114 protein-coding genes (2 of these 114 cut by a window edge) are annotated in these 109,898 nt (G+C 72.1%); 52 read left to right on the top strand and 62 right to left on the bottom strand.

Annotation, left to right across the window (positions count from 1 at the left end; translation table 11 throughout):
• Positions 1-365: the start of an SDR family oxidoreductase gene (locus tag OHS58_RS21055; protein ID WP_328649545.1), read on the bottom strand. It extends 517 nt beyond the left edge of the window; only the first 365 of its 882 coding nucleotides appear in the window; it begins with the start codon at positions 363-365; its stop codon lies off the left edge, out of view.
• 84 nt (positions 366-449) lie between these two features.
• Between OHS58_RS21055 and OHS58_RS21050 the strand changes: the two genes are divergently transcribed.
• Both OHS58_RS21050 and OHS58_RS21045 read left to right on the top strand, forming a co-directional pair.
• Positions 450-1,028, top strand: coding sequence for a TetR/AcrR family transcriptional regulator (locus OHS58_RS21050; protein WP_328649544.1), 579 nt, complete (start codon positions 450-452; stop codon positions 1,026-1,028).
• Between the two features lie 130 nt (positions 1,029-1,158).
• Positions 1,159-1,812: a VCBS repeat-containing protein gene (locus OHS58_RS21045; protein WP_326954534.1), complete on the top strand. Its 654-nt coding sequence runs from the start codon at positions 1,159-1,161 to the stop codon at positions 1,810-1,812.
• Between the two features lie 22 nt (positions 1,813-1,834).
• Here the strand turns inward: OHS58_RS21045 and OHS58_RS21040 are convergent, their stop codons facing one another.
• Together OHS58_RS21040 and OHS58_RS21035 are read right to left on the bottom strand one after the other, a co-directional pair.
• Positions 1,835-2,296: a hypothetical protein gene (locus OHS58_RS21040; protein WP_328649543.1), complete on the bottom strand. Its 462-nt coding sequence runs from the start codon at positions 2,294-2,296 to the stop codon at positions 1,835-1,837.
• Between the two features lie 106 nt (positions 2,297-2,402).
• Complete coding sequence (locus tag OHS58_RS21035; RefSeq protein WP_326948080.1) at positions 2,403-3,134, bottom strand: GAF and ANTAR domain-containing protein; 732 nt, start codon at positions 3,132-3,134, stop codon at positions 2,403-2,405.
• A gap of 320 nt (positions 3,135-3,454) precedes the next feature.
• Here OHS58_RS21035 and OHS58_RS21030 point away from each other — a divergent pair, with 320 nt between their 5' ends.
• The 4 genes from OHS58_RS21030 (at position 3,455) to OHS58_RS21015 (ending at position 7,968) form a co-directional block, all read left to right on the top strand.
• Positions 3,455-4,249, top strand: coding sequence for a SigB/SigF/SigG family RNA polymerase sigma factor (locus tag OHS58_RS21030; protein ID WP_328649839.1), 795 nt, complete (start codon positions 3,455-3,457; stop codon positions 4,247-4,249).
• A gap of 193 nt (positions 4,250-4,442) precedes the next feature.
• On the top strand, positions 4,443-4,676 hold the full coding sequence (locus OHS58_RS21025) for a hypothetical protein (protein ID WP_328649542.1): 234 nt from the start codon (positions 4,443-4,445) through the stop codon (positions 4,674-4,676).
• A gap of 331 nt (positions 4,677-5,007) precedes the next feature.
• Positions 5,008-6,939, top strand: a complete 1,932-nt coding sequence (locus OHS58_RS21020) for a hypothetical protein (RefSeq protein WP_328649541.1) — start codon at positions 5,008-5,010, stop codon at positions 6,937-6,939.
• 21 nt (positions 6,940-6,960) lie between these two features.
• Positions 6,961-7,968, top strand: a complete 1,008-nt coding sequence (locus OHS58_RS21015; RefSeq protein WP_328649540.1) for a right-handed parallel beta-helix repeat-containing protein — start codon at positions 6,961-6,963, stop codon at positions 7,966-7,968.
• A gap of 60 nt (positions 7,969-8,028) precedes the next feature.
• On the opposite strand, the gene OHS58_RS21010 is transcribed toward OHS58_RS21015, so the two are convergent.
• Together OHS58_RS21010 and OHS58_RS21005 are read right to left on the bottom strand one after the other, a co-directional pair.
• Positions 8,029-8,148, bottom strand: coding sequence for a LuxR C-terminal-related transcriptional regulator (locus tag OHS58_RS21010; protein ID WP_326951489.1), 120 nt, complete (start codon positions 8,146-8,148; stop codon positions 8,029-8,031).
• A gap of 220 nt (positions 8,149-8,368) precedes the next feature.
• Positions 8,369-8,530: a hypothetical protein gene (locus OHS58_RS21005; protein WP_328649539.1), complete on the bottom strand. Its 162-nt coding sequence runs from the start codon at positions 8,528-8,530 to the stop codon at positions 8,369-8,371.
• Positions 8,531-8,632: 102 nt separating this feature from the next.
• On the opposite strand from OHS58_RS21005, the gene OHS58_RS21000 reads away from it, so the two are divergent.
• Positions 8,633-9,343 carry a GNAT family N-acetyltransferase gene (locus OHS58_RS21000; protein ID WP_328649538.1) on the top strand — a complete coding sequence of 237 codons (711 nt, stop codon included), beginning with the start codon at positions 8,633-8,635 and terminating at the stop codon, positions 9,341-9,343.
• A gap of 4 nt (positions 9,344-9,347) precedes the next feature.
• Here OHS58_RS21000 and OHS58_RS20995 read toward each other — a convergent pair whose 3' ends face one another.
• Entirely contained in the window at positions 9,348-10,184 is an 837-nt protein-coding gene (locus tag OHS58_RS20995; RefSeq protein WP_328649537.1) for an SAM-dependent methyltransferase, read from the bottom strand.
• A gap of 138 nt (positions 10,185-10,322) precedes the next feature.
• On the opposite strand from OHS58_RS20995, the gene OHS58_RS20990 reads away from it, so the two are divergent.
• Positions 10,323-10,979 (top strand): DUF5134 domain-containing protein, encoded by a 657-nt coding sequence (locus OHS58_RS20990; RefSeq protein ID WP_328649536.1) that lies wholly within the window; start codon positions 10,323-10,325, stop codon positions 10,977-10,979.
• Here OHS58_RS20990 and OHS58_RS20985 read toward each other — a convergent pair.
• Genes OHS58_RS20985 through OHS58_RS20975 form a run of 3 tightly spaced genes read right to left on the bottom strand, consistent with a single transcriptional unit; the run spans position 10,905 to position 14,070 of the window.
• Positions 10,905-11,654, bottom strand: a complete 750-nt coding sequence (locus OHS58_RS20985; protein ID WP_328649535.1) for an alpha/beta hydrolase — start codon at positions 11,652-11,654, stop codon at positions 10,905-10,907. The two genes, OHS58_RS20990 and OHS58_RS20985, sit on opposite strands and share 75 nt — an antisense overlap.
• 9 nt (positions 11,655-11,663) lie before the next feature.
• Positions 11,664-12,221, bottom strand: coding sequence for a sigma-70 family RNA polymerase sigma factor (locus OHS58_RS20980; protein WP_328649534.1), 558 nt, complete (start codon positions 12,219-12,221; stop codon positions 11,664-11,666).
• A gap of 31 nt (positions 12,222-12,252) precedes the next feature.
• Positions 12,253-14,070 (bottom strand): flavin-containing monooxygenase, encoded by a 1,818-nt coding sequence (locus tag OHS58_RS20975; RefSeq protein WP_328649533.1) that lies wholly within the window; start codon positions 14,068-14,070, stop codon positions 12,253-12,255.
• 144 nt (positions 14,071-14,214) lie between these two features.
• Between OHS58_RS20975 and OHS58_RS20970 the strand changes: the two genes are divergently transcribed.
• Positions 14,215-15,381: a GAF domain-containing protein gene (locus tag OHS58_RS20970; RefSeq protein WP_326948090.1), complete on the top strand. Its 1,167-nt coding sequence runs from the start codon at positions 14,215-14,217 to the stop codon at positions 15,379-15,381.
• A gap of 8 nt (positions 15,382-15,389) precedes the next feature.
• Here the strand turns inward: OHS58_RS20970 and OHS58_RS20965 are convergent, their stop codons facing one another.
• From OHS58_RS20965 to OHS58_RS20950, 4 genes are read right to left on the bottom strand one after another with little or no spacing between them, the layout of a single operon-like run.
• Entirely contained in the window at positions 15,390-15,563 is a 174-nt protein-coding gene (locus OHS58_RS20965) for a hypothetical protein (protein WP_328649532.1), read from the bottom strand.
• Positions 15,564-15,619: 56 nt separating this feature from the next.
• The gene (locus OHS58_RS20960) at positions 15,620-15,787 is read right to left on the bottom strand and encodes a hypothetical protein (RefSeq protein WP_326948092.1); all 168 of its coding nucleotides are present in this window, start codon (positions 15,785-15,787) and stop codon (positions 15,620-15,622) included.
• Between the two features lie 43 nt (positions 15,788-15,830).
• On the bottom strand, positions 15,831-16,157 hold the full coding sequence (locus tag OHS58_RS20955; protein ID WP_326954519.1) for a hypothetical protein: 327 nt from the start codon (positions 16,155-16,157) through the stop codon (positions 15,831-15,833).
• A gap of 41 nt (positions 16,158-16,198) precedes the next feature.
• The gene (locus tag OHS58_RS20950) at positions 16,199-17,365 is read right to left on the bottom strand and encodes a hypothetical protein (protein ID WP_326954518.1); all 1,167 of its coding nucleotides are present in this window, start codon (positions 17,363-17,365) and stop codon (positions 16,199-16,201) included.
• Between the two features lie 160 nt (positions 17,366-17,525).
• On the opposite strand from OHS58_RS20950, the gene OHS58_RS20945 reads away from it, so the two are divergent.
• The gene (locus OHS58_RS20945; RefSeq protein WP_328649531.1) at positions 17,526-18,218 is read left to right on the top strand and encodes a siderophore-interacting protein; all 693 of its coding nucleotides are present in this window, start codon (positions 17,526-17,528) and stop codon (positions 18,216-18,218) included.
• A gap of 30 nt (positions 18,219-18,248) precedes the next feature.
• Here the strand turns inward: OHS58_RS20945 and OHS58_RS20940 are convergent, their stop codons facing one another.
• The 6 genes from OHS58_RS20940 to OHS58_RS20915 all read right to left on the bottom strand — a co-directional run bounded on the left by OHS58_RS20940 (position 18,249) and on the right by OHS58_RS20915 (position 23,036).
• Complete coding sequence (locus OHS58_RS20940; protein ID WP_328649530.1) at positions 18,249-19,121, bottom strand: CU044_5270 family protein; 873 nt, start codon at positions 19,119-19,121, stop codon at positions 18,249-18,251.
• The gene (locus tag OHS58_RS20935; RefSeq protein ID WP_326954515.1) at positions 19,114-19,701 is read right to left on the bottom strand and encodes an RNA polymerase sigma factor; all 588 of its coding nucleotides are present in this window, start codon (positions 19,699-19,701) and stop codon (positions 19,114-19,116) included. The genes OHS58_RS20940 and OHS58_RS20935 overlap by 8 nt, the downstream gene beginning before the upstream one ends.
• A gap of 102 nt (positions 19,702-19,803) precedes the next feature.
• Entirely contained in the window at positions 19,804-20,169 is a 366-nt protein-coding gene (locus tag OHS58_RS20930) for a nuclear transport factor 2 family protein (protein ID WP_326954514.1), read from the bottom strand.
• A complete protein-coding gene (locus OHS58_RS20925; RefSeq protein WP_326948099.1) occupies positions 20,166-20,621 on the bottom strand; it encodes a cupin domain-containing protein in 456 nt (151 codons plus the stop codon). Before OHS58_RS20925 ends, OHS58_RS20930 begins: the two co-directional genes overlap by 4 nt.
• An 11-nt stretch (positions 20,622-20,632) precedes the next feature.
• A complete protein-coding gene (locus OHS58_RS20920; protein ID WP_328649529.1) occupies positions 20,633-22,117 on the bottom strand; it encodes a flavin-containing monooxygenase in 1,485 nt (494 codons plus the stop codon).
• Positions 22,118-22,217: 100 nt separating this feature from the next.
• Positions 22,218-23,036 carry an IclR family transcriptional regulator gene (locus OHS58_RS20915; RefSeq protein ID WP_326948101.1) on the bottom strand — a complete coding sequence of 273 codons (819 nt, stop codon included), beginning with the start codon at positions 23,034-23,036 and terminating at the stop codon, positions 22,218-22,220.
• A gap of 41 nt (positions 23,037-23,077) precedes the next feature.
• Between OHS58_RS20915 and OHS58_RS20910 the strand changes: the two genes are divergently transcribed.
• The 4 genes from OHS58_RS20910 to OHS58_RS20895 are packed head-to-tail and all read left to right on the top strand — an operon-like array spanning position 23,078 to position 26,242.
• Complete coding sequence (locus OHS58_RS20910) at positions 23,078-23,863, top strand: SDR family oxidoreductase (protein ID WP_328649528.1); 786 nt, start codon at positions 23,078-23,080, stop codon at positions 23,861-23,863.
• A 26-nt stretch (positions 23,864-23,889) separates the two neighbouring features.
• The gene (locus OHS58_RS20905; protein ID WP_328649527.1) at positions 23,890-24,384 is read left to right on the top strand and encodes a cupin domain-containing protein; all 495 of its coding nucleotides are present in this window, start codon (positions 23,890-23,892) and stop codon (positions 24,382-24,384) included.
• Complete coding sequence (locus OHS58_RS20900; RefSeq protein WP_328649526.1) at positions 24,381-25,307, top strand: alpha/beta fold hydrolase; 927 nt, start codon at positions 24,381-24,383, stop codon at positions 25,305-25,307. The genes OHS58_RS20905 and OHS58_RS20900 overlap by 4 nt, the downstream gene beginning before the upstream one ends.
• Positions 25,307-26,242 (top strand): 2,3-dihydroxyphenylpropionate 1,2-dioxygenase, encoded by a 936-nt coding sequence (locus OHS58_RS20895; RefSeq protein ID WP_328649525.1) that lies wholly within the window; start codon positions 25,307-25,309, stop codon positions 26,240-26,242. The genes OHS58_RS20900 and OHS58_RS20895 overlap by 1 nt, the downstream gene beginning before the upstream one ends.
• Before the next feature lie 75 nt (positions 26,243-26,317).
• Here OHS58_RS20895 and OHS58_RS20890 read toward each other — a convergent pair whose 3' ends face one another.
• The gene (locus OHS58_RS20890; protein WP_328649524.1) at positions 26,318-28,555 is read right to left on the bottom strand and encodes a PQQ-dependent sugar dehydrogenase; all 2,238 of its coding nucleotides are present in this window, start codon (positions 28,553-28,555) and stop codon (positions 26,318-26,320) included.
• A 199-nt stretch (positions 28,556-28,754) separates the two neighbouring features.
• The gene (locus OHS58_RS20885) at positions 28,755-29,516 is read right to left on the bottom strand and encodes a S1 family peptidase (RefSeq protein WP_328649523.1); all 762 of its coding nucleotides are present in this window, start codon (positions 29,514-29,516) and stop codon (positions 28,755-28,757) included.
• Between the two features lie 173 nt (positions 29,517-29,689).
• Here OHS58_RS20885 and OHS58_RS20880 point away from each other — a divergent pair, with 173 nt between their 5' ends.
• Positions 29,690-30,628 carry a hypothetical protein gene (locus OHS58_RS20880; protein ID WP_326954506.1) on the top strand — a complete coding sequence of 313 codons (939 nt, stop codon included), beginning with the start codon at positions 29,690-29,692 and terminating at the stop codon, positions 30,626-30,628.
• Here OHS58_RS20880 and OHS58_RS20875 read toward each other — a convergent pair.
• Both OHS58_RS20875 and OHS58_RS20870 read right to left on the bottom strand, forming a co-directional pair.
• Positions 30,570-31,985, bottom strand: a complete 1,416-nt coding sequence (locus OHS58_RS20875) for a carboxylesterase/lipase family protein (protein ID WP_442875566.1) — start codon at positions 31,983-31,985, stop codon at positions 30,570-30,572. The genes OHS58_RS20880 and OHS58_RS20875 overlap by 59 nt on opposite strands.
• 5 nt (positions 31,986-31,990) lie before the next feature.
• A complete protein-coding gene (locus OHS58_RS20870) occupies positions 31,991-32,887 on the bottom strand; it encodes an MBL fold metallo-hydrolase (protein WP_328649521.1) in 897 nt (298 codons plus the stop codon).
• A 124-nt stretch (positions 32,888-33,011) separates the two neighbouring features.
• Here OHS58_RS20870 and OHS58_RS20865 point away from each other — a divergent pair, with 124 nt between their 5' ends.
• The gene (locus tag OHS58_RS20865; RefSeq protein WP_328649520.1) at positions 33,012-33,848 is read left to right on the top strand and encodes a helix-turn-helix transcriptional regulator; all 837 of its coding nucleotides are present in this window, start codon (positions 33,012-33,014) and stop codon (positions 33,846-33,848) included.
• Here the strand turns inward: OHS58_RS20865 and OHS58_RS20860 are convergent.
• Together OHS58_RS20860 and OHS58_RS20855 are read right to left on the bottom strand one after the other, a co-directional pair.
• Positions 33,837-35,243, bottom strand: coding sequence for an amidohydrolase family protein (locus tag OHS58_RS20860; RefSeq protein WP_328649519.1), 1,407 nt, complete (start codon positions 35,241-35,243; stop codon positions 33,837-33,839). The two genes, OHS58_RS20865 and OHS58_RS20860, sit on opposite strands and share 12 nt — an antisense overlap.
• Positions 35,240-35,947 carry a GntR family transcriptional regulator gene (locus OHS58_RS20855; protein ID WP_326948114.1) on the bottom strand — a complete coding sequence of 236 codons (708 nt, stop codon included), beginning with the start codon at positions 35,945-35,947 and terminating at the stop codon, positions 35,240-35,242. Before OHS58_RS20855 ends, OHS58_RS20860 begins: the two co-directional genes overlap by 4 nt.
• A 103-nt stretch (positions 35,948-36,050) precedes the next feature.
• On the opposite strand from OHS58_RS20855, the gene OHS58_RS20850 reads away from it, so the two are divergent.
• The 5 genes from OHS58_RS20850 to OHS58_RS20830 all read left to right on the top strand — a co-directional run bounded on the left by OHS58_RS20850 (position 36,051) and on the right by OHS58_RS20830 (position 40,505).
• Positions 36,051-36,887, top strand: a complete 837-nt coding sequence (locus OHS58_RS20850) for a fumarylacetoacetate hydrolase family protein (protein ID WP_326954500.1) — start codon at positions 36,051-36,053, stop codon at positions 36,885-36,887.
• Positions 36,884-37,417, top strand: a complete 534-nt coding sequence (locus tag OHS58_RS20845) for a flavin reductase family protein (protein ID WP_328649518.1) — start codon at positions 36,884-36,886, stop codon at positions 37,415-37,417. Before OHS58_RS20850 ends, OHS58_RS20845 begins: the two co-directional genes overlap by 4 nt.
• Positions 37,418-37,527: 110 nt before the next feature.
• The gene (locus tag OHS58_RS20840) at positions 37,528-38,724 is read left to right on the top strand and encodes an acyl-CoA dehydrogenase family protein (RefSeq protein WP_328649517.1); all 1,197 of its coding nucleotides are present in this window, start codon (positions 37,528-37,530) and stop codon (positions 38,722-38,724) included.
• A gap of 16 nt (positions 38,725-38,740) precedes the next feature.
• Positions 38,741-39,661 (top strand): VOC family protein, encoded by a 921-nt coding sequence (locus OHS58_RS20835; RefSeq protein ID WP_328649516.1) that lies wholly within the window; start codon positions 38,741-38,743, stop codon positions 39,659-39,661.
• Between the two features lie 19 nt (positions 39,662-39,680).
• Positions 39,681-40,505, top strand: coding sequence for an ABC transporter ATP-binding protein (locus OHS58_RS20830; protein ID WP_328649515.1), 825 nt, complete (start codon positions 39,681-39,683; stop codon positions 40,503-40,505).
• Here OHS58_RS20830 and OHS58_RS20825 read toward each other — a convergent pair.
• Positions 40,498-41,154 carry an HAD family hydrolase gene (locus OHS58_RS20825; RefSeq protein ID WP_328649514.1) on the bottom strand — a complete coding sequence of 219 codons (657 nt, stop codon included), beginning with the start codon at positions 41,152-41,154 and terminating at the stop codon, positions 40,498-40,500. The two genes, OHS58_RS20830 and OHS58_RS20825, sit on opposite strands and share 8 nt — an antisense overlap.
• A gap of 563 nt (positions 41,155-41,717) precedes the next feature.
• Here OHS58_RS20825 and OHS58_RS20820 point away from each other — a divergent pair.
• Positions 41,718-42,128 (top strand): STAS domain-containing protein, encoded by a 411-nt coding sequence (locus OHS58_RS20820; protein ID WP_326948122.1) that lies wholly within the window; start codon positions 41,718-41,720, stop codon positions 42,126-42,128.
• Positions 42,129-42,182: 54 nt separating this feature from the next.
• The gene (locus tag OHS58_RS20815; protein ID WP_326960318.1) at positions 42,183-43,190 is read left to right on the top strand and encodes a zinc-dependent alcohol dehydrogenase; all 1,008 of its coding nucleotides are present in this window, start codon (positions 42,183-42,185) and stop codon (positions 43,188-43,190) included.
• On the opposite strand, the gene OHS58_RS20810 is transcribed toward OHS58_RS20815, so the two are convergent.
• The 8 genes from OHS58_RS20810 to OHS58_RS48805 form a co-directional block, all read right to left on the bottom strand.
• A complete protein-coding gene (locus tag OHS58_RS20810; protein ID WP_328649513.1) occupies positions 43,187-43,660 on the bottom strand; it encodes a GNAT family N-acetyltransferase in 474 nt (157 codons plus the stop codon). The genes OHS58_RS20815 and OHS58_RS20810 overlap by 4 nt on opposite strands.
• Before the next feature lie 4 nt (positions 43,661-43,664).
• Positions 43,665-44,531 (bottom strand): 4-hydroxyphenyl-beta-ketoacyl-CoA hydrolase, encoded by an 867-nt coding sequence (couO, locus tag OHS58_RS20805; protein WP_326948125.1) that lies wholly within the window; start codon positions 44,529-44,531, stop codon positions 43,665-43,667.
• Between the two features lie 13 nt (positions 44,532-44,544).
• Complete coding sequence (locus tag OHS58_RS20800; RefSeq protein ID WP_328649512.1) at positions 44,545-45,438, bottom strand: 3-hydroxyacyl-CoA dehydrogenase NAD-binding domain-containing protein; 894 nt, start codon at positions 45,436-45,438, stop codon at positions 44,545-44,547.
• The gene (locus OHS58_RS20795) at positions 45,435-47,360 is read right to left on the bottom strand and encodes an acetoacetate--CoA ligase (RefSeq protein WP_328649511.1); all 1,926 of its coding nucleotides are present in this window, start codon (positions 47,358-47,360) and stop codon (positions 45,435-45,437) included. The genes OHS58_RS20800 and OHS58_RS20795 overlap by 4 nt, the downstream gene beginning before the upstream one ends.
• Positions 47,357-48,124, bottom strand: a complete 768-nt coding sequence (locus tag OHS58_RS20790) for a crotonase/enoyl-CoA hydratase family protein (RefSeq protein WP_247049648.1) — start codon at positions 48,122-48,124, stop codon at positions 47,357-47,359. Before OHS58_RS20790 ends, OHS58_RS20795 begins: the two co-directional genes overlap by 4 nt.
• The gene (locus OHS58_RS20785; RefSeq protein WP_328649510.1) at positions 48,121-49,605 is read right to left on the bottom strand and encodes an acyl-CoA synthetase; all 1,485 of its coding nucleotides are present in this window, start codon (positions 49,603-49,605) and stop codon (positions 48,121-48,123) included. Before OHS58_RS20785 ends, OHS58_RS20790 begins: the two co-directional genes overlap by 4 nt.
• A gap of 72 nt (positions 49,606-49,677) precedes the next feature.
• Complete coding sequence (locus OHS58_RS20780; RefSeq protein ID WP_328649509.1) at positions 49,678-50,718, bottom strand: cytochrome P450; 1,041 nt, start codon at positions 50,716-50,718, stop codon at positions 49,678-49,680.
• A gap of 75 nt (positions 50,719-50,793) precedes the next feature.
• On the bottom strand, positions 50,794-50,919 hold the full coding sequence (locus tag OHS58_RS48805; RefSeq protein ID WP_371827495.1) for a tryptorubin family RiPP precursor: 126 nt from the start codon (positions 50,917-50,919) through the stop codon (positions 50,794-50,796).
• A 267-nt stretch (positions 50,920-51,186) separates the two neighbouring features.
• Here OHS58_RS48805 and OHS58_RS20775 point away from each other — a divergent pair, with 267 nt between their 5' ends.
• Positions 51,187-51,960, top strand: coding sequence for a hypothetical protein (locus OHS58_RS20775; RefSeq protein ID WP_328649508.1), 774 nt, complete (start codon positions 51,187-51,189; stop codon positions 51,958-51,960).
• A gap of 401 nt (positions 51,961-52,361) precedes the next feature.
• Here OHS58_RS20775 and OHS58_RS20770 read toward each other — a convergent pair whose 3' ends face one another.
• Positions 52,362-52,970, bottom strand: a complete 609-nt coding sequence (locus tag OHS58_RS20770; RefSeq protein WP_328649507.1) for a TetR/AcrR family transcriptional regulator — start codon at positions 52,968-52,970, stop codon at positions 52,362-52,364.
• A gap of 88 nt (positions 52,971-53,058) precedes the next feature.
• On the opposite strand from OHS58_RS20770, the gene OHS58_RS20765 reads away from it, so the two are divergent.
• Together OHS58_RS20765 and OHS58_RS20760 are read left to right on the top strand one after the other, a co-directional pair.
• A complete protein-coding gene (locus tag OHS58_RS20765; RefSeq protein ID WP_328649506.1) occupies positions 53,059-54,546 on the top strand; it encodes an FAD-dependent oxidoreductase in 1,488 nt (495 codons plus the stop codon).
• Between the two features lie 428 nt (positions 54,547-54,974).
• Positions 54,975-55,925 carry an MEDS domain-containing protein gene (locus OHS58_RS20760; RefSeq protein ID WP_328649505.1) on the top strand — a complete coding sequence of 317 codons (951 nt, stop codon included), beginning with the start codon at positions 54,975-54,977 and terminating at the stop codon, positions 55,923-55,925.
• 30 nt (positions 55,926-55,955) lie between these two features.
• On the opposite strand, the gene OHS58_RS20755 is transcribed toward OHS58_RS20760, so the two are convergent.
• Positions 55,956-56,291: a helix-turn-helix domain-containing protein gene (locus OHS58_RS20755; protein WP_326948134.1), complete on the bottom strand. Its 336-nt coding sequence runs from the start codon at positions 56,289-56,291 to the stop codon at positions 55,956-55,958.
• Between the two features lie 396 nt (positions 56,292-56,687).
• On the opposite strand from OHS58_RS20755, the gene OHS58_RS20750 reads away from it, so the two are divergent.
• From OHS58_RS20750 to OHS58_RS20735, 4 genes are all read left to right on the top strand, one after another.
• Positions 56,688-57,746 carry a hydrogenase expression protein HypE gene (locus OHS58_RS20750; protein WP_328649504.1) on the top strand — a complete coding sequence of 353 codons (1,059 nt, stop codon included), beginning with the start codon at positions 56,688-56,690 and terminating at the stop codon, positions 57,744-57,746.
• A gap of 5 nt (positions 57,747-57,751) precedes the next feature.
• Positions 57,752-58,252 carry a NifU family protein gene (locus tag OHS58_RS20745; protein WP_326954484.1) on the top strand — a complete coding sequence of 167 codons (501 nt, stop codon included), beginning with the start codon at positions 57,752-57,754 and terminating at the stop codon, positions 58,250-58,252.
• On the top strand, positions 58,249-58,881 hold the full coding sequence (locus OHS58_RS20740; RefSeq protein WP_328649503.1) for a DUF5947 family protein: 633 nt from the start codon (positions 58,249-58,251) through the stop codon (positions 58,879-58,881). Before OHS58_RS20745 ends, OHS58_RS20740 begins: the two co-directional genes overlap by 4 nt.
• Before the next feature lie 120 nt (positions 58,882-59,001).
• Positions 59,002-60,483: a SulP family inorganic anion transporter gene (locus OHS58_RS20735; RefSeq protein ID WP_328649502.1), complete on the top strand. Its 1,482-nt coding sequence runs from the start codon at positions 59,002-59,004 to the stop codon at positions 60,481-60,483.
• On the opposite strand, the gene OHS58_RS20730 is transcribed toward OHS58_RS20735, so the two are convergent.
• From OHS58_RS20730 to OHS58_RS20715, 4 genes are all read right to left on the bottom strand, one after another.
• Entirely contained in the window at positions 60,480-61,640 is a 1,161-nt protein-coding gene (locus OHS58_RS20730; RefSeq protein WP_328649501.1) for an NAD(P)/FAD-dependent oxidoreductase, read from the bottom strand. The two genes, OHS58_RS20735 and OHS58_RS20730, sit on opposite strands and share 4 nt — an antisense overlap.
• A 100-nt stretch (positions 61,641-61,740) precedes the next feature.
• On the bottom strand, positions 61,741-62,445 hold the full coding sequence (locus OHS58_RS20725; RefSeq protein ID WP_326948140.1) for a glycosyltransferase: 705 nt from the start codon (positions 62,443-62,445) through the stop codon (positions 61,741-61,743).
• Positions 62,442-63,710, bottom strand: coding sequence for a bifunctional PIG-L family deacetylase/class I SAM-dependent methyltransferase (locus OHS58_RS20720; protein WP_328649500.1), 1,269 nt, complete (start codon positions 63,708-63,710; stop codon positions 62,442-62,444). Before OHS58_RS20720 ends, OHS58_RS20725 begins: the two co-directional genes overlap by 4 nt.
• The gene (locus OHS58_RS20715) at positions 63,707-64,708 is read right to left on the bottom strand and encodes an acyl-CoA dehydrogenase family protein (protein ID WP_326948143.1); all 1,002 of its coding nucleotides are present in this window, start codon (positions 64,706-64,708) and stop codon (positions 63,707-63,709) included. The genes OHS58_RS20720 and OHS58_RS20715 overlap by 4 nt, the downstream gene beginning before the upstream one ends.
• Before the next feature lie 76 nt (positions 64,709-64,784).
• Here OHS58_RS20715 and OHS58_RS20710 point away from each other — a divergent pair, with 76 nt between their 5' ends.
• Entirely contained in the window at positions 64,785-65,879 is a 1,095-nt protein-coding gene (locus tag OHS58_RS20710; RefSeq protein ID WP_326954479.1) for an FUSC family protein, read from the top strand.
• 1 nt (position 65,880) lies between these two features.
• On the opposite strand, the gene OHS58_RS20705 is transcribed toward OHS58_RS20710, so the two are convergent.
• Together OHS58_RS20705 and OHS58_RS20700 are read right to left on the bottom strand one after the other, a co-directional pair.
• Positions 65,881-66,285, bottom strand: a complete 405-nt coding sequence (locus OHS58_RS20705; RefSeq protein WP_328649499.1) for a hypothetical protein — start codon at positions 66,283-66,285, stop codon at positions 65,881-65,883.
• Between the two features lie 39 nt (positions 66,286-66,324).
• Complete coding sequence (locus OHS58_RS20700; protein ID WP_326951491.1) at positions 66,325-67,578, bottom strand: cation:proton antiporter domain-containing protein; 1,254 nt, start codon at positions 67,576-67,578, stop codon at positions 66,325-66,327.
• Positions 67,579-67,942: 364 nt separating this feature from the next.
• Between OHS58_RS20700 and OHS58_RS20695 the strand changes: the two genes are divergently transcribed.
• The 7 genes from OHS58_RS20695 (at position 67,943) to OHS58_RS20665 (ending at position 76,340) form a co-directional block, all read left to right on the top strand.
• Positions 67,943-68,554, top strand: a complete 612-nt coding sequence (locus OHS58_RS20695; protein WP_328649498.1) for a TetR/AcrR family transcriptional regulator — start codon at positions 67,943-67,945, stop codon at positions 68,552-68,554.
• Positions 68,555-68,609: 55 nt separating this feature from the next.
• Positions 68,610-69,707, top strand: a complete 1,098-nt coding sequence (locus tag OHS58_RS20690; protein WP_328649497.1) for a substrate-binding domain-containing protein — start codon at positions 68,610-68,612, stop codon at positions 69,705-69,707.
• A 61-nt stretch (positions 69,708-69,768) separates the two neighbouring features.
• Positions 69,769-71,055, top strand: coding sequence for an ABC transporter substrate-binding protein (locus OHS58_RS20685; RefSeq protein ID WP_328649496.1), 1,287 nt, complete (start codon positions 69,769-69,771; stop codon positions 71,053-71,055).
• Between the two features lie 848 nt (positions 71,056-71,903).
• On the top strand, positions 71,904-72,758 hold the full coding sequence (locus tag OHS58_RS20680; RefSeq protein ID WP_328649495.1) for a carbohydrate ABC transporter permease: 855 nt from the start codon (positions 71,904-71,906) through the stop codon (positions 72,756-72,758).
• A complete protein-coding gene (locus OHS58_RS20675; protein WP_326948150.1) occupies positions 72,755-73,588 on the top strand; it encodes a carbohydrate ABC transporter permease in 834 nt (277 codons plus the stop codon). The genes OHS58_RS20680 and OHS58_RS20675 overlap by 4 nt, the downstream gene beginning before the upstream one ends.
• Complete coding sequence (locus tag OHS58_RS20670) at positions 73,585-74,550, top strand: hydroxyacid dehydrogenase (RefSeq protein WP_328649494.1); 966 nt, start codon at positions 73,585-73,587, stop codon at positions 74,548-74,550. The genes OHS58_RS20675 and OHS58_RS20670 overlap by 4 nt, the downstream gene beginning before the upstream one ends.
• Positions 74,547-76,340 carry a DUF2264 domain-containing protein gene (locus tag OHS58_RS20665; RefSeq protein WP_328649493.1) on the top strand — a complete coding sequence of 598 codons (1,794 nt, stop codon included), beginning with the start codon at positions 74,547-74,549 and terminating at the stop codon, positions 76,338-76,340. Before OHS58_RS20670 ends, OHS58_RS20665 begins: the two co-directional genes overlap by 4 nt.
• Before the next feature lie 5 nt (positions 76,341-76,345).
• Here the strand turns inward: OHS58_RS20665 and OHS58_RS20660 are convergent, their stop codons facing one another.
• The 5 genes from OHS58_RS20660 to OHS58_RS20640 form a co-directional block, all read right to left on the bottom strand.
• Positions 76,346-77,347, bottom strand: a complete 1,002-nt coding sequence (locus OHS58_RS20660) for a LacI family DNA-binding transcriptional regulator (RefSeq protein ID WP_326954471.1) — start codon at positions 77,345-77,347, stop codon at positions 76,346-76,348.
• 55 nt (positions 77,348-77,402) lie between these two features.
• Positions 77,403-78,725: a GH1 family beta-glucosidase gene (locus tag OHS58_RS20655; RefSeq protein ID WP_328649492.1), complete on the bottom strand. Its 1,323-nt coding sequence runs from the start codon at positions 78,723-78,725 to the stop codon at positions 77,403-77,405.
• Complete coding sequence (locus tag OHS58_RS20650) at positions 78,722-79,543, bottom strand: carbohydrate ABC transporter permease (RefSeq protein WP_326948155.1); 822 nt, start codon at positions 79,541-79,543, stop codon at positions 78,722-78,724. The genes OHS58_RS20655 and OHS58_RS20650 overlap by 4 nt, the downstream gene beginning before the upstream one ends.
• On the bottom strand, positions 79,543-80,502 hold the full coding sequence (locus tag OHS58_RS20645; RefSeq protein WP_326954468.1) for a carbohydrate ABC transporter permease: 960 nt from the start codon (positions 80,500-80,502) through the stop codon (positions 79,543-79,545). The genes OHS58_RS20650 and OHS58_RS20645 overlap by 1 nt, the downstream gene beginning before the upstream one ends.
• A 63-nt stretch (positions 80,503-80,565) precedes the next feature.
• The gene (locus OHS58_RS20640; protein WP_328649491.1) at positions 80,566-81,855 is read right to left on the bottom strand and encodes an ABC transporter substrate-binding protein; all 1,290 of its coding nucleotides are present in this window, start codon (positions 81,853-81,855) and stop codon (positions 80,566-80,568) included.
• A 335-nt stretch (positions 81,856-82,190) separates the two neighbouring features.
• Here OHS58_RS20640 and OHS58_RS20635 point away from each other — a divergent pair, with 335 nt between their 5' ends.
• From OHS58_RS20635 to OHS58_RS20620, 4 genes are all read left to right on the top strand, one after another.
• A complete protein-coding gene (locus tag OHS58_RS20635) occupies positions 82,191-84,374 on the top strand; it encodes a glycoside hydrolase family 9 protein (RefSeq protein WP_328649490.1) in 2,184 nt (727 codons plus the stop codon).
• 194 nt (positions 84,375-84,568) lie between these two features.
• Positions 84,569-85,510 carry a glycoside hydrolase family 6 protein gene (locus OHS58_RS20630; protein ID WP_328649489.1) on the top strand — a complete coding sequence of 314 codons (942 nt, stop codon included), beginning with the start codon at positions 84,569-84,571 and terminating at the stop codon, positions 85,508-85,510.
• A gap of 60 nt (positions 85,511-85,570) precedes the next feature.
• Positions 85,571-86,344 (top strand): sugar phosphate isomerase/epimerase family protein, encoded by a 774-nt coding sequence (locus OHS58_RS20625; RefSeq protein ID WP_328649488.1) that lies wholly within the window; start codon positions 85,571-85,573, stop codon positions 86,342-86,344.
• Between the two features lie 10 nt (positions 86,345-86,354).
• Positions 86,355-87,506 carry a Gfo/Idh/MocA family protein gene (locus OHS58_RS20620; RefSeq protein WP_328649487.1) on the top strand — a complete coding sequence of 384 codons (1,152 nt, stop codon included), beginning with the start codon at positions 86,355-86,357 and terminating at the stop codon, positions 87,504-87,506.
• Positions 87,507-87,558: 52 nt separating this feature from the next.
• Here the strand turns inward: OHS58_RS20620 and OHS58_RS20615 are convergent, their stop codons facing one another.
• Entirely contained in the window at positions 87,559-88,302 is a 744-nt protein-coding gene (locus OHS58_RS20615; protein ID WP_326948162.1) for a hypothetical protein, read from the bottom strand.
• 233 nt (positions 88,303-88,535) lie between these two features.
• Here OHS58_RS20615 and OHS58_RS20610 point away from each other — a divergent pair, with 233 nt between their 5' ends.
• The gene (locus OHS58_RS20610) at positions 88,536-88,922 is read left to right on the top strand and encodes a DoxX family protein (RefSeq protein WP_328649486.1); all 387 of its coding nucleotides are present in this window, start codon (positions 88,536-88,538) and stop codon (positions 88,920-88,922) included.
• 6 nt (positions 88,923-88,928) lie between these two features.
• Here the strand turns inward: OHS58_RS20610 and OHS58_RS20605 are convergent, their stop codons facing one another.
• Positions 88,929-89,417 (bottom strand): beta-class carbonic anhydrase, encoded by a 489-nt coding sequence (locus OHS58_RS20605; protein ID WP_326948164.1) that lies wholly within the window; start codon positions 89,415-89,417, stop codon positions 88,929-88,931.
• A gap of 360 nt (positions 89,418-89,777) precedes the next feature.
• On the opposite strand from OHS58_RS20605, the gene OHS58_RS20600 reads away from it, so the two are divergent.
• On the top strand, positions 89,778-90,698 hold the full coding sequence (locus tag OHS58_RS20600) for a carbohydrate-binding protein (RefSeq protein WP_328649485.1): 921 nt from the start codon (positions 89,778-89,780) through the stop codon (positions 90,696-90,698).
• 58 nt (positions 90,699-90,756) lie between these two features.
• On the opposite strand, the gene OHS58_RS20595 is transcribed toward OHS58_RS20600, so the two are convergent.
• The 4 genes from OHS58_RS20595 to OHS58_RS20580 all read right to left on the bottom strand — a co-directional run bounded on the left by OHS58_RS20595 (position 90,757) and on the right by OHS58_RS20580 (position 94,555).
• Positions 90,757-91,722: a LysR family transcriptional regulator gene (locus tag OHS58_RS20595; protein ID WP_326948166.1), complete on the bottom strand. Its 966-nt coding sequence runs from the start codon at positions 91,720-91,722 to the stop codon at positions 90,757-90,759.
• A 96-nt stretch (positions 91,723-91,818) separates the two neighbouring features.
• Entirely contained in the window at positions 91,819-92,280 is a 462-nt protein-coding gene (locus OHS58_RS20590) for an SRPBCC family protein (RefSeq protein WP_326948167.1), read from the bottom strand.
• A 45-nt stretch (positions 92,281-92,325) separates the two neighbouring features.
• Positions 92,326-94,047 carry an MOSC and FAD-binding oxidoreductase domain-containing protein gene (locus OHS58_RS20585; RefSeq protein ID WP_328649484.1) on the bottom strand — a complete coding sequence of 574 codons (1,722 nt, stop codon included), beginning with the start codon at positions 94,045-94,047 and terminating at the stop codon, positions 92,326-92,328.
• A gap of 4 nt (positions 94,048-94,051) precedes the next feature.
• Positions 94,052-94,555, bottom strand: coding sequence for a CGNR zinc finger domain-containing protein (locus OHS58_RS20580; protein ID WP_247049718.1), 504 nt, complete (start codon positions 94,553-94,555; stop codon positions 94,052-94,054).
• A 102-nt stretch (positions 94,556-94,657) separates the two neighbouring features.
• Here OHS58_RS20580 and OHS58_RS20575 point away from each other — a divergent pair, with 102 nt between their 5' ends.
• Genes OHS58_RS20575 through OHS58_RS20565 form a run of 3 tightly spaced genes read left to right on the top strand, consistent with a single transcriptional unit; the run spans position 94,658 to position 96,755 of the window.
• Positions 94,658-95,545, top strand: a complete 888-nt coding sequence (locus OHS58_RS20575) for a DUF427 domain-containing protein (protein WP_328649483.1) — start codon at positions 94,658-94,660, stop codon at positions 95,543-95,545.
• A gap of 2 nt (positions 95,546-95,547) precedes the next feature.
• Positions 95,548-96,264 carry an SDR family oxidoreductase gene (locus OHS58_RS20570; protein ID WP_328649482.1) on the top strand — a complete coding sequence of 239 codons (717 nt, stop codon included), beginning with the start codon at positions 95,548-95,550 and terminating at the stop codon, positions 96,262-96,264.
• Positions 96,265-96,275: 11 nt separating this feature from the next.
• Positions 96,276-96,755: a VOC family protein gene (locus OHS58_RS20565; RefSeq protein WP_328649481.1), complete on the top strand. Its 480-nt coding sequence runs from the start codon at positions 96,276-96,278 to the stop codon at positions 96,753-96,755.
• Here the strand turns inward: OHS58_RS20565 and OHS58_RS20560 are convergent.
• From OHS58_RS20560 to OHS58_RS20545, 4 genes are read right to left on the bottom strand one after another with little or no spacing between them, the layout of a single operon-like run.
• Entirely contained in the window at positions 96,724-97,545 is an 822-nt protein-coding gene (locus tag OHS58_RS20560; RefSeq protein WP_328649480.1) for a siderophore-interacting protein, read from the bottom strand. The genes OHS58_RS20565 and OHS58_RS20560 overlap by 32 nt on opposite strands.
• Before the next feature lie 43 nt (positions 97,546-97,588).
• Positions 97,589-98,725 carry an iron-containing alcohol dehydrogenase family protein gene (locus OHS58_RS20555; RefSeq protein ID WP_328649479.1) on the bottom strand — a complete coding sequence of 379 codons (1,137 nt, stop codon included), beginning with the start codon at positions 98,723-98,725 and terminating at the stop codon, positions 97,589-97,591.
• Position 98,726: 1 nt separating this feature from the next.
• A complete protein-coding gene (locus OHS58_RS20550; protein ID WP_328649478.1) occupies positions 98,727-100,232 on the bottom strand; it encodes an aldehyde dehydrogenase in 1,506 nt (501 codons plus the stop codon).
• A complete protein-coding gene (locus tag OHS58_RS20545; RefSeq protein ID WP_328649477.1) occupies positions 100,220-101,329 on the bottom strand; it encodes a mandelate racemase/muconate lactonizing enzyme family protein in 1,110 nt (369 codons plus the stop codon). Before OHS58_RS20545 ends, OHS58_RS20550 begins: the two co-directional genes overlap by 13 nt.
• A 94-nt stretch (positions 101,330-101,423) precedes the next feature.
• Here OHS58_RS20545 and OHS58_RS20540 point away from each other — a divergent pair, with 94 nt between their 5' ends.
• Positions 101,424-102,242, top strand: coding sequence for an IclR family transcriptional regulator (locus OHS58_RS20540; RefSeq protein WP_328649476.1), 819 nt, complete (start codon positions 101,424-101,426; stop codon positions 102,240-102,242).
• A 51-nt stretch (positions 102,243-102,293) separates the two neighbouring features.
• Here OHS58_RS20540 and OHS58_RS20535 read toward each other — a convergent pair whose 3' ends face one another.
• Entirely contained in the window at positions 102,294-102,446 is a 153-nt protein-coding gene (locus OHS58_RS20535) for a hypothetical protein (protein ID WP_328649475.1), read from the bottom strand.
• Positions 102,446-102,781, bottom strand: coding sequence for a hypothetical protein (locus OHS58_RS20530; RefSeq protein WP_247049736.1), 336 nt, complete (start codon positions 102,779-102,781; stop codon positions 102,446-102,448). Before OHS58_RS20530 ends, OHS58_RS20535 begins: the two co-directional genes overlap by 1 nt.
• 125 nt (positions 102,782-102,906) lie before the next feature.
• Here OHS58_RS20530 and OHS58_RS20525 point away from each other — a divergent pair, with 125 nt between their 5' ends.
• The 3 genes from OHS58_RS20525 (at position 102,907) to katG (ending at position 106,128) form a co-directional block, all read left to right on the top strand.
• On the top strand, positions 102,907-103,386 hold the full coding sequence (locus OHS58_RS20525; RefSeq protein WP_328649474.1) for a pyridoxamine 5'-phosphate oxidase family protein: 480 nt from the start codon (positions 102,907-102,909) through the stop codon (positions 103,384-103,386).
• 75 nt (positions 103,387-103,461) lie between these two features.
• Positions 103,462-103,884, top strand: a complete 423-nt coding sequence (locus OHS58_RS20520; RefSeq protein WP_247049742.1) for a Fur family transcriptional regulator — start codon at positions 103,462-103,464, stop codon at positions 103,882-103,884.
• A gap of 57 nt (positions 103,885-103,941) precedes the next feature.
• Entirely contained in the window at positions 103,942-106,128 is a 2,187-nt protein-coding gene (gene katG, locus OHS58_RS20515; protein ID WP_442875549.1) for a catalase/peroxidase HPI, read from the top strand.
• A 40-nt stretch (positions 106,129-106,168) separates the two neighbouring features.
• Here katG and OHS58_RS20510 read toward each other — a convergent pair whose 3' ends face one another.
• Positions 106,169-107,065 carry a TIGR03620 family F420-dependent LLM class oxidoreductase gene (locus OHS58_RS20510; RefSeq protein ID WP_328649472.1) on the bottom strand — a complete coding sequence of 299 codons (897 nt, stop codon included), beginning with the start codon at positions 107,063-107,065 and terminating at the stop codon, positions 106,169-106,171.
• Positions 107,066-107,166: 101 nt separating this feature from the next.
• Between OHS58_RS20510 and OHS58_RS20505 the strand changes: the two genes are divergently transcribed.
• Positions 107,167-108,039 carry a LysR family transcriptional regulator gene (locus tag OHS58_RS20505; RefSeq protein ID WP_328649471.1) on the top strand — a complete coding sequence of 291 codons (873 nt, stop codon included), beginning with the start codon at positions 107,167-107,169 and terminating at the stop codon, positions 108,037-108,039.
• Here the strand turns inward: OHS58_RS20505 and OHS58_RS20500 are convergent.
• Together OHS58_RS20500 and OHS58_RS20495 are read right to left on the bottom strand one after the other, a co-directional pair.
• Positions 108,029-108,673, bottom strand: a complete 645-nt coding sequence (locus tag OHS58_RS20500) for a TetR/AcrR family transcriptional regulator (protein WP_326948182.1) — start codon at positions 108,671-108,673, stop codon at positions 108,029-108,031. The genes OHS58_RS20505 and OHS58_RS20500 overlap by 11 nt on opposite strands.
• Before the next feature lie 50 nt (positions 108,674-108,723).
• Positions 108,724-109,898: the 3' portion of a lipase family protein gene (locus OHS58_RS20495; RefSeq protein WP_328649470.1), read on the bottom strand. It continues 133 nt past the right edge of the window; 1,175 of the gene's 1,308 nt are visible here — the last part of the coding sequence; the start codon falls outside the window, past its right edge; it ends in the stop codon at positions 108,724-108,726.

The following is a 109,898-nucleotide window of genomic DNA, read 5'->3' as shown; positions in this document are numbered from 1 at the left end:
GAGAGGTGGCCGGACACCCACGGCGTCCCCGAGACCGTGACGAACGGGCGGTCGCTGCCGACGAGCGCCTCGCCCAGGGCCGCGATGGCGGCGCTCTCCTCGGCGACCGACCGCGCGACGGCTTCGGCGCTGCTGAAGTCGTTGCTGAAGGCCAGGTGAATCACCCCGTCGGCCCGCTCGGCCCCGGCGCGGAGGACGTCCAGGTCGGCGATGCTGCCCCGCACCGCCTCGGCGCCGGCCTTCTCCGCGACCAGTGCGGACGCGTCGGAGCGGGCGAGCACCGACACGGTGTGGCCGTGGCCGAGCAGCTCCGCGACGACGGCGGAGCCGACCAGCCCGGTGCCGCCGGTGACAAAGACATGCATGGGATCTCCAGAAAGTGATGGGACTAGTGTCTCATCACGCTACCAGAGTGATGCGACACTAGTCCCATCACCTATGATCGCCCCATGGCACGATGGGAACCGGGGGCGCGTGAACGGCTCGTCCTGGCTGCCGTCGACCTCTTCACCGAGCAGGGGTACGACGCCACCACGGTCGCGCAGATCGCCGAGCAGGCCGGGGTCACGAGAAGCACCTTCTTCCGCTACTTCCCGGACAAGCGCGACCTGCTCGTGGCCGGGCAGGAGGCCTTGAGCCGACTGCTGGCCGAGGGGATCACCGAAGCGCCGCCGGGAGCCACGCCGCTCGAAGCGGTCGCGGCCGGCCTCGAACGCGCGGCGAGCACGATGGGCCCGATGAACCGCGAGCTCGGCCCCCGGCTGAAGGCGGCCGTCGCCGCCAGCGCCGAGCTGCAGGAGCGGGACGCCCTCAAGAGCGTCGGTCTCGCGGCCGCCATGACGGCGGCGCTCGTCGCCCGCGGAGTGCCCGACCCGATCGCCCACCTCGCGGCCGAGCTGGGCGTGCTCGCCTTCAAGCGGGCCTACGCCGAGTGGTCCGACGCCGAGCGCGAGACCGCGGGCGAGTTCGCGCCGCGCGTCCTGGCCGCCCTGGACGAGCTGCGTGCGGCGAGCGCTTCCCTGGGCTGACCTGGCCTTGGGGCCGAGGTTGCGTTCGTGTGGCACATCGCACCCGCGGTGCACGCGACGGCGCCGTGACCGTCTTCCTTCATGAGAGCACTTTCGGTGAAAAGATCACCGGAAGACGGAGGGAGATCTCATGAACCGCACCGGACTCGTCCGCACCGCCACCGTCGCCGGCCTCGCCGCGGCGCTGGGTTTCGCCGCCGCCGCGCCGGCCATGGCCGCGGGCCCGGCCCCGGTCACCACCGTCGCCGACCTGGACGGCAACGGGGAGATCGAGACCGTGACCGCGCAGCTGACCGGCGACAGCGACCAGCTGATCTCGGCCACGGTGAACGGGACGTACACGTCGATCCACCTGCCGGCCGACAGCCAGTTCGGCATCGAGGCGCCGCGGGTGACCGACCTCAACGGTGACGGCCGGGCCGAACTCGTCGTCACGCAGTCCGTCGGCGCCAACACGACGTTCTACTCCGTGCTGCACTACGACGGCCGCAACCTGAGCCAGGTCGTCGGCGCCGACGACAAGCCGTTCTCGGTCGCCGAAGGCGGCGGCGTCGCCGCGCACCTCGGCTACCAGTGCACGCCCCTGGAAGGCGGCCGCGCGTTCACGACCGTCGCCGCCGAGAACGACGACGTCAGCCGCCCGGTGGATCAGATGACGTACTCCGGCACCCGCACCGTCTACACGCTGCGCGACGGCGCGCTGAGCGTCTACGAGAAGACGCCGTTCAGCGCTCGTCCCGCGAAGGACCCGGTGCTCGCCACGGATTCCGGCAGCTGCGCCTGACCCGCGGCGACGTCGGGAGGTGTCAGCGGGCGTGCTTCACGCGCGCGATGTAGGTGCTGGACGCCGGGAGGTACGACAACACCAGGGCGAGCACCGACACCGCGGTGCTGACGTAGTTCACCGCGGTGCCCGACGTCGCCACCAGGGACGCGACCTGCAGCAGCGTGACGATCGTCAGCACGATGCGGGCCCAGTTCCGGCCGGCCTTGAGCCGGAAGCTCAGGAACAGGTACAGCGCGGCGAGCACGACCAGCACCCCGATCCCCACCGCCTGCCCGAAGGCCGCCGACCGCTGGATCTGGTCTTCGGTCAGGTGCGCCGAGGACGAGCCGGCGCTCGCGGTGCGCAGCGCCTGCGCCAGTTCGTCCCGGTAGCCGAGCAGCAGCCCGGCGCCGACCAGCGCGGAGATCGTCGACACGAGGTAGCCGAAGAACGCGGCGACCAGCGTGCCCGGGGGAGTGGGGTGGTCCGTTCGGATGTCCATGAGCCGAAAGTAGGCAGGCCGCCGGGCCGCCGCCGTGCGGGAAGCGGAAGTCCGTACCGGGGCACGAGAAGCGGGCCGGCTTCCTCATACCCGGGTACGAGAGGTGTCAGGCCCGGATGTCCTTGTCCGAAACCGTGGTGACGAACCGGTGCGCGACGTCGCGCAGTTTGACGTTGGTCTGCTGCGACTGGCGCACGAGCCGCCGCATGGCGTCGTCGGCGTCGATGCGGTGGATCGCCATCAGCATGCCCTTGGCCTGTTCGATCACCGCGCGCGACCGCATCGCGGTGGTGAGGTTCTCGCACTCCGTCAGGGCCACGCGGTAGCGGCGGACGGTGCGCAGCCCGAACGCGACGAGCGTGGTGTAGACGCTCAGCATGTGCGATTCGGCTTCGGCGAAGCCGTGGTCGCCGAAGCCGAAGAGGTTCAGCGCGCCGTCGAGCGTCTCGTCGACGCGCAGCGGCGCGGCGAGGTAGCTGCCGACGCCGAGCGCGGTGGCGTGCTTGGTGAACTCCGGCCATTCCCGCGTCGCCGTGGACAGCGACACGCGCACGACGTGCCCGGTTTCGGCGGCCTGCAGGCACGGGCCGTCGCCGGCTTCGTACTGGTGCCGGTCGATGTCCACGGCGCGCTGGTCCGAATGCGCGGCGGTCTCCGGTTCGCCGTGGTGGATGGCGGTGATGCTGGCCATGTCGGCGTCGGGGAACGCGTTGACCGCTTCGGTGACGATGGTGTCGAGGACGCTCTGCTCGCCGTCTGCGGATTCGAGCGCGCGGGTGAGGGCCGAGGCCGACGCGGCCAGTTCGTCGAGCTGGCCGGTGAGTTCCGTGTCCGCCATTCCGGTCTCCGTTCGCCACTGCTGCGTACGTGGGGCCGAGTCGCGGCCGCCACCACAACCGCTGTGGTTTCAACGGATCAGCAAGGATCCTAGCGGGTCGGCGCGCGGGGTGCGCCGGACCGTGGTTTGGCCGTCCACTGTGGACCAAATGGCCTACCGGAGGAGACGGTTCGTAACCGCAGTGTCACGATGACGTCCGTCACCGCGGAACGAGGTTTGCCCCGCCGTGGCGGGGGTATCAGCAGCCCGACGAACAGGAGATCGCCTTGACGACCGTCACGCCGGTCGCGGGCCGCACCGAGCAGGACGTCGCCGTCCCGGTGCCGGCCACGCACGACCACCCGCGGTCCCGCGAGCGCAAGCGGGACGACTACTCCCACTGCGCGCCGCTGTTCGCCGAGCTCGCGGCCCTGCCCGAGGGCCACGCCGGCCGGGCGCGGCTGCGCGAGCGGCTGATCATCGAGTTCCTCCCGCTCGCCGACCACATCGCGACCCGGTTCAGCGGCCGGGGCCAGCCCCGCGACGACCTGGTCCAGGTGGCCCGGCTCGGGGTGATGAAAGCGGTCGACCGGTTCGATCCCACGCACGGAGCGGACTTCCTGTCCTTCGCGGTCCCGACCGTCATGGGCGAGGTCCGCCGGCACTTCCGCGACACGGGCTGGGCGCTGCGCGTCCCGCGCGGCCTGCAGGAGCTGCAAGGCCGGCTGTCCCGCGGCACCACGGAGCTCGCCCAGCACCTGGGCCGGGCCCCGACGCCCAGCGAGCTCGCCGGCCACCTCGGCATCGACGTCGAGACCGTCCGCGACGGCCTGCTCGCGGCGAACTGCTACGAGACGTCGTCGCTGGACCAGCCGCTCAACAACGGTGAGGGCAGCAGCTCTCTGGCCGAGGTGATGGGCGAGCCGGACGCCGGCATCGGGTTCGTCGAGGACCACCACACGCTCGTCCCGCTGCTGAAGAAGCTGCCGGCGCGGGAGCAGGCGATCGTCCGGATGCGCTTCTTCGATGGCCTGTCCCAGTCGCAGATCGCCGCCCGCGTGGGTGTGTCCCAGATGCAGGTTTCGCGCTTGCTGGCCAAGACGTTGCACCAGCTGCGCGACCAGCTCGAAGGCTAGGGTCACAAGGGTCGCGGTCCGGCACGCCGGTGCGTACCCGCCCGTGCCCTCGAGTAACGACGTGTCGCCGAAGGTTGCCGACCCGGGACACCCGCGGGCCGGGTCCCGCCGCCGACGCCGTCGGGGAAGCGCCAGGTAACCCCTCGAGTCGGCGCCCTCGCCGAACGTGGCGTCGCCGGAGACGCGGAGCCCGGTGGGATCCCGCAGCGGGGGCGCGCCGTCGGCGTACTGCAGCGCGACGGCGAGCACGTCCGGGGTGGTGTCGCGGGCCGCGCCGGCCGGCCACGGGGCGAACCAGGCCGGCCGCTCGGCACCTCCCTCGCTCGCTGTCGATTTCCGCCACGTCGAGCTGAGCCGCACCATGCGCGACGGCGACCGCGCGGTCGTCGGGAAAGCCTTGGTGGAAGCGAAGGTCGGCTCGCCCTGAGTGGCCGGTAGGACACCCTTTGTTAGGAAAGTATCTTTACTAGCGTGACCCGACGCGGTACGGTTCGGGGCAACGCCGCCTTCATGCAGTCCTGGTGAGAACCAGTCAGCTACGGAGGAGCCTTGCCCAGACCAGCGATCGGCCCGGCGGTCACCGCCCGGCCGGCAGCCTCGTCGTCTGCCGCGTACCCGACGTCCCCGGAGGCGGTTCCCGCCGTCCCGCCGGCGTTCCCCGGGAGGCCGGCGCGCGGGATTCCCGTCACCGCCTGAGTTCCGCGTCTCCACGAGGGCCCCGTGCCCTGTCCCGTGCATCATTCGATCGGAGGGTTCCTTTGTCACGCAAGAAAATAGTCGCGGGCATCGCCGCCGCCGCGTTCATCGCGGCCGGCGTCAACGCGGTGTCGCCGTCGATCGCCACCGCGGTCCCGCCCGGACCCGGCGCGCTCACCACCCTGGACACCTCGGCCGGCAACCGGGCGGCCCCCGTGGCCGGGCTGTACGACTGGAGCAAGGCCGGCTACCGCGGCGGCCGGAACCTGCCCGGCGCCAGTGCCGTCAACCCCAGTGCGAGCTGCAAGGTCACCGCGGCCCAGCTCGCTTCGACGTACCAGGTCAAGCCGGACGACGGCGTCGACGACACCACCGGTATCCAGGCCGCCATCGACAAGATCCACACGTCGTGCACGCCCTCGGCGAGCTACGACAAGCTGAGCCTGATCACCTTCCCGGCCGGCACGCTGAACGTCACGCACGAGATCCACGTCGACGCCGGCTACCTGATCCTGCGCGGCGCCGGCACGGACCAGACGAAGTTCGTCTACACCCCGGACAAGAACACCGAGTACGACGTGCTCACGCCGGACGGGGACCAGTGGGACCAGGGCAACATGGGCTACGAAGACGGCTCCGGCGGCTGGCTGTGGCCGGGCCGCGGCCTCTTCCGCGTGCAGTCGCGGGGCGTCGACCCGAGCTACGCCAGCGAGTACAAGGCCGCGCCGGCCAACCGCAAGGACATCTTCGAGGGCACGGTCAACGTGCACTGGAAGGCGGGCGCGAAGCTGCGGGAGAAGCCGGGTGACAAGGGTTTCGCGGCGCGGGCCGGTGACAAGACGGTCTACCTGGCGACCAGCGCCAAGACCACGAACATGAAGGTCGGCGGCTTCATCAACATGCGGGCCGCGAACTCGATCAACTTCTACAAGTCGATGAACGCCTACCCGACGACGTGGCCGCTGGAGAACCTCCACATGCGCCAGCAGTGGTTCACCATCACCGCGATCGACACCAAGAACCACACCGTGTCCATCGACAAGCCGCTCGAGTACGACATGCCGGTCGACTCCACTTCGGACGGTTCGGCGGCCATCGACGGCAGCGTCTACGCCTCCAAGGCGTCGCCGATCCCGGACCCGATCGTCGGCGTCGGCTTCGAGAACTTCACCTTCGGTCAGTCGGCCCCGGCCGGCATCACCGAAGCGCAGGCCAAGGACAACTACGGCAACCTGGCGCCGTCGCTGGCCATGCAGGGCATCGTGTTCAAGTGGGCGGCCGACTCCTGGGTCACCGGCATCCACTCGACGATGACCGGGTCGCACCCGATCGTGACCGAGGAGGCCAAGAACCTCCAGATCGTGAACAACGAGCTCGACGGCTCGTGGAACAAGGGCAAGGGCGGCAACGGCTACTTCCGCGGCTCCCGCGTCTGGGACTCGCTCTACGCCGGCAACACCACCCGCGACCTGCGGCACTTCACCTTCCAGTGGTCGGCCTCGGGCAACGTTGTGATCGGCAACGACATCGACTCGGACTTCAACATCCACGGCGGCTACGAGCGCAACAACCTGTTCGAGAACAACACCAACCGGGTGTCCTACGCCCACCGCTCGGGCAACTGCACCGCGCACTGCGGTGACGAGGGCGGTGACGCGCCGGACGACTCGAGCTGGTTCCCGATCTACTGGTCGACCGGGCAGAAGGCGGTCAAGTGGTCCGGTTCGTCGGGCCCCCGCAACGTCTTCTTCAACAACACGATGACCAAGCAGATCACCGCGGGCGCGGCGTACACGCCGTACTACGCCGACCACACCAAGATCTACCAGTTCGGCTGGGACGGCACCAAGTTCCACCACCTCGACGCCGGCGGCCAGCCGATCGTGGACTGGGCGCACAACGAGCAGCGGGACTACACGAACGGGCACGGTGTCGACGACACGAAGACGAGTACCGCGAAGTCCTTGTTCCTCAAGAGCATCCCGGTGAGCTGACCGTCCGGAAAGGACCATCCGATGATCAAGACACTGGCGGCGCTGAGCCTGGTCGGGCAGCTCGTGCACCCCGCGGCGACGACCATCACCGTCACCACCGCGACCCAGCTGTCCGCGGAGTTGTCCGCGGCCAAGCCGGGCGACACGATCGCGCTGGCGGACGGCGACTACAGCGGCGCGTTCGTGGCGACGAAGCCGGGCACGGCGTCGGCGCCGATCACCCTGACCGGCAGCGCGAAGGCCGTGCTGCACGACCCGCTGTTCAACCCCGGTGACACCGACTGCCCGTCCGGCCAGACCGGCTACGGCCTGTGGCTGCAGGGCGCGAGTTACTGGAACATCAAGGGAATCTCGGTCACGAACTCGAAGAAGGGCATCGTCCTCGACGGCGCGACCCACGTCACGATCGACGGCGTGAGCGTGCACGACATCGGTTACGAGGGTGTGCACTTCCGCAAGAGCAGCGCGTACGGCGTGATCAAGAATTCGACCGTTTACAACACCGGCAAGGAAGAGCCCGGCTACGGCGAGGGCGTCTACCTGGGTTCGGCGAACAGCAACTGGGAGTGCTACGGCACCGGCGGCGGCGAGAGCCCCGACGCGGGCAACTACATCCAGGTGCTGGACAACAAGATCGGCCCGGGCGTCGCGGCCGAGGGCATCGACATCAAGGAGGGCACCCACGACGGCCTGATCTCCGGCAACACCCTGGACGGCACGGGGGAGAAGAACCAGAACTCCGGCGACTCCACGATCGACGTCAAGGGCGACGAGTACACGATCACCGGCAACAAGGTGACCCACCCGTACCTGGACGGCTTCCAGGTGCACAACGTCTGGGAGAACGCGGGCTGCGGCACCACGTTCAGCAAGAACACGTTCACGCTGACGAACGCGTCGGGCTACGGCATCAACGCGACGAACCAGAGTGACTGCGTCTCCCAGAAGAAGCCGAACGTGATCGGCGCGTCGAACACGTCCACAGGCGGCAAGGGGGTGTCGAAGACCCCGGTGACCCCGGGAACCTGACGGATCGTCGCCGTTCTCCTCCGGGCTGTGCACCGGAGGAGAACGGCGGTGCCGCCGGCGTCAGCCGCTGGCCGCGGCCGAGCGCAACGCGAGGGCCACGGCGTGGGCCCGGTCCTTCGCACCCAGTTTCACCAGCAGGTTCGACACGTGGTGCTTGACCGTGCGGACGCTGACGAGCAGGTCGTCGGCGCCCGAAGTGACGAAGCTGCCCGGTGGTCATGGTCGAAGCGGCGACGAGCACCGTCGCGACCCGCCGGGCACCGGCGGCCATGGCGGAGCCGGTGACCAGCACGGAGGCACCGTCCCGGGCGACCACCGGCAGTGGCGAGGGCAGCGCAACCAGCGCGGCTGTCGACGAAGGCCCTGTCGGCTCGGTTTCCGAAGCCTGTCGCGAGAGCGGTCAGCGGGGCCGGTTGAGGTGGGTGTTCACCGCGTGTTCGTGGCGTGTGATCCGCTGGTGCAGGTCGGCCAAGGCGTCCGCCAGCTCGTCGGACTCCGCCTCAGCGCTCGTGGCCGCGTCTGCTGGCTCGGCGGCCGTGTCGGCTCGCTTTGGGTTTTCCACCTGTTCACCACCGGCTTTCCGCGTGCCACCGTCCCCGGGTGATCACTGCCCACGGGTGGGCCGGGTCAAACGATCACCTGGTCGGCGGGGCATGCTGGAGGCGTGTCGAGCGAGGTGGGGGACGCGGAGCGGGCGCTGCACCGCCGGATGGGGCTGGCCTGCGCTGCGGCGACCGCGGCCGGGCTGCCCGGGCGGTTCCGGGTGTGGGAGCACGGCGGGCTGCTGGCCGTGCTGGCCACCGACCCCGCGCTGGGGTTCCTGTCGACCGTCTCCGGAGTCACGCCGGAGACGCTGCCCGCGCTCGACGGGCTGCTGGCCGAGCCCGGCTGGGACCCCACCGTGCTCACGACCGGTGACGAGGTGCCCGAAGGGCTGGTGCGGGCGGAGGACCGCCTCCTGGCCGTGCGACGGCTCGGGGAGCCGCCCGCGGCCGACCCGGGAGTCACCGAAGGCGACGTCGTCGACGTCCTGCTCGCCGGGTACGAGGTCACCGGCGTGGTCGCCGCGTTCGTCGCCGCCGAGCACCGGGTGCCGGCGATGCGGCGGTTTCTGCTGGTCGAGGGCGGGACGCCGATCGCCGCCGCGGGGATGACCGTCCACGGCGACGTCGCGGTGCTCGGGGGTGCGGCCACCCTGCCGGCGCACCGAGGGCGGGGCGCCCAGCCGCGGTTGCTGCGGCACCGGCTGCGGGTGGCGGCCGACGCGGGCTGTGTGCTGGCCGTCGCGACGGCGCGTGCCGGGTCGGTCAGCGCCGCCAACCTCGGCCGGGCGGGGTTCCGCCGCTACCGGCGTTCGGCCTGGACGAAACCCTGATCGGTCACGGCTTGCGGGCGAGACCGCCGGCGATGATGCGGTGCGCGACCGTGACCGGCTTGATGCGCGGGCCGTCGGGCCACCACTGGTAGAGCGGCACGATGCCCGGGTCGATCAGCTCCAGGCCGTCGAACAGCTCGGCGATCTCCTCGTGGGTGCGCCAGGTCGCGCCGCCGAGGGAGCCGCGGGCCACGACGTCGGACAGCTGGCGCGCCGCGTCGCTGTCCGCCGGTTCCTGCGGGTCGAGCAGGTGCGAGATGAGCACGTGCGACCCCGATGGCAGGGCGTCGATGTACTCACGCATGACGTCGGCCGGCGCGTGGCGGTCGCCCTTGTGGTGGTGCAGGGTGGCGACCTGCGACAACACGATCGGCTGAGTCCAGTCCAGGTGAGCGCGCACGACCTCGTGGTCCAGGATGCTGCGCGGGTCGAAGATGTCGCCTTCGACGTAGCGGGTCAGCTCGTTGTCCTCGAGCAGCGCCCGGCCGTGCGCGGTGACCACCGGGTCGTTGTCGACGTAGACGACCTTGGACAGCCGGTCGAACCGCTGCGCGACCTGGTGGACGTTCTCCGCGGTCGGCAGCCCGGAGCCGCAGTCGAGGAACTGCGTGATCCCGGTCTGGTGGGCCAGGAACCGGATCGCCCGGATGAGGAACAGCCGGTTCTCGCGGGCCACCTCGACGACGTCCGGCATCGACGCCGCCAGCTGGTCGGCGGTCTTGCGGTCGATCTCGTAGTTGTCCTTGCCGCCCAGCAGGTAGTTGTAGACCCGCGCGACGCTGGCCCGGTCCGGGTCGACGCCGACCGGGGTGTTCAGGGAACCGGCATCGTCCGACGGCATTCCGGGCGCCTCCTGTCCGCGGGGAGAAACTCCCACCCACCGTAACCATCCGGGTGGGCCGGGGTGACGCCGGGCCGCCGGGAACTTTTCGCCCCCGCCGTCCGACCTATGCGCGGATCCTCCTCGAAAGGTGGTGCGATGACAGCCTCGTTCGCGCTGCGGCTGGCACTCGGCGTCGTGTTCCTCCTGCTCGCCGCGTACTACGCCGGACGGTGGGTGCTCTCCCGCCGCGACGGGCCCGCCGCCGGGTGGGGTGACGGCCCGGCCCACGCGTCGCACCTCGTGCTGTGCGCGGGGATGGCCGTCACGGTCGTGCCGGCGATGGACCCGCTGCCCGCGCCGGTGTGGATCGCGTTGTTCGGCGGCGTCACGGTGTGGTTCACCGCGCGCATCCTGCGCCGGCGAGCCCCGGCGGGGGAGCTGCACCACGTCGTCGGCGGCGCGGCGATGCTGTACATGGTCGTCGCGATGCCCGAGCTGCCACCGATGTTCGGCATCCCCGCCGCCCACGACATGTCCGACATGGCCGGGATGGACATGGCGGGGATGCACGAAATGTCCGCCATGCCCGGCATGACCGCCGTGGCGGGGGTCGGCACGGGCCTCGCGGTGCCGATCATCGCGTGGGTGCTGGCCGGGTACTTCGCGGCGCACACGGTCCGGCTCGGCGCGACCCTGGTCGGCGCGCCCGGCACCGGGGCGACGGCCGAGCGGAACCGGTCACCGCGGCTGCTGGGCGCCTGCCGGATCCTCACCAGCGTCGGGATGGGCTGCCTGCTCGTCGCCATGGCCTAGTCCAGCGGCGCACGCCCACGCCACCATCAGCGGGAACTCCGCCCGCCAGAACGCGCCGCCGTGCGAGCCGGTCCGTTCCTCCATGACGACGTCCGCGCCGGCGGCGCGGAGGGCGTCGGCCCACCGGGTCGCGTTCGCGAGGAACCACGGCTCCCTCGTGCCGCCGACGAGGTACGTGCGCGGGAGCGGCTCCGGCAGCACCGCGGGTGGCCGGTACCCGCCGCCCGGCGACGCGCAGAAGACCGCGCCGTAGACGTCGGGGTGACGCAGCCCGACGGCGAGCGCGAGCTCTCCACCGGCCGAGACGCCGAGCACCGCGGTCCGCTCGGCCGGGAGTGCGACGCCGAACCGCGATCGCGCCCAGCGGCGGACGTCCTCGACGAAGAACGTCTCGTGGGCGGCGAACCGTTCCGGGTCGAAACTGAACTCGGCCGTGCTCTCGCCCGGTGAGTATTCGTGGATCCGCCGCGTCTCGTCGTCGGCGCGGTGCGCGGCGACGATCATCGTGGGCGGCGAACCGGCTGCCTCGAGATCGCCGCCCCACGACGCGATCGACGGACCGTCCCCGGCGAAGACGACGAACCGGGGCGGCGCGGCCGGAACGTACGCCGTGACCGGCCGGCCGCCGTCGTAGCCGAGTGTCTCGGTGACGAGACGTCCCGCCGGTGGGGTCATCCGGCGAGCTTAGGCGCAGCGGGCGGGGGTTTCCCGCATCGCCGCCGTGAGGTCGTCGCGGGCGCGCGCCACCCGGGAGCGGATCGTGCCGACCGGGCAGCCGCACGCCGTGGCGGCGTCCACATAGGACAGTCCGAGCGTCTGGGTGAGCACGAAGGCGTCCCGCCGGTCCGGTTCGAGGTCTGCGACGAGGTGGCCGAGCACGACGCGCTCCTCGAACACCGCGGGGGCGATCCCCTCCGCCACGGACTGCCAGTCGGCCAGCGCGGCCTGACGCGGGCGGGCGCGCAGGCCGCGGATGTGGTCGGCCACCACCCGCCGGGCGATGGTGAACAGCCAGGTCCGGGCCGACGAATCGGCCCGGAACCGGCCGAGGCCGCCCAGCGCGCGCAGGTACGTCTCCTGCGTCAGGTCGTCGGCGGTCTGGGTGTCGCTCAGCCCGGCGATGAACCGCCGGACGTGCGGCTGGGTCGCCCGCAGGAACCGGTCGAGGGCCTGCCGGTCGCCGCGGCCGGCGAGCTGGGCCCACTGCGTGATCTCGGCGTCTTCCGCGGTAGGTGACCTCACACCGCGAACACGTCGGGCACGCCCGGACGGTTCACGCCTTGTGGTGCACCTCCTGCAGGCCGTACACCGGCGTCGGGATCCCCTCGAACCGCGCCTTGAGCTGCAGCGCGAGGTAGAGGGAGTAGTGCCGCGACTGATGCAGGTTCCCGCCGTGGAACCACAGGCCCTCCTGCTGGGTGGGCTTCCACATGTTGCGCTGCTCGCCCTCCCACGGCCCGGGGTCCTTGGTCGTCTCCGACCCGAGGCCCCAGCACTTGCCGACGCGGTCCGCGGTCTCCTGGCCGACGAGGTCGGCGACCCACCCGTTCATCGAGCCGTAGCCGGTGGCGTAGACGACGAGGTCGGCCGCCAATTCGGTGCCGTCCGCCAGCACCACCGCGTCACGCGTCAGGTGGTCGACCTGGCCGTGGGCCAGCTTGATCTTCCCGTCGGCGACCAGCTCGGCCGCGCCGACGTCGATGTAGTAGCCCGAGCCGCGCCGCAGGTACTTCATGAACAGGCCGGACCCGTCGTCACCCCAGTCGTGCCGGAAACCGGCCTTCTCCAGCCGCTCGTAGAAGTCCTGGTCGCGCTCGCGGATCGCGTCGTACACCGGCGTCTGGAACCCCGCCATGATCCGGTAGGGGATCGACGCGAAGATCATGTCCGCCTTGTCGGTGGTGACGCCCGCGGCCACCGCGCGCTCGGAGTACAGGTCGCCCAGGCCCAGGTCCATCAGCGAATCCGACTTCACGATGTGCGTCGAGGAGCGCTGGATCATGGTGACGTCGGCGCCGTGCTCCCACAGCGCCGCGCAGATGTCGTGCGCGGAGTTGTTGGACCCGACGACGACCGCCTTCTTGCCGGCGTAGGCGTCCGGGCCGGGGTGGCGTGACGAGTGGTGCTGCTCGCCGGCGAAGTCGTCCATCCCGGGGAACGCCGGGACGTTCGGCTTGCCGGACATCCCGGTCGCGAACACGACGTGCCGCGGCGTCAGCACCAGCTCCTCGCCGTCGCGGACGACGGTCACCAGCCACTGCTCCGCGTCGTTGTCCCACTTCGCCGACGTCACCTCGGTGCTCGTCCAGTACGGCACCTCCATCAGCTGGGTGTACATCTCCAGCCAGTCGGCGATCTTGTCCTTCGGCGCGAACACCGGCCAGTTCTCCGGGAACGGCAGGTAGGGGAGGTGGTCGTACCAGACGGGGTCGTGCAGGCAGAGGTTCTTGTAGCGCTTGCGCCACGAGTCGCCGGCCCGCGCGTTGCGCTCCAGGACCAGGGCCGGCACGTCGAGCTGGCGCAGCCGCGCGCCGAGCGCGATGCCGCCCTGGCCACCGCCGATGACCACGACGTACGGCTGCTGCTCGTAGCCGAGACGCGCGTCTTCCTCGGCGCGTTTCTCCGCCCAGGACGTCCGGCCGCGGACGACGCCGTGTTCGACGCCCTTCGCGCGCCGGTCGCGCTGCCGTTCCTCGAAGCCCTTGAGCTCGCGCAGGCTGGTCAGCAGCGTCCACGCGCCTTCGTCCTTCAGCCGCAGGTGGCCCTTCGCGCGGCCGCTCGCGGTCTCGAACTCGAGCCACGCCTCGGTGACGCCGCCGGCCTCGGTCGGCGGCTCGGTGGTGCGGAAGCCGGACGGGTCGATCCGGTCGAGGGTGGCTTCCAGCAGCCCCGTCACGCCGTCGCGTCCTTCGACCGTCTTGATCGTCCAGGTGAAGGAGACCAGGTCGCGCCAGTAGCTGTCGACGGCGAAGAGCGCGGCGGCGGCTTCGATGTCGCGGGCCGCGAGGGCCGTCTCGAACCGGTTCAGCCAGGCGTCCACCCGGGCCTGCGGCGTGTCCGTCGCGGCCGTCCGATCCACCGTCTGTGTCATGAGCACTCCCAAGCGTCGGCTGTGCCCCCGATCACACTCCTGGGCGAACCGCGGCGGCAAGGGTTGCACCGTGTTGCACGCCCTTGGCGGACCCGGCCGGCGGATCTAGGCTGGTGGGCCGACGCGACGGTGCGGAGGTGGCCCATGGGCGTGCACAGCTCCCTACCGCCCGGTGCCAGCCTGCCGGCGCACGCGCGTGACCTCGTCCGGATGCACGAAGCCGTGATCGGCGGCGGCCGCCCGCGCGTCCGGCCGCGGCCGCTGGTGTCGCGGTCGTGGTCCCGCGCGCTGAGCCTGGGCCTCGCCGCCGACGGCATCAACACCCGCGACTCGGTCCCGCTCGACGAGGTCGCGCGGCGCCGGCACGCCTCGCCGTTGCGCCACGTCGTCGGCGACCTCGGCCAGGTGCTCGACACGGCGAACGTGCTGCTGGTGGTGACCGACGCCGAGGGCGTCATCCTGTGGCGCGAGGGCTCGCCCCGCATCCGGCGCCAGGCCGACACACTGGGGTTCGCCGAGGGCGCGGACTGGCGGGAGGCCCGGGTCGGCACGAACGCGATCGGCACCGCGCTCGCCGAAGCCGCGCCGGTCGAGCTGCTGGCGGGCGAGCACTTCGAGCAGAACCAGCACCCCTGGTACTGCACGGCCTCGCCGGTGCACGACCCGCGCACGGGCGAGCTGCTCGGGGTGATCGACGTCAGCGGCCCGGCCCTGACCCTGCACCCGGCGATCGGCGCGCTGGTCGAGACCGGCCGCCGCTTGGCCGAGTCGCAGCTGTGGCGCCACCACCAGGAGCGCCTCGACCGGCTGCGGCGCACGGCGGAACCGGTCCTGGCCGGCCCCGCCCTGCTGGTCGACGACGACGGCTGGGTCGCCCACGCCGTCGGCATCGCGGCGGGGGAGCGGATCGCCGCGCCGTCGGAGGGCCAGGTGCTGGCGGTGCCGGGCCTGGGCGCGTGCCTGCCGGAGCGGCTGGCGGACGGCTGGCTCGTGCGCCCGGCCGACACCGAGCGCCGGGTGTGGCTGGACCTCGACGTCGCCGGGGCGCCGATGCTGCGGATGCGCTCGGGCGACACGAGCTGGTGCCGCCCGGTGACCCCGCGGCACGCGGAGATCCTGGGCTGCCTGCGCACGGCCGGCCCGGCGGGCCTGTCGGCGGAAGCGTTGAGCCGGGCCCTGTACGGAGACGCCGAGCACCTGGTGACGGTCCGCGCGGAGGTATCACGGCTGCGACGCTGGCTGGGGGCCATTGTGGACACTCGCCCGTACCGGCTGGCCGAAGGCGTGGAGCTGACCGTCCACGACGGCTGAGCTTCCGGTCAGTGCGGGGTGCTCGACGAGTTGTCGTACGTCCCGTTCGGCTTGGCGCGGTAGGTGTACTTCCCGGACTCGCGGCCGCGGCGCGCGCGGCGGCCGAGCAGCACGAACGTGGTGATCAGGAGCAAGATCAGCAGGCCCACACCCGAGCCGCCGAGGATCAGTGCCGTCTCCACCCCGTGAGCATAAGCGAGCCCGGCCGGCGCCGGGGTGGCGCCGGCCGGGCCGGACGTCAGCCGTCCAGGGCCAGGTGCAGGAACGCCAGCACCGCTCCCGGGCCGACCAGCAGGCAGAGGGCGAACCCGCCCATGAGCGGTTCGTCGTTCCGGAACATCTTCACGAGCAGGCCGACCGCGGCCACGACCGTGGCGATCAGCAGAACGAGCACGACAAAGGGCACAACGCAGTCCTCACTGAAGGCGTGGTGAACAGGGAAATCCGGTTCACCAGGCGGGCGGGGCCCGAGGGGACTGCGCGGTGGGGAGGGAGACGGCCGATCGGGTACCGGGCGCGTCCAGGACGCGGCCGGTCCGGTCCGGCGAGGACGCTTCGAGAGCGGGCGGGTGGACCGCCCACCAGGTGTGCGGCGCCGGCGCGGTCAGGTGTGGCGCGGTCGCCGTGACCCGCAGGACGGCGGGCCGCTCGGTCAGTGTGTCCTGAGTGGACGCCGACGGCCCGGCGGTGACGACCGGCGCGTCCCAGGAGGTCGCGCCGGTCGCCGTGCCGAGGAGGATCAGCAGGACGACGAGCAGCTGCTTGAGCCTCGTCACCTGCACCTCCGCTGGGGCGTGTCCGTTTCGCCCAGCTTACGTCAGGCCCCGTAGGTGGCCTGCGTGACGGCGAAGACGTTCCGGCTGCCCGCGCCCTCCTGCAGGCTCCATAGCAGGTCGGCGTTGGCCGAGTCTTCCCAGTACGACAGGCTTTCGCCGCTGCCCACCCAGGTGTGCGTGGCCGAGCCGGTCGCCGAGGTCCAGTAGTACAGCTTCTTGTCCCCGGAGGAGTTGAACCACCAGCGCCCGTTGTGCGAGGCGACGCCGTTGAGCTTGTACCAGGGCAGCTGCAGCGCCTGGCTCGCGGTCGTCGTCGCGGCGAACGTCGTCGCGCCCGCGGCGAACGGGAAGCGGACCGCGCGCGGGGCGCGGTTCGGGTAGTCCGTGCAGCCCGACGCGCAGGTGTACTCCGCCATCACGATCGACTTGCTGACCCGGTCCAGCGAGATCGACGACCAGGCGAGGTTGGTGCCGGACGTCGTGCTCGCCGTGATGGTGCCGACCTGCGGCAGGACGTAGGCGTAGTTGTGCGCGTAATAGGTACTGCCGCTCTGGTGGCCGATCTGGTCGGCGGTGCCACCGGTGTTCGTCTTGAGGATCTTGCGCATGTCGAACACGCGCATGCCGTGCCCGGTGTCGGCGACGTACAGGTAGTCGCCGTACCAGGAAACGCCGCCCGCGTGGATCGGGATGTCCTGGAAGTCCGGCGCCGCCGCGGTTCCGGTCGGCTGCACCAGCAGGATCTTGCGGTACTTGTTGGGGTAGGTGGCATCCCAGTCGACCAGCGTGATCCGGCTGCGTTCCTGCGCGCCCGTGCAGGAGGCCTTGGTGTACCAGCTGACGGCCACGAGCTGGTGGCCGTCGTAGTTGCCGCTGTCGGCCGTGCCGACCGCGTCCCGGCTGGTCGTGATGCCCTGCGGGTAGTTCGCGCAGTCGGAGTTGTCCGCGCTGTCGAACTGGAACCCGGTCGACAGGCCGGCCGGGGCGAACGACGACGGGAGCCCGGTCCGGTCGTGGTTCGCGTTGTCCATCACCGTGTGCACGGCGGCGGTCCCCAGCGTCGAGACGAGCGCCGTGTCGACGGCGTCGAACTGGTGGTAGTTCGCGCTGAGCGTGTACTGGCTCGCGGGCAGGGTGGTGGGCCCCGCCGCGGCGTTCGCGGGTGGTGCGAGGAGCATTCCGGCGGCGAGCACCGCTCCGATGGGCACGATGAATCGACGACTACGTGGCATGGGACCCCCAGTCCGATCAACGGTCGGGGCACACGCTAGGACTGTCGCCGAAGCGCCGCAATACCCGTTCGTTAAGCGGTACCCGAGCCCGTCCAGAGTTCGTGAGATGTCCATGGGGACGTCGAAAAGGAGCACGATGACCGCACTCGAACGTCTCGCCGACCTCGCCGGCGGCATGGTGCTGGACACCGCCCGGGTCACCGCGGTGACCCGGCTGCCGTCCGACTTCGTGCGTGTGGAACTGGCGGCCGACGCCTTCCGCAAGGCCACCTGGGTACCGGGCGCGAAGCTGCAGTTCCGGCCGCGGCGGGGCACGTTGAGCCTGCGCACCTACACGCCGATCGGCTGGGACGTCGAGCGCGGGACGACGGAGCTGCTCGGCTTCACCCACGGCGACGGCCCGGCGGCGCGGTGGCTGCGGCAGGTGGCGGTCGGCGACGCCTGCGAGGTGTTCGGCCCGCGCCGGTCGATCGACCTGCGCGCCACCGCCGGCCCGGTGGTCTTCGTCGGGGACGAGTCCAGCGTGGCGCTCGCCTGCGCGCTGCGGACCGTCACCGCCGAGGTGTCACACGTCTTCGAAGCGCGCGATCCCGCTGGGCTGACCGAGGTCCTGGCCGGCCTGGACCTCGACGCGCAGGTGATCGGGAAGACGGCCGACCGTGCCGAGCTGCTGAGCCGGGCCCGCGCGGCCGGCCCCGGCGGTCTCGTCGTCACCGGCGACGCGGCGACGGTCCACGCGATCCGCCGCGACAGCCGGACGTGGCCGCACCCACCCCGCGCGGTGACCGGCAAGGCCTACTGGGCCGAGGGCCGCGCGGGGCTCGACTGAGCGAGCCGGGAGCCCGCCACAGCCGAGCGGTCAGGGGCGCTGTCCGGCCTGGTCGACGAAGGTCTTCACCACCACCGCGCTGCTGTCCGTGCCCAGGAACCGGTGCGTGGCCGGGTCGAAGACGAGCACCTCCGGCTTCGCTTCCGGCGACGAGCCGGGCGGAACCGGCCAGGTGATGCCCACTCCGGGACGCCCGGCGCCGTCGGTGACGTGGTCGAGGGCCGTCAGGCCCGGCACCTTCGCCGCCGCCGCGAACAGTGCCGCGTACGACGCGGGGGTGAGGGCCTGCTCGTAGGCGAGGGCGACCACGTCCTTGCCGAGCGCGTTCGTGTCGCCCTTTTCGCCGCTGTGGTGGGCTTCGAGGTAGGCGAACATGGCGTCGGCCGTGGTCGGCAGGTCCGCCCGGTAGGCGGGGTAGGGCTGGCAGTCCTCCGGAGTGCCTTCGAGCTTCGGGTTGTTGGCGCCGTAGACGGGCGCCTTCCCGTCTCGGCAGCCGGCGGACTTCGTGCCGTCGATCAAGCCGTCGCGGGTGCCGTCCACCGAGAGCCAGACCTCGCGTGTCCGGTGCTCCGGAAGCGCCGTCTTCACGTAGAGAAACTGGTCGGGGCGCGGCGCGGTGGCCGGTTCCGCGAGCGCCGCGCCGGCCGCCGCGGTCAGCACCTTCACCGGATCGGCGTTCGCGACGCCGGCTCCCACCCCGATCCGGTCGGCCGGGGTCAGGGTGACGACGGCGGTGATCGCCGCGGCCAGCCCGATCGTCGTGGCGCCCGCGGCCCAGAACCACCGGCGGGGCCGTCCGGTCCGCGTCGCGGCCACGAGCCGCGCCCGGGCCGGCGCGAGGTCCTCCGCCGTCGCGAAGCCGACGGCCTCCGCGCGTTCGCGGATCAGGTCCAGCTCATCCATGGTGCGAGGTCTCCTTCACGAGGTCGACGGCGCCGAGTTCGGCGCGGACGCGGGCCCGGGCGCGGTTGAGCCGCGACTTCACGGTGCCGACGGGGATGGCGAGGGCGTCGGCGACCTCCTGGTAGCCCAGCCCTTCGGCGGCGACGAGCAGCAGGACGTCGCGCTCGCGGGGGCGCAGCACGGCCAGCGCCCGGTCGAGCTTCGCGCCGAGGGCCTGCGCGGTGACGCGGTCGGCGACCCGTTGGGCGTGACCGTCTTCCGCGGCGGGCGGCCCGAGCGCCAGCCGGAGTTTCAGCGCGCGCACTTCCGTCCGCCGGTGCCGTGAGACGAGGTTCGTGGCGATGCCGTAGAGCCACGGCCGCGCGTCCGGCCGGGACAGGTCGAACTTCGCGCGCTTGCCGAACGCGATGAGGAACGTGTCCGCGAGCACGTCGTCCGCGGCCGTCGGGCCCAGGCGCCGGGCCAGGTAGCGGTGGATGTGCCGGGCGTGGCGGTCGAAGATGACCGCGAACAGGCTCGGCTCGTCCCGGGAGCGCGCCATCACGCTCGCGTCGTCGTCTTCGGGGTTCTCCGGGGTCATCGCCCGCCTCTCGCTCCGGCCAGTGTCATCTGCTGTTCTCCGAACCCGCGAACGGGTTCCGGGAATCGAGGCAGAGGTGACTCAGGTCACAGCGGACTGGGCTCAGGCGAGCGCCGGGGAGATGTCCATGTGGACGCGGTAGTCGACGATCCGCGGCCCGTCCAGCCAGATGACCGTGACGCACGGCAGGGCGAGCGGCTTGCCTTCCGGGGACTCGGTTTCGATCGTGAAGCGGCAGAACAGCTGGTCGTCTCCGGCGAAAGCCACCTGGTCCACGGTGTGCCGGACCCACGGCAACGCGCCGGCGGCCCCCGCCGTGGCCGCGACGATCGCGTCGCGGCCCGACAGGGTTTCGCCGTTGCCGAAGGTGTACGTCGCGTCTTCGGCGAACCAGGAGCCGAACGCCTCGGCGTCGCCCGCGTCGACGGCCGCGCACATCGCACGCACCATCTCTTCGTGGCCGGTCACTTCTGCAGCGAAAGGCCGTAGCGGGTCATCACCTGCGCGACCAGCTTCATGTCACGCCCGGGCGGCAGCTCGCTCAGTTCCTTGTAGTAGTTCTCCAGCCCGGGCGGGGAAACGACGGCGACGATGCGGGTCTCCTCGTCGAACGGGTTGCGGAACACGTGCGGCACCCCGCGCGGCATCAGCAGCGAGTCGCCCTGGCCCAGGACGTGCCGTTCGCCGTCCAGCTCGACCTCGACCTGCCCCTGGACACAGGTGAACAGCTCGTCCTCGCGGCTGTGGATGTGGGTCGGCGGCCCGCCGAGGCCCGGCGGCACGACGTACTCGAACAGCGAGTACGCGCCGTTCGTGTCGGCGCCGGTGAGCCGGGCGTGGATGCCCAGGCCGATCGCGCCGAGGTTCGTGCCGTCACCCGGGTGGATGACGTGGTGGCCGGTCTTCGGTGCGGTGTCCATCGGGAATCCTCCTAGAGAGCCGCGGGTTCGGGGGTGTTCTTCGCGAGCCGTGCCAGCAGCTCGGGTGTCAGCTTCCGGTACGCCGCCGGGGAAACCGGGTTCAGCCAGTGCGTCGCCCGGGTGAACCGGGGGATCTGCAGGCCGAGGTCGCCGAGCACCTCGTCGACGTTGTGGATGGAGAACGGGATGATCTTCGTGCCGCGGCAGTGGTGCGCCCCGGTCGCGACGTCCAGGAACGCGAGCTGCCCGACGACGTCCGCGTGCCGCGCCTCGACGTCCGGCAGCGCGAGCGCGCCGGCGAGGTCGGCCGCGATCCACAGCGCCGCCATCTCGGCGTTGAGCGGGCTGAAGAACGACGAGTTGTACCCGTTGAAGTAGAGCCCCGGCGCGCGCAGCGGCTGGATCTGGCGGTACAGCAGGAAGTTCCCGCGTTCGTCGAACAGCTGCTTCTGCACGGTCTCGTCCAGGAACGGCACGCCCTGGGTGAACCCGGTCGCGCAGACGACCAGGTCGGCGGGCAGCACCGTGCCGTCGGCCAGTTCGGCGCCCGGCCGGTCGCCGCCGTGCAGCCGGGTGATCACCTGGTCGCGGCGGACGCGGATGGCGCCGTCGGCCACGCCCTCGAAGAACCCTTCGGTGGCCAGGCCGATCGCGCCCTTGACGATGTCCTCCATCTGCCCGGACGGCAGGAGATCGTGCTGCCGCAACCGGAACTGCCGCACCGACACCGAGCCGACGGAGTTCAGCATCGACGCGCGCAGCCGGTTTCCCGGGCCGTGCAGGAACTTCTCGAACCCGCGCAGCCACCGGTAGCGGAACAGCGCCTCGCCCATCCGGGTCAGCAGCAGCATCTTGAAGTTGAGGAACCCGGCGATCTTGCGCGGCACCTTCCACAGCAGCTGCCGGGCGATGACGTCGGTGGTCCCGGCGACCTCGCTGATCGCCACGGTCACGTCGCAGGCCGACTTCCCGTAGCCGACGACCAGCGCGTGCTTCCCGCGTGCCTCTTCGACGTCGGTGAACTCGCTGCCGGCCAGCACGCGGCCGCCGGCGGCCTCGAACTCCGCGCGTCCGGGGTAGTCCGGGACCGCCGGTTCGCAGAACACGCCGTTGGCCACGACGACCCGGTCGAACGTCTCCGGGACGCCGGAGTCCGTCGTCACCACCCAGCGGGCGCCGTCGGGGACGACGGACTCCACGGTGGTCTCCAGCCGCAGGTGCGGGGTGACGTCGTAGACGTCGGCGTAGGCCGCGAGGTACTGCTGGATCTGGGCCCCGCCGGGCCACTCCGGGAAGTCCTTCGGCATCGGGAAGTCCGAGAACGAGTACTGGGCTTTGGGGCTCTGCGTGGTGAGGCCGGGGTAGCGGCGGGTCCGGCTCCACACGCCGCCGACGTCGGGGGTCTTGTCGAAGACCACGACGTCGTGGCCCGCTTGCAGCAGCACCTTGGCCGTGGTGAGCCCGGCGAGCCCGGCCCCGATGATCGCGACGTGCATGCCTGGTCCTCCTGATCCGGCGCCGGTGCCGGGCAGCTCCGGCGCGGCGTGGGCCACAGCGTGGAACAACCGGCCGCGGAGAGCCAACCGGGAGTCCTGGTCACTGGGACGGCAGCTCGGGTGCGGGCCGCGGCACTGCCCACCGGCGGGCGGCGTACGCCCGGCTGGCCGCGGCGGCCGCCATCCGGACGGCGGGCCCGATCCGGTCCGGTTGCACGGCGGCGCTGGGCCCGGTGACCGACAGCGCGGCGGTGACGTTGCCGGTGAAGTCGAAGATCGGCGCCGCCACGCAGCTGATCCCGGCGTTGCCCTCCTCCCGGTCGTAGGCCCAGCCCTGCTCGTGCACGGTGGCCAGCTCCCGGGCGAGCGCCTCGGGGCTGGTGATCGTGCGGGGCGTGCGCCGGGTGAGCCCGGCTGCCACGACCGCGTCGACGGTCGCCGCGTCCGACCAGGCCAGGATCGCCCGGCCCAGGCCGGAGCAGTGCGCCGGGATCAGGCCACCCACCAGGGAGAGCATCGGCAGCGGCCGGTGCCCGGTGATCTTCTCGACGACCAGCACGTCGACGCCGTCGAGCACGCCGAGCTGCACCGTGGTCCGCGCCGCCGCGTACAGGTCCTGCAGGTACGGCAGCACGGCCTCGCGCAGCTCGTGGCGCACCGGGACCAGGCCGGCCAGCTCGAACAGCCGGGTGCCGATCCGGTACTTGTCCCCGGGCTTGTCGAGCCAGCCCAGCTCGATCATCCGGGCCGCCGTGCGGTGCACGGTCGAGCGCGGCAGCCCCGAGCGCTCGACCAGCCGGGCCAGCGGCAGCTCGCGGTGGGTCGCGTCGAAGGCGTCCAGGATGGCGGCCGCGCGTTCGAGCGCGCCGGCCGCCGACCCGTCGTCAGCCGATCGGGAGTCCCGGGCAGTGGGACTCACCCTTGGCCGCTCTCGCTCATGGACCGAATGTAGGACACATCATGGAGACCAACCAGCACCCCAGCCCCCGGGTCGCGTTCGTCGGCGGCGGCGCCGGCGGGATCGGCGCCGCCGCCGCGGCCGCGTTGCTCGCCACCGGGCACCGGGTCGTGCTCGCCGGACGGACCGAGAAGACCCTGGCCGAGACGGCGTCGGCGCTCGGCGACGGCGTCGATTACCGCGTCTGCGACCTGGCCGTGCCCGCCGCGGCGGCCGACGCCGTGACGCGCGTGCGCGAGCAGTACGGCTCGCTCGACGTCGTCGTGGCCAACACCGGCGGCCCGGCACCCGGCGGCGTCTTCGACGTCCCGGCCGAGCAGTGGCACCACGACCTCGACCTGCTGCTCCTCGGCCCGCTCGCGCTGATGCGGGCCGTGCTGCCCGCGATGGCCGAACGCGGGTTCGGCCGGGTCGTCGTCACGACGTCGACGGCGGTCCGGCAGCCGCAGCCCGCGCTCGCCGCGTCGACGGTCCTGCGGTCGGCGACGACGTCCGCGGTGAAGCTGGCCGCCCGCGAGTTCGCCGACCGTGGGGTCACGGTCAACTGCGTCGCCGTCGGCGCGACCCTCACGCCGCGCCGCCTGGCGGTGGTGCGCGGCCGGGCCGACGCCGCGGGCATCGACGTCGCCACCGCGATGGCCCAGGACCTCGCCGACATCCCGGCCGGGCGGGCCGCCGCGCCGGGCGAGGTCGCGGCCGCGGTGGCGTTCCTGGCGTCGGCCGAAGCGGGGTACGTCAACGGCACGGTCCTGACGGTCGACGGCGGCCGCACGGAATGCCCGGCCTGAGTGGTCACGGCAAGGGAAGGAAACCCATGTCCACGTCCGGACCCGAGTTCGCGATGAGCGACTTCCTCGCGAGCATCGCCCACGTCGTGCGCCCCGGCGAGCAGCGCCCGCTGGTCGTGCACGACGAGGACCTCGTCGAGATCCCGGCCGGTTCGGTGCCGAACCCGACGTCGCTGCGCGTCGCCGGCACCCTGCCGACCACGACGTTCGAGCTGTTCCGGCAGGTCATCCCGGCCGGCGAGAGCTCGGACATGCAGCGCCACCACCACGAGACCGTGCACTTCGTGATCGCCGGCGACGGCCACAGCGAGATCGAGGACGAGGTCGTCAGCTGGACGACGGGCTCGTTCGTCTACACCCCGCCGTGGACCTGGCACCGGCACCACAACGACTCGGCCGAGCACCCGGTCGAGTTCCTGACCATCGAGAACTCGAGGCTGCTCGGCCTGTTCGGCCTGGGCCGCCGGGAAAGCGCGGGCCTGGCCACCATGGAAGAAGCCCGGAAGGCGGAGGAACAGTGACCACAGTGGACGAAACCCGCGTCGAACCGTCGGGGCCGCCGATCCCCGAGCACGCCGGGATCTGGGGCGAGCTGGGCGAACTCGAACACACGCTGCGCTACGTCGACGTCCCCCTCGAAGGCGGGGTCGTGCGGACGCGGGTGCTGCAGGCGGGGACCGGGCCGGAACTCGTGCTGCTGCACGGGACCGGCGGGCACCTGGAGGCGTACGCGCGGGACCTGGCCGGGCTGGCCCGCGACTTCCACGTCACGGTCTACGACATGGTCGGCCACGGCTGGTCGGACCTGCCGGACCGGCCGTACACGATCGACGTCCTCGCCGCGCACCTCGTGTCCCTTTTGGACACCCTCGGTATCGACCGGACGCACCTGTCCGGTGAGTCGCTCGGCGGCTGGGTCGTCGCCTGGGTCGCGGCGCACCACCCGGACCGGGTGAACCGCCTCGTCCTGAACACCCCGGGCAACATCGCCAACAAGCCCGAGGTGATGGCGCGGATGCGCGACAGCACGATGGCGGCGGTGCGCGACCCGAGCGACGCCACCGTCCGCCGTCGCGTCGAATTCCTGTTCCACCACAAGGAGATGGTCACCGACGAGCTGGTGAACCTGCGCCGCCGGATCTACTCCCGGCCCGGGTTCGTCCAGGCGATCACCAACACGCTCGTGCTGCAGGACCCGCAGGTGCGCAAGGACTTCGCGTGGGACCCGGCGTGGGTGTCGAAGGTGACCGCGCCGACGTTGCTGCTGTGGACGAGCCACGACCCGACGGGCGGGCTCGACGAGGCCGACCTGCTGCTCGGCTGGCTGCCGGACGCGCTGCTGCACGTCATCGACGACGCCGGTCACTGGCCGCAGTGGGAGAAGGTCGGCGAGTTCCTCGACGTCCACCGCACCTGGCTGCTGACCGGGAAGGAGCCGTCCTGATGGCCGAGATCGCGGGCTTCGTCGGGATGTCTCACAGTCCTTTCGCGACACTGCTGCCACCGTCCCGGGTGGACGGTCCGGGCGGCCGCTTCCTCGGCGACGCCGAGCGCGTCCGCCGCGCGGTCGAGGACCTCGCCCCGGACGCGATCGTGGTGATCGGCCCGGACCACTTCCACGGCAACTTCTACGACGTGATGCCACCGTTCGTCCTGGGCGTCGAACAGGCGGCGGGTTTCGGGGACTACGGCAGCACGGAGGGCCCGCTGCCGGTGGCGTCGTCGCTGGCCTGGCCAGTGCACGCGGGCCTGACCTCTTCGGGTTTCGACATCTCGCTGTCGTACTCGCTGACGGTCGACCACGGCATCGTCCAGAGCTACGAGATGATCACCGGCGGCACGTCGCTGCCGATGGTGCCCTTGGTGGTCAACACGGCCGCACCGCCGCTGCCTTCCTTACGCCGCTGCGTTTCCCTGGGCCACGCTCTGGGAGCGGCCCTGCGATCAGCGGACTTCCCAGGCCGCGTCTTGATCGCGGCGAGCGGTGGCCTGTCGCACTGGCTGCCGTCGAACGACCCGCGCGACCCGGCGGTGGCGGGCGAGCGCCGTGAGTCACTGATCCACGGCCGCGCGAACGTCCACGCCTTCGCGGCAGCCCGCGAACCACGGGTCCGCGCAATGGGCGGGGATCCCGGCGCTCGGGTGAACGCGGAGTGGGACCGGTGGTTCCTGTCGCAGCTGTCCTCGGGCGACGCGGACGCGGTGGCGGCACTGGGCCACGAGGCACTGGAGGACACCGCGGGCACGGGCAGCCACGAGGTCCGCTGCTGGCTGATCGGCCAGGTGGCGGCGGGCCTGCCGCTGGTGTGGACGAGCTACGAGCCGGTCCCGGAGTGGATCACGGGCATGGGCATCGGCACCACGTTCCCGATCACCTGACCCGCGGGGGTGCCGGGGTGGTCGTGAGTGCGTAACAGTGTTAGAACACTGTTACGCACTCACGACCGGTCTTGGTCAGCAGGGTTGCAGCAGCCAGCAGAGCCGGTAGTTCGCCTTGTACGTCGCCGACGTCGCCGGGGCTACTACGTTCTGCGCCCGCGCGCCGCCATGTGCCCAGCTTGTGAACGCGTACTTCAGGTTCAGCGGCGGGACGTTCTGCGGGCTGTCCGCGCTGATCGAGTTCGTCGACCCCGCGATCACCGTGCGGGAGAACGGCGTCCGCTGCTGGGTGCCGCCCACCGTGAGCAGCACCTGGTTCGGGCTCGACGTGAAGTTCAGCGTCACCGTCTTCGGCTGCAGCTCGACCGTCTGCGTCCCCGTGCGGCCCGTCGAGTCCGTCGCCGTCAACGTCAGCTGCAGGTACGACGGGTACTCGTGGTCCGGCGCCACGAACGAACCCGACGCGACACCCGTGAAGTCCTGGACGTTGTGCGTGTGGCACGTGCCGTTGGCCGCGCAGTGGCGGACCGCCAGCCGCCACGACAGCGCCGACGCCGGGAGCGTGCCGTCCTGGGCGTCCACCGCCCGGCCGGAGAACGGGATCGACTGACCCACCGACCAGGTCAGCGACGAAACCGGCGTGTCGATCACCGGGACCGGGTCGAGGCCGGCGGGATTGCCGACCGTCACCCGGACCGTCGTCGTCGCCGACGCGCCGTGCGAATCCGTCACCCGCAAGCCCGCGTCCACCACCGCCGCGGTCGTGTACGTCCACGTCGGGCGGGGGCCCGTCGAGTCGTCGTACGCGCCGTCCGCGTCGAGGTCCCAGGCGTAGGTGAGAGCGTCACCGGCGTCGGGGTCACTGGAGCCCGTGCCGTCGAACTGCACCGCGAGGGGGGCCGGGCCGGTGGCCGGCGTGGCCGTGGCGACCGCGACCGGCGGGCGGTTGGTGCCGGCCGGGTGGCTGACGCGGTGGAGTTCACCGCTCCCGAGCGCGACGTAGAAGATGTCGCCGCCCGGCCCGCTCAGGACCTGGACCGGTGCGTTGACGCCGGTCACGAACGGCACCAGCTTGGTCGGGCTCGGCTGGCCCGCAACCGTTTGCATCGCCCAGATGCAGCCCCGCGACGAATCCGCGAAGAACAGCGCGCCCGCGTACTCGGCCGGGTAGTTGCTGCCGGACTCGAACGCGATCCCGCTGATCGACGAGCCGCCGGTCGGGCACGGGTCGCTCGCGACGACCTTCGCGTTGTGGTTGTAGGCGTAGTACGGCGCGGTCTGCCCGCCGGCGGAGTACAGCGACTCGCACCGGTCGAGGTTCGCGCCGTCGTACCCGGCCTGCCTTGCCGTGCCTTCGAAGCAGGGCCAGCCGAAGTTCTCCGCGACGGCGTCCCCGGCGTTCGGGACGCGGTTGATCTCCTCCCAGGTGTTCCAGCCGACGTCGCCGGCCCACAGCTCACCGGTGCCCGGGCGGAAGCCGAAGCGGAACTGGTTGCGCGCGCCGTAGGCGATCACGCGGCGGGCGTTGGCGTCACTGCTGCTCGCGAACGGGTTGCCCGGCGCGCCCTCGCCGGTGTCGGGGTCGAGGCGCAGCAGGGTTCCGTTGAGCAGCACCGGTTGCCCGGCGGCGCGGCGGGGTGACTGCGACCGCAGCGCGCCGCCCTCGGCCGACGGCGGCGCGAGGTTCGTCCCGGCCGGCGACGGCGGATCGGCGCACGGGTTGCCGACCTGGCCGTAGTCGGCGAAGTTGAAGCTCGCGCTGTCCCCGCCGCCCGCGTACAGGGCGCCGTCCGGGCCGAAGGCCAGCGAGCCGATCGAGTGGCTGGGGAACTGCTGGCACCAGCCGGTGACCAGCGGTTTCTCGCTGACGGCGGTGCCCGCCGGGCCCATCGTCAGCTGTGAGACGCGGCCGGTGACGACGCAGCCCTGGTCGGTCGCGCCCGGCGGCGTCGGACACGTGTCACCCCAGCGCGGCGCCGTGCCGCCGGGGACGGCGTCGAGCGTGTAGGAGACGTAGACGTACGGCCGCGCGGGGAACGCCGGGTCGACGGCGAGCCCGAGCAGGCCGCGGTCCCAGAAGTCCTGGGTCTGCGTCCGCAGGTCCGCGAACACCGTCGGCGTCGTGTCGGCCAGGGAGTCGAAGACCTTGACCAGGCCGCTCTTCTCGGCGACGAACACCCGGCCGTCGGGGGCGAACGCCGCGGCGGTCGGCGAGCTGAGCCCGCCGATCGCCACGGTGTCGGTGAACCCGGTGGGGACCGCCGCCGCGGCGGGCACAGCGGCGGCGAGGGCGACGGTGAGGGGCACGATCACCCCCGCCGCCACCGCACGTCTGGCTCTACGCGGGAACAGTGGGCGTCGAAAACCCATCACACGAACTCCTTGCGCCGGGGACCGTACCGAGCGTGATCGCTGTCCCGTATGCCGCGAGAAGTCCGAAAGGTGTTACATCAAGGCGGAAAACGTACCCTGATCGCCCAAACGCCTTGGGGGATATTCACTGACCGGCCGGTCAGACGCCGGTGGTCTGGCGGATCCAGCTGCGGCCCGCCGCGACGCTGCCGTACGTCGTGATGCTGGAGCGGTCGCTGGTCGAGCAGACGCCCACCTGGACGCCGCCGTCGATCATCGGGCCGCCCGAGTCGCCGCCCGCGACCGCGCCGTTCGGGGTGGACGCCGAGATCGCCGGGCCGCCGTAGTTGTCGGATGCCGAGGTGTCGGAGATCCGGACGTCGGCACGCTTCAGGACGCTCGACTGGTGGCTGCCCTCGTCGGTCGCCTGGGTCGAGCCCCAGCCGTAGACGCGCGCGGTATCGCCTTCCTCGGCGTCCGAGGAGCTGCCGGCCAGCTGGGCGAACGTGCTGCCGCCGTTGGTGTTCAGCTTGATCAGCGCGAGGTCGCCGCCGGACCAGACGTAGGTCGACGACGCCTTGGCGTGCACGCCGCCCGACGCGCTGTTCGAGCCGACGTACAGGTCGATGTCGGACAGCCGCTGGCCGTTGTTGTCGTACATGCAGTGCTTGGCCGTCAGCACCCAGCGCGCGCCGATCAGCGTGCTGGTGCAGAAGAACGTGTAGCCGTTGGCGTGGCCGTTGAAGCGGGTGATGTAGCCGGGGTTCTGGGCCGTGCTGCCGCCGATGATCGACGGCGCCGCGTCGGGGGAGAGCGGCGCGGTGCTGGCCGACGCGGGGGCGGCGGCGAGCGTGGCGAGGGCGGCGCAGGAACCGGCGAGCAGGGCGGCGGCGCGGATGAACCGGCCGTGGGATTGACGCATCGGGGGACTCCTCGGGGCTTGCGGTGGGGACTCACCGAAAGTAAGCGGCCGGGGTGGTTCGGGTAACCGTCCGAAGGTCCGGGCCGATCAACGGAACAGGACGGATCGTTCGTCGGGTGACACGGGCCACTCGGGGTGTTAGACCGAACGGACCTACCCCGAGAAGGACCCGCATGACGTTGTTCGCGGTGCACTCGCCGGGACGCCGGGAGCAGCTGGCCCGCGCGCTCGCCGACGGCCCGTTCTGCCGGGCGTTGTCGCTGGCCGTCGACCTGAGCGGGCTGGGCCTCGCTCGCCTCAAGGACCGGCTGGCCGCGGCGGGCGCGCCGGTCAGCACCACGACGCTCAGCTACTGGCGCACCGGCCGCACCCGGCCCGAGCGCCCCGAGTCCCTGCGCGCGGTCACGGTGCTGGAAGACGTCCTCGGCCTGCCCGCCGGCGCGCTGACCGGCCTGCTCGCCCGCCCGGACGGCGGCCGGTCGCCGGTCGGCCTGGTTCAGTGGGAACGGCTGTGGGGTCCGCGCAACGGCGTCGTCCCGGTGCTGAACTCGTTCGAAGCCGCCGACGACCCGGCGCTGGTGGTGCTGAGCCTGCACGAGTCCCTGCACGTCCGCGCCGACCGCTCGCTGTCCCGGCTGCGGGTGCGCGAGGTCGTGCGGGCGGTGGCGGAACCCGTGCAGGCCCGGGTGGTGACGCTGCGCGGGTGCGTCGCGGGGACGCCGCCGCGGCTGGTCGCCACCCGGTACTGCGGGCCCGGCCGCACGGAAGTGCTGCCGGAGCACGGTTTCCTCGTCAGCGAACTGGTGCTGAGCCGCTCGCTGGCCGAGGGCGAGACGGCGATCCTGGAGTACGAGTTCGAGTACACCGACGGCGTCCCGGACACCAGCTACGACCGCCGTTTCCGGCACCCGGTGGCCGAGCACCTCCAGGAGGTCCACTTCGACGCGAAGGCCCTGCCGTTGTCCTGTCACGCGTATCGGCTGGAGTCACCGGACGGCCCCGAGCGCGAGACGGCCGAGGTCGTCGTGTCGCCGGTGGTGCCCGCGCACGTCTTCAGGACCGGGGTGGCGCCGGGGATCCTGGGGATGCGATGGAGCTGGCCCGCTCGCTGAAACGGCGGGTTTCCGACCGCGCCCAGCCGGGATCGCCGGTGCAGGCGAAGTCGACCCACGCCGTGTGCATCCGCGTCGCCAGTTCGGCGGGCGGTCCCCCGGTGCCCAGCAGGCCGCGCGGGCCGCGCAGGGCCGGGAGCCGCAGATTGTCGAAGACGAACGGCAGCTCCATGGTGTGGGCCGCGCCGAGCTGACCGTCCACAGCGGACGATCGCCACGCGAACTCGTAGGTGTACGCATTGCCGTGGGCTTCGGCGAGGCGACGGCTGCCGGTGGCGAACAACGCGTCCCCCATGATCGCCGACCGCAGCTCGCCCGGTGTCGCATGTGGACGTTTCGCGCGGTAGGCTGTCACCAGCGCGGCGGGGTCGGCCGACACCCGCGCCGCGGTCTCGAACAGATCCTGCTCGGTTGAACTGAGCAGGTTTCCCTGCGGGGCAAGGTAGAGCGCCCCTTCGTCGGCGTTCGTGCCGATGAGCAGGTCGACGTCGGTCGCCAGTGCCTCGGCGGGCTGGCGATCCAGCACCAGGCTGAACGCGCTCAGCCCGAGCAGCGGATCGAAGTCCGTCGCGGTCCGCAGGTCCAGGCCGCCCAGTTGAACCGCGACGAACTGCTCGTCGGGCACCTCGCCGAACGCCGTCACCGTCGGCGAGACGCCCAGCGCGTCGGCCGCCGCCCGCGTGACCCGGGCCGCCTGCTCGGGGGTGAACGCGCCCAAGCCGTTGCCGCTCTGCACGACGGCCCGCCGGAACAGGCCGTCGGCCTCGGGCGTGGCCAGGATGCCCGCCGTGATGGTGGCGCCGGCGGACTGGCCGGCCAGGGTGACATTGCCGGGGTCGCCGCCGAACGCCGCGATGTTCTCGCGCACCCATCGCAGCGCGGCGACAACGTCCAGGAGCCCGCGGTTGCGGGGCGCGCCGGGCAGGTCGAGGAACCCCGGAATGCCGAGGCGGTAGTTGACCGTCACCAGCACCACGCCGTCACGCGCGAACGCCGTCCCGTCGTAGAGCGGCGAGCGCGTCGAGCCGGTGACGAACCCGCCGCCGTGCACGAACACGAGCACCGGGCGGTCCCGGGCCGACGGTGGCGCCCAGACGCTGAGCGTGAGGTAGTCGTCGCCGCGGACCCAGCCGGTCCCGAAGTACGGCGACATGTCCAGCGCCCCGAAGCCGTCGCGGCGCGGTTGCGGGGCGGTCGGCCCGGGCCGCGTCGCGTCCCGCACCCCCGCCCACGGCTCGTGGGGCGCCGGTGGCGCGAACCGGCCCGCGCCGATCGGCGGTGCGGCGTACGGGACGTCGAGGAAGACCCCGGCGTGGCCGCGGACGTCGCCCGTGGTGGTGGTGACGATCAACGGAATTCTCCTCAGAGCTTGGCGAACGGGGCCCAGTCCTTGATGGCGAACCGGTCGCCGTCGCGGACGACCTCGGCGCCGCCGTGGCCGCCGAGGTGGGCGGGCAGGACGAGCGCGTTCGTGTCCGCGGCCTGGCCGAGCAGCCGCCGCCGGGTGGCGCGGGCCTGCGCGGGGTCCTCGCAGAAGCAGCTGTTCGTGTCGGGCTCGACCAGCTGCAGGGCCGTGTGCAGCAGGTCGCCGACGAACAGCGCGCGGTCGCCGCCCGAGTCGAGCGTGAGCACCGACGACCCCGGCGTGTGCCCCGGCGCCAGGTCGAGCGTCAGGTTCGCGTCGATGCGGTGGCTGTCCTCCCACAGCAGCGTCTGCCCGGCCTCGTGCACCGGCGCGACGCTGTCCTCGAAGACGTTCTGGTTGCCCCGCCCCAGGTTCGGCTCGTGGCCGTTGGCCGGGTTCCAGAACTCGAAGTCCGGCTTGGGCATCAGGTAGGTGGCGTTGGGGAACGTCGGGACCCAGCTGCGGTCGTCGAGGTAGGTGTTCCAGCCGACGTGGTCGATGTGCAGGTGGGTGTTGACGACCAGGTCGACGTCTTCCGGCCGGACGCCGGCCGCCGCGAGGTTGCCGAGGAAGCCGGTGTTCAGGTGGCTCCACACCGGCGTGTACGGCCGTTCCTTGTGGTTGCCGACGCCGGTGTCGACGAGGATGGTCTTGCCTTCGCTGCGCAGCAGCCAGGTCTGGATGGCCGAGACGCAGACGTGGTTCTCCCGGTCGAGGAAGTCGGGTGCGAGCCAGTCCGCGTCCCAGGCGCCGTCCGGGCTTTCGGGGAAGAAGGTCTCGGGTGTCATCCCGACCGAGCCGTAGTACTCCGTGATCCGGGTGACCGTGACGTCGCCCAGCACAATCTCCTGCATGTCCGCTCCGGGGTCGCTGGTGTTTCCTCCAGCCTGCGGCGGGTTCACGCGGGCAACCAGCCCCGCCGTTGCGTACCCCCGGCAGGGTCAGGCTCGCCGCGCGGATCCCGTGTTTACTGGGGACATGGCTGTTCTCGGCGAGTTCCTGCGGGCCCGGCGATCCCTGCTGCGCCCCGAAGACGTCGGCCTGCCCGCCCTTGATGAACGACGACGTGTCGCCGGGCTGCGGCGGGAGGAGCTGGCGCAGCTGGCCGGCGTCAGCGTCTCGTACTACACACGCCTGGAGCAGGGCCAGTCCGTCAACGCGTCCGACGCGATCCTGGACGCGCTGGCCGGGGCGTTGCGGCTCGATGAGCACGAGCGTGAACACCTGCGTGAGCTGGCCGCGCACCGACCCCGCGCGCAACGGCGGCCGCCGCCGGAACGGCTCGACCCGCTGGCGCGCGACCTGCTGCGCTCGCTGGGGGACGTGCCCGCGCTGGTCCTCGGGCGGCGCAGTGACGTCCTGGCGTGGAACCCGCTGGGCCACGCGCTGATGGCGGGCCACGTCGACCCCGCTGCGCCCGAGCGGCCGGCGGACCGGCCTAACACGGCCCGGATGCTGTTCCTCGACCCGCACACCCGCGAGCTGTACGCGGACTGGCCGCGCAAGGCGCGCGCCGTCGTCGGCAACCTGCGGGCCGTCGCCGGGCGGTACCCCGAAGACGCGCTGCTGGCGTCGCTGGTGGGGGAGCTGACCATGAAGAGCCCCGAGTTCGTCGCGCTGTGGGGTGATCACCGGGTCAAGCCGTGCGAAGCCGACTCCTACGTCCTGCGCCACCCGCTGGTGGGCGCGCTGACGGTGGCCCAGCAGATCCTGACGCCGGCGCGGTCGCCGGAGCAGACCGTCGTCGTCGTGACGACGGCGGAGGGCTCCGCCTCGGAGAACACGCTCAAGCTGCTCGCCCGGTCAGGGCACTGACCCGGCCAGCTTCTCCTTGCGGGCGGCCAGATCCGCGGCGGGGTAATGTTTTCCGGCGCGGACGACACCCGCGATGTGCCCGAGGTGCTTGACGTCGGTCAGCGGGTTGCCGGCCAGCAGCACCAGGTCGGCGTTCTTGCCGGGCTCGACGGTGCCCATGGTGTCGGTCGTGCCGAGGAACTCGGCCGGGAGTGTCGTCGTCAGCTGCAGGATCCGCAACGGCGTGAGGCCGGCGCGGGCGAACTCCGCGAACTCGCGGTGCAGGGCCGCGCCGGGGACAACCCAGGCGGCGCCGGAAGAATCGGTGCCGGCGAGCATCTTGACCCCGGCGTCGTCGAACAGCTTCGTGAGGTCGAGCTGCCGTTCGTAGGCCTCGGTGAACGTCGCGCGGGCGTCGGCGGGGAACCCGGCGAACTTGGCGGCCGCCGCACGCCAGGCCTTCCGCGTCGACGGCGTGACGTACGTCAAGTCCGGGTCGTCGGCGAACTCGGGGGAGTCGCACAGCTCCTGGGTCTTGATCCGGATCAGCGTCGGGACCTGCCAGGTGCCGTCGGCGGCGAACCGCTCGGCGAGGACGTGCGCCCGGTCGCGGTCGAACGTGCCGACGGCGTGGGAGAGATTCGCGATGTCCGCCGGCTTGCTGAGGTTGAGCGGGTTGATCACCAGCTTGCGCAGCACGCGGTCCATGATCTTGTCCAGGAACGGGATCTTGAACGGCGGCAGCTTCAGCTGGGGCCCGCCCGCCGCGGCGGTCTCGCGGATGTGGTCGTGGTCGCCGGAGCAGCAGGCGAACAGCGCGACGCCGGGGCCGAGGTGCTCGATCGACTTCATCCCGAGCCGGGACGCCTTTTCGACGTCGATGCCGGCCGGCAGGTGCCCGACGATGGACAGGCCGAGGCGACGGGCTTCGGCCTGGGCGTCGAAGAATACGTCGCGGGTGACGAGACCGGCCTTGATGAAGTCGGCGCCTTCCGCGTGCTGCTCCCGGATGGCCGCGACGACCTGGTCCACTGTGGACGCGTTCGCCGGCGTCAGCAGCGGCCCCGGAGTGGCGAGCAGCGCGGGGGCGGCTTCGGGGAAGCCGAGCTTCCCGGCGGCGCGACGGCGCAGGAGATCGATGCTGCCGCCCATCTGCCGGAAGCCGGTGATGCCGTGGACGAGCATCAGCTCGAGGGTCGCCGCCGGATCGGCCTTGCCGAGAGGATGGGCATGCATGTCGTTGTACCCGGGGACGACATAAGTCCCGCTGGCGTCGACGCGCTGCGCGTCCGCCTCGATACCGGGCCGGACGTCGAGGATCCGGCCGTCCTCGATCAGGACGTCGGTGCTTTCGCTCAGACCGCCGTCCCGCGGATCGACGACGGTGGCGGCGGTGAGCAGCAGGCGGGTGGTCATGCGGTCTCCGTCGCGGGGCGGTCGGCGGCCGGCGTGAGGCCGCCGTCGACGAGGATCTGTTGCGTGCGGCGGACATGCGCGGCGAAGAGGGTCTCCGCGGCTTCGGTGTCGTGGGCCAGGGCGGCATCGAGGAGTCCTTTGTGCTCGCCGGCGACGTCGCGGTGCAGCTCCCTCGTGCCGGTGGCCGACCAGGCGCGGTAGACCTCGGCGGCGTCCGAGAGCCGGGCGCAGATGTCCAGCAGCACGGCGTTGCCGCACGCCTCGATCAGCGTGCGGTGGAACGCCAGGTGCGCCAGCGCCCACTCCTCGTTGCGCCGCGGCTGGTCGCCGGGCAGCAGCATCGGCTGCACCGACAGCCGGTGGTGGGCGGCCAGCACCTCGGACTCCCAGGTGACGCCGCCGCGTTCGACGGACAGCCGCAGCGCCGCGCCTTCGTTGACCACGCGGGCCTCGGTGAGGTCGTTGAGCGCGCGCAGGGACAACGGCGTCACGTGGAAGCCGCGGTTGCGGTCGACCTGCACGAGGTCCTTCGCGCTGAGCAGGCCGAGCGCCTCCCGCACGACACTGAGGCTCACGCCGTACTGTTCGCCCAGCTCACCGGGCTTGAGCCGCTCGCCGGGTGGCCGGTCGCCGTTGAGGATCGCCGACCGCAGCTGCTCGTAGACCATCACGGCCAGGCTCTCGCCGCCCGCTCTCTTCGCCATGATCGCAGCGTAACACACTCTGCGACTGATAATCGATTCTGTGCTTGACAGTCGTCTATTGCGGGCAGAGTATGAGTCGCATCGACCGATCGAAAGGCAGCTCATGCGGATCGCGACTCTCTCCGGACGGCTCGTCCTCGTGACCGAGGCCGGCGCCGTCGACGTCGAACAAGCCAGCGAGCGGCGGTTTTCCGCCGACCCGCAGGCGATCTACGACCGCTGGGCCGAGTTCCGGGACTGGGCCGCGGCGGCCTCGCACGACACCGCGGCGCCATTCGCGGAAAGCGACCTCGGAGCGCCGGTCCCGGCGCCGCGCCAGATCTTCGGCGTCGGCCTCAACTACCGCGACCACGCCGCCGAATCGGGCCTCGGCCTGCCGGACTCGCCGACCGTCTTCACGAAGTTCGCGAGCAGCCTGACCGGCCCGTCCGGGGCGATCGCGCTCCCGGGCCCGACGGACTGGGAGGTCGAGCTGGTCGCCGTCATCGGGGTTCTCGCCCGCGACGTCCCGGCCGAGCGCGGCTGGGAGCACGTCGCCGGGCTGACGGTCGGGCAGGACCTCTCCGACCGGACGTTGCAGCTGGCCGGGCCCGCGCCGCAGTTCAGCCTCGGCAAGTCGCGCCCCGGCTTCGGGCCGATCGGGCCGTGGGTGGTGACGCCCGACGAGTTCGCCGACCCGGACGACCTCGCGCTCGACTGCGCGGTCAACGGCGAGTCCGTGCAGAAGAGCCGGACCAGCGAGCTGATCTTCTCGGTGCCGGAGCTGGTGGCCCGCCTCTCCGCCGTGCTGCCGCTGTGGCCGGGTGACCTGATCTTCACCGGGACGCCGGCCGGGGTCGGCATGGCGCGCAGCCCCCAGCGGTTCCTCGGCCCGGGCGACGAGCTGGTCAGCACCATCGAGGGCATCGGCCGGATGCACCACCGGTTCACCGCGCCGTGACAGCCCTCGACCCGGACCGCTTCCGCGCGGTGATGGCGGCGGTGTGCGCGCCGGTGACGATCGTGACGACGTTCTCCGAAGACGGCCGCCCGTGCGGCGCGACGGTCAGCTCGTTCACGTCCCTGTCGCTCGACCCGCCACTGGTCGGCGTCGCCTTCGACCGGCGATCGGCGTTGCTGGCCGCCATCCGGGACCGTGGTCGCTTCGGCGTCAACCTGCTCGGCCACGGCCAGGACGACCTGGCGGTGTTGTTCGCCACCCGCGGCGCCGACCGCTTCGGCGCGGAAACGGCGTGGTTCACCGACGACGGCCTGCCGAGACTGCGCGACGCCGCCGGCTGGGTCGGCTGCGACCTGGACCGCACGATCGAGGCGGGCGACCACCTGCTGCTGTTCGGCAAGGTCACGGCGCTGGGCCGAGCCGAGCGCCCACCGCTGGTCTACGCGCACCGCACGTTCGGCACCCACTCGAAGTTCGCCGAACGGCCCCGGCCACCCATCACGGACCTGATCGCCGCCTGCGCCCGCTAGCCGCCTGCACCCGGCTTACTGCTCGTGAGTGGTAATGCGGGTTAGAACCCGCATTACCACTCACGACCAGCCGCGGCAGAAGGACCAGTCTGCGAAAGGACAACGACGTCATGACCATCGCGACCCAACAGCCCGCGCCCACCACCGAAACCGTCCTGGCCCGGATCCGGGCCATCCTGCCGTTGCTCGCGAAGAACGCCGCGCAGGGTGAGACCGACCGGCGGGTCACCGAGGAGAGCATCGCCGCGCTGACCGACGCCGGTGCGTTCAAGATCGCCCAGCCTCGCCGCTACGGCGGCTACGGCCTGCCCGTGCGGTCGATGCTCGAAGTGTCCGCGGCGGTCGGCGAGGCCGACGGCGGCACCGCCTGGGTCGTCGCCCTGAGCAACGTCTGCGCGTGGCTGGCCGGGCTCTTCAGCCGGCAGGCGCAGGACGACGTCTGGGGCGCGAACCCGGACGCGAAGGTCTCCGGCGTCCTCGCGCCGACCGCCGAGACGACCAAAGTGGACGGTGGCTACCGCGTCACCGGGCGCTGGTACTACAACTCCGGCTCCTGGCACGCCGACTGGGCCGGCGTCGGCATCCCGCTGACCGACGAGCGCGGCGAGGTCGTCGACCAGGGGATGGCGCTGATCCCGCGCACCGACCTCGGGCTCGAGGAGACGTGGTTCGTCGCCGGGATGCGCTCGTCCGGCTCGAACTGCCTGATCGCGCGGGACGTCTTCGTACCCGATCACCGCGTGATGTCCGTGCCGCCCGCGATCGCCGGGCGGTACGCCGTGGAGGATCCCGAAGAAGACCTCTACCGGGCCGCGTTCGTGCCCACCCTCGCGCTCGTGCTCGCCGGCCCGCAGCTCGGCCTCGGCCGCGCGGCGCTGCGGATGGTGCGGGAGAAGGCCGCCCGCAAGGCGATCTCCTACACCGCCTACACCACCCAGGCCGAGTCGGCCGCCTTCCAGCTGCAGCTCGCCGAGGCCGCGATGCGGATCGACTCCGCGCACCTGCACGTCTTCCGCGCGGCCGACGACATCGACACCGCCGCCGCGAACCGCACCTACCCCGACGCCGAGCTGCGGGCCCGCGTGCGCGCGGACACCGGCTGGGCCGTCGAGAACGTCACCAAGGCGTTCGACGTCCTGCTGTCCGCCCACGGCGCGGGCAGCTTCGCCGAGGCCAACCCGCTGCAGCGGATGTGGCGCGACTCGGCCGTCGCCGCGCGGCACGCGATCGTGCTGCCCGCCGTCGGCTACGAGGTCTACGGCAAGGCCTTGCTCGGCCGCGACGACCAGATCACCCCGCTCGTCTGACCCGAAGGAGCCCGTGATGGCCCTGCACCGCCTCACGAAGATCACCGTCGGCGTGCCGAACGTCGACGAGACCGCGAAGTACTACACCGAGTTCGGCCTGACCCCGACCGGCTCGGGGTTCGCCACCGCCGACGGCGGCGAGCAGCTCGAACTGCGCCCCAGCGCGCAGCGGCGGCTGCTCACCCTCGGCGTCGGCGCCGACGACCCGGACGACCTGGACCGCGTCGCCGCGTCGCTGGCCCACCTCGACCTCGGCAGCCGGCGCGTCGGCGACGCCCTGCACACGAAGGACCCGGTGACCGGCCTCGACGTCGTCGTCTCGGTGGCGCCGCGGCTGCGGCAGGAACCGCCGGAACCGGTGGCCTACAACCAGCCCGGTGCGGCACGACGGGCCAACGTCCGCGCGCCCGCCATCGACCGGGAGCAGGCCGTCCGCCCGCGCAAGCTCGGGCACGTCGTGTTCGGCTCGACCGACCAGGCCGCCACCCAGAAGTTCTTCACCGAGGGGCTCGGCTTCAAGGTCAGCGACGAGGCCCCCGGCTTCGCCTCCTTCATGCGCTGCTCGACCGATCACCACAACGTGCTCGTCCAGCAGGCGCCGGTGAGCTTCCTGCACCACACGTCCTGGGAGGTCGACGACGTCGACGAGGTCGGCCGCGGCGCCACCGCGATGCTGCAGGGCCACCCCGAGCGGCACACGTGGGGCCTGGGCCGGCACTACATCGGCTCGAACTTCTTCTGGTACCTGCGCGACCCGGCGGGCAACTTCTCCGAGTACTACTCCGACATCGACTGCATCCTGGAGGACCAGATCTGGGAGCCGCGGGTGGTGGCGGGGGAGAAGAGCCTCTACGCGTGGGGGCCGCCGCCCCCGCCGTCGTTCCTGGCCCCGGAGGACCTGGCCGACCTGATGACCGACGCCCACCCGGGATCCTGACGCGTGTGATCATGGACGGATGAGCAAGCCCGTCTTCGTGCAGCCCAACCTCGACGGCCCGGCGATCGAGCTCGCCGGCGTGGAGGTGCACGTCGGCCGGACGCCGCTGGTGTCGGGCGTCGACTGGCGGGTGGACTACGGCCAGCGCTGGGTGGTGCTGGGCCGCAACGGCGCCGGCAAGTCGACGATCCTGTCCGTGGCCTCGACCCAGCGGTTTCCCAGCGCGGGCACCGCGGTGGTGCTCGGGCACCGGATGGGCGCGGTCGACCTGCGGGACATCCGGACGCACATCGGGTTCGTCGGCGCGAACCAGCGGCTGCCCGACGCGGAGAACCACAACGCGCACACGGTGGTGCTGACCGGCTACAGCGGCAGTGTGCTGCCGCTGTGGGAGCGCTACGACGACACGATCCGCGACCGCGCGGCGAAGCTCCTGGAGCTGGTCGGGTGCGCCGGCCTCGGCGACCGGTCGGTGCGGGTGTGTTCGCAGGGCGAACGCGCGCGCGTCCGGCTGGCCCGGGCGCTGATGGCCGACCCGCTGCTGCTCCTGCTCGACGAGCCGTTCGCCGGCCTCGACATGCCGGGCCGCGAGGACCTGCTGCTGGCGCTGGAGAACCTGACCCGGGCCCAGCCGGAGCTGGCCACGGTGACGGTGACGCACCACCTGGAGGAGATCCCGGCCACCGCGACGCACGCCCTGCTGGTGCGCCGCGGCGCGGTCACGGCGGCGGGCCCGATCGACGAAGTCCTGACGAACGACGGTCTGTCGGCGTGTTACGAGCGAGAGGTCGAGGTGCACCGGCTCAACGGCCGGTGGGTGGCGCACGCCCGCGCGGCTAGCTGAACAGCTCCGCGAGGGGGCTGTGGTCGAGGCCGTCGAGCAGGGCCGCGGGGTCTTCGTAGGTCGCCACCGCGCCGGCTTCGGTCAGCTCCGCCGCGCTGACGCCGCCCGAGAGCACGGCGACGGTGCGCACGCCCGCCTTGGTGGCGGCGTGGACGTCCCAGACGGAGTCGCCGACGAAGATCGTGTCGCCCGGCTCGGTGCCCGCGCGCTCCAGCGCGGCGTACACCGGCTCCGGGTCGGGCTTGGTGGCCTCGACGTCCGCGCCCGCGACGATGCCCGCGACGACGTCGTCGACGTCGAGGATCTTGCGCATGACGTCCAGCTCGTCGGGCCCGGCCGACGTCGCCAGGAGCACGCGCACCCCGTGCCCGGCGATGACGCGGATCAGCGCGGCGGCCTGGTCGAAGGGCCGCAGCATCCCGGCCGTCTCGAGGTAGAAGCGGCTGTGGAGGTCTTCGAGCCGGCTGCCGAGCTCGTCGGCGTCGGCTTGCCCGAGCAGGTCGGCGAGCAGCTTGCCGGACCCCATCCCGATCGCGCGGTGGACGCGCCAGGAGTCGACGTCGAGGTCCAGCTCGCGGAACGCGCGCTGCCAGGCGTGGACGTGCAGGTAGTTGGAGTCGACGAGCGTGCCGTCGAGGTCGAAGAGCACGGCGGTGGCGATGGCGATCCCTCCTTCGGACGCTCTGGTGGTACCCGGCGGGGCGACCGCGAAACGTCGCTTCGGCCGTTGTGGCGACGTGCGTCACGCGGGGAACATTTTCGCAGGCCGTGCGTTGTACAGACTGTCGGTACGGTGGTGTCCCCGGGCCTCACCCACAGCCTTCACGGAATGCCAGTCCGGCTGGAGCCGTGTAGCGCCACTCGCCGCGAGGCGACCCCCGTACCGACGCTTGTCTCCCGCTTCTGCTCGCAGGTACCCCCAGCCTTCGCCGAGCGGGAGCGGGTCCTTTTTGTCCATTGTGGACCCGTTTCTTCGAGCGTGTGCTGTCGAGCACTCCGTACTTCACCCAGCCGTGGCGATCGGCGTGGGTACCCCTCCGCCATGGGGCAGGCGGTGGAGCGCGGCTCGCCCGTTGGGCGGGGTTGCGCCGGGAGGACGGGAGGCTACGCTGCGAGGGTACGGTTCAGGCAACAGCCGTTACCCCCATTCCGGTCTGCGTCCGAGCGGGACTCCCGCCCGGCACTTCAATCTGTGAACGAAGGCGTCTGCCGATGTTGGTTGTGCAGCACCCCGCGACGGCGATCCCCGTGACCCGCGCGGGCGCCGGTGCGTTCGATATCAAGGTGATCCGCCCCTACTTCGGTGCCGTGATGGTCCGGATCCGGGGCGCCCTCGCCGAAGAGAGCGCCGCCCAGCTCGAGGCCGTCCTGGCCACCTGGGCCCACCGCAAGTTCCCGGTCCTGGTGCTCGACCTCTCGGCGGTCGACCTCCTGGACGCGGCCGGCCTCGACGCGCTGGTCGACATCCAGGCCCGGACGCAGCGCGAGAGCACCACCCTGCGCGTCGTCACGGGCGACAACCGCGTCGTGCGCCGGGCCCTCTCCGACACCGGGCTCGACCACGAGCTCAACGTCAGCCCGCTGCCCGCCGGCTGGGAGCGCGCGACGGAGATCCCCGTCTGACCCAGGTGGCGTGCGCCCCGGCTCCCGGGTGAGACTTCCGGGGTGATCACCACCATGCGGGCCTTCGTGCTCACCGGCCCGCGGGCGTTCTCGGTGCAGGACGTCCCGGTGCCCGAAGCCGTCCCCGGCGAGGTGGTCGTCGACGTCGAACGCGCCGGCGTCTGCGGCACCGACGTCGAGTTCTTCACCGGCGAGATGGCCTACCTGCACCAGGGCCACTCGGCGTACCCGATGCGGCTGGGGCACGAGTGGGCAGGCACCGTCTCGGCCGTCGGCGCCGGCGTCGACCCGGCGTGGCTCGGGCGCCGCGTCATGGGCGACACCATGCTCGGCGATCAGACGTGCCGCCGCTGCCGCAAAGGCCACCAGCACACCTGCGCGCGCCGCGAGGAAGTCGGCATCCGCGGCGGGCGGCCCGGCGCGCTGGCCGAACGGATCGCCGTGCCCGCGTGGTCGCTGCACGCGCTGCCCGATTCCGTCGACGCCGTCCTCGGCGCCCTGGTCGAGCCGGGTGGCAACGCCTTGCGCGCGGCGCAGGCCGCCGCCGTCGGGCCCGGCGATCGCGCGCTGGTGCTGGGGCCCGGGACGATCGGGCTGCTCGTGGCCCTGTTCCTGCGCGCGGCCGGCGCCGAGGTGCACCTGCTCGGGCGCGACGAGCCCACCCTCGCCTTCGCCCGCACCCTCGGCTTCGCGCACGCCTGGACCCGCGGCACGCTCCCGGACTTGTCCTTCGACGCGGTCGTCGACGCGTCCAACGCCGTCGAGCTGCCCGCGCTGGCCCTCGACCTGGTCGAACCGGCCGGCCGGGCCGTCTACATCGGACTGGCCGGGCAGCCCAGCCTGATCGACACCCGCGAGCTGGTCCTGAAGGACGTCACGGCCGTCGGCATCCTGTCCGCGTCACCGGGCCTGGCCGACACGATCGCCGCGTACGCGAGCGGCGCCGTCGACCCGCGGCCGCTGGTCGCGGCGACCGTCGGGCTCGACGACGTCGGCGCTGTCCTCGCGGGGGAGCACCACGCCGGTCCCGGACCGAAGGTCCACGTCGATCCGCGGCGTTAGTCGAGCCGCAGGATCGTTTCCTCGATCTCCGCGCCCCGGGCGTTCGCGTACCCGGTGTCGGTGCCGACGACGGTGAAGCCCGCCCGCTGCAGGACTCGCAACGACCCGGCGTTGTCGCTGGCCGCCCGCGCGTGCAGCGGCCGGACCTCGACCGCGTCGAGCAGCAGGGCAAGCGCTTGCCCGGCGATGCCCTGCCCCCACACCGCCCGGTCGATCCAGTAGGTGATCTCGGTGTCGCCCTCCATGACGAACGCGGCGATGCTGCCGACGAGGACGCCGTCGCGGGTCACCGCGTGGTGGGTGATCCCGTCGGAGAACCGCACCTTCGCCATGTGGGCGTCGAACGCTTCGCGGTCGTCGGGGTCCTTGTGGGTGAACGCGGCCATCCGGACCGCCTCGGGGTCCCGCTGCTGCTCGAACAACGCGTCGAGGTCGGCGTCTTCGACCGGCCGGAGTGCTATCGCTGCCACCGGCTCAGGATAGGCCGAGCAGCCGGATCGCGTTGTCCTTCAGGATCATCGGCCGGACCTCGTCCTTGATGTCCAGCTCGGCGAAGTCCGCCAGCCAGCGGTCCGGGGTGATGACCGGGAAGTCCGAGCCGAACAGGACCTTGCGCTTCAGCAGCGTGTTGGCCGCGCGGACCAGCTGCGGCGGGAAGTACTTCGGCGACCAGCCGGACAGGTCGATGTACACGTTGGCCTTGTGCGTCGCCACCGAGATCGCCTCGTCCTGCCACGGCACCGACGGGTGCGCCAGGATGATCGTCAGGTGCGGGAAGTCGGCGGCGACGTCGTCGAGCAGCATCGGGTTCGAGTAGCGCAGCTTGATGCCGCGCCCGCCCGGCAGGCCCGCGCCGATCCCGGTCTGGCCGGTGTGGAACAACGCCGGGACACCGAGCTCGCCGATCGCCTCGTACAGCGGGTAGAACCGCGGGTCGTTCGGCTCGAAGCCCTGCAGGCTGGGGTGGAACTTGAAGCCGCGGACGCCGTGCTCGGTGACGAGCCGGCGCGCGCGGTGCACGGCGGCCTTGCCGGAGTGCGGGTCGACCGAGCCGAACGGGATGAGCACGTCGGGGTGCGCGGCGGCCGCGTCGGCGATCTCCTCACTCGACAGCGCGGGGTGCCCGGTCGCGGCGGGCGCCTCGACGGTGAACACGACCGCGGCCATCTTGCGGGCGCGGTAGTGCTCGGCGATCGCGGTCACGGTCGGCGTCCGGTCCTGGTCGGCGCGGAAGTACTTCGCGGACGCGTCGAGCAGCTCCTGGTCCAGCGCGAAGCAGCCGTGGCCGTCCTGCTCGACGTGGGTGTGGACGTCGAGGGCGGTCAGTGCGGAAAGATCCACCGGTATCTCCAGGTCAGGGCAGGTCGGGCTGCGCGGCCTTGGCGGCCAGCAGCTGGTCGAGGACGGCGTCGCGGGCGGCGACGAGCCGGGCTTGGTCGGTGTCGGCCAGTTCGGCGTCGACGCCGGAGATGAGCGTCTCGGCGAGTTCCGGCGTCAGGTGGACCTGACCCAGGTCGCGCCACCATTCTTCGGTGGGCGGGCCGAGGTGCCGCAGGACGTGCGCCAGGCCGCCGGCGCCGCCGGACAGGTGCTGGTTGACGAACGGGCCGAGCACCGCCCACCGCAGCCCGGGCCCGTACGCGATCGCCGTGTCGATGTCGGCGACCGTCGCGACCCCGCGTTCGACCAGCGAATACGCCTCCTGCCACAGCGCGGCCTGCAGCCGGTTCGCGACGTGCCCGGGCAGCTCGCGCGTCAGCCGGATCGGGCGTTTCCCCACCGAGGCGTAGAACTCCACCGCCCGGTCGACGACCTCGGGCGCGGTGTCGCGGCCGGGGACGACCTCGACGAGCGGGATCAGGTGCGGCGGGTTGAACGGGTGCCCGACGACGACCCGCTCGGGGTGGCGCGGGCAGCCGCGGGCGATGACGCTGGGCAGCAGCCCGGACGAGCTGCTCGCCAGGATCACGTCCGGCCGCGCGGCCTCGTCGAGGACGCCGAACAACGCGTGCTTGATGTCTTCGCGCTCCGGACCGTTCTCCTGCACGAAGTCCGCGGCGGCGGCCGCTTCACCGGCGTCGGCGACGAACCGCAGCCGATCCGTCGACACGCCTTCGAGCGCACTGCGCAGCCGTTCTTCGGCGCCGGACGCCGGATCGGTGGCGACGACGTCGTGGCCGTGGGCGAGGAAGAGGCCCGCCCAGCTCGCGCCGATCACGCCGGTACCGACCACCGCGACGGTGCTCATGCGCGCGCCCGGAAGTGGTCGAGGGCGGTGGGATCGGCCAGGACGTCCCGGCCGACGACGTCTTCGGGGCGGGCGCCGAGCAGGAGTTTCTTCACGGGCAGCTCCAGTTTCTTCCCGGTGCGGTTGCGCGGGATCACCGGGACGGCGGTGATCTCGTCGGGCACGTGCCGCGGCGACAGCGCGCTCTTCAACGCGTTCTTGATGCGGTGGCGCAGGTCGTCGTCCAGCGCGCCGTCGTGCAGGACGACGTAGAGGCGGAGGTCGCCGTTGCCGCCCGCCGGGTCTTCGAGGTGCACGACGAGGGAGTCGTCGATCTCCGGCAGCTCCTCGACGACCGTGTAGAACTCGGCGGTGCCGAGCCGGACGCCGCCGCGGTTGAGCGTGGCGTCGGAGCGGCCGGCGATGACGCAGCCGCCGTCCGGCGAGAAACGCACCCAATCGCCGTGCCGCCAGACGCCTGGGTAGTCGGCGAAGTACGTTGCGCGGTAACGGGAATCCGGGTCGGTGACCGGGAGATCGCCCCAGAACCCGACCGGCATCGACGGCATCGGTGCGGTGATCACCAGTTCCCCCAGTTCGCCGACCACCGGCTGGCCGCGCTCGTCGAACGCCCGCGCGTCGACGCCGAGACAGGGACCGGAGATCTCCCCGGCCCACACCGGTTGCAGCGGGCTGCCCTGGACGATCCCGCTGCAGACGTCGGTGCCGCCGCTGCCGACGTTGAGCAGGACGTCGGGGAACCGGTCGGCCACCCACCGGTAGCCCTCGGCGGGCAGCGGGCTGCCCGCCGCGCCGATCTGCCGCAACGCCGACAGGTCCAGGTCCGCCGCCGGGTCGAGGCCCGCTTTCCGGCACGCCATCAGGAAACCCGGGCTCGCGCCCAGCAGCGTCGCGCGGGTTTCGGCGGCGAGGCGCCACTGCCAGGCCAGGTCCGGGTGCAGCGGGTTGCCGTCGACCAGCACGATCGACGCGCCGGTCAGCAGCCCGGACACGAGCGCGTTCCACATCATCCAGGCGGTGGTGGAGAACCACAGCAGCCGGTCGCCGGGCCGCAGGTCCCAGCTGAGGCCGTGGTTCTTGAGGTGCTCCAGCAGCAGCCCGCCGTGGCCGTGCACGATCGGCTTCGGTTTCCCGGTGGTGCCGGAGGAGAACAGCACGCACAGCGGGTGCGCGAACCCGACCGGCTCGAAGCCCGGCTCGCCCGGCTGGTCCAGCAACTCCGCCCAGCCGGTGGCGTCGTCGCCGTACCCGACCCGGACGACGTGCTCCACGGTCGGCAGCCCGGCCACGATGTCGGCGACCTCGCCGCGGCGGTCGACATCCTTGGCGCCGTACCGATACCCCGAGACGGTCAGCAGCACCTTCGGCTCGACCTGCCCGAACCGGTCGAGCACCGCGCGGGCCCCGAACTCCGGCGCGCAGGACGCCCACACCGCGCCGAGACTCGCCGTGGCGAGGTACGCGACGACCGTCTCGGGGATGTTCGGCAGGTAGGCCACGACGCGGTCGCCGCGTTCGACGCCCAGCCGCCTGAGACCGGCGCGCGCTTTCGCGACTTGGTCGCGCAACTCCGCCCAGGTCAGCTCTTCTCGCGGACGCGTCTGCGAATACGCGATGACGGCGACCACGTCGTCCGGCCGGTCGCTCAGGGCGTGCTCGGCGTAGTTGAGCGTCGCGCCCGGGAACCACTCGGTGCCCGGCATGCGCGGATCCGGGACGACCGCCGTCTCCGGCGTGTGGAAGCGGACGCCGAAGTAGTCGCGGATCGACGACCAGAAGCCGTCGAGATCGGTCACCGACCAGCGGTGCAGGCTCGCGTAGCCGCCGAAGTCGAGGCCGCGGTGGGTGGTCAGCCAGCCGAGGTAGCGGCCGATCTCCGTGGTGTCGCGGACGTCGGCGGCGACCGGGCGCAGCGGCGTCACCGGGCGACCTTCGCCGCGCGCTTGTCGAGGAACGCCCGCATCCGGTCCTGGGCCTCGGTGCTGCCGGTGGCGACCGCCGCCATCAGCGCCTCCAGCAGGTACCCCTCGGCCGGGTTGGCCTCGGCGATGCGCGGCAGCGCCTGCAGCACCGCGAACGTCGTGATCGGCGACGTCGTGGCGATCTTGCGGGCCAGGCCGAGCGCGTGCTCCAGGCCTTCGCCCGGCTCGACGCGGTAGTGCGACAGGCCGGCCGCGTGGCCCTCGTCGGCGTCGAGGACGCGGCCGGTGAGCATCAGGTCGGTCATCCGGTGGGCGCCGATCAGCCGCGGCACCCGCACCGAGCCGCCGCCGCCGACGAACAGGCCGCGCTGGCCCTCCGGCAGCGCGTAGAACGCCGTCGACTCGGCGACGCGGATGTGCGTGGCCGACGCGAGTTCGAGACCGCCGCCGATGACCGCGCCCTTGAGCACCGCGACGACCGGGACGCGGCCGCGCTCGATCCGTTCGAACGCGCGGTGCCACATCATCGAGTGCTGCAGGCCCTCGAACGCGTCCCGCTCGGTCAGCTCTGACAGGTCGAGCCCGGCGGAGAAGTGGTCGCCTTCGGCGTCGAGCACGACGGCTTTCACCTCGGCCGGCGGGTTGCCGAAGAAGGTTTCGAGGGCCAGGACGGTGGCGTCGTCGAGCGCGTTGCGCTTCTTCGGCCGCGACAGCCGCAGCACCGCGACGTCGTCGTGCAGTTCGAGGTGCAGCGTGCTGGTCATGCGGCTCCGTAGGTTTGGGCGGCTTGCCGGCGCAGCTCGACGCGGCGGATCTTGCCGGTGGCGTTGCGCGGCAACGCTTCGACGAACCGGACGTACTTCGGCACCTTGTACCGGGCCAGGTGTGCTTCGAGGTGGGCGCGGAACGCGGCTTCGTCCGGTTCCGCGCCGTCGCGGGCGACGACGTAGGCGGCGCCGACCTCGCCCCAGCGCTCGTCCGGCACGCCGACCACGGCACAGGCGTCGACGGCGTCGAGCTGGACGGCGATCGCCTCGATCTCGGCGGGGTAGACGTTCTCGCCGCCGGAGATGATCAGGTCCTTGACCCGGTCGACGATGTGGGCCCAGCCGTCGTCCTCGACGCGGACGACGTCGCCGGTGCGGAACCAGTGCTCGCCGGCGAAGCTCGCGGCCGTCTCCTCGGGCCGGTTCCAGTAGCCGGTGAAGACGTGCGGGCCGCGCACGAGCAGTTCGGCGGGCTCGGCGCTGAGCGGTTTGCCGCCGTCGGCGGCGACGTCGGTGAAGAAGTGCGGCACGCCCGCGGCGACGGGGTGGTCGAGCGTGCCGTCGTGGGTGGCCATGAAGACGCCGGGGGAGGCCTCGGTCATGCCGTAGCCCTGCAGCAGCCGGACGCCGCGGTCGAGCCACGCCCGCGCGACGCGTTCGGCCACCGGCGAGCCGCCGTAGAGGACGCAGGTCAGCGAGCTGAGGTCGGTGGCCGCCCACGTTTCGTGGCGGCACATCATCTCCAGCATCGTGGGGACGGCGGAGAAGCTCGTGATCCCGGCTTCGGCGATGCGGGCGAGGATCGTCCCGGCGTCGAACCTGGCGACCGGCTCGACGCTGCCGCCCTTGAACAGCGTCGGCAGCGTGATCTGGCCCAGGCCCACGCAGTGGAACAGCGGCGCGATGCAGAGGGCCTTGTCGGTGCCGAGGACGTCGAGGTGGGCGAGCTGGTTGACGGTGTTCCAGGTCAGGTTGCCGTGGGTGAGGACCGCCGCCTTCGGGCGGCCGGTGGTGCCGGAGGTGTAGAGCAGCAGGCACGGATCGTCGAGGCCGACGTCCGGGTCCGGCGGCGGTCCGTCCCCGTCGCCGCCGGCCGGTATCACGCGCAGGTCGTGGGGTCCGGCCGCCGCGACGAGGGCGTCGGCGTCCGGGCTGTGCACGAGGACCGACGCGCCGCTGTCGCCGAGCATGTAGCGGATCTCGGCGGGGGCGAGCCGGTAGTTGAGCGGCACGAAGATCGCGCCGCAGCGGGCGGTGGCGAAGAGGGTCTCGAACACGGCGATGTCGTTGACGCCGAGGTAGGCGACCCGGTCGCCGGGTCGCACGCCGCGCCGGGTCAGGTCGCCGGCCAGGCGGTCGACGCGGCCGGCGAGCTGTGCGTAGGTGAGGGTGCGCCCGGCCTGCGTCAGCGCGACGCGGCCCGGGTCGATCCGGGCGCGCCGCGCCGGCCAGCTGCCCAGGCCGAAGTCCGCGTTCATCGCCACGCCTCCTGATATCAGGGAACCTGATAAGACTCAGGATGCGCGCGGACCGCGGCGGGTGTCAAGGGGTCAGCGGCGCACGACGCGCAGGTCGGCCACCTCCAGCAGGCCGTCGAGGTCGACGTGCCCCTTGAGCTGCCGCGGGTCCGGCACCAGCCCTTCCGCACGCACGACGTCCAGCAGGCGGCTCGCCAGCGGCAACACCATGTGACGGCCCCAGCAGCGTTCACTCACGTGGCCGAACGGCAGGTAACCCGGCTGGGTGTCGGCGTCCAGGTCCGCCCAGCGCTCGGGGCGGAACTCGTCCGGGTCGTCCCAGAGCGCGGGGGAGCGGTGGCTGACGATCGGCAGCAGCAGGACGTCGTCACCAGGGGTGATGCGCGCGTCGACCTCGGTGTACTCGGGCGAGCGGACGCGCAGGATGTTCCACGACGGCGGCAGCAGCCGGAGGGCTTCGTCGAGCACGTGCTCGTTCGGGACGTCGTCGGCGAACGGCGCGCCGAGCCAGACCGCGTTGGTGACCAGGGCGGCGACGGTGAAGCAGATCGGCGCGGCGACGCGCCGGTAGAGGTACATCCGGAAGCGCCGCTCGGCGAAGCCGTCCGCGGCGAGGACCTGGCGCGCGAGGGTGGACAGCTCCCGGCCCTCGGGGGACGGCGGGAGCACCGCGGACCCGGTGGTGACGGCCGACCAGGTCAGCTTCGGGGTCAGCTCCAGCCGCCGGTCGACGAGTGTCCGGAACCGGCGGGTTTCGGGGCCGAAGACCAGGTCACGCAGGTGGGCGTGCGGCACGGCCGGCCACTTCCCGGTGAGGTCGAGCCGGCCCGTGGGCTTCTTCAGGGCGGCCCGGACGTCCGCGCCGACGGCCTGCATCAGGCTCGCGGACTCCGTCCGGGTGACGCGCCGGCCGAGGACGGGCTTGAACGTGGGCCGTTCCTCGGCGTTCGCCGGGCGGGCCAGGAGCAGGGCGTTCATCAGATCGGGGTCCGCGACGCCGATGGTGTCCGGTTCGAGCCGGAAGAGCTCGCCGCCCCGGTGCTCTCGCAGCAGCCGGTCGATCCGGGGCGCGAAGACGGTGCGTTTTGTCCGGTTACCGGCAGCGATGACCACTCTTCCGTGCTCCTTCGAGGGAATCGGAGGGCCGGTTCCGGGATGTCCGGAACCGGCCCGACCCGGTGCTGAAGATCAGATCCAGCCGTACCAGGCGTAGGCCTTCAGGCTCTTTGCGGGGAGCGCTTTCTTGACGAGCCGAACCAGCTTCACCGACGTCCTCCTTCGTTCGTGTGAAAGGGATCCCGCGTCCGCGATCATCCGGGGACCACATTACGGGGACGGTGTGCCGGTTGGTCAAGAACGAACTTGCGGTTGTCCATTCCCTGTCCGGTCACCGGTGAGCGGGAATGCCCTACGAACGTCGGTGTTGATCGAATTCGCCTTCGATGCTACGGAATGGATTTACACACACGTATTTCATTCTTCACATTCGTGTCTCCGGCGGCATGTTCGAGACGGCCCTCGGGTGGGTAGCCAGGGGGTGTGGTGGGCGACGTCCGCCGAAACGAGTGGAGAGGTGAAGCCATGGGCGACGCTGCGGTCGGGCAACGAGTGAAGACGGCGGCGGCCGGCGTGCGAGAGCTCGCCGTCGAGGCCGCGCGAGTGGGCGCGGACGCGGCCGCGCGGGCGGTGGAGATCACCGACCGGAAGCTGACCGAGGGGGCCGACGAGCTGGCCCAGGTCGGCCGCAAGGCGACGAAGGACTTCGACAAGGGCACGAAGGCGTCCCGCCGTGAGCTGCGGGTGAACTCCGTCGCGGCGCGCGACGAGGTGCTGGCCCGCGCGGTGAAGATGCGCGACCCGGGCCGCAAGGCCGCCGAGGCGGTCGCGGCCGTCGTCGGCTCGCGGGGTGATTCCAGCCGCAAGCGCCGCAAGACGGTGGCGACGGCGAAGAGGGACCTGACGGCGGCGCTGGCCGAGGCCAAGAGCGCGGCCAAGGGCGAGCGGTCGAAGAAGGCCCGCTGGCCGTGGCTGCTGGGCATCGCGGTCCTCGCCGCGGGTGCGGCGGCGGTGCTGCGCGCCAAGCGGGGCAACCCGCTGGCGGAACCGCAGCTCCACGAGGCCGACGCGGCCGCGGAGAAGGCGGCCGCGCAGGCCAACGGCAGCGCGCCGAAGCCGCCGGTGACCCCGGTGACCCCGGCGACACCGCCGCCGGCCCCGCAGAACGGCGCGAAGACCCCGGTGGCCAAGCCCCCGGCGGCGCCGACGAGCGGTGTGAAGCCCGCGGCCGTCCCGCCGAAGCCGGCGGTGACCCCGCCGAAGCCCGCGCCGAGCCCGGAGAACAGCCCGAAGAAGTAGCAGCAGTACGCACGAAAGGCTCCGCGACGCACCAGGTGTGCGCCGCGGAGCCTTTTGCGTTCACCCGCGCAACAACGCGGCGCGCACGTCTCAGCGGGGTTTCAGCTGGTCCGAGCCCCGAGCCCCGAGCCCCGAGCCCCGAGCCCCGAGCCCCGAGCCCCGAGCCCCGAGCCCCGAGCCCCGAGCCCCGAGCCCCGAGCCCCGAGCCCCGAGCCCCGAGCCCCGAGCCCCGAGCCCCGAGCCCCGAGCCCCGAGCCCCGAGCCCCGAGCCCCGCCCGCCTCCGGCCCCGGTCTGAGCGTTCGCTCGCGCCGTCCCGACCAGGCCGCGACCAGCGCCGCGAAGCCGGACAGCTCCGGTTCACGAAACTCCCGGGACCGGGTGTGGCTGGCCGCGGGGCCCCCTAGGCGGTCGCCCGGACCAGCGGCAGGAACAGCTCGTCGACGATCGCCTCGATGCGCTCGGGCTTCGGGGGTTCGAGGCCCATCACCAGGTCGTGGCGGACCAGGTCGAACGGCATGTCGAGTACCGCTGTGGGGATGCGCGCCAGGTCGATCTCGCCGCGGTGGTGGGCGCGCTGGTAGAGGGCCCGGCCGTGGGGGAGTGGCTGGTCGCCCATGACCTGGTCGCGGACCTGCGCCGGGGTCAGGCCGGTGTCGGCGAGCAGTCCCGAGAAGGCCGTGGCCACGGCGATGGCGAAGAACGCGGCCAGCGCTTCGCTCGCGGCCGTCAGCTGGGCGATCAGGTCGCCGCGCAGGGTGCCGGTGTCGGGTTGCGCGACCAGGTGGGCGTCCCGGTGGTGCTCGATCGCGGCGAGCACCAGCCGGTCCTTGTTGGCCCAGCGGCGGTAGAGCACGGCCTCGCTGGTGCGGGCGCGGACGGCGATCGACTCCATGGTCAGGCGGCCGTAACCGACCTCGACCAGCTCGTCCCACCCGGCGGTGAGCAGCGCGGCCTCGAGCTGCTTGCCGTGACGGCGACGGCGTGCGGGTTCGGCTGACTCGGTGACCACCCGGCCACGATAGAAAGCCTTTCCTTTCTTGGCAAGTCGCTCTACTCTGGCGTTAGAAAGAGATTCCTTTCTTGAGACGGAGGACGAGATGACCACGGTGCTGATCGCCGGCGCGGGCCCGACCGGGTTGACGCTGGCCTGCGTGCTCGCCCGCGGCGGTGTCCCCTTCCGCCTGGTCGACGCCGCTCCCGGTCCGCAGCCCGGCTCGCGCGGCAAGGGCGTCCAGCCGCGCAGCCTCGAGGTGTTCGACGATCTCGGCGTCGTCGAGCGGGTGCTCGCACACGGCCGGATGGCGATGCCGATCCGGACGACCGCCGCCGACGGCCAGGTGACGCTGAGCGGCACCGAGCCGGTCGCGGCGCGGCCCGACATCCCGTACCCCGCGAGCCTGATCACGCCCGAGTGGCGGATCGAGGAAACGCTGCGGCTCCGGCTCGCGGAACTCGGCGGCGCGGTCGAGTTCGGCACCGCGCTCGAGAGCTTCGAGCAGTCGGACGGCGGCGTGTCGGCGGTCGTCGTCCGGGACGGCGTGGCCGAGACGCTCACCGCGCGCTGGCTGGTCGGCTGCGACGGCGGCCACAGCGTCGTCCGCAAGCAGGCCGGTATCGCGTTCGAGGGCGAGACCCGGGACGCGGTGCGGATGATCGTCGCCGACGTCGAGGTCGACGGCCTCGATCGCGACGCCTGGCACATGTGGCGCCATGAAGACGGCATGGTCAACCTCTGCCCGCTGCCCTCGACCGGCGTCTTCCAGTACCAGGCCAGCATCGCGCCGGGGCAGGATCCCGAGCCGGGCCTCGCGAACATGCAGGCGATCCTCGACCGGCGCAGCGGCCGCGCGGACATCCGGCTCCACGAGCCGGCGTGGACGTCGTTGTGGCGCGCCAACATCCGCCTCGTCGACCGCTACCGCGCGGGGCGGGTGTTCCTCGCCGGCGACGCGGCGCACATCCACTCGCCCGCCGGCGGCCAGGGGATGAACACCGGCATCCAGGACTCGTACAACCTCGGCTGGAAGCTCGCGGCGGTCGCGAACGGCGCGTCGCCGGCGCTGCTCGACACCTACGAGGCCGAGCGCCGCCCGGTCGCGGCCGGGGTGCTCGCGCTGTCGGACGCGCGTCTCAAGGACGCGATCGAGCAGAAGGGCCTCGTCGTCCGCAGCGACGCGAGCACGAAGCAGCTCGGCGTCGGCTACCGCGACTCCGCCTTGGCCCGCGACGACCGCGACGAGACCGCGCGGCTGCGTGCCGGCGACCGCGCCCCCGACGCGACCGGGCTGACGACGCCGGAAGGCGAACGCCGGCTGTTCGACCTGACCCGCGGCGGCCGCTTCACGCTGCTGAGTTTCGGCGCCCCGCCGGCGATCGACGTCACGACCTTCCGCGTCGTCGAAGCACCGGCCGCCCCCGGCGAGGTGGCCGACACCGAAGGCCTCCTCGCCGACGCGTACGGCGCGGGTGCCCGCACCCTCGTGCTGATCCGCCCCGACGGTTACATCGCCCTGATCTCCGACGCGGGCGACGCCTCGGCGGTCGCGGGCTACCTCGCCGAGATGGTCGGCAGTACCCAGCGCTAGGAGGTGGGATCAGGGGGCCGGCCCGCTCGGCCCGCCGGGCATTGCCACCGGACTCCGGGTATTCGTGTTTTGCGAACAACGCGCACACTTGGTGGCATTTCCGCGAGGTATTTTCCGGCCGTCGCCGGGACAGTTGTGGTCGAGGCTCGCGGGCGCTCGGACATAAATGGTCGCGACGCCGGTACGTCGATGGCCGGCACGGCTCTGACCTGTGTCGATGGTGATCGACGCCCGGGACATAAATGGCGCGGTACCGGGACGTTCCAAAACGACCAGGGGTGAATGCTCCGAAAGGTGGAATGGATTCCTGCGGCGATACCGAAAAGGCTCCGCCGCGGGTACTCTCCCCTCGTTCCCACAGAACGTTCTGCGGAACGACACCATCTTGCGGTCGAGTTCGAAGACCGGTCCCCGGAGGTTAAGCGCGTATGGCGACCCCGACGTCCGTCCCCGCCGAGACAGACTTTCGGCACCAGAGCTGCGTCTACGGCAGCGACGCGGAGTTCCTCGCGATGGCGGTCCCCTTCGCGCGGGACGGGCTCTGCCGGGGCGAGCCGGTGCTCGTCGGCACGACGGAGGCCAACCAGGAGCTGCTCGACGACGTGCTGGGCGCCGACGCGGGCAGGATCGTCCTGGTCGAGCCGGCCTGCTTCGATCGCCGTCCGCCGCAGCTCGCGGCCGCGCTGCACCGGTACTGGACGCGCTACCGGTCGACGGCGCCGGGCAGCACCGTGCGTGTGCTCGCCGAACCGGCCCGCGTCGGCGCGGCCGGGTGGCCGCACACCGAGGCCGGGTTCAACGTGGCCCTCGCCGACACCGGGATCTGGATGCTCTGCCCGTACGACACCAGGATCTTCGAGGCCGGCGCGATCGAGGACGCCCGGCGCGCGCACCCGGAGCTGCTCGTCGGCGGCAGGGCCGAGCCGTCCGCGCAGTTCGCCGCGCCCGAGCGGGTCGAGGGCCTTCCCGCGTCCCCGCCGCCGCTCGGCGAGGCCGCCGACATCTTCCGCTTCGAGGGCGACCTGGTCGCCGTGCGGCGCTACGTGCTCGAGAAGGCCGGCCCGCTGCTGCGGCCCGAGAACGCCGTGGCCATGTTCGGCATCGCCGTCGGCGAGGCCATCACCTACCTGACCGAGCACGGCATCGGCCGCGCGGCCGTGTGGGTGCGCCCGGCCGCCGGGCGCGTGGTGTGCACGCTGCACAGCGACGAGCCGCTCGACCTGCCGCCGTTCTTCGGGTCGCGGCCGCCGGACCTGCGCTGCTCCGACACCGGGCTGTGGCTGACCGACCAGATCTGCGAGTGGCTCGACATCAGCTCCGACGCGTCGGGGTGCACCATCGAGCTGGCGACGCCGGGAGCGTGGGCGAGCGAGAACTGACGTCCGGACACTTGTGTCCGCGCGGCGGGCTCAGCGCAGCGGCACGTCGCCGAACTGCTCCTGGATCCGGCGCAGCTCACGCAGCCGCGGCTCGGTCTGCCCGCCGATCCAGCGGTTCACCGTCTTCACCGACACCCCGAGCCGCCGCGCGGCGGCCTCCCGGGTGGTGCCCGTGCGGCGCAGCGCCTCCGTCATCCACTCGGCGAAGCTCTCCGCCGCCTCGCCGGGTTCTTCCGGAACCGGCGTTTCCGGCGCGGCGGGATCCAGGTGCGCCGTCGCCGAGGGCAAGACGTCGAACTCGACCCGGCCGGGGTATTTCCGGCACGAGATTTCGATCATTCCCGCCGGGCCCGCGGCGGCCAGCAACGTGCGGAGGATCGTGTTTCCGACTTCGCGATCTTCCGCTTCGGCCAGTGGTGAGTCCGCGAGGCAACCGCGGAGGAATTCCCGGATTTCCGGAACCGCTGACGGCCTCGCCGGGAAAACCTTCGTGCTGACCTCGACCGATACCACCTCGATCGCCTCGCCGCGCGACAGACCAGCCGACTCAACCACTCGAAGTGCCCCTTCCGGTGGCCTCCGAGTGTAGCCGTGCGGGGGAATTTCCCCGACCCCGGAACGGAGTAGCGCGTCGCCCCGGTTCTGTCGCGACCGGACCGGACACTCTTGCCGCCGATGCCGGACAGGTCTACGGTGAGCGTCCGTCGGGCCGTCCCGAGGCGGGATTTCCTGAACTTCCCGAGCCTTCAGAGGTGCGCATCGATGGACAGGGCCCCGCAGCACGGCAACGGCCCGCCGGCCGACTCCGCGAATGACCCACCCACCGTCCACATTCTCTGGATGAATGGCGGGCTGAGCTGCGACGGCGAATCGGTGGCGTTGACCGCGGCGAGCCAGCCCAGTATCGAAGAGATCGTTCTCGGCGGCCTTCCCGGCTTGCCGAAGATCGAAATGCACTGGCCGTTCCTCGATTTCCAGTGCGGTCCCGAACGGACCCGGGACAGTTTCATCGAGTGGTGGCACAAAGCCGATCGCGGCGAACTCGACCCGTTCATCCTGGTGATCGAAGGCTCGATCGCCGACGAGACGAACAAGACCGAGGGTTTCTGGTCCGGGTTCGGCAACGACCCGCTCACCGGCCAGCCCGTGACGGCCAGCGAATGGCTCGATCGGCTGGCGCCCAAGGCGATGGCGGTCATGGCCGTCGGCACCTGCGCGGCGTACGGCGGCATCCACGCGATGGCGGGCAACCCGACCGGCGCGATGGGCGTGCCCGACTACCTCGGCTGGGACTGGCGCTCCAAGGCCGGCCTGCCGATCGTGTGCGTCCCCGGCTGTCCCGCCCAGCCCGACAACCTCTCGGAGACCATCCTGCACCTGCTCTTCCAGGCGTCCGGCCGGGCGCCGGTGATCGCCGTCGACGAGGCGCTGCGGCCGAAGTGGCTGTTCCAGAACACCGTCCACGAAGGCTGCGACCGGGCCGGGTACTACGAGCAGGACGAGTTCGCCGAGCAGCACGGTTCGCCGAAGTGCCTGGTCAAACTCGGCTGCTGGGGCCAGGTCGTCAAGTGCAACGTGCCCAAGCGCGGCTGGATCAACGGCGTCGGCGGCTGCCCGAACGTCGGCGGCATCTGCATCGGCTGCACCATGCCGGGCTTCCCCGACAAGTTCATGCCCTTCATGGAGGATCCGGCGGGCGCCGGCACCCCGGCCGCGGCGAGCACCGTGTCGGGCTCGGCGATCCGCATCCTGCGGGAGATCCGGACCAAGCCGGGCGCCGACGAGCCGCAGAGCACGCCGTCGCGGGCCACCAGCTGGTGACGCCGATGCCTTCCGTCCGCGCCGTCGGCGACCGCGTCGAAGAACTGCTGGGTGTCCTGCTCGGCGGCCCCGCCCGGGAGCCCGCCGAGCAGATCGTGCGGGAGCTGATGGACCTCTACGGCGAAGGCCTCGCCCGGATCGCCGGTCTCCTGCGCGTGCGCGACCCGGCCCTGCTCGACGAGCTCGCCGGCGACGGCCTGCTGGCCGGGCTCCTGGTGCTGCACGACCTGCACCCGCACGACGCGGGCACCCGCGTCCGCCGGGCCCTGGACCGGCTCGGCACCGACGCCGAATTCCTGGGCGTCGACGACGGCGTCGCGCGGGTGCGGGTGGCCCGCGGCCGCGGTTGTGGTGCCGCGGCGGCCGACGCGCTGCTCGAAACGGCGGTCCTCGACGCCGCCCCGGAGCTCACCGGCGTCGAGCTGACCGAGCCCGCCGCGCTCTTCCAGATCGGCATGGGCCCGCCGCCCGGCTGGGGGCCGGCCGCGGAAGGGCGGGCTTCATGAGCTCCCGCACCGGTTTCCCGCACCGCGCGGACCAGCCGGGCCCGGTGCCGGAGCAGCGTTCGGCGTGGCTGGAGAAGTGCGAGCTGTGCGGGACGCCGGTCGCCTCGCGCCACGGCCACCTGGTCGACACCGGCCGCCGCGGCCTGCTGTGCGCGTGCCGGGCCTGCTTCCTGCTCTTCATCGAAAGCCACCGCGGCGACCCCCGCTACCGCGCGGTGCCCGAGCGGTACCTGTGGGACCCGAAGCGCCCGGTGGCCGCCATCGACTGGGCCGGCCTCGGCATCCCGGCGGGCTTCGCGTTCTTCCTGCGCCGCGGGGCGGGCGTCGCGGCGTTCCACCCGGGCCCGGCGGGGGCCGCCGAAAGCCTGGTGACCCTCGACCTCTGGACCGAACTGTCCGCCGGCCACCCGCTGCTCGCGGCGGCCGAGCCCGAGGTCGAGGCGATCCTGTTCCACGACGCCGGGTGCGGCACGGACTGCTACCTGGTCCCCGTCGACGTCTGCTACCGCCTGGTCGGCACGGTCCGCCGCTACTGGACGGGCTCCGACGGCGGTCCCCGCGTCCACGAGCGCGTCGACGAGCTGTTCGAAGAGATCCGGGAGCGGGCCCGGCCACTGCCCCGGGCGTGACCCCGCCCTCACTTCCTTCACCGGGCTTCCTCGCCACCGGCGGCGCTCCTCTACCGTGAAGATCACGTTGTCTACGCCGACGCGGTGATCGTCGCGTCCGAGCATGTCTGGTCGTTCCCCGTGCCTTCAGTTCCGCTGTTCCCGCGTGCGCGCCCGGCGTGGCTCTCGCCGAAGGTCGCCCGCACCGAGGTCCTCGCCGGGCTGGTCGTCGCGCTCGCGCTGATCCCCGAAGCGATCTCGTTCTCGATCATCGCCGGGGTCGACCCGCGGATCGGGCTGTGCGCGTCGTTCACGATGGCCGTGGTGATCTCGGTCGCCGGCGGGCGCGCGGCGATGATCTCCGCGGCCACCGGCGCGATCGCCCTCGTCGTCGCGCCGCTCGCCCGGGAGCACGGCCTGGGCTACCTCGTCGCCACGGTCATCCTCGGCGGCCTGTTCCAGATCGTGCTCGGCTCCCTCGGCGTCGCGAAGCTGATGCGGTTCGTGCCGCGCAGCGTGATGGTCGGCTTCGTCAACGCCCTGGCCATCCTGATCTTCCTGGCGCAGGTGCCGGAGCTGATCGACGTCCCGTGGCCGGTCTACCCGCTGTTCGCCGCCGGGCTGCTGATCATGGTGCTGCTCCCGAAGCTGACCCGGGCCGTCCCGGCGCCGCTGGTGGCCATCGTCGCGCTCACGGCGTTGACGATCGCCGCCGGGATCACCGTCCCGACGGTGGGGGACAAGGGCGCGCTGCCGTCGTCGCTGCCGGTCCCCGGCGTGCCGGACGTGCCGTTCACCTGGGCCACCCTCACCCTGCTGGCGCCCTACGCGCTGGCGTTCGCGCTGGTCGGGCTGATGGAGTCGCTGATGACCGCGAAGCTGGTCGACGACCTCACCGACACCCGCTCCAGCAAGACCCGCGAGGCGATCGGGCAGGGCGTCGCCAACGTCGTCACCGGGATCTTCGGCGGCATGGGCGGCTGCGCGATGATCGGCCAGACCATGATCAACGTCAAGACGGCCGGCGCGCGCACCCGGCTCTCGACGTTCCTGGCCGGGACGTTCCTGATGATCCTGTGCATCGTGTTCGGCCCGGTCGTGTCCGACATCCCGATGGCGGCGCTGATCGCGGTGATGGTGCTGGTCGCGTTCGGCACCTTCGACTGGCACAGCGTCGCTCCGGCCACGCTCAAGCGCCTGCCCGCCGGCGAGATCGGCGTCATGGTCATCACCGTCGCCGTCGTCGTGGCCACCGACAACCTCGCCATCGGCGTGGTCGTCGGCAGCGTCCTCGCGATGGTCATCTTCGCCCGCCGGGTCGCGCGCGTCGTCGAGGTCACCGCCGTCACCGACCCGGACGGCACCCAGATCGTCTACGCGGTCGCGGGGGAGCTGTTCTTCGCCTCCAGCAACGACCTCGTCTCGCGGTTCGACTACGCCGGCGACCCGGACAGCGTGGTCGTCGACCTCACCGGGGCCCGGATCTGGGACGCCTCGACCGTCGCCGCGCTCGACGCCGTCACCGCGAAGTACGAAAACCGCGGGAAGAGCGTGGAGATCGCCGGGCTCGACGAGCGCAGCGCGACCATGCACCGGCGGCTGTCCGGGGAGCTTCGCGCTTAACCCTTCGCGGGCACCGGCTCGTGCTTGCGGATCAGCTCCTCGCCGCGCTCGTAGTCGTCGTCTGCTTCGTGGGTGAGGACGCCGACCGCCGCGCCGTCGCGTTCGTACCAGACCGTGAAGCCGCCGCCGTCGCGCTCGACCAGGTGGGCGTGGTCGAAGCCGTCGCCCCAGGCGGCGTACTTCAGCACCCGGTCGCCGATCTCGGACCAGAACCCCGGGACGTCGTCCCAGGTCTCGGACTCGCCGGCGGCGTTGCGGCCGGCGATCGCGCCCATGGCCAGGCCCTCGCCCCAGTGCTCGACGGCCAGGGCGCGGCCCGCGGCGGTGTTGTCCGCGAAGGCGACGTCGCCGGCCGCGAAGACGTCGGCCGCGCTGGTGCGCAGCCGGGCGTCGGTGCGGACGCGGCCCTGCTCGATCGTCAGCCCGGCCTTCTCGGCGAGCGTGCTCCGGGGGCGGATGCCGGTGGCGAGCAGGACGAGCCCGGCGTCGAGCACCGGTACCAGGTCCGAGCGGATCCGGTGCCCGGCCTCGATCGACTCCAGCGTCGTGCCGCGCAGCACGCTGACGCCTTCGGCCTTGAGCCACCGCAGGATCCGGATCCCGGCGTCGCGGCCGAGGCGGGCTTCCTGCGGGACGTCCTCCTGGCAGACGACGGTCACCTGCACCCCGAGGCGCACGAGCGAAACCGCGGCCTCGCAGCCGATGAACCCGGCGCCGACGACGATCGCACTGCGCGCGTCGGACGCGACCTTCTGCAGCTCGCGCGCCGACTTCGCCGAGCGCAGCACCAGCACGTCGACGTGCTCCGCGCCGGGAATGTCCGGCCGCACGGGCTCGGCGCCGGTCGCGAGCACACAGCGGGTGAAGGCGTGCTCCAGACCGGCGGCGGTGCGCACGCGGTGATCACCGAGTTCGACGACCGGATCGCCCAGCGAGACCGAAATGTCCTGCGCGGTGAAGAACTCCTCGCTCTCCATGCCGATGTCGTCGGTCTCGCCACGCAGGAAGTCCTTGGACAACGGCGGCCGCTCGTAGGGCGGATCGGTGTCGGCGGTGAGCAGGCGGACATCGCCGCGCCCACCGGCTTCGCGATACGCCCGGGCGGCCGACACCCCGGCCGCGCCACTGCCGATCACTACCAGGCTTTCGGAGGTCATCCTTCGGCGTACCCACCACGGGCCGGGGTAATCGTCCGGCGACGGGGTTCCGCCCGCAACGTACGAAGCAGCGCGGCGGGCCCGTCGCGCCGGGCGCAGCTCAGGCGACCGGTTCCTCCCGCAACGTACGAAGGAGCGCCGCCAGCCCGTCCGGAGCGCGGCCGTCGAGGCGGGCGCTCGTGCGGACCACCGCCGCGGGCTCGACCCGGCAGTGGAACCCGGCTTCGCCGAGGCGGCGCCACAGGTCGTGGTCCTCGCCCGTGCGGCAGACGCCGAAGCCGCCGACCGTGTCGAACGCGTCCGCGCGGACTCCGAGGTTGGCGCCGTAGACGTTCACCCCGCCCGCGACCACCCCGTGGTAGCGGCGGGCCGCGTCCGGTGACCCCGGGAACGGCGCCGCCAGCTCGGCCGGGCCGGTGACCGCGTGCGCGCCCCGCTCGACGCGGCGCAGGTGCTCGCGCGCCCAGCCGACGCCGACCCGCGTGTCGGCGTCCGTGTTGAGCAGCAGCACCTGCGACGCCGCGTGCCCGGCCAGGTCGGTCCGCACCGCGTGGGCGCCGAGGTCGCGGACCTCGCCGATGGTGCGCTCCCGGCCGGTGACCACGACCCGGCCCGTCGCCCAGCCGCCGAACACGGCGCGGGCGCGGGCGGCGGTGTCGTCCGCGCACCGGTCGGCGACGACGCACACCGCGCGTTCGACCCGCGCGGGCAGCCGCCACAGCGCCTGCCGGAGCGCGCGCAGGCACGGCTCGATCAGGTCCCGCTCGTCCCGCGCCGGGACGACGACGCCGACGGCCGTGATCACCGGCGCCTCAGCACGTGCAGCAGGAATGCCTCGTCCGTGTGGGCCACCACCTGGTCGAACGCCGGGTGCGCGAGCAGCCGTCCGTGCGCTTCGGCGGCGTCGCGGGGCGCCTCCGGGGCCCACGGCCGCCAGTGGACGGCGACCAGCTCCCCGCCCGGCCGCAGCGCCGCCGCCGACGCCTCGATGGTCGCGGTGAGGTCGGCGTCGTCCAGGTAGTACAGGAGTTCGCTGTACACCAGCAGATCCACCGGTCCACTCGGGAGCCCGGAAGGGACAGATCCACTGTGGACGTCCACATGCGACAGGCCGGCCACCGAAGAAGCAGCCCGCGTGACGGCTTCGGGAACCGGATCGAAGGCGACCAGCCGGTCACAACGTGCCGCCAGATCGCGGGTCAGCAGCCCGAGGCCGCACGCCGGCTCGACGATCGTGCCGTAGTGCTCCTGCGGCAGGGAAGCGAGCAGCACCGCGCGCTTGCGCCGCTCGTACCAGCCGTCGGCGACGTGCCACGGGTCGTCGTCCGCGGCGTACAGCTCGGCGAACCGGCTCACCGGCGCCGACCGCGCGGGCGGCTCCCGGAAGAACGTCTCGGCCGGCCGGTCGAAGTGCGCGAGGACCTCCGGCGGCAGGATCGGGTCCTCACCCCGCGGCCCGGGCTTGAGCTGGGAGGTGAACGCCGCGACGGCGGCCGTCTTGGCGGCGCGCTCGGCGTCGGTCAGCCGGTAGGACCGGGCCCGCGGCCAGGGGATCCCGGTGTCCGCGGGGGAGTGCCAGTGCCACAGCCAGATCGGGTAGGACCAGCGGTGGGCGGTCACCGGCGCGGCGGCGAGCGCGGCCCGGCCGGCCGCGCGGTGGTCCGGGTGCGGGTCTTCCGGCCACGGCAGCAGCACGAGGTCGCGGCCCTCGGCGTGCTCGCGCAGCGCGTCGGTCAGCTCGCCCTCGCGGTCGGCGAGCCCGGAGTCGGGCAGGCCGAGCCAGACCGGTTCGACGTCGGAAAGTCCTTGCTCCCGCAGGGAATCCCGCAGTTCCCGGCGCCGGGTGCGGCCCAGCTCCCGGCGCTCCTCGGGCCCGGCGTCGGGGAACGCGGCCTCGCCGTCGGTGGCGACGACGAGCGTCACGGCGGTGCCCGCGTGGTGCAGGTGCTGCAGCAGGCCGCTCGCGCCGAGCGTCTCGTCGTCCGGGTGGGCGGCGACGACCAGCGCGCGGGTGAACGCGTCGTCCGTCCACCCGGGGAACTCCCGGGTCCAGGCGGTCTCGGGTGTCACACGTCCTCCACGGCGTCCAGCACCTGCCGGCCCAGCGCGGCGAGGTCGCGCTCGGCGTGGTGCTGGCGGACGTAGACGCTCAGGTCGGCCAGCCGCTGGGCGAACCGGCGGTCGCGGCCCAGCGGGCTCGCTCCGGTCAGCCGGGGCGCGTGGTCGAGGATCTCGCGGACGGCGTGCTCGACGCCCGCGCGGCACGTGCTGGCGACGTGCCACGGGTCGGCGGCCTGCTCGATGGTGCCGGCCGCCTGCAGCAGCAGCGTCTCGGCCGAGCGCAACGCGGCGTGCATCGCGCCGAGGTGGGCCAGCTGGTGGTCGTCGGCGCGGCCGGACTCGCGCAGGTACGCCACGACGCCGTCGAAGACGCCGGCCGCGCCGCCGAGCCAGACGGCGGCGACCCCGCCGCCGCCCAGGGCGAAGCCGGGCCGCCCGATGTACCAGTCCGGCGGGCCGATGTGCGCGTCGGCGGACACCAGGATGCCGTCGAAGACGACGTCGCCGCTGTCGGAGGCGTCCATCCCGACCGCCTGCCAGGTGTCCGGGTGCCGCTGCACGCCGGGGTCGGTGAGGTCGACGTCGACCAGCCGGTCGCCCGCCGCGACGAGCGCCCGGTCCAGGAGGGACAGTCCGGAGCAGAACCGCACGGTGCCGCCGAGCCTGCCGTCTTCGAGGGTCGCGCCGGTGCCGCCGGACTTCGCCGCCCAGACGCCGTAGAGCGCGCCGGGCACCGGGATCAGGCCGGCTTCGCCGAGGATCGCGACGGCGTCGGTGTGCCCCTCGGCCAGCCGCGCGAGGGTCAGGTCGATCCGGCCGAGCGCGGCCAGCGCGGCCCAGCGGCCGACGAGCCCGCCGGTGCCGGGCTGCGGCAGGTCGAGCGCGCCCGCCGCGTACAGCGTGCGGAGGTCGGACCCGATCGAAGCGGTGGAGCGGGGCAGCGGCAGCGGTTTCGGCGGAGCGTTTTCCAGCAGACCGTGCGCCGGTCTGGCCTCCCACGTGATCATGCGGCACGAGTACCCGGATTCCGGGCGATCATGCGTGGACCGGCGCCGGGCCGGGTAGTCGCGGCGGGTGGACCAGATGACATCGGCGGCCGGCGACGACGTCCTCGGCCAGGGCGTCCGGACGCCGCTGGGCTGGCTGACGCGCGCCTTCCGCGTCCCGGGCCGGGAACGCCACGTCCTCGTGCAGGCCGCGAAGGCGACCCTCGCGGCCACCGGGGCGTGGCTGCTGGCGACGGCGGTGCTGCACCTGCCGCAGCCCTTCCTGGCGCCCTACGCCGCGGTGTTCCTCGTGGAGACGACGGTCTACCGGTCGGTGCGCGGCTGGGCGCAGCAGGTCGGCGCGGTCGCTGCCGGCGTCGTCCTGGCCGGGATCGCCGGGCAGCTGATCCCGTGGCCCGCGGTGGCGCTGGGGCTGGTGGTGTTCCTGGGGCTGCTGGCCGGGTCGTGGCGCCGCTTCGGCGACTCCGGCGTCTGGGTCGGCGTCACGGGCATGCTGCTGATCGCCTACGGGACGCCGACGGTCCTGCTCGGCGACCGGCTGATCGAGACGGCGCTGGGCGCGGCGATCGGCGCCGCGGTCAACGCGCTGGTGTACCCGCCGCTGTTCGGGCAGCGCATCGCGGCGGCCGCCGGCCGGCTGGCCACGGCGATGGCGGCGTTCCTCGACAGCACGGCCGCGCTGATCCGCGCCGAGGAGCCGCCCGACGACGTCGAGGACTGGCTCGGCGAGGCCCGCGAGCTGCGCAGCCTGGTCACCGCGGCCACCGACGCCGTCCGGCAGACCCGCGAGGAGCGCGTCCTCAACCTGCGGCGGCGGCACCCCCGCTCCGGCCACGACCACGACCGCCGGACCGAGACGCTGATCGCGCTCTGGCCCCCGGTGGAGCAGCTGATCGGCGCGGTCCGGACGGCTTCGGAGCACGAGGAGACGTTCGTCCTCCCGTGGCCCGACGCCCGCGACGCGCTGGCCGAGCTCATCGAAAGCGTCGCCGACGTCGTCCGCGCCGTCGGCACCACCGGGCACCCGGTGGACCTGGACCGCGGCCGCGAGCTGCTGGCCCAGCTGGAGCGGCGGCTGGCGGCGCCGGAGGACGGCGTGACGCCGGCGCTGGGCCTGGGTGCGATGACGCTCCCGGTCCGGCACCTGCTGGAGCGACTGGGCCGGCGCTGAGTCAGGCGCCGATCGCCTGGTTGAGGACGTCGGCGACCAGGTCGGGCTCGGCGATCGTCGCCGTCAGCGAGGGGTGCCGCAGCAGCCCGGACGGCTCGATGCCGGGCACCGGGTCCCGGAACCGGACGCAGAGGCCGCGGGCCGAGTTCGTGCCGAACGTCAGGCCGCGGTCGGCCAGCGACAGCCGCACGCCGAGCGCGCGCCAGGGCTTGAACGGCCCGCTGACCTCGGCGCCGGCCAGGTTGGCCAGCGGCGTCGAGACGGACCAAGGGCCGAGGTGGACGTGCAGCCCGGTCGCGTCGAGGTCGAGGCCGCTGTGGCGCTCGAGCCACGGCTGCAGCCAGGACGGGCCGGCGAACTTCGCGTGGAGGCGGTGCCGGACGACGGCGTCCTCGTCTGGGCTCATGCACCAGGGCTACCCGCGGGAGCCGGGGACAAACGAGCGTCAGCCGACCGGGAGGTGGCCGCCGAGGGACTCGATCCGGCGGATCGCCGGTTCGGCGAGGATGCCGTGCACCACCACCGACAGCGCGACGGCGAGGGCGCCGATCCGCCACAGGACGTCCGGCCGCGGCACCGGGAACCGGTCGAGGGCGTAGGCGAGGTAGAACAGCGTGCCGATCCCGCGCACGCCGAAGAACGCGATGGCGGGGGAGGCGTGCCGCCCGGCCGACGAGCCGAGCAGCGACAGCCAGCCGAGCACCGGCCGGACCACCAGGACCGCGACCACCGTCAGCACGACCTCGACGACCGTGATGCCCTGCAGCAGCCCGTCGCCGATGGCCAGGCCGAGCCCGAGCAGCGCGATCGCGACGAAGAGCCGTTCCAGCTGCCGGCCGAACGAGTGCAGCACACCGTGGTACTCGTGGGACCGCTCCTGCGTCCGCACCGCGACGGCGGCCACGAAGACCGCGACGAACCCGTTGCCGTGCACCAGTTCCGCGACCGCGTACGGCAGGAACGCCAGAGCGAGCAGCACGAGCCCGTCGGCGTACTCGGCCAGCCGCAGCCGCGACGACGGCGCCCGGAACATCGCCCAGCCCAGCACCCACCCGGCGGCCAGCCCGACGAGCACACCGACCGCGACCGGCAGCACGAGGTCGACCAGGATCCACCGCAGGTCGACGCCCGCCCGCTGCCCGGCGAGCGCGAGGGCCAGCAGCACGAACGGCATCGTGAGCCCGTCGTTGAGCCCGGCTTCGGTGGTCAGGGTGAACCGGATCTCGTTGTCCCGCGCCAGTCCCGGCTCGACGTCCGGTGACGGCACCCCGACGTCCCCGGCCAGCACCGGGTCGGTCGGCGCGAGCACCGAGCCGAGCAGCAGCGCGGCGCTGGCGGGCAGCGCCAGCCACCACCAGCCGAGCACCGCGACCACGACGATCATGGCGGGCATCGTGATCCCGAGCAGCCGCCAGGTCGACGCCCAGGCACGGAACCCGAACGGGCGGTCCACGGACAGCCCGGCGCCGGCCAGGGACACCAGGATGCCCAGCTGGGCGAACGATTCGACGCTCTCCAGGTGCGCGGTGGGGTCGGTCCAGCCGCCACCGTAGGGCGCGGGCAGGGGGAGGAGCCCGAGGCCGACGCCGGCGATGAGCATCACGAGCGGGGTCGAGAACGGCCGTTCGGCGACCAGCTTCGGCAGCACCGCGGCGGCGAGCGCGAGCAATCCGGCGACGCCGAACAGGACGGTCAACATGGACAAGGGAGCTCTTTCGTTCGGCGTGGTCACCGGAATACCCGGGGGTGCACCGGGCAAACCCCGGCGCGAGTGCCGCACGTCACCGTGCGGCGCGGGAACACCGCGTTCTCCCTGACGTTGTAAGGAGTGTCGGTACGGGTGGGTCCCCGGGCCTCACCCCCAGCCTTCACGGAAGTCCGGTCCGCCGGAGCCGTGTCGCGCCACTCGCCGCGAGGCGACCCCCGTACCGGCCTCGAACTCCCGCTTCCGCTCGCAGGCAACTCCCCCTCAGCCTTCGCCGAGCGGAAGCGGGACTTTTCTTTTACGCCAATTCTTTCTTGCGTCACCGGGGGAAACGCCGGCACGTCGGTAGGCTTCCGCCATGCCGACTGGAAGCTCGTCCGGCGACGTCCCCGCGGTCGGCTTGCGCGAGCGCAAGAAGACCATCGCCAAGCAGGCCCTCCGCCGGGCCGCGTTCGACCTCTTCACCACCCAGGGCTTCGAGGCCACCACGGTCGAGGACATCGCGCGGCGCGCCGACGTCTCCCGAGCCAGCTTCTTCCGGTACTTCACGGCCAAGGAGGACGTCCTCGCCGCGGACGACGCCGAGCGGCGTGAAGCGTTCTTCGCCTTGCTGGACAAGGAAAACAAGCCGTTGCTCGCCGGTCTGCACGCCGCGGTGTCGGCCTACCTGGCGGGTATGGACGCCGAAGCGCTCGCGCACGCGGCCGCCTACACCCGGATCATGGTCAGCTCCCGCGTGGTACTCGGCCAGGCCTACGAAAACCGCATCAGGTGGCTGAGCGAGCTCGAAACGCACGTGCGCGGGCGGCTGGCCGGCGCGGCCGACCTGGACGTCGTCGCGCCGCTGGTCGCCGACCTCACGCTCGGCGTGCTCGAGACGGCGTTCCGGCTCGCGGCCGTCTCGCCGGGCACGCCGTTCGAGACGGTCGTGGACCGCGGCTTCCGGATGCTCGGCGCCGTCGACTCGTAAGCCGTTTGATCGCTATGCTCGATCAAACGGTCAAACGAGCAAGCAGGGTGGCGCGATGCGGGAGACGGGTGCGGACCGGCGGCAGCGGGTCCTGGCCGTGGTCGAGGCGCGCGGCGAGGTGCGGGTCACCGACCTCGCCGCCGAGCTGGAGGTCTCGGTCATCACGGCCCGCCGGGACGTCGAAGACCTCGCCCGGGAGGGCCGTCTTCGCCGCGGTCACGGCGTCGCGCGGTCGCTGGTGCCGGTGCGGCGGACGCCGGTGCCGGGGGAGCGGGGCACCGGCGTCGTCGCGCTGGTCGTGCCCGAGCGGCACGCCTACCTCAACGAGGTCGTCCACGGCGCCCGCGAAGCGCTGGAGGAGGCCGGCACGCGGATCGTGCTGCACCCGGCGCCGCAGGTCGCGGGCGCGGAGCGGCCGATCGTCGAACGCGCGCTCGCCGGCGACGACGTCCGGGGCCTGCTGATCGCGCCGCGCTGGCGCACCGTCGCGGCCGAAGCCGCGGACGACGGCTGGCTGGCCGGCGTCGAGGTGCCCGTGGTGCTGCTGGAACGCCGTCCCCGCCGGGGAAGTGCGCTGCACGCGCGGGATTCGGTGTGCACGGATCACTGGTTCGGCATGCACCTGGCGGTGGCGCACCTGGTCGCGCTCGGGCACCGGCGGCTGGTGCTGGCCGCGCGTGACGACAGCCCGACGGCCCGGGCGTTGCGCGCCGCCTTCGCCGAGATCTGCGCCGCGCGACCGCAGGTCGAGGACGCGGCCGCGGTGCTCAGCGCGCCGGACGCGGGCGCCGACCCGGCCGCCGTCGCCGCCGGGCCGTCGCTGGCCGACGTCGTGCGCGAGCGCGGGACGTCCGGCGTGGTCATGCACGGCGACGTCGACGCGCTGATGCTGGTCCGGCAGCTGGCCGAGGCCGGGATCGCCGTGCCGCGGGACTGCTCGGTCGTGGCCTACGACGACGTCGTCGCGGCGCTGGGGAGCCCGCCGCTGACCGCGGTGGCGCCGGCCAAGGCCGAGGTGGGCCGGCTCGCGGCCGGGCTGCTACTCGAGCGGCTCGAAGCGGGCGCCGGGCCGGCGCGTCAGGTGGCGGTGCTGCCCGAGCTGAAGGCGCGAGCCTCAACGCGATCGTTTGACCGAGTTGAGCGGAATTATTGACCGAAAAACGTTCAGGTGATCAGACTGTGGGCGTCCCCGTAACGCACCACAGGAGGCGACGATGCCTGCAAGCCGCCGAGCCGTGCTGGCCGCGAGCCTGGCCCTGCCCTTGGCGGCCGCGTGCTCGGCGCCCGGCGGTGCCGGCGGCCCCACGCGGATCACGTTCTGGTCGGCACTGCGCGGCAGCCAGCAGGTCGTCGACGCGTTCAACCGCACGCAGAACCGCATCCGCGTCGACTTCCAGCAGATCCCGTCCGGCGACCAGGGCGGTTACGCGAAGCTGAGCAACGCCGCCCGCGCCGGCAACGCCCCCGACGTTGCCACGATCGAGTACCCGCAGGTGCCCGGCTTCGCGATCGACGGCGTCGCCCGCGACATCACGGACCTGGTGAGCGACCGCCTCCGCGCGAAGCTGCTGCCGCAGGCGTTGCGGCTGACGACGTTCGCCGGCCGGGTGTTCACCGTGCCTTTGGACGTCGAGCCGATGGTGCTGCACTACCGCGCGGACCTGTTCGGCGGGCCGATTCCCCGCACGTGGGACGAGTTCGCCGCGGCGGCCCGCCGGATCCGCGACGGCCGCCGCCGGATCGCGCTGTTCCCGACCGACGGCGCCCTGCAGTTCGCCGCGTTCGCGTGGCAGGCCGGAGCACGCTGGTTCGACACGTCGGCGGGCGCGTGGAACGTCTCGCTCGCCGACGCCGCGACCCAGCGCGTCTCGGCGTACTGGCAGGGCCTGATCGAGGACGGCTTGGTCTTCACGAACGCGTCACTGAGCCGGCAGAGCGACGCGCAGATCGGGCAGGGCCTGGTCGTGGCCCGGCTCAGCGGCGCGTGGGACGCGGGCGCGCAGATGAAGGCGCGTCCGGGCCAGAAGGGAAAGTGGGCGATCGCGCCGCTGCCGCAGTGGGACCCGGCCCACCCGGCGGTCGGCACCCACGGCGGCTCGACGTTCGCCATCACCAAGGACAGCGCGAACCCGGAGGCGGCGATGGAGTTCATCGAGTGGCAGGTCTCCCACCCGGATGCCTTGCGAGCGCGCCTGTCGAGCGGCACAAGCAGCCAGTACCCGGCGGCACCGGCCCTGGTCGAGGTGGGCGGCAAAGCGTTCGACCGCAGCTACTACGGAGGCCAGGACATCTACCGCCTGTTCGACACCCAGGCCCACCTGATCCGCGACGGCTGGCTCTGGGGCCCGCGGATGAGCGCAACCCAACGGGTCCTGCAAGACGGCTTCGCCCGAGCGGGCGCCGGCCAAGGCACAGTGCTGGACGCAGTCCGCGACGCCCAAAAGGCAACAATGCCGGACTTGGTCGCGCTGGGCTTGGCCACAACCGAGCACGAAAGCTGAGGGGGTTCCCGATGACCACAGACTCCCGCCCCTCAGCCGGACGCCACGACCGCCGGGGAGGCCACCGATGACCACACTCACGCGCACAGCGCCCACCTTCCGCCCGGGCGCCACGCCCGATCTCCAGCCGCCGATGCCCACCGCACCAACGCGTCTCGCACTCCCACTGCCGAGCGCGATGCTCGGCCGAAGGCAGTCGATACCCGCCACCCTGACCCGCCCCGCACTCTCGCGGCCGTGCGCCATGCCCGGCCGAAGGTCGTCGATGCCCGCCACGCCAACACGCACCGCACTTTCGCGGCCGGCCGCCACGCCCGGCCGGAGGCTGTTGATGCTCGCCGCGCCAACGTGCCCTGCACTCCCACGGCCGAGCGCGATGCCCGGCCGGAGGTCGTTGATGCCCGCCATGCCAACGCGCACCGCACCCTCGCGGCCGAGCACGGCGGCCGACAGCTGCCTGCCCGCCGCCGTTCTCTCGAAGTCCGTGAATGCCACATTCACGGACACTATGTCCCTCAATGTGGCATTCACGGACTTCAATCGCGGCGAGCAGCGGCACGTGAGTTGCCTCGCGGAGCTGCGGTCCGGCGGCAGCCGAGCCCAGCTGCAGGCGAGCTGTCTCGCGGGGCCGCGGCGCGGCGGCGACCAAGCCCACCCGGCCGGTGGTCGCCGATGACCGCCACCCTGGCTGGCCCGGCCAACCCGCGCGCGGGCACGACCGTCGGCGACCGGGCCCAGCTGACCGGAGGTCGTCGATGACCGCCACCCTCACTCGCCCCGCAACCCCGCCCGCGAAAGCCGCGACTCCGCGCCGACGCGACAAAGAGCGGTCCGCGGCTGCCATCCTCATGGCGCCCTTCTTCGTGCTCCTCCTCGTCGTCTTCCTCATCCCCGTCGGGACCGCCGTCTGGCTGAGCTTCTTCGGCGCCGACGAACCCGGGCTCGGCTTCGGGGCCGAGCACACCGTCTTCGTCGGCTTGCGCAGTTACCTCGCCGTGCTCACCGATCCCACCTTCCTCAGTGGACTCGGCGTCATCGCCCTCTACTGCCTGATCTACCTGCCGCTGCTGGTCGTCGCGTCGCTCGGGCTCGCGCTGCTGCTCGACTCCGCCGCCGCGCGGCTCACGTCGCTCGCGCGGCTCGGGCTCTTCCTGCCGCACGCCGTGCCCGGGATCATCGCCGCGATCATCTGGCTCTACCTCTACACCCCCGGCCTCAGCCCGGTCGTCGACGTCCTCGGCAAGGCCGGCCTCACCGTCGACTTCCTCGGCTTTCACGCCGTCCTCCCGGCGATCGTGAACATCGCCCTGTGGAGCAACCTCGGCTACAACGTCGTCGTCTTCTACGCCGCCCTCCAAGCCGTGCCGCGCGAAGTGCTCGAAGCCGCCGTGGTCGACGGCGCCGGGCCGGTCCGCACCGCGCTGCGGATCAAGACGCCGCTGATCCGCTCGAGCGTCGTGATGGTCGTGCTGTTCACGCTCATCTGGTCGCTGCAGCTGTTCACCGAGCCGATGCTGCTCTCGCAGTCCACGCCGGTGATCACCGCCCGCTTCTCGCCCAGCATGTACATCTACGACGCCGCGTTCACCCGCAACAACTACGGCCTCGCCGCGGCCGCGTCCGTGATCCTGCTCGCCTGCACGATCGCGCTGTCCTACGGCGTGACGCGCTGGACCAACCGCACCCGGGAGGTGAAGCCGTGAAGCTGCTCAGCCGCACGGCCGTCAACACCGTCGTCGGGATCTCCGTGCTCTACACCCTCCTGCCGGTGCTGTGGCTCGTCCTCGCCGCGGCCAAGAACGGCGACGCGCTCTTCGGCAGCGATCTGCTTTCCCTGAAAGGTTTTTCGCCGCTGGACAACCTCAAAGACCTCTTCGCGATGGACAAGGGGATCTACGGCCGCTGGTACGCCAACAGCCTCTTCTACGCCGTCGTCGGCGGCGCGCTCAGCTCGCTGATCAGCATCGCCTGCGGGTACGCCTTCGACAAGTACCGCTTCAAGCACAAGGAAAAGCTCTTCGGCCTGGTGCTCGCCGCGGTGATGGTGCCGCAGACCGTGCTCGCGCTGCCGCTGTACCTGATCGCCTCGGGCACCGGGCTCGTCGACACGCCGTGGGCGGTGTTCGTGCCCGTGCTGTTCAACCCGTTCGGCGTCTACCTCGGCCGCGTGTTCAGCCAGGGTTACGTCCCGGACGAGGTCCTCGAAGCCGCCCGCATCGACGGCGCCGGCGAGCTGAAGACGTACTTCCGCGTCGCGCTGCGGATGCTCGGCCCCGGCGTGGTCACGGTGTTCCTGTTCCAGCTCACCGCGATCTGGAACAACTTCTTCCTGCCCATGGTGATGCTGTCGAACCAGAAGCTCTACCCGGTCAGCCTCGGCCTCTACACCTGGAACAGCTCGGCCACCGTCTCACCCGAGTACTACCCGGTCGTCATCATGGGTTCGCTGCTCGCCGTCCTCCCGCTGCTGCTGGCTTTCGTTCTCCTGCAACGCTTCTGGCGCTCCGGCCTCACCGCGGGAGCCGTCAAGTGATCCGCGCCGCCCTCGCGATGAGCCGGGACGCGGCCCACGCCGTCCTCGACAACGAAACCCTGACCGAGCTGCGCGGCCTCGTGGACCTGACCGAAGGTGTGCTCGACGACTTCGCGGGCGACCCGCTGCGGGACGTCGAACTGCTGGTCACCGGCTGGGGCTGCCCGCCGCTGGATGCCGCCGCGCTCGCCGCCGCCCCGAAGCTGCGCGCGATCGTGCACACCGCCGGGTCGGTCCGCGCGCACGTCACCGAGGCGTGCTGGGACCGCGGCATCGAGGTGACGTCGGCGGCCGCGGCCAACGCGGTGCCCGTCGCCGAGTACACCCTCGCCATGATCCTGCTGTCGGGCAAACGCGTGCTCGAACGCGCCCGCGAATACCGGGAAAACCGGACCCGCGACGACTGGCTCCGGGACGTCGGCAACTACCGGCGGACGGTCGGCATCCTCTCCGCGTCCATGATCGGCCGCCGGGTGATCGAGCTGCTGCGGCCCCACGACCTGCGGATACTGGTGCATGATCCGTATGCGGGCGACGTGGAGGGAGCCGAACGAGTGGGCCTGGCCGAACTGTTCGCGCGCAGTGACGTCGTCAGCGTCCACACGCCCTTGCTGCCCGAAACGCGCGGCCTGGTCAGCCGGTCGCTGATCGCTTCGATGCGCCCGGACGCCGTCCTGATCAACACCGCCCGCGGCGCCGTCGTCGACCAGGACGCCCTCGCCGAGGCCACCGGCGCCGGGCGGCTCCGTGCGATCCTCGACGTCACCGACCCCGAGGTCCTGCCGCCCGCGCATCCGCTCTGGGACGATCCCCACGTGCTGATCACCCCGCACCTGGCGGGCTCGCAGGGCAACGAGATGGGCCGGCTGGCCGCGCTGGCCGTCGCCGAGGTCGCGCGCTGGGCGGCCGGCGACGGCTTCGCCCACCCGCTGCACCGCGACCGGATGGGGTTGATCGCGTGAAGCTGCCGGACGACGACCGCGAACTGAGCCCGCACACCGGGTACACGCGCGACCACTGGGTCGCCGCCGCGGACGGCCTCCTCGCCGCCGCGTGGCGCTGGGCGAGCCCCGGCAAAGCCCGGCTCGACCTGCCCGGACCCGCGTCGGCCAGCGGCGTCCGCTCGGACGGTCTCGAAGGCTTCGCCCGCACCTTCCTCGCCGCCGGCTTCCGCGTGGCCGGGGGTGGTGACCCGCACAACTGGCTGGAGCGCTACGCCGAAGGTCTCGATGCGGGCACCCGCACCCCCGGCCGCGACGACGCCGAGTCGTGGCCGGTGATCCTCGGCCACGACGTCGCCGGGCAGCCGATGGTCGAGTCCGCGTCCGTCGCCCTCGGCCTCCGCCTGACGCGCCCGTGGCTCTGGGACCACCTCGGCGAAGACGTCCAGGACCGCGTCGAAGCATGGTTGCGCGGTGCTTTGAGGCACGTCCCGGCACCGAACAACTGGTACCTGTTCCCGTTCACCGTCGCCGGGTTCCTCGACGACGTCGGCCGCGGTGACGCCGAGACCGCGCGGGCCCGCGACCGCGCGCTGGAGCTCCTGGAGGGCTGGTACCGCGGCGACGGCTGGTACGCCGACGGCGACGGCCGCGCCTTCGACTACTTCAACGGCTGGGCCCTGCACCTCTACCCGGTCCTCGACGCCCACCTCGCGGGAGAACCGCCCCGCCACGGCGGCCGGCTGTACGAGCACCTGGAGGGCTTCAAGCTGTGGTTCGGCGCCAACGGCGCCCCGCTCCACTTCGGACGCTCCCTGACCTACCGCTTCGCCGCCGTCTCAGCGATCGGCCTCGGCGCGGTCACCGGCGACACCCCGCTGCGCCCAGGCGTGTCACGACGGCTGCTCAGCGGCGCGCTCAAGTACTTCCTCGACCACGACGCCGTCGACGGCAACGGCCTCCTGAGCCTCGGCTGGCACGGCCCGCACGCGCCGACCACGCAGTTCTACTCCGGCCCGGGCTCGCCGTACTGGGCGTCGAAGGCGTTCGTCTGCCTGCTTGCGCCCGAAGATCATCCACTGTGGACGTCCACTGAGGAATCGGACGACGCGGACACGGTACGCGCGGAGCCCGCACCGGGCTTCCTGCTGCAGAAGGCGGACGGCGTCGTCCGGCTGCACAACCACGGCAGCGACCACCTGAGGCCCCACGAAGCCGAGTCGGCCGACGGCGACGACCCGCACTACGGCCGCTTCGCCTACTCCACCCACACCGGCCCCACGGCCAAGGACAACCCGTCGGACAACCACTTCGCCGTCGTCGTCGGGGGAGTGCGCAGCGTCCGCCGTCGCATCCACCCCCTCGGCGCGGGCCACGGCGACGGCTGGGGGTGGGCCGCGTCCTGGCACCGCCCGATCTTCACGACGGCGGCTGTACCGGGGTTGCGGGTCGAGAGCGTCACCGTGGTGCGCGGGCACGACGAGGTGCGGGTGCACCGGGTGGTCGGCGGCCCGCCGGGAGCGACCGCCGAGCAGACCGGCTGGGCCACCGCTCCCGGCGAGTCCGTCCTCCGCCCACTGAGCGGCTGGACCGGGCAGGACGAGGTCCGCGCGCCGCACGGCACCGCATACGTCCCCTCCGTAACCTTGACCCGGCTCACCGGTCCCGTTGAGGGCACGACAGTCTTCGCCGCCCATGCGGTACTCGGCGCCGGAGAAGCCGAGGTCACCGCCGACAGCACAGAGATCCGCTGGCCGGACGGCTTCACGATCCGGATCGGCTTCGACCCCTTGGACGTGACCGCCGGATGACACCCTCAGGCGGACTCGCGGACCACCAGCTCGGTCGGCAGGATCAGCGACGTCGGTTTCTCGCCGTCGATCAGCCGCACCAGCATCCGCGTCATCTCCCGGCCCAGCGCCTCGATCGGCTGACGGACCGTGGTCAGCGCGGGGTGCGTGTGCTGCGCGGTGACGATGTCGTTGAACCCGACCACCGCGACGTCCTCCGGCACGGCGAGGCCCCGCTCGCGCAGGACCTTCAGCGCCCCGGCCGCCATCGCGTCGGACGCGACGAACACGGCGTCGAGATCCGGGTGCTCGTCGAGCAGCCGCGCCATCCCCTCGACGCCGCTGGCTTCGCTGAAGTCGCCGTGCGCGACGCGGTCGTCGGGCAGCCCGGCCAGCGCCAGGGCCTCCCGGAACCCGAGGTACCGGTTGACGCCGGCGTGCTGGTCGGTCTGCCCGGTGATCGTCGCGATCCGCTGCCGCCCGAGCGAGACCAGGTACTCGACGGCCTGCCGGGCGCCACCGCGGTTGTCGGCGTCGACGTAGTGCGGGGGAGTGCGGTCGAGCGAGCGCCCGCCGTGCACCACCGGCACCTGGCCCTCGTCGGCGATCTTCGACAGCGGGTCGTTCTCCCGCAGCGCCAGCAGCATGACGCCGTCGGCGGCGCGCGACTGCAGGATCCGCGTCAGCCGCGAGCGGCCGCGTTCGGACGCCGCGAGCACCAGCATCAGCTGCAGGTCGGTCTCCTCGATGACGGCGTTGACCCCGGCGATCACCTCGGCGAAGAACTGGTTGGCGAACAACGCCGGGTCGTCGCTGGAGATGGCCAGCACCACCGCGCCGCGTCGCGCCGTGGCCAGCGACCGGGCCGCGGTGTTCGGCACGTACCCGAGCTCTTCGATCGCGCGTTGCACGGCTTCGCGCGATTTCGTGCTGACGTGCGGGGCGTTGTTGATCACCCGGGACACGGTGCCGGTGGACACCCCGGCCAGGCGCGCCACTTCCTCGAGCGTCGACGGCCGGTTGCTCATCGTGCTCGCCTCCCCCTGATCGATCGGACGGTCAGCGTAACAAGGGTGTGAGCGCTCACAGGCCGTGCCGGGCGATGACGGCGGCGTACCAGCGGGCGCTGTCCTTGAGCGTGCGCTCCTGCGTCTCGTAGTCGACGTGCACGAGCCCGAACCGCTGCGCGTACCCGAAGGACCACTCGAAATTGTCGAGCAGCGACCACGCGAAGTACCCCTTGAGCGGCACCCCACGGTCGATCGCGGCCGCACAGGCCCGCAGGTGACCGTCCAGATAGGTCACCCGCGCCCGGTCGTGCACGGGCTCGTCGAACGCCGCGCCGTTTTCCGTGACGTACAGCGGGATGGCCGGGTAGTCCCGCTTCAGCCGCGTCAGCACGGCCAGCAGGCCGCCCGCGTCGATCTCCCAGCCGATCGACGTCCGGGGGCGGCCGCCGTCGACCTGGGCGACCCGGTCCGAGCCGACGTAGGCCGACGGCCGGGGCGCGCCGCCGCTGGCGACGAGCATGGGGGAGTAGTAGTTGACGCCGAGGAAGTCCAACGGCGCCGAGATGGTCTTCAGGTCGCCCGGGAGCACGTGGTCGAACGACGTGACGCCGGCCAGGTCCGCCTGGACGTCGGCGGGGTAGTCGCCGAGCAGCACCGGGTCGAGGAACAGCCGGTTCTGCATGCCGTCGATCCGGCGGGCCGCGTCGACGTCGGGCGTGCCGCGGGTCGCCGGGGTGACCTCGGTCAGGTTGAGCGTGAGGCCGACCGTGCTGCCCGGCATGACTTCCGCGGCGAGGCCGTGGCCCAGCAGCAGGTGGTGGGCGGCGCGCACGGCGGCGCCGGGCTCCTGCCGGCCCGGCGCGTGCCGGCCGGTGGCGTAGCCCAGGAACGCCGAGCACCACGGCTCGTTCAGCGTCGTCCAGTGGGTGACGCGGTCGGCGAGCGCGTCGTGCACGATCGCCGCGTACTCGGCGAACCGCTGCGCGGTGTCGCGGTTCGGCCAGCCACCGGCGTCTTCCAGGGGCTGGGGCAGGTCCCAGTGGTAGAGCGTCGGCCACGGCTGGACGCCCCGCTCCAGCAGCGTGTCGACAAGTCGCCGGTAGAAGTCGAGGCCGCGCTGCTCGGCCACGCCGGACCCGGCCGGCTGGATCCGCGGCCAGGCGATCGAGAACCGGTACGCGCCGAGGCCGAGGTCCTGCATGAGCGCGACGTCGTCGCGGTAGCGGTGGTAGTGGTCGGCGGCGACGTCGCCGGTGTCGCCGCGGTCGACCTTGCCCGGGGTCGCGGCGAAGGTGTCCCAGATGGACGGACCCCGCCCGTCCTCGGCCGTCGCGCCCTCGATCTGGTAGCTCGACGTCGCCGCGCCCCAGAGAAAACCGGGTTCGAACGTGCTCACGCCTTGACCGCTCCTTCCATGATGCCGCCGATGATCTGCTTGCCGAAGGCCAGGAAGACCAGCAGCAGCGGGACGCAGGCGACGAGCGCGCCCGCGAACATCAGCGTGTAGTCGGTGTAGTAGCTCGTGGACAGCTGGTTCAGGGAGAACTGCACGGTCGGGTTGTCGTTCTCCAGCACCGCGATCGGCCAGAGGAACTCGTTCCAGGTGCTCATGAAGGTGAACAGCGCCAGCACCGACGCGCCGGGCCGCAAGGCGGGCAGCACGACCGTGAGGTAGATCCGGAACGTGGAGCAGCCGTCGATGCGCGCGGCCTCGATCAGCTCGTCCGGCACCGAGCGCTCGGCGTACTGCCGCATCATGAACACGCCGAACGCGGAGACGAGGAACGGCACGATGACCGCCTGCAGCCGGTTCTGCCAGCCCAGCTGCACCATGATCATGTACAGCGGGATGATGCCCATCTGCACCGGGATCATCATCGTGCCGAGGATGACCACCAGCAGCCCGTTGCGGCCGCGGAAGCGCAGCTTGGCGAAGGCGAACCCGGCCAGGGTGCTGAAGAACACGACGCAGACGGTGACGACCACCGACGCGATCGCCGAGTTCACCATGCCCAGCAGGAAGTTCGCGTCCTCGGCGGAGAACAGCCGGCCGACGTTGCCGAAGAGGTTGCCCCCGGGCAGCAGCGGTGGCGGCCAGTCGCCGACGATGTCGTTGGTCCGGGTGGCGACCACGAACAGCCAGTACAGCGGGAACGCCGAGAGCGCGATCCCGGCCAGCAGCGTGACGTAGACCAGGGGAGAAGTCTTCCGCATCACTTCGACGACCTCCGGGTGATGAGGAAGTTGACGACCGCGAGGATGGTGATGAGCAGGAAGATCATCCACGCGATGGCCGAGCCGTACCCGAGGTCGGCGTCGCGGAAGGCCTTCTCGAACATGTACATCGACACGGTCTGGAACTGGCGCAGCGAGCCGCCGGAGATGGCGTAGGTGCCCTGGCCGAAGATCAGCGGCTCGGTGAACAGCTGCATGCCGGCGATGGTCGACATGATCACCGTGAACACGATCGCCGGGCGGATCATCGGCACCGTGATGCTGCGGAACTGGCGGATCTTGGACGCGCCGTCGACCGTCGCCGCTTCGTAGAGCTCGCGCGGGATCGACTGCATCGCGGCCAGGTAGATCAGCGAGTTGTAGCCGGTCCAGCGCCAGTCGACCATGGTCGAGATGGCGATCCAGGACGACCACTTGTCGGCCCGCCAGTCGACCGGCGTGACGCCGACCAGGTGCAGCAGGCCGTTGACCATGCCCGCGTCGCGGTCGAAGATCTGGCTGAACACGATGCCGACCGCGGCCACCGACGTGACGATCGGCAGCAGCACGCCCATCCGCAGCAGGAGCCGGGCCCGCAGCTGCTGGTTCAGCAGCGCGGCCACGACCAGTGCGAGCAGCAGCTGCGGCACGGTGGCCAGCACCAGCATGCCGAGGGTGTTGACGACGGCGTTCCAGAAGTCCGGGTCGCCGAAGAGGGTGGCGTAGTTGTCGAGGCCGATGAACCCGCCGTCCCCGCCCAGATCCCAGTCGTGCAGCGAAACCCACGCCGTGTAGAGCAGCGGGAACAGGCCGAAGACCGCGAAGAGGACGAAGAACGGGGCGATGTACAGGTACGGCGAGGCCTTGAGGTCCCACCGGGACAGCAGGCTGCCGCGTTCCCGCGGGCGCGGCGGCGCCGGGGGTTTCGCGGCCGCGCGGGGCCGTTGCTGGGTGACCAACTGGGTGTCCTTAATGGAGGCCGGGCGAGCGCACGGACTGATCGCGTGCGCCCGCCCGGCGGGCTACTTGACCAGGCGCTTGGCTTCGTCGATGGCTTTCGCCCACGCCTCGTCGGGCTGGAGCTTGCCTTGCTCGACGGCGAGCAGCGCGTTGGTGAACCGGTCGCCGATGGCGACGTTCGCCGGGCCGAGGTACACCGGCTTCACGGCTTTCGCGCTGGCACCGAAGATCTTCCCGACCGGCGCGTTGCCGAAGTAGGCGTTGGTCAGCCCCTGCACGACCGGGTCGTCGATGGCCTGCGGCGACGACGGGAAGTTGCCCTTCGCCTGGAACGCGCCGATCTGACCCTTGGCGCTGGTCAGGAACTTCACCAGCTCGACGGCCTGGTCCTGGTGCTTGCTCTGCTTCGGCACCGCGAGGAACGAGCCGCCGCGCACCGCGCCGTTGCCCGGCACCTTGGCGACGTCCCACTTGTCGGCGTTCTCCGGGCCGGCCTGCTTCTGGATGGTCGCCAGCATCCACGACGGGCACGCGATGGTGGCGAACGTGCCCTTCTTGAACCCGGCGTTCCACTGCGGGCTGTACTGGTCGAGGTTGGCCGACAGGCCGCCCTGGATCATCCCGACGGTCTGGTCGTAGGCGCTGCGCACGGCGGGGTTGCTGTCCGCGACGAAGGTGTTGGCCTTGTCGTAGTACGTGTGATCACCCTGTTGCATCAGGATGTTCTGGTACATGCCGCTGGAGGAGTCGTAGAACTTCGCGCCGGTGTTCGCGGTGAGGAAGCGCTTTCCCGTGGCCAGGTAGGCGTCCCAGGTCGGCCAGAGAGCGCCGACCTGGTCGCGGTCGACCGGCAGCCCGGCTTTCTGGAACAGGTCCTTGCGGTAGCACATGCCCTGGGCGCCGATGTCGGTGCCGAGCCCGATCAGCGTCCTGCCGTCGGCGGTCAGGGCCTGGTTCCACTTCCAGTCCAGGTAGTCCGGCTTGAGCGAGTCCGCGCCCTTGTCGAGGAGGTTGACGAACTTGTCCGGCTTCGCGACGTACTGGCTGATGATGCCCTCTTCGAGCGCCACGACGTCGCCGGCGCCGGAGCCCGCGGTCATCCACTGCTGCAGCTTGGGCGAGTAGTCGCCCAGCTTCCCGATGTTCTCCTCCTTGATGGTGACACCGGGGTGGCTCGCCTCGTACTGCTTGTACAGGGCGTCGTAGCCGAACTGGCTGAACGTCTTCACCACGAGGGTGACCGGGCCGGACGCGCTCTGCTGATCGTCGCTCGCCCCGCCGCAGGCCGCGGCGGCGGCGAGGGTGGCGGCCATGGCGGTGGCCAGCAGTGTTCGCCTGAGTCTGGCAGGCATGAAACCTCCACTTACGAGGCCGATTCCGGAACCGCTAACAGTCCGTACGGCCTTCATCACGACTTTGTGAAAACACCTTCACCTGCTGCGACGCTGCGGCTGTGCCGGTGAGACGCTGGCTGGCTTGCGCCAGAATTGGAAGCGCTTACAGGACTGTAACCCGGAGTTGGCGCGGTTGTGAAGAGGCAGCTGTCAAGACCCCGCGACGGTTGACACACCGGCCGCCCGGAGCGCACCATCCCGCATTGACGCTGTGGCGTGCCGGCTCCTCCGATCCCCGCTCGATCCCCAGGAGAACCGGTATGTCCGTAAGACCCAGGCTGCTCGCAGCCTGTTTGCCTGTCGCGCTCGTCGTGACGCTGGCCCCGGCCGCGCACGCCGACGCACCGTACGAACGCGTGCTCAACGGCACCTTCGACACCACCAAAGCCCCCTGGTGGAGCAGCGGGACCACACCGTCCCGAGTGGACGCCGGCCGCCTCTGCGCCGACGTCCCCGCCGGCACGGTCAACCCGTGGGACTCGATGCTCGGCGAAAACGACATCCCGCTCGAAGCGGGTCAGCCGTACACGCTGCGGTTCACCGCGACGGCCACCGCCGACGTCACGATCCGCGCCGGCCTCGCTCTCGCGGTCGCCCCGAGCACGACGATGTTCTCGAAGACCGCCGCCGTGACCGGCACCCCGAAGACGTTCACCTTCACCGGCAACTCCAGCCTGTCCACCCTGCGCGGCCAGGTGAACTTCCAGTTCGGCGGCGCCACCAAGGCCTACACGTTCTGCGTCGACGACGTCTCGCTCACCGGCGGCGCCATCGCGCCCGGCGGCGGCAAGGACTACGGCTCACCCGTGCGGGTGAACCAGGTCGGGTACGCGACGGCCGGGCCGAAGGAGGCGTCCATTGTGGATGCTTCGACGACGCCGGTCCCGTGGGAACTTCGCGACCGCAGCGGCAAAGTCGTCAAGAAGGGCCGGACCCAGGTGCGGGGTGACGACGCCGCCTCCGGCGACCACGTGCACATCGCGGACTTCGGCGGCTACCGCAAGGACGGCACCGGCTACACCCTCGCCGTCGGCGCGGCCGTCAGCGAGCCGTTCGACATCACGCGCAACCCGTACGACGGCCTGCGCAAGGACTCCCTGGAGTACTTCTACCTCGTCCGCAGCGGCACCCCGATCGACGCCGCCTACGCCGGCGACGCCTACGCCCGCCCCGCCGGGCACATCGGCGTCGCGCCCAACAAGGGCGACACCTCCGTGCCGTGCCTGCCCGGCACCTGCGACTACTCCCTCGACGTCAGCGGCGGCTGGTACGACGCCGGCGACCAGGGCAAGTACGTCGTCAACGGCGCGCTCGCCGCGTGGCAGCTCATGGACAGCTACGAGCGCTCGCTGTCCACAGGGGACTGGACGAACCTGAAAGACGGCCTGCTCAAGGTGCCTGAAGCGGGCAACCGCGTCCCCGACGTGCTCGACGAGTCACGCTGGGAGGTCGAGTTCCTGCTCAAGATGCAGGTCCCGGCCGGGCAGCCCCTCGCGGGCATGGCCCACCACAAGATCCACGACCTCGCCTGGACCGCGCTGCCGACCCAGCCCCAGGCCGACGCGCAACCGCGTTACCTGCACCCGCCGTCCACCGCGGCGACGCTCAACCTGGCCGCCGCGGCCGCCCAGTGCGCCCGCGTCTGGCAACCCTACGACCGCGCGTTCGCGGCGAAGTGCCTGGCCGCGGCCAAGGCAGCGTGGCAGGCCGCGCTCGCTCACCCGGCGATCTACGCGCCGGCCGACGACAGCGTCGGCGGCGGCGCGTACGCCGACACGAACGTCACCGACGAGTTCTCCTGGGCGGCGACCGAGCTGTACGCGACGACCGGCGACCGGACCTACCTGAAGTCCATGACCGGCCGGATCACCGCCGACGGGTTCTCGTGGCGCGACACCGGCGCGTTGACCGACCTCACGATCGCCCGCCTCCCGTGGCGCTTCCCCCTGGATCGCGTCCTGGGTGCCCGGCAGCGGGTGCTGAGCGTCGCCGACCAGTACGTCCGCAACGTGAACAGCCAGGGTTACCCGAACCCGTTCGAGGACGCGGCCTACCCGTGGGGCTCGACCAGTTCGACGACCAACAACGCGCTGGTGATCGCGACGGCGTACGACCTGACGCACCGGCCGGGCTACCGCGACGCCGTCCTCGAGTCGATGGACTACCTGCTCGGCCGCAACGGGCTGAACCAGTCGTTCGTCACCGGCTACGGCGAGCGGGCCAGCACCAACGAACACGGCCGGATCTGGGTCCACCAGCTCGACCCGAAGCTGCCGGCCCCGCCGCCGGGTTCGCTGGCCGGCGGCCCGAACAGTGGCTTGCAGGACCCGGTCGCCCAGCAGAACCTGCCCGGCTGCGCGCCCGCGAAGTGCTACATCGACGACATCTTCTCGTACTCCACGAACGAGACGGCGATCAACTGGAACTCGTCACTCGCCTGGATCGCGGCCTTCGCCGCCGGCACAGGCACCCGCTGACGTCCGCTCCGGAAGCTGGTCTGCCGCGGCTGGTCGTGAGTGTTCAGGGCGGTTAGAACCGCCCTAAACACTCACGACCCCACCGGCGGACCTGGCCACGCAGACCCACCCGCCGCAGGTACCGCCGCACCAGGGCGGTGCCGACCCCCCTGGGCCCCGCGGCAGCCCGTCCCCTCAGGAGAAGGAGGTCCACAATGCGGTGGACAGCCCGCGTCATCGCGGTGTCGGCGCTCTTGCTCGTCGGCACCGCGGTGCCCGCGAACGCCGCCAGTCCGCTCGACCTGACCAGCGGCTTCTACGTCAACACGGGTTCGGCGCCCGCCCAGTGGGTGGCGTCGCACTCGAGTGACTCACGAGCCTCGAAGATCAACGCGGCCATCGCGTCGAAGCCGATCGCGAAGTGGTTCGGCAACGACGGCGCCATCGGCACGTCGGTGGCGAGTTACGTCAGCGCCGCCGACAGCCACGACAAGCTCCCGGTGCTGGTGGCGTACAACCTCCCCGGCCGCGACGCGTGCGGCGGCGAATCCGGTGGGGGAGCGGGGAGTCTCGGCGCGTACAAGACGTGGATCTCGAGCTTCGCGGCCGGCGTCGGGACCCACCCGGCGGTCGTGATCATCGAGCCGGACGCGCTCGGTGACTTCGACTGCATGAGCAGTGCGCAGATCGCCGACCGGAACACGATGCTCACGTACGCGACGCAGATGTTCAAGCAGAAGGCCCCGAACACCTACGCCTACCTCGACGGCGGCAACGCCGGCTGGGTGGCGGCGGCGACCATGGCGAGCCGCCTGAAGGCCGCCGGGGTGGCCAACGTCCGCGGGTTCTCGGTGAACGTGTCGAACTACTACACGACCAGCCAGTCGATCAGTTACGCCAATTCGGTGAAGTCGGGGGTGGGCGGCAGCGCGCAGTTCGTCATCGACACCAGCCGCAACGCCAACGGTTCCAACGGGAACTGGTGCAACCCGGCCGGGCGCAAGCTCGGCGTCACCGCGCAGGCCGGTGGTGGCGCGGAGATGCTCCTGTGGGTGAAGACGCCCGGTGTGTCCGACGGTCAGTGCGGCATCGCGCCGACGGTGCCGGCGGGGACGTTCAGCCCGGACATCGCCGTCCGGCTGATCGACGGGACGTGAAACGCTTGACACACAATACTGTAAGCGCTTACAAAGGAGGCTGAGCGAAGGAGGTCGTCGATGGGCTGGCGGTTCGCCGTGAGCACGCTGGGCATGCCGGGCATCCCGGTGCGCGAGGCCGCGAATACCGCGTCGGCGCACGGGTGCGAAGGCCTGGAGCTGCGGGTGCACGCGAGCGAGGAAGTCCACTTGGGACTGCCGGGCCGGGCCGTCGACGACCTCCGTTCGCTCCTCGCCGGTCAAGGGCTCGCCGTCGCGTGCCTGGCCGGGTACGCGAAGGTCTGCCGTCCCGGCCCGGACGGGCCGGTGATCGGCGAGCTGCGCGCGCTGATCGAGCTGGCGCACCGGATCGGCGCGCCGGCCGTGCGCGTCTTCCCGGGCGGCGACGGCGACGCGCGGTCCCGGATCGAAGCCGTCCTCGACGACCTGCGCGACTCCGGGGTGCGCCTGCTGCTCGAAACCCACGACTCGCGTCCCACCGGCGCCGCGGCCCTGGCGGTCGTCGAGCCGTTCGGCGACCCGGACCTGGTCGCCGTCCTGTGGGACGCGGTGCACCCGTGGCGCGCCGGGGAGGAACCGGCCGTCACCCGCGAGGTGCTCGGGCCCTACCTCGGCTACTTCCAGGTCAAGGACGCCGTGGGCCGCGACGACCCGACCCCGGTGCCGCCGGGCGACGGCGCGATCCCGCTGGACGCCTGCGGCGAACTCCTGCGTTCGTGGTCGGGCTGGATCTCCCTGGAGTGGGAGAAGTCCTGGTACCCGGCGCTCGCGCCGATCGACGTCCCCCTGCGCGCGGCCGCGGCCTGGTTCCGCCGGTACACGCTCCCCGAATGACGAGGTGGAAATGACGAAACACAGCTTGGGCGTCGTGCTCAACGGCGTCACCGGCCGGATGGGCTACCGCCAGCACCTGGTGCGCTCGGTCCTGGCGATCCGCGAGCAGGGCGGCGTCCTGCTCGCCGACGGCTCCCGCGTGCAGCTCGAACCGCTGCTCGTCGGCCGCAGCGACGACAAGCTGTCCGAGATCGCCGACCGGCACGGCCTGACGCGCTGGACGACCGACCTCGACACCGCCCTCGCCGACAAGGACTTCCCGCTGTACTTCGACGCGCAGCTGACGTCGGTCCGCGAGAAGTCGATCAGCCGGGCGATCGACGCCGGCAAGCACATCTACACCGAGAAGCCCCTGGCGGAATCCGTCGAGGGTGCCTTGACGCTCGCCCGGCAGGCGGCCGCGGCGGGGGTGAAGAACGGCGTTGTGCACGACAAGCTGTACCTGCCCGGCCTGCGCAAGCTCGCACGGCTGGTGGACAGCGGGTTCTTCGGCCGGATCCTGTCCGTGCGCGGGGAGTTCGGCTACTGGGTCTTCGAAGGCGACTGGCAGAGCGCGCAGCGGCCGAGCTGGAACTACCGGGCCGAGGACGGCGGCGGGATCGTCGTGGACATGTTCTGCCACTGGAACTACGTGCTGGAGAACCTGTTCGGCGCGGTCCGCGCGGTGACCGCGCGCGCCGTGACCCACATCCCGTCCCGGGTGGACGAGCAGGGCACCACCTACGACGCGACGGCCGACGACGCCGCGTACGCGATCTTCGAGCTGGACGGCGGGATCGTCGCGCAGCTGAACTCGTCGTGGTGCGTGCGTGTGCACCGCGACGAGCTGGTCGAGTTCCAGGTGGACGGCACGCGGGGGAGTGCGGTCGCCGGCCTGCACAAGTGCGTCGTCCAGCCGCGCGAGGTGACGCCGAAGCCGGTGTGGGACCCGGACCTGCCGGAGACGCGGGACTACCGCGCGCAGTGGCAGGAGGTGCCGGACAACGCCGAGTTCGGCAACGGCTTCAAGGCGCAGTGGGAGCAGTTCGTCCGCCACGTCGTCGCGGACGAGCCGCACCCGTACGACTTCCTGGCCGGCGCACGCGGCATTCACCTCGCCGAGGCGGGACTGGAGTCGTCACGTACTGGTCGTCGCGTGGAGCTGGCGGCGCTGAAGTCCTGAAACGACACCGAGCCCGGCAGCGCGTCGCTGCCGGGCTCGGTGTCCGTCCGGGTCAGGCGCCCGGGCCGGAGTAGATCTCCGAGGCCTTCGGCGCGGTGACCGTCGTCGGCTTGTCCCAGTCGCTGAACTCCATCGTGCCGCTCTTCGGCTCCTGCATGCGCAGCAGGTAGTGCGGCTCGGCGGCGGCCACCGTCGCGGTGCCGTCGGAGCTGGTGAAGTTCAGGGCCGGGACGCCGCCCGCGGTCGTCTGCTCGCCGCCGGAGAAGGTCGCCGAGTCGATCTCGCCGATGGTGTTGTCGGTGAAGGTCTTGTAGTCGAGGAACTGCTTGAACGCCTCGCCCATGCCGGCGCCGATCTGGGACGTCGAGGGCACCCACTTGTCCTTGAGCGGCTTGCTCAGCGACGCCGGGATCCCGGCCTCCTTGATCAGCGACTCGCTGAACCGGAAGTAGTACTTGTCCCCGACGCGCAGCACCGGGACCTCGAGGCCGTCCTTCACGATGGTGCCGCTCGCGCTGTCCGGGTTGAGCTGCAGGTCCAGGTTGATGTTCCCGCCTTCGGAGACGGTGCCCCGCACGTGCACGGCCTTGGCCTGCTTCGCGGCGGCGACCACGGCGGTCCCGGCCTGCTTGGCGTCGAGCGACGCGGCCTTGGCCTCGGCGGAGGTGGACGCGGCGGCGGGAGCGGCGGACGCGCCGGCCGGCTCGGCGGTCCCGGAGGTGCTGGAGCACCCGGCGGAGATCAGGGCGGCGACGGCCCCGGTGGCGATGAGCGCTCCCAGGCGGAGTCGAGACATGAGCGATGGGTCCCCTCGTGAAGGTCCGGGCGTCCCGGACACGAACGGACTATCGACCAAGCGGGTGATCCGTTACGCCCTGTTGGGGGAGATCACCTTCATCGCCCGAAAGGTGCGGTTTCGACGTCTTCGACGTAGCCGCGTGCTCACCTTCCGCAATGTCTCGCGAGGTGTCACAAACTCCGGTCCGGCGGCATCTCGAGGTCGATCACCGAGACCTCAAGGAGAACCCCGTGAACCTCGCACTGTGGATCGCCGCCGGACTGCTCGCCGTCGTCGCGCTGACCGGTGGGGTCAGCAAGACCTTCGTGGCCAAGGAGAAACTGGCCGGGATCCCCGGCGGGCAGTGGACCGGGGACTTCGGTGCCGGCTTCGTGAAGACCCTCGGGGTCCTCGAGCTCCTGGCCGCGATCGGCCTGGTCCTGCCCGCTCTCACCGGCGTCGCGCCGGTGCTGGTGCCGGTCACCGCCGCCTGCTGGGTGGTGCTGATGATCGGCGCGATGATCACCCACCTCCGCCACGACGGTGCCGGCAGGTTCGTGGCGCTGAACCTGACCTACCTCGCGCTCGCGGCGTTCCTGGCGTGGGGCCGGCCCGGTCCCGCGCCGTTCACCGCCTGAACGCCGTCAGGCGACCTCGTTCAGCTTCCCGGTCGCGACGTCGAAGACGAACCCGCGCACCGAGTCCTTCTTGGGGATGTACGGGCTGTTCTTGATCCGCGCGATCGACTGGCGGACGTCGGTGTCGAGGTCGGTGAAGGCCTCGGCGGCCCACGCGGGCTTGACGCCGACGTCCTCCTGGATCGACTTCTTGAAGTCGTCGTCGGTGAAGGTCAGCATCCCGCAGTCGGTGTGGTGGATGAGGATGATCTCCTCGGTGCCGAGCAGCCGCTGGCTGATGGCGAGCGACCGGATCTCGTCCTCGGTGACGACACCGCCGGCGTTGCGGATGACGTGGGCTTCGCCTTCGTTGAGGCCGAGGACGCCGTAGACGTTGATGCGGGCGTCCATGCAGGCCAGGACGGCGACGTGCTTGGCGGGCGGCAGCGGCAGCGGCCCGGAGAACTGCGCGGCGTACTCGGCGTTGTTGGCCAGGAGGTCGTCGGTGACCGACATGGTGGTCCTTCCGCGGTAGTAGTGGCTCGGCCGAGTGGACCCTTCCATGCGGCCATGCGCAACCGTGCCCATGACCTGGGACCGGACTGGCCCGAACGGGTGCCGCACCCATCCGCGCGGGCCGCCGCGCCGAACGCGCGTGTCCGTCCACTCCGGACGCGCCCCTGCGCCGAACGGGGGCATAACGCCTCGCCGTCGCAAAACGTATGACCCCGGTGGCCTGCGACGACGCGCTCCGACCCGTCGAAAGTCGCTGCCGCACAAGGGAAAGCCCGGCCTAACCTCCGGTGGCCCGCGGACGGCGTCCTCCCCGCTCCCCACCGTTCGCGCGGTTTCCTTCGCCGACGAGGAGATGCCGAGATGCGGAAACTGTCCACCGTCTTCTGCGCCGCTGTGGTGGCGGTGCTCGCCCCGGCCTTGCCGGCCGGCGCCGCCCCGCTCGCCGCCGTCCAGGCCGCTGCCGCTGTGCCGATGTCCGCGCCGGGCGGGACCGTGCCCGGGCTGACCGGGGCCGCCGCGAAGGCCGCCGCCGGGCCCGCGGCCGACCGGTTCCTGGAGATCCGCCGGGCGCAGGCCGGCCGCGCGGCGCCCCGGGCCGCCGCGCAGAAGCACACCTTCTGGGGCCCGGAACCCCAGCCGGCCACCAGCGCCGACGGCCTGGTCGTGACCCAGAGCGTCACGCCGAACCTGCGGATCTCCAACTCTTCGGACGTCGTCTACGCGCCGACCATGAAACCCACCGGGCACTCGTGCGTCGAGGTGGTCACCGCGTACGGGCTGGGCCAGGCCGCTCAGGTCTGGGCGTGGGACTGGTGCCGGTCGGTGTCGCCGGCCAAGGTCGTGCCGATCGACAGCGCGTTCCTCGCGAACTACGCCAGCACCGTCGACGGGCACCCGGCCTACACCGTGCAGGAGGTCCGGACGAACACCACGGCCAACAGCTGGACCGCGTCGCTCCGCAACGTGAAGACCGGCGCGTGGGACACGCTCTTCACCCAGAGCGGCAGCGACCAGAGCGGGCTCGCCGAGGGCTGGGACATCTTCGAGCTCTACTCGACGCGCAATCCCGCGACCGGCAACGCCTACTACTGCGCGGACGCGCGGGGCGCGGTGTTCGAGTCGAGCTCGCTGCGGCTGCGCGTCGCCGGGCAGTGGGTGGCGGCGTCGGCGACGAACTCGCCGCTGCGGCCCACCGCGAACCCGCGGCCCGCCGACTACGACTGCTCGACGTTGCGGTTCGAGGTCCCGTCGCCGAACAGCACCTGGCGCGTGACCGTCTGAGACCAGGGTGAACGCCGGACCGGCGAGCACCACAGCGACCGCGGCCACCGGCGTCGGCTCAGCCGGCCGGCAGCAGCTCGCGGCCGCGTTCGCGCCACCAGTGGTCGAACGCGGCACTGCAGCCCTGCCGGCCGGCGTAGACGCGGACGACGGCGTCGTGGATCTCGCCGATCCGCGCCGCCACCGGCGTGCCCGGCCGGTAGCAGAGCCGCAGCTCCTGCCACAGGGGTGCGCCTTCGATGGCCCGTACGACGATGGTCGCCGGGAGGTCTTCGCGCGTCGCGAGCGCCGGCGCGACGGCCATGCCGGCCCGGACGAGGTCCTGCAGCGTCGCCAGGCACTGCGGCCGGTGCGGCTGGTCGAGCGCGACGCCGTGCCGGCGGCAAACCCGCTGCAGGTAGGCCGACCACCGCGTGGTGCCCGGCGGATCGTCCGCCCACGGGTGCTCGGCGAGCCCGGCGAACGGCACGGTCCGGCTCCGCGCCAGGGGGTGGTCGTGCGCGAGGATCACGAACACCGGCTCCCGCGGGTGCACGACAACGCTCCCGACGCCGTCCGGCACGACCGCGTCCGGCAGCGGCGGGAGGTAGACCAGCGCCAGGTCGAGCGAGCCCGCGGCGACCCGCGCCAGCGCGACGGCCTCGTCCTGGTCCTCCTGCACGCTCACGCCGTGGCACCACGGCTGGTCCCGCAGCCACCGCGAGACGGCCAGGTGGAGGAAGCCGCAGTACCCGCCGACGCGCAACGGCCCGGCGGGCGCCCGCTGTTCGCCGATCCGTTCGGTCAGCGCGGAGACCCCGGCGAGCACGGTGCGCGCTTCGGCGACGACGTCCGCGCCCAGCGGCGTCGGCACGCAGCCGGTGGGGGAGCGGACGAACAGCAGGCCGCCGACCGACCGTTCGACCCGCCGCAGCAGCCCGGACAGCGCGGGCTGGGAAACCCGCAGCACCCGGGCGGCCCGGGTGAGACTGCGCGTATCGGCCACGGCCACGAGCGCGCGCAGGTGACGCAGTTCCAGCTCCACGGCCCCTCCGGTGGTCGGGGTGAGCTCACTTTAGTCCGCGTGATCACCCCGGGCACCCGACCTGAGTCGCTACTCCACGCCGTCACTCGACCTTGGTCACTCGACCGTGCGGGCCAGGATGCCGAGCGTTGCGCGCAACGCCGTCTCGGGGATGATCGGGAAAGTGATCTTGTCCCGGTACCGCTCCTCGATCTGGCTCCAGTCGTAGTACGACGTCACGAGCGTGCCGGTGCCGTCCGCCTCGAGCCGGTAGCCGTAGAGGTGCCGGATCGGCGGCTGGATGGTGCCGGAGATCGTCCACTCCAGCCGGCTGTCCTGCTCGTAGCGGGTGATGATCACCGTGACGTCGTACTTGCCCATCGGCACGTCGTTGAGGGACTCGCGGTCCATGTGCACGACGAACTCGTCGCCCACCCCGCGGACCGGTTCGCCGTCCGCGGACTGCAGCATCCCGGAGCTGTCGATGGCGACGTGCCCCTGGGGGTCGGTCAGCAGGGCGAACACCTTCGCCGGCGGCGCCTCGACCTTGCGGGTCACTTCGAACCGTTCTGACGTCATGGACCCGAGACTGCCACGGCTCTCGCGCGTACGCCGTCCGGGCGGTCACAGGTCCAGCACCAGGTCCGACCGCGGCCGGGCGCAGCACACCAGCGCCGTGCCCGGTGGTGGGTCCTCCAGCGGGTCGGGCTCGTAGCCGACCTCGCCCGACAGCACCGGCGTCACGCACGTCTGGCAGACGCCGGACCGGCAGGACCAGCGGGTCGGCACGTCACACGCCTCGGCGAACTCCAGGACGTTCGGGTAGTCCGCGCTCCACGGCACCGTCAGCCCGCTGCGCGCGAACGTGACCCGGGGGCCGGTGCCCGGCGGGGTGGCCGGTGGGTGAGGTGGCGCGTGGACGGCGTCGACGATCCCGGGGTTGATCGCCGGCAACGTGCCGAACAGTTCACTGTGGACCCGGCCGGGTGCCAGGCCGAGCCCGACGAGCGCGTCCCGCGTCGCGGACATGAAACCTTCGGGACCGCAAACGTATGCGGTCGCGTCGACCGGCAGGTCCAAAGTGGACAAAGCGGCCCGGTCGAGCCGGCCCCGCCGGCCGCCCGCGGTGCCGGACGGCGGGGTTTCCGCCGTGTAGTAGACGTGTTCGCGGGCGTGGGGGAGACCGGCGAGCAGCGTGTGCGCTTCGGCGGCGAAGGCGTGTTCGGCGGCCGAGCGGGTGGTGTGCAGCCAGCGGACGTCGCGAGTGCTGCCCGCCGCCGCCAGCGTGTGCAGCATCGCCAGGACCGGCGTGACGCCGATGCCGGCGGAGATCAGGAGCACCGGCGAATCGTCTTCGGCCAGGACGAAGTCGCCGCGGGGCGCGGCGACCGGCAGGACCGCGCCGGCGGTCAGCCGGGTGTGCAGGAAGCCGCTCACCGCGCCGTGGTCCTCCCGCTTCACGCTGATGCGGTACTCGGTGTCCGAAGGCATCGCCGAGAGCGAGTAGCTGCGGACCGGCGCCGGGTCGCCGGCCCCGGGGACGCGCAGCGTGAGGAACTGGCCGGGCTCGGGCCGGGGCAGCGGCGCGCCGTCCGCGGTCGTCAAGTGGATCGAGGTGACGGTGGTGCTCTCCGGCACGACGCGGGACACGCGCAGCTCGCGGAACCCGGTCCAGGCCACGGTTTCGGGCTTGCGTTCGTGTTCGTGCCCGGCGAGCAGGTCGCGGAACGACCCTTGCCAGCCGGGGCTGAGCGCCGGGATGTCGACGGCCTTGCGGAGATCGGCGGTATCGCGCCCGGGCAGGTAGAGGAGTGCGTCGATGTCGGCGACGCTCATCTCGTGGCGCCCGGTCCGGGTGCGGACGATCTCGTCGCCCGCCCGGACCCGGCCTTCGCGGATCACCCGCAGGTAGAAGCCGGGCCGGTGGTGCGCGACCAGCAGCGCCGGGATCCGCGGCTCGCCGAGGCGCATCCCCACCCGGAAACACGTGACGCGCGGCTGCGTCACCTCGAGCTCGGCCTCCCCGATCCGGTACCGGTCGCCGATGTGCACCTCGTCGTCGGGCAGGCCGTCGACGGTGAAGTTCTCGCCGAACTGGCCGTATTCGAGGTCGTCCCGGCCCAGCTCGTCACGCCAGAAGTCGTAGGACTGGCGCTGGTAGACGAGCACCGCGCGGTTCTCGCCGCCGTGGCCGCCCAGGTCGCCCTGGCCGTCACCGTCGATGTTGAGCCGGCGGACCATCGCCGGGCCGTCGACGGGGTACTTGAAGATTCCGGTGTGGACGGTCCGGCCCTGCCAGGGCACGTCCTTCGGTTTCCCGACGTTGAGGGACAGCAGTCTGGGCACGGTTTCACTCCGCGGGTTCGGCGCGCGAGCGCTGGTAGTGCCGCCGGGCCTTCATGCGGTTGCCGCAGACCGCCATCGAGCACCAGCGGGCGCTGTTGGGTTTGCTGTGGTCGATCAGGAACAGCCGGCACTCCGGGTTCGCGCACGGGCGCAGCCGGTTCCCGCCGGCCTTCGTGAGGTCGGCCCAGGCGAGCACGGCCCGGGACGCGGCGGAATGGCCCGGCGCGGGGTCGAGCTCCCACTGGATCTCGTCGTCCGCGAAGTGCGCCCGGTAGCTCAGGCCTTCGACGAACGGCGCGGCCGACGCCGCCGGGTCCTCGCCGCGCACGATCCGCTGCAGCACGGCACGCGCCTCGCGCAGCGCTTGCCACTCCGCTTCGGAGGCCGGCTGGCCGTGGGCGGCGAGCCAGCTGCGGCCGAGTGCCGCGTCGGCCAGGTCGTCCTCGGGTGCGCCGTTGCGCACGGGGGTGCTGTTCAGCAGGTCGAGCAGCAGCTTTTCGAAGCCCATCGGTCTAACCTCCCAACTCGTAGTTGACAGGTTACACCCTCCTGTGGTTCCGTGTCTAACCAGTAAAGCTGATCGATGGGGTTAGCCGGAAAGGGGCAGGTCATGGGACTGTCGTGGCAGCAAGGACCGCTCTCGGAGCGGTCGGTCGGGCACTTCCTGGTGCCGCAGCCGCTGCCGGAGCGGCTGCTGTTCGCCGAGCCGCTGCGCCGCCGGATGCGCGTGCGCTTCGGCGGGCAGTGGGTGGCCGACAGTGAAGACGTCGTGCTCCTGCACGAGCCGAACCGCTACCCGGTGGCGTACTTCCCGCGCGCCGACGTCGCCGAAGGCGTGCTCGGCACCGAACCGCGCACCACGACCCACCGCGAGCTCGGCCCGGCCGCGTGGTTCACCGTGCGGGCGGGGGAGCAGGAGGCGCCGCGGGCGGCCTGGCAGTACACCGGGCTCCCGGACCACGCCGGTGTGCTGCGCGACCGCGTCGCCTTCGCCTGGCGGGCGATGGACGCCTTCTACGAGGAGGACGAGCGGATCCTCGGGCACGCGGCCGACCCGTACCACCGCGTCGACATCCGGCGGACGTCCCGGCACCTCGTGGTGCGTGACGGCGATCGCGTCGTCGCCGACACCCATCGCCCGGTCGTGCTGTACGAGTCCGGCTTCGCGCCGCGCTGGTACGTGCCGCGCGAAGACGTCGACCAGGCGGCCCTGACCCCGGTCGAAGGCCAGACCTTCTGCCCCTACAAGGGTTTGGCCGGCTACTTCGACATCGGCTCCCGCAAGCGCGCCGCGTGGTCGTACCCCGAGGCGTGGCCCGAGGTGGCCCGGGTGTCCGGGTTCGTCTCGTTCGAACCGGACCTCGTCGACGTCCACCTCGACGACCGCAAGCTGGCCCTCGAACCGGGCCAGACCGTGTCCCCGCACGGCGTCGACCGCGGCCTCGATCCCGACGAGCCGCGGTCCCGCGCCGCGGCCGCACCCACCGGAACGGAGTGACCATGTCCGTCACCCTGAAAGACCGCCGTGTGCTCGTCATCGGCCGCGGCAGCGGGATCGCCCGCGCCGTCACCCTGGCCCTCCGGGAGGCGGGCGCGACGGTCGTCGTCGCCGGCCGCGACCCGGACGCCCTCGCCGCGGCGTACGACGACCCGGGCGTCACGGCCGAGCAAGCCGATCTCACCGACGAAGCCGGCGTCGCCGCGCTGGCCGAACGGCTCGGCCGGGTCGACCACGTCGTGTCGACGGCTTCGGCCCGCGCTCGTGGCGCGGTCGGCGACCTCGACCACGACACCGTGCTGAAGTCGTTCGAGGTCAAGGTGCTCGGCCCGATCCTGCTGGCCAAGTACCTCGCGCCGCGGATGCCGGAGGACGGCTCGTTCGTCTTCTTCTCGGGCTCGTCCGCCCGCAAACCCGCCGCCGGCATGCTCGCGGTGGGCGCGACCAACGCGGCCGTCGACGTCGTGACGCGCGGCCTCGCGGTCGAGCTGGCGCCGATCCGCGTCACGGCGGTCTCGCCGGGCACGATCGACACCGGCGCCTACGACGGCCTCGGCGCGGAGAAGAAGGCCGAGCTGTTCGCCACCCGCACGGCCACGAACCCCGCGCGGCGCATCGGCCACCCCGGAGATATCGCCGACGCGGTCGTCTTCGCGCTCACGAACACCTTCCTGACCGGCGTCACACTCGGCGTCGACGGCGGCGAACCCCTCGTCTGAAAGGAGCACTCATGTCCACCCCGACGCCGGACGGCGCCCGCGCCATGGACTACCGCATCGAGGTCGTCACCTTGCCCGTCGCCGACGTCGACCGGGCGATCCGGTTCTACACCGGCCAAGCCGGCTTCGCCTTGGACGTCGACTACCGGCCGAACGACGGGTTCCGCGTCGTGCAGCTGACCCCGCCCGGCTCGGCGTGCTCGATCCAGATCGGCACCGGCCTGACCGACACGGCCCCCGGCTCGGCCCGCGCCGGTTACCTGGTGGTGGCCGACATCGAAGCCGCGCACCGCGAACTGGCCGGTCGCGGTGTCCCCGTCAGCGAGGTCCGGCACAAGAAATCCGTGGACTGGCAAGGGGATTTCGCGCCCGGAGCCGATCCGCGGCGGCGGGACTACGCGAGCTTCCTGGACTTCGCCGACCCGGACGGCAACACGTGGGTCGTCCAGGAACGCGGGTTCAGCGCGCCTTCCAGTAACCGCAGAACATGACGTCGTCCTTGGGGATCCCGGCCCGCACCCAGTGCCGGCGCAGAGCGACGGCCATGGCCGATTCGCCGACCACCCAGCCGTGCACCGGAACCGCGGGCACGGGCGTGTCCTGGGCGGCGGCCAGCACCACCTGTCCGGCGGCGGCGCCGCGGCTGCGTGCCAGCCAGGTGACCTCGACCCCGGGAGGTGCGTCAAGCGGCTGCTGATCTTCGCCGTCGGGGAGCTCGATCAGGGCGTGCCCGGTCGCGTCGCGGGGGAGTGCGGCGAGCACACCCGCGATCGCCGGCAGGCCGGTCTCGTCGGCGACGAGCAGGAAGTGCTCGCGGCCGGGTGCCGGGTTGAAGCCGATGCCCTCGTCGAGGATCGCGACGGCGTCGCCCCGCCTGCAGTGCTGCGCCCAGGTCGCGGCCGGGCCCGCGGTCCCGTCCGCAGTGGAGCCGTGCAGGACGAAGTCGACGTCGAGCTCCGGTCCGTCGGGGCCGTCGGGCCGGTACGCGCGGACGGAGTAGTTGCGCAGCACGGGCCGGCTCGTCTTGGCGATGGTCAGGAACCTGGCGTAGGCCAGCGCGTTGAGCTTGTTCGGCAGCCTGTCGAGGGATCCTTCGGCCACCGGGATGAACAGCCGGAACCACTGGTCGAACCCCATCGGCGTGAACGCCTCGACGTCGTCCTGCCCGATGGTGACCCGCGCGAAGTGCGGCGAAAGGCGTTCGCGGCGAAGCACCCGCATGGTGAGCAGTTCGGCGGTCTCCGGCTTGATCCGGGTGGCCGTCAGGTTCTGCCGGGCCATCTCGACCTCCAGTTAGGTTAGGCTGCCCTTCGTTCGAGTCACCTTAGTACACCGAGCGCAGCAGTTCCACGGTCTCCGCCTCGGAGGGGTGCCGCGGGGCGTTCTTGGTCACCGCGTCGGCCAGCGCGCCTTCGGCGATCGCCGGGATCAGGTCCGCCGTGACGCCGAGGTCGCGCAGCGGGCGCTTGATCCCGAGCGTGCCCGAGACCTCGCGGACCGCCGCGATCGACGCCGCCGCCCAGTCCGGTTCGGGCGTGACCCGCAGCGCGCGGCCCACCGTCTCGTACGCGGCTTGAGCGGACGGCGCGCTGAAGGCCATCACCTCCTCGAGCACCGCGGCCAGCGCGACGCCGTGGGGTGTGCCCGTGTGGGCGGTCAGCGCGTGGCCGAGGCCGTGGACCAAGCCGAGACCCGACAGCGTCAGCGCGTGGCCCGCCAAGTGGGCCCCGAGCATCAGTTGCGACCGCGCCTCCAGGTCACCGCCGTCGCGGTGGGCGACCGGCAGCCAGCGGCCGACCAAGGTGACCGCCTGGGCCGCGTAGGCCGCGGACACCGGGCTCGACCCGCGCGAGGCGAGCGATTCGATGCCGTGCACGAGCGCGTCCAGGCCGGTGGCCGCGGTGACCGCCGGCGGCAGGCCGACGGTCAGCTCCGGGTCCAGCACCGCGATCCGCGGCTTCACCGACGGGTGTCCGATGTAGACCTTCCGGCGGGCGCACAGGTCTTCGGTGACGCCGAAACCGTTGGTCTCGGCGCCGGTGCCCGACGTCGTCGGGACGGCGATCAGGGGCAGTCCCTCCGCCGCGTCCCACAGCCGGTCCGCGTCCGCGGCCGCCGCGCCGGGGTTGCCGGCGAGCAGCGAGATGCCCTTGGCCGCGTCCAGCGCCGAGCCGCCGCCGAGGGCGACCACGGCGGCGTCGCCGAACTCGCGCAGGCGCGCGGCACCGCGGTCGAGCTCGGCGGTCGACGGGTTCGGGCCGACGTCCTCGTGGACGGCGTGTTCGAGCCCGGCCGCGGCCAGGATCTGCTCGACGCGCCCGACGATGCCGGTGGCCCGCAGGCCCCGGTCGGTGACCACGAACGCGCGGGTCCGCCCCAGGGTGTCGACGTAGGCGGGCAGGTCGGCGACCACACCCGGGCCGAACTCCGTCCGGCCGGTGGGTTCGATGCTCAGTCGCACGCTAATCCTCCGGGAGCGCGAGCCAGGTGGTCTTGAGGGCGGTGTAGGCATCCAAGGCGTGCAACGACTTGTCCCGGCCGGCGCCGGTCGCCTTGAAGCCGCCGAACGGGGTGATCACGTCGCTGGCGTCGAAGGTGTTGATCCACACCGTCCCGGCGCGCAGCTGCCGCGCGACGCGGTGGGCGGTGGTGACGTCCCGCGTCCAGACCGACGCGACCAGCCCGAAGTCGCTGTCGTTGGCCAGCCGGACGCCTTCGCCGACGTCGCCGTCGTAGGTCAGCACCGACAGGACAGGTCCGAAGACTTCCTCGCGGGCGATGGTCATCCCGGGCCGCACACCGTCCACGATGGTCGGCTCGAGGTACGTCCCGCCGGTCTCGGTCAGCACCCGCTCGCCGCCGTGGGTGATCGTCGCGCCGTCGGCCCGGGCGCCGTCGAGGTAACCCAGTACGCGGTCCAGCTGGACGTCGTCGACGAGCGGGCCGAGCACGGTCGCCGGGTCGAGCGGGTCGCCGATCCGGAACGTCGAGTCGGTGACCGAGATGACCTCGGCCAGCAGCTCGTCCTTCAGCGCGGCGGGCACGACCAGGCGTGACCCCGCGTTGCAGGTCTGCCCGGCGTTGTAGAAGATGCCCCACGCGACCGCCTGTGTCACTGCCGCCAAATCGGCGCCGGGCAGGACGAGCTGCGGTGACTTGCCGCCCGCCTCGACGGCGACCTGCTTGCCGTTGGACTCCCCGGCGTAGACCTGGAACAGCCGCGCGACCTCGGCCGAGCCGGTGAACGCGATCTTGTCGACGTCCGGGTGCCGCCCCAGCGCCTGGCCGACGACCTCGCCGCGGCCCGGGACGACGTTGAGCACGTCGTCGGGCAGCCCCGCCTCGGTCGCCAGCCGGGCCAGCAGCAGCGTCGCCAGCGACGTCTGCTCGGCGGGCTTGACGACGACGGAGTTGCCGGTGGCCAGCGCCGGGCCCAGCTTCCAGGACGTGATGAGCAGCGCGTAGTTCCACGGGACGACGACGCCGATCACGCCGAGCGGCTCCCGGGTGATCCACGCCAGCGCGTCGCCGGGGGTGGGCGCGACCTCGTCGTAGGTCTTGTCGATCGTCTCGGCGTACCAGGCGATCGTCTCGGCGGCCTTGGTGACGTCGACGCGCCGCGCCTCGCCGACCGGCTTGCCCATCTCGAGGGAGTCGAGCAGCGCCAGCTCGGTCGCGTTGTCCATGATTGACTCGGCCCAGCGCAGGAGAATGCGTTTGCGCTCGCGCGGCGCGAGGCCGCGCCACCGGCCGTCCTCGAACGACTCCCGCGCCGCGCGGACCGCCCGGTCGACGTCTTCGGCGCTCCCGGCCGGGATCCGCGTCAGTTCCCGGCCGTCCCGCGGGGACGTGCTGGCGAACGTCGTGTCCGAAGTGGACTCGACGGACCGGCCGCCGACGAACGGCCGGGTCTCGAAGGTCAGCTTGTCCGCCAGGGCCTGCCAGTCCTGGTGCGTCAGATCCGCCACCGGGCCACCGCCTCCTCGTCCAGTTCGATGCCGAGGCCCGGCCGCTGCGGGACCTCCAGGGTGCCGTCGGAGGTGATCATGAGCGGCTCCGCCAGCATGAAGTCGCGCCGCTGCGGCGTCCAGCCTGGCGGGTCCCACGGGAACTCGAAGAACGGCCCGCCGCCGACCCCGGCGGCCACGTGCAGGTTGGCCAGCACGCCGATGCCGTTGGTCCAGCTGTGCGGGGTGAAGGCCCGGTGCTTGAGCTGGGCCACTTCGGCGAGCGTGCGCGCCCGGTGCATGCCGACCGCGAGCACGACGTCCATCTGGTAGACGTCGAGGACGTCGTGTTCCAGGTAGCGCAGCAGTTCGGGCACCGAGTGGTGCATCTCGCCGGCCGCGATCCGGACGCCGGGGTTCTCCGCGCGCAGCGTCCGGAAGCCGTCGACGTCCTCGTAGGGGAGTGGCTCCTCGACCCAGAAGACGTCCAGCTCGGCCAGCCGCCGCACGATCCCGCGGGTCTTGGCGAGGTCCGACGCGGCAGCCGTGTCCCCGGCCATCCGCCAGGACTGGTTGAGGTCGACCATGATCGCGAAGTCGGGCCCGAGTGCGTCGCGCACCGCGGTAACGGCGGCGATCCCGTCGGCGACGTGGTCCCGGTCGATGCGGATCTTCATCGCCCGGAACCCGGCTTCGCGCGCCCGCAGCGCCGTCTCGACGCGTTCGGCGGGCGGCTTCAACTCGGCCGACGACGCGTACGCCGGGACCGCCTTGGCCGCGTTGCCGAACAGGGTCGCGACCGGGAGCCCGGCGACTTGGCCGATGACGTCCCACAGCGCGGCCTCCAGCGGCCAGAAGCGGCCGCCGTGGAAGTTGGCCGTCTCGATGGCCTTCACGTGCCGCACGATGTCGAGCGGGTCTTCGCCGAGGAACAGGTCCTTGACCGCGTCGAACCCGGCCATCGTGTCGCCGGAGCCGATGCCGGTGACGCCTTCGTCGGTGTGGACGCGCACGATCGTCGCGTCGAAGTGCCGCCGCGGCCGCGGGTCCCACGCCGCGCGCAGCGGCGGGTCGAGGTCGAGCCGCAGCCGGTCCAGGACGATGTCGGTGATCTTCATCGGTTTCGACGTTATGAGCCGCCACGGGACGCGGCAAGGGGCGGCGGCACATCGCAACGCGCGTTGCGCTGAGACCAACTGTTAACGTCCGGAGATGACGCTCCCGGCCGACGCGGCCCGGCCTTCGGGCCACGGTCTGCGCCGTGACCTGGACCTGCTGGAGGCCCTGGCCTCGCCCGAAGCGCAGCGGGCCGGCGGGCTCGGCGTCGTCCGGCTGGCGCAGCTGACCGGCCGGGAGAAGAGCCAGGTCTCACGGGCGCTGAAGGCCCTCGCCGAGGAGGGTGTCGTCGAGCGCGACCCGGACACCCTCGGCTACCGGCTGGGCTGGCGGCTGTTCTCCCTGGTCGCGCGCACGGTGGAGGACCGGCTGGTGCGCGCCGCCGAGCCGGTGATGCACGCGCTGTCGGCGGAGCTGGAGGAGACCAGCCACCTGTGCGTCCTGCGGGAGCAGGAGGTGCTGACGCTGCTCTCGGTGTCCGGGCACTCGTTCCGCGCGCACGACTGGGAGGGGCGCGGGGTGCCCGCGTACTGCACGTCGGCCGGGCGGGTGCTGCTGCTCGACGCGACCCCGGACGAGCTGTACGTCCGGTTCCCCGCCTTCGACGCCGACGACCCGCGCTCGGAGGTCCGCACGCTGCCGCAGCTCTGGGCGAAGATCCAGGAGTGCCGCCGCGACGGTTACGCCCGCGTCCACGAGGAGTTCGAGGAGGGCCTGGCCGGAGTATCGGCCCCGGTCCGCGACTTCCGCGGCCGCGTGGTGGCGGCACTGAACATCTCCGCACCGGCGGCCAGGCTGGCGAACCGCCTGGAGGCAGCCGGCCGAAGCACAGCGGAAGCGGCGGCCCAGGTCTCGGAGCACCTGGGGTTCGCGGCGGCTGAGAGGCCGTTGCCGCGGAGGACTCGGCTCACGTGAGAAGCACGAAACCCACGTCCACAGTGGACGCGGGTGGACAGCTGGGCGAGGTCAGTCCTTCGCGGGCGGGTCCAGCTGCGCCAGGTGCTCGGTGATCTCCGTCAGCAGGCCCGTCGCCGCTTCGCCCAGGGCCGCCAGCTCGGCTAGCGTCGCGCGGGTGCCCGGCGCGGACGGCGCGGGCGGCGTGTCGGTGGTGGCGGACATCAGATCTCCTGGATGACGTCGTGGTGGGCGCCGATGGCGTCGGCGAACGCGGTGTGGACCCGGAGGTACTCGTCGAGGGGGACCGAGGTGCCCGCCCACTCGTGCCAGCGGATGTGGGCCTGCGCGGCGCTCAGCCGCGCGGCCGCGGCCACGCTCGCGGGATCGCCGCCGGCGAGGATCGCGCGGTGCATGATCGGCGGTGTCGACCGCCGGGCCAGATCGGCCAGGGCCGCGAGCCTCGTGAGCTCGGCGGAGGGGTCGCCTCCGTCCGGCCGGCGCTGCTGCGGGGGGACCCGGCGGGCGTTTTCGCGGCCGCCGGTCAGGACGCTGGTCATGCGAACAACTCCTGGGAGAAGTGAACCAACCCGGACGCGGTCCGGTTACCCGTCCGGTGCACCGGTAAACGCCGGCACTCGTGATCTCCATCTCACCGGTTCGGGGAATACGGTTGGATGTCCCGATGACCGTCAGTGACCTCAACGCCCACGCGCGGGACCTGATCGAGGCCAACCGCTACCTGACCCTGGGCACGACCGACCCGGACGGCGCGCCCTGGCTCACCCCGGTCTACTTCGCCCCGGCGGGCGACCGCGAGTTCGTCTGGGTCTCGGCGATCGACGCCCGCCACTCCCGCAACCTGGCCGAACGCCCGCGGGTGAGCGCGGTCGTCTTCGACTCGACGGTGGCGCCGTACCACGGCCGCGCGGTGTACGCGGCGGGCGAAGCGCGGGAACTCGCCGGCGACGACCTCGAACGCGCCCTGGCCGGTTACCCCCGGAGTGACGGCGCCGCGGCCGTGAGCCTCGACGACGTCACGGCGCCGTCGGCGTACCGGCTGTACGCGTTCACGGCGTCGGAGATGTGGGTGCTCTGCCCGCGCGAGCCCGGAACGCCTTGTCAGCGGCATGGCCGGACCGACGATCACCGTGCCGAGCTGTAGCGGTCAAGACCCGGATGGGTGGCTCCGGCGGACTCAATCTTGATTCATTCCAGATTATCGGGCAGACTCGCCGCCGTGCCCACGACTTCGGAGTTCGAGCGGATGCTGCGCGGGGTGTCCCTGCGCGTCACGCGTCCACGGCTGGCGGTGCTGACCGCGGTACACGGCCACCCGCACGCCGACACCGACTCGATCATCGGTGTCGTGCGCGGCGACCTCGGCGAAGTGTCCCACCAGGCCGTCTACGACGTCCTGCGGGCACTGACCGGCGCCGGGCTGCTCCGGCGCATCCAGCCCCCGGGTTCCGTGGCGCGCTACGAAGCCCGGGTCGGGGACAACCACCACCACGTCGTCTGCCGGTCCTGCGGGGCCATCGCCGACGTCGACTGCGCCGTCGGCAGTGCGCCCTGCCTGACCGCCTCCGAAGCCCACGGTTTCGTCATCGACGAGGCCGAGGTCGTCTACCGGGGCCTGTGCCCCGACTGTTCCAGTTCCTGAACACCGTTTCCCGGAAGGATTCCTGTGTCTGACAGCCCTGACGCCGTTGTTGGCGAGATGAACGAGGAGACCGCGGGCGGCTGCCCGGTCTCGGCCGGGCGTCGCAACCACCCGACCGAGGGCGCGGGAAACCGCGACTGGTGGCCGAACCAGCTCAACCTGAAGATCCTGCGCAAGCACCCCGCCGTCGCCAACCCCCTCGGTGAGGACTTCGACTACGCCGCCGCCTTCAAGACCGTCGACCTGGACGCGCTGGCCGCGGACGTCGACGCGGTGCTGACCACGTCGAAGGAGTGGTGGCCCGCGGACTTCGGGCACTACGGGCCGTTCATGATCCGCATGGCGTGGCACAGCGCCGGCACCTACCGCATCGACGACGGCCGCGGCGGAGCGGGCGCCGGCATGCAGCGCTTCGCGCCGCTGAACAGCTGGCCGGACAACGGGAACCTGGACAAGGCCCGCCGCCTGCTGTGGCCGGTCAAGAAGAAGTACGGCCAGAAGATCTCGTGGGCCGACCTGATGATCTTCACGGGCAACCGCGCCCTGGAGACCATGGGCTTCAAGACCTTCGGCTTCGCCGGCGGCCGCGCCGACGTGTGGGAGCCGGACGAGGACGTGTACTGGGGCCCGGAGCGCACCTGGCTGGGCGACGAGCGCTACACCGGTGACCGCGACCTGGAGAACCCGCTCGCCGCGGTCCAGATGGGCCTCATCTACGTCAACCCCGAAGGCCCGAACGGCAACCCGGACCCGCTGGCCTCGGCCCGCGACATCCGCGAGACGTTCGGCCGGATGGCGATGAACGACGAGGAGACCGTCGCCCTCATCGCCGGTGGCCACACCTTCGGCAAGACGCACGGCGCGGCCGACCCCGACGAGCACGTCGGCCCGGAGCCCGAGGGCGCCGGCATCGAGGAGCAGGGCCTCGGCTGGAACAACACCTTCGGTTCCGGCAAGGGCCGCGACGCCATCACCAGCGGTCTCGAGGTCACCTGGACCTCCACGCCGACGCAGTGGAGCAACCAGTTCTTCGACAACCTGTTCGGCTACGAGTGGGAGCTGTCGAAGAGCCCGGCCGGCGCCCACCAGTGGGTGGCGAAGGACGCCGAGGACACCATCCCCGGCCCGGAGGCCGGTGACCCGGCCCGGAAGCCGACGATGCTGACGACCGACCTGGCGCTGCGCGTCGACCCGGTCTACGCGCAGATCTCCAAGCGCTTCCACGAGAACCCGGACCAGTTCGCGGACGCGTTCGCCCGCGCCTGGTACAAGCTCACCCACCGCGACATGGGCCCGATCCAGCGCTACCTCGGCCCGCTGGTGCCGCAGGAAGCCCTGATCTGGCAGGACCGCGTCCCCGCCGTCGACCACGAGCTGGTCTCCGACGCCGACGTGGCCGACCTCAAGGCCAAGCTGCTCGACTCGGGCCTGACCGTCGCCCAGCTCGTCTCGACCGCGTGGGCGTCGGCTTCGACGTTCCGCGCCAGCGACAAGCGCGGCGGCGCGAACGGCGCCCGCATCCGTCTCGAGCCGCAGCGCGGCTGGGAGGTCAACGAGCCCGACCAGCTCGCGCAGGTGCTGCGCACGCTGGAGGGCGTCCAGGAGTCCTTCTCCGCCGGTGGCAAGAAGGTCTCGCTGGCCGACCTGATCGTGCTCGGTGGCGCGGCGGCCGTCGAGAAGGCCGCCAAGGACGCGGGCGTCGACATCACGGTGCCGTTCACCCCGGGCCGCACCGACGCGACGCAGGAGCAGACCGACGCGGAGTCCTTCGCGCCGCTCGAGCCGACGATCGACGGGTTCCGCAACTACCGCGGCAAGGGCCACCGCCTGCCGTCGGAGTTCCTGCTGATCGACCGCGCGAACCTGCTGAACCTGAGCGCGCCGGAGCTGACCGTCCTCATCGGCGGCCTGCGCGTCCTGGGTGCGAACCACAAGCAGACGTCGCTGGGTGCGCTGACCTCGACGCCGGGTGCCCTGACGAACGACTTCTTCGCGAACCTCCTCGACATGGAGACCGAGTGGAAGTCGACGTCGGAGGACCAGGAGACCTTCGAGGGCCGCGACCGCGCCACCGGCGAGGTCAAGTGGACCGGCTCCCGCGCCGACCTGGTGTTCGGCTCCAACTCGGAGCTGCGCGCCCTGGCCGAGGTCTACGCGAGCGACGACGCCAAGGACAAGTTCGTCCGCGACTTCGTGGCCGCGTGGCACAAGGTCATGAACGCGGACCGGTACGACCTGGTCTGAGCTGACCTGTAGGCAGGCTCCGCGCCCGCGTCCGGCGCCCTCACCCGAGGGTGCCGAACGCGGGCGCGAGTCGTTCCAGCTCCGCGACGTCCGCGAGGAAGTCGTCGGTTGTCGGGGGCATCAGCAGGACGTGGTCCGCGCCCGCCGACAGGTGCTCCTGGGCCTTCGCCGCGATCGCGTCCGGGCCGCCGTGGGCGACCACCGCGTCCGCCAAGGCGTCGACGTCGGCGACGTCGAAACCCAAGCGTTCCATGGCTTTTCCGTACCACGGCAGGCCCAGGCTGGCCGACACCTTCTCCCGCGCCGCCGCGCGCGCCGCGGCGGGGTCGGCCTCCGTGACCACCGTCAGGCCGACCACCAGCAGTTTGTCCGCGCCCAGCGCCTTGCGCGCCTCGGTCGTGTACGCCGGAGGCAGGTTCGCGGGGTAGGCGCCGTCGGCGAGTTCGCCCGCCAGCGCCAGCATCTTCGGGCCGTTCGCGCCGAGGATCCGCGGGTACGCCACGTCCGGCGCGGGCGGCCACGTCTCCGCCGTCATCCGCTCGAGGTAGTCGCGCAGGGTCTTCACCGGGCTGCCGTACTCGCGCCCGACCCCGGCGGCCTGCGGCGCGTGGCCGACGCCGATCCCGAGCACCAGCCGGCCCGGGTACGCGTCGGCCAGCTGGGCCGCGCCCGCGTGCAGCGTCTGCGGCTCGCGGGCCCAGATGTTCGCGATGCCGGTGCCGAACGTGAGCCGGTCCGTCGCGGCGAGCAGCACGGCCAGCTGCACCAGGGCGTCCTTGCCGCCGACGACCTCGTTGGTCCAGGCGGCGCGGTACCCGGCGCGCTCCAGCCGTCGCGCGCCTTCGCGCTGGTCCGCAGCCGAGGGGCTGCCGGTGAACGAGATCGGCAGGTAGACGCCGAGCGGGCCGAGCGCGGCACGAGCCGTGGTGATGTCCATGCCTCCACCGTGGGCCACCACGCCGGCCGCGTCCAATTGGCGTTTCGCATCGCGTGTCGCGATCTGTGCATCACCACAGCTCACGGCGGTACGATCGGACCGTGGACGACCTCGAACTCCGGCTGGTGCGCAGCTTCACCGTCGTCGCCGAGCACCGGCACTTCGGCCGGGCCGCCGCCGAGCTGCACCTGACGCAGTCGTCGCTGAGCCGCCAGATCGTCCGGCTGGAACAGCAGGTCGGCGCGCGCCTGCTCGACCGCACGCCGCAAGGTACCCGGCTCACCGAGGCCGGCGAGGCGTTCCTCGCGCTCGCCGCCGACGTCCTGCGCTCGGCGGCCGCGGCGACGGCCCGCGCCCGCGCGGTCGCCCGGCCCAGCCGGATCACCGTCGGCTACACCGGGAACCTGATCGTCACCCCGGCCGTCCGCGCGCTGCGCCACCGCCATCCGGACGCCGACGTCCGCACGCTCCACCTGAAGTGGGACGACGCCCGCGCGGCGCTGCTCGAGAACCGCGTGGACGCGGCGATCGTCCGGCTGCCGCTGCCCAGCACCGGGCTGCACGTGACGGTTCTGCGCGACGAGCCGCGGGTCCTGCTGATCCCGAGCGACCACCGCTTGGCGGGCAAGGAATCCGTGACGCTCGACGACATCGCCGACGAGCCGCTGCCCCGCGCGTCCGACGCCGAGTGGGACGCCTTCTGGCGCGTCGACCCGCGTCCCGACGGCCGCCCGGCGCCGGACGGGCCGTTCATCAGCGCCATCGAGGACAAGATCGAGCTGGTCGCGAGCGGTCAGGCGGTGGCGATCGTCCCGGCGGGCTCCGCCACACCCACCGGCCTGCGCCCGGACCTGACCACCGTTCCGCTGGCGGACGTCGAGCCGAGCCACGTGGCCCTGGCGACCCGCGCGGGGGACCGGAACCGGTTGGTGGCGGCGTTCCGCAAGTGCGCGGAGGCGGGCCTCACCAGCTGAGGCTCTGGTGCCCGAACATCCCCAGCAGCCACGTGTAGCGGACGGCTTCCCGGGCCTGGTCGTACGCCTCTTCGGTGGCCTGCCAGATGGCCTGGGTGATCAGTTCGATCGTGGCGGCGACGACGGTGCGTGCGGTGAACGGCGGTGGCGCCGGCAGCGCGGGATCGGTGCTGCGCAGCCAAAGGACCGTCCGGTCGAACACGGCTTCGCCCGCGCGCAGGACTTCCTCACGGGCTTGGAGACCGGCGTCGCCGAGGGCGAAGATCTCGAGCAGGACGGCGCGGACCGCCGTCGGGCGGCGGTGGACGTAGTCGACGAGGAAGTCGCCGCACGCGGCGACGGCTTCGAGCGGGGTCGGGGCCGCAGCGGCCACGGCGACGCCTTGGTCGATGAAGTCGTTGCTGAGCACGCGGTATGCGGCGAGAAAGGCGTCCTGCTTGTCGGCGAACTGCTGGTAGAACGACGTCCGGGAGACGCCTGCGGTCGCCGTGATGTGCCCGACCGTGGTGCCGAGGTAGCCCCGGGTGCCGACGTTCTCCAGCACGGCGTCGATCAGCCGGGCGCGCTGGGTGCCGGCCACCTCGTCACGGCTGAGGCTGTGCGGGCCCTTCGGCAGCTTCCGGTGCGCTGTCACGTGCAGACCGTACTGTGCCCGGCCGGGTGCTCCGGCCGGGCACAGCGGTGTCAGCTCGTGGGGACTTCCGGGGCGAGCGAGTTGCCCGCCGGGATGTGCCCGCAGCTGGACGGCGCGGCCTTCCCGGCGAACCGGTCGTTCAGCCAGCCGATCGCGTCGGGCGCCCAGCGCACCGCGCCGCCGACGTGGCTGAGCAGGTCGTACTGCGCGTACTTGATCGAGCTGTTGCCGTCGGCGCAGTACTGCCGGGCCAGCGCCCGCACGTCGCCGGCGACCATCACGCCGTCACCCGTCCCGATCCCCGGCGGGTTGCCGAAGGTGCCTTCCAGCAGCCCGTTGTTTCCCTGCGCGATGAAGCCGGGAACGGACGGCGTCGGCGCCGAGCCGATGTTCACCTTGTTGACGGCGTCGACGAACGGGTGCACCGAGTTCGGGTTCGAGTACTGCGGCTTGACGAGCTTCTCCCACGTCAGCCCCGGGTAGCGGCCCAGCGCGTTGATGATCGACGCCTGCTCCACCTCCTGGAGGACCTTCAGGCCGTACGCGCTGGCGTAGGGCTTGAGGTCGATGTCGTAGGAGCGGGCGACGCCGACGAGCGCCATCGGGATGACGCCGGACCACACCGGGCTGCCGGCGACATACTTCAGGTTGTGCGACGGCGCGACGAGCACGCCGCCTTCGGTGAAGCCCACCAGGTTCTTGTTGACGTCGGGCGCGTAGCTCGGCGCGAGCGCGGCCGCCCAGCCGGTCGCGATAGCGCCGCCCGAGTAGCCGATGAGGCCGAACTTGGTGGTGCCGGTCAGGCCCGTCTCGGCCGCCTTCGTCGCGGCCCGGATCGAGTCCAGGGTGTTGGTGCCGTACTCCGGCCCCGCGGCGAAGTTCGCGTCCTGCCCCTCGGTGTCGGGGATGAGGATGTTGTAGCCCAGGAGCAGTGCGGGCGTGACGAGCAGGGACTCCCCGTTGGGCAGCAGCCCGCCGAGGGTGACGTCACCGGCGATCGCCCGCGACGGGCTGTCCGCCGGGTTGAGCGAGTCGTAGGCGGATTGGTACGAGATGGCTTTCTTGTTGTCCCCGTTGGGACTCCGCACCACGGACGTGACGTTGGCGGCGGGATTTCCCTGCGCGTCGGTGGTCCGGTAGAGCAGCTGGATCGCCGTCAGCGGAGTCGGGATGCCGACGATGTGGTAGCTCAGCGTCCGGGTCTTGAGCACGGCCCCGGGATCGA

Origin of the sequence: Amycolatopsis sp. NBC_00348 (genome assembly GCF_036114655.1) — a bacterium.
In the GTDB taxonomy this organism is placed as follows: Bacteria; Actinomycetota; Actinomycetes; order Mycobacteriales; family Pseudonocardiaceae; genus Amycolatopsis.
The sequence above is the reverse complement of the archived record's forward strand: the minus strand, read 5'-3'. Positions and strand labels throughout refer to the sequence as shown.

What these genes read in the sequence shown, in the direction of transcription:
- OHS58_RS21050 (WP_328649544.1), top strand. Translation starts at nt 450, where the DNA reads ATGGCACGATGGGAACCGGGGGCGCGTGAACGGCTCGTCCTGGCTGCC.
- OHS58_RS21045 (WP_326954534.1), top strand. Translation starts at nt 1,159, where the DNA reads ATGAACCGCACCGGACTCGTCCGCACCGCCACCGTCGCCGGCCTCGCC.
- OHS58_RS21040 (WP_328649543.1), bottom strand. Translation starts at nt 2,296, where the DNA reads ATGGACATCCGAACGGACCACCCCACTCCCCCGGGCACGCTGGTCGCC.
- OHS58_RS21035 (WP_326948080.1), bottom strand. Translation starts at nt 3,134, where the DNA reads ATGGCGGACACGGAACTCACCGGCCAGCTCGACGAACTGGCCGCGTCG.
- OHS58_RS21015 (WP_328649540.1), top strand. Translation starts at nt 6,961, where the DNA reads ATGATCAAGACACTGGCGGCGCTGAGCCTGGTCGGGCAGCTCGTGCAC.
- OHS58_RS20995 (WP_328649537.1), bottom strand. Translation starts at nt 10,184, where the DNA reads ATGCCGTCGGACGATGCCGGTTCCCTGAACACCCCGGTCGGCGTCGAC.
- OHS58_RS20990 (WP_328649536.1), top strand. Translation starts at nt 10,323, where the DNA reads ATGACAGCCTCGTTCGCGCTGCGGCTGGCACTCGGCGTCGTGTTCCTC.
- OHS58_RS20985 (WP_328649535.1), bottom strand. Translation starts at nt 11,654, where the DNA reads ATGACCCCACCGGCGGGACGTCTCGTCACCGAGACACTCGGCTACGAC.
- OHS58_RS20975 (WP_328649533.1), bottom strand. Translation starts at nt 14,070, where the DNA reads ATGACACAGACGGTGGATCGGACGGCCGCGACGGACACGCCGCAGGCC.
- OHS58_RS20970 (WP_326948090.1), top strand. Translation starts at nt 14,215, where the DNA reads ATGGGCGTGCACAGCTCCCTACCGCCCGGTGCCAGCCTGCCGGCGCAC.
- OHS58_RS20945 (WP_328649531.1), top strand. Translation starts at nt 17,526, where the DNA reads ATGACCGCACTCGAACGTCTCGCCGACCTCGCCGGCGGCATGGTGCTG.
- OHS58_RS20940 (WP_328649530.1), bottom strand. Translation starts at nt 19,121, where the DNA reads ATGGATGAGCTGGACCTGATCCGCGAACGCGCGGAGGCCGTCGGCTTC.
- OHS58_RS20935 (WP_326954515.1), bottom strand. Translation starts at nt 19,701, where the DNA reads ATGACCCCGGAGAACCCCGAAGACGACGACGCGAGCGTGATGGCGCGC.
- OHS58_RS20925 (WP_326948099.1), bottom strand. Translation starts at nt 20,621, where the DNA reads ATGGACACCGCACCGAAGACCGGCCACCACGTCATCCACCCGGGTGAC.
- OHS58_RS20920 (WP_328649529.1), bottom strand. Translation starts at nt 22,117, where the DNA reads ATGCACGTCGCGATCATCGGGGCCGGGCTCGCCGGGCTCACCACGGCC.
- OHS58_RS20910 (WP_328649528.1), top strand. Translation starts at nt 23,078, where the DNA reads ATGGAGACCAACCAGCACCCCAGCCCCCGGGTCGCGTTCGTCGGCGGC.
- OHS58_RS20905 (WP_328649527.1), top strand. Translation starts at nt 23,890, where the DNA reads ATGTCCACGTCCGGACCCGAGTTCGCGATGAGCGACTTCCTCGCGAGC.
- OHS58_RS20895 (WP_328649525.1), top strand. Translation starts at nt 25,307, where the DNA reads ATGGCCGAGATCGCGGGCTTCGTCGGGATGTCTCACAGTCCTTTCGCG.
- OHS58_RS20885 (WP_328649523.1), bottom strand. Translation starts at nt 29,516, where the DNA reads ATGCGTCAATCCCACGGCCGGTTCATCCGCGCCGCCGCCCTGCTCGCC.
- OHS58_RS20880 (WP_326954506.1), top strand. Translation starts at nt 29,690, where the DNA reads ATGACGTTGTTCGCGGTGCACTCGCCGGGACGCCGGGAGCAGCTGGCC.
- OHS58_RS20870 (WP_328649521.1), bottom strand. Translation starts at nt 32,887, where the DNA reads ATGCAGGAGATTGTGCTGGGCGACGTCACGGTCACCCGGATCACGGAG.
- OHS58_RS20865 (WP_328649520.1), top strand. Translation starts at nt 33,012, where the DNA reads ATGGCTGTTCTCGGCGAGTTCCTGCGGGCCCGGCGATCCCTGCTGCGC.
- OHS58_RS20860 (WP_328649519.1), bottom strand. Translation starts at nt 35,243, where the DNA reads ATGACCACCCGCCTGCTGCTCACCGCCGCCACCGTCGTCGATCCGCGG.
- OHS58_RS20855 (WP_326948114.1), bottom strand. Translation starts at nt 35,947, where the DNA reads ATGGCGAAGAGAGCGGGCGGCGAGAGCCTGGCCGTGATGGTCTACGAG.
- OHS58_RS20850 (WP_326954500.1), top strand. Translation starts at nt 36,051, where the DNA reads ATGCGGATCGCGACTCTCTCCGGACGGCTCGTCCTCGTGACCGAGGCC.
- OHS58_RS20840 (WP_328649517.1), top strand. Translation starts at nt 37,528, where the DNA reads ATGACCATCGCGACCCAACAGCCCGCGCCCACCACCGAAACCGTCCTG.
- OHS58_RS20835 (WP_328649516.1), top strand. Translation starts at nt 38,741, where the DNA reads ATGGCCCTGCACCGCCTCACGAAGATCACCGTCGGCGTGCCGAACGTC.
- OHS58_RS20830 (WP_328649515.1), top strand. Translation starts at nt 39,681, where the DNA reads ATGAGCAAGCCCGTCTTCGTGCAGCCCAACCTCGACGGCCCGGCGATC.
- OHS58_RS20820 (WP_326948122.1), top strand. Translation starts at nt 41,718, where the DNA reads ATGTTGGTTGTGCAGCACCCCGCGACGGCGATCCCCGTGACCCGCGCG.
- OHS58_RS20815 (WP_326960318.1), top strand. Translation starts at nt 42,183, where the DNA reads ATGCGGGCCTTCGTGCTCACCGGCCCGCGGGCGTTCTCGGTGCAGGAC.
- OHS58_RS20800 (WP_328649512.1), bottom strand. Translation starts at nt 45,438, where the DNA reads ATGAGCACCGTCGCGGTGGTCGGTACCGGCGTGATCGGCGCGAGCTGG.
- OHS58_RS20790 (WP_247049648.1), bottom strand. Translation starts at nt 48,124, where the DNA reads ATGACCAGCACGCTGCACCTCGAACTGCACGACGACGTCGCGGTGCTG.
- OHS58_RS20785 (WP_328649510.1), bottom strand. Translation starts at nt 49,605, where the DNA reads ATGAACGCGGACTTCGGCCTGGGCAGCTGGCCGGCGCGGCGCGCCCGG.
- OHS58_RS48805 (WP_371827495.1), bottom strand. Translation starts at nt 50,919, where the DNA reads ATGATCGCGGACGCGGGATCCCTTTCACACGAACGAAGGAGGACGTCG.
- OHS58_RS20775 (WP_328649508.1), top strand. Translation starts at nt 51,187, where the DNA reads ATGGGCGACGCTGCGGTCGGGCAACGAGTGAAGACGGCGGCGGCCGGC.
- OHS58_RS20765 (WP_328649506.1), top strand. Translation starts at nt 53,059, where the DNA reads ATGACCACGGTGCTGATCGCCGGCGCGGGCCCGACCGGGTTGACGCTG.
- OHS58_RS20760 (WP_328649505.1), top strand. Translation starts at nt 54,975, where the DNA reads ATGGCGACCCCGACGTCCGTCCCCGCCGAGACAGACTTTCGGCACCAG.
- OHS58_RS20750 (WP_328649504.1), top strand. Translation starts at nt 56,688, where the DNA reads ATGGACAGGGCCCCGCAGCACGGCAACGGCCCGCCGGCCGACTCCGCG.
- OHS58_RS20745 (WP_326954484.1), top strand. Translation starts at nt 57,752, where the DNA reads ATGCCTTCCGTCCGCGCCGTCGGCGACCGCGTCGAAGAACTGCTGGGT.
- OHS58_RS20740 (WP_328649503.1), top strand. Translation starts at nt 58,249, where the DNA reads ATGAGCTCCCGCACCGGTTTCCCGCACCGCGCGGACCAGCCGGGCCCG.
- OHS58_RS20730 (WP_328649501.1), bottom strand. Translation starts at nt 61,640, where the DNA reads ATGACCTCCGAAAGCCTGGTAGTGATCGGCAGTGGCGCGGCCGGGGTG.
- OHS58_RS20715 (WP_326948143.1), bottom strand. Translation starts at nt 64,708, where the DNA reads ATGATCACGTGGGAGGCCAGACCGGCGCACGGTCTGCTGGAAAACGCT.
- OHS58_RS20710 (WP_326954479.1), top strand. Translation starts at nt 64,785, where the DNA reads ATGACATCGGCGGCCGGCGACGACGTCCTCGGCCAGGGCGTCCGGACG.
- OHS58_RS20705 (WP_328649499.1), bottom strand. Translation starts at nt 66,285, where the DNA reads ATGAGCCCAGACGAGGACGCCGTCGTCCGGCACCGCCTCCACGCGAAG.
- OHS58_RS20700 (WP_326951491.1), bottom strand. Translation starts at nt 67,578, where the DNA reads ATGTTGACCGTCCTGTTCGGCGTCGCCGGATTGCTCGCGCTCGCCGCC.
- OHS58_RS20695 (WP_328649498.1), top strand. Translation starts at nt 67,943, where the DNA reads ATGCCGACTGGAAGCTCGTCCGGCGACGTCCCCGCGGTCGGCTTGCGC.
- OHS58_RS20690 (WP_328649497.1), top strand. Translation starts at nt 68,610, where the DNA reads ATGCGGGAGACGGGTGCGGACCGGCGGCAGCGGGTCCTGGCCGTGGTC.
- OHS58_RS20685 (WP_328649496.1), top strand. Translation starts at nt 69,769, where the DNA reads ATGCCTGCAAGCCGCCGAGCCGTGCTGGCCGCGAGCCTGGCCCTGCCC.
- OHS58_RS20680 (WP_328649495.1), top strand. Translation starts at nt 71,904, where the DNA reads ATGGCGCCCTTCTTCGTGCTCCTCCTCGTCGTCTTCCTCATCCCCGTC.
- OHS58_RS20660 (WP_326954471.1), bottom strand. Translation starts at nt 77,347, where the DNA reads ATGAGCAACCGGCCGTCGACGCTCGAGGAAGTGGCGCGCCTGGCCGGG.
- OHS58_RS20650 (WP_326948155.1), bottom strand. Translation starts at nt 79,543, where the DNA reads ATGCGGAAGACTTCTCCCCTGGTCTACGTCACGCTGCTGGCCGGGATC.
- OHS58_RS20640 (WP_328649491.1), bottom strand. Translation starts at nt 81,855, where the DNA reads ATGCCTGCCAGACTCAGGCGAACACTGCTGGCCACCGCCATGGCCGCC.
- OHS58_RS20630 (WP_328649489.1), top strand. Translation starts at nt 84,569, where the DNA reads ATGCGGTGGACAGCCCGCGTCATCGCGGTGTCGGCGCTCTTGCTCGTC.
- OHS58_RS20625 (WP_328649488.1), top strand. Translation starts at nt 85,571, where the DNA reads ATGGGCTGGCGGTTCGCCGTGAGCACGCTGGGCATGCCGGGCATCCCG.
- OHS58_RS20620 (WP_328649487.1), top strand. Translation starts at nt 86,355, where the DNA reads ATGACGAAACACAGCTTGGGCGTCGTGCTCAACGGCGTCACCGGCCGG.
- OHS58_RS20615 (WP_326948162.1), bottom strand. Translation starts at nt 88,302, where the DNA reads ATGTCTCGACTCCGCCTGGGAGCGCTCATCGCCACCGGGGCCGTCGCC.
- OHS58_RS20605 (WP_326948164.1), bottom strand. Translation starts at nt 89,417, where the DNA reads ATGTCGGTCACCGACGACCTCCTGGCCAACAACGCCGAGTACGCCGCG.
- OHS58_RS20600 (WP_328649485.1), top strand. Translation starts at nt 89,778, where the DNA reads ATGCGGAAACTGTCCACCGTCTTCTGCGCCGCTGTGGTGGCGGTGCTC.
- OHS58_RS20590 (WP_326948167.1), bottom strand. Translation starts at nt 92,280, where the DNA reads ATGACGTCAGAACGGTTCGAAGTGACCCGCAAGGTCGAGGCGCCGCCG.
- OHS58_RS20580 (WP_247049718.1), bottom strand. Translation starts at nt 94,555, where the DNA reads ATGGGCTTCGAAAAGCTGCTGCTCGACCTGCTGAACAGCACCCCCGTG.
- OHS58_RS20575 (WP_328649483.1), top strand. Translation starts at nt 94,658, where the DNA reads ATGGGACTGTCGTGGCAGCAAGGACCGCTCTCGGAGCGGTCGGTCGGG.
- OHS58_RS20570 (WP_328649482.1), top strand. Translation starts at nt 95,548, where the DNA reads ATGTCCGTCACCCTGAAAGACCGCCGTGTGCTCGTCATCGGCCGCGGC.
- OHS58_RS20565 (WP_328649481.1), top strand. Translation starts at nt 96,276, where the DNA reads ATGTCCACCCCGACGCCGGACGGCGCCCGCGCCATGGACTACCGCATC.
- OHS58_RS20560 (WP_328649480.1), bottom strand. Translation starts at nt 97,545, where the DNA reads ATGGCCCGGCAGAACCTGACGGCCACCCGGATCAAGCCGGAGACCGCC.
- OHS58_RS20545 (WP_328649477.1), bottom strand. Translation starts at nt 101,329, where the DNA reads ATGAAGATCACCGACATCGTCCTGGACCGGCTGCGGCTCGACCTCGAC.
- OHS58_RS20540 (WP_328649476.1), top strand. Translation starts at nt 101,424, where the DNA reads ATGACGCTCCCGGCCGACGCGGCCCGGCCTTCGGGCCACGGTCTGCGC.
- OHS58_RS20535 (WP_328649475.1), bottom strand. Translation starts at nt 102,446, where the DNA reads ATGTCCGCCACCACCGACACGCCGCCCGCGCCGTCCGCGCCGGGCACC.
- OHS58_RS20530 (WP_247049736.1), bottom strand. Translation starts at nt 102,781, where the DNA reads ATGACCAGCGTCCTGACCGGCGGCCGCGAAAACGCCCGCCGGGTCCCC.
- OHS58_RS20525 (WP_328649474.1), top strand. Translation starts at nt 102,907, where the DNA reads ATGACCGTCAGTGACCTCAACGCCCACGCGCGGGACCTGATCGAGGCC.
- katG (WP_442875549.1), top strand. Translation starts at nt 103,942, where the DNA reads ATGAACGAGGAGACCGCGGGCGGCTGCCCGGTCTCGGCCGGGCGTCGC.
- OHS58_RS20510 (WP_328649472.1), bottom strand. Translation starts at nt 107,065, where the DNA reads ATGGACATCACCACGGCTCGTGCCGCGCTCGGCCCGCTCGGCGTCTAC.